Source organism: Leifsonia poae (assembly GCF_027921845.1).
Taxonomy (GTDB): Bacteria; Actinomycetota; Actinomycetes; order Actinomycetales; family Microbacteriaceae; genus Leifsonia; species Leifsonia poae.
This window is the reverse complement of the sequence record NZ_BSEN01000013.1, coordinates 167,990-283,332: the sequence shown is the minus strand read 5'-3', so window position 1 is coordinate 283,332 and position 115,343 is coordinate 167,990. Positions and strand designations below refer to the sequence as shown.

Genomic DNA, 115,343 nt, shown 5'->3' with positions numbered 1-115,343 from the left:
CGTTCGGCTGTCGCCGTCACCGTCGCGCCCTTGAAGTCGACGGCGAGCATCAGGGGCTGCCATCGCGTCTCGGACTTCTGTGCGACGAGCTCCGCGGCCGCGAGCCGCTGGCTCGGGTCACTGCAGAGCACCAGGATCGACGGCCCCGCCCCGGAGACGACGGCCGCGAAGCCGTTCTCGCGCAGCAGGGTGATCAGCCGATCCGTCTCGGGCATCGCCGAGGCACGGTAGCTCTGGTGGAGCTTGTCCTCGGTGGCGGCGTGCAGCAGCTCGGGGCTCTGGATGAGAGCGGCGACGAGCAGGGCCGACCGCGACACGTTGAAGACGGCGTCTTCGTGCGGAACGGACTGCGGCTGCAGGCTTCTGGCGAGCGCGGTCGACATGACGTGCTCGGGCACGAGCACCAGCGGTGAGACGCCGCGGTGCACGATGAGCTTCTTGAAGCGGGGGCCTTCCGGAGTGACCCAGGCGATGGTCAGGCCGCCGAACAGAGCGGGCGCGACGTTGTCGGGGTGCCCCTCCATGTCGTTGGCGAGGGCCAGGAGTCGCTGCGCGTCGAATTCCACGATGCCGTCGAGCAGGCCCTTGGCCGCCATGATGCCCGACACGATCGCGGCGCCCGACGATCCCATGCCGCGCCCGTGAGGGATGTTGTTGCGGGCGACCAGCTCGAGCCCCGGCAGCGGATGCCCGACGGCCTCGAAGGTGTGGGCGATCGCCCGCACGACGAGGTTGGACTCGTCGGTCGGCACTTCCCCGGCGCCGACGCCGATCACCTCGACGGTCGCACCGGGCTCGTCGCGAACCGAGACCTGCAGCTCGTCGTACAGCGCGAGGGCGAGTCCGAGCGTGTCGAAACCGGGCCCGAGGTTGGCGCTCGTGGCGGGGACCTTGACCGTGACCACGCGTCCGCGCAGGTCGTCGGTCGAGAAGGTCACGCGCCGGCCTCGACGGTCTCGGGGTTCGGAACCAGTCCGAGCACGTCGGCGATCGACCGGGTGTCCACCGGCACGACGGTCGGCTGCACATCGGAGCCGTCCGCGGTGCGCAGCGCCCACTGCGGGTCCTTGAGGCCGTGTCCGGTGACGGTCAGCACGACGGTGGCTCCGGCGGGGATGATGCCGGCTTCCGAACGCTCCAGTAGACCGGCGACGCTGATCGCCGACGCGGGCTCCACGAAGATGCCGACCTCGGCCGACAGGATGCGCTGTGCCGCCAGGATGGCCGCATCGTCGATGGCGCCGAAGTAGCCGTCGCTGTCGTCGCGGGCGTTCAGGGCGAGCTCCCACGAGGCGGGGTTGCCGATGCGGATGGCCGACGCGACGGTCTCGGGGTCTTTGACCGGGTGACCGAGCACGATCGGGGCGCTGCCTGCTGCCTGGAAGCCGAACATCCGCGGCAGCCGGGTGGCCTCGCCGCGCTGGAGCTCCTCGGTGTAGCCGCGGTGATACGCGGTGTAGTTGCCGGCGTTGCCCACGGGGACGATGTGGAAGTCCGGGGCGTCGCCGAGGACCTCGACGACCTCGAACGCGGCGGTCTTCTGGCCTTCGATGCGGTCGGGGTTCACCGAGTTGACGAGGTGCACCGGGTAGTGGGTGGCGAGCTCGCGTGCGATCTCGAGGCAGTCGTCGAAGTTGCCCTGCACCTGCAGCAGCTGGGCGTTGTGCGCGATGGCCTGGCTGAGCTTGCCGAGGGCGATCTTGCCCTCCGGGACGAGCACGACGGCCTGGATGCCCGCGTGCGTCGCGTAGGCGGCGGCCGAAGCGGAGGTGTTGCCGGTGGACGCGCAGATGACGGCCTTGGCGCCGTGCTCGACGGCCTTGGAGATCGCCATGGTCATGCCGCGGTCCTTGAACGAACCGGTGGGGTTCATCCCCTCGAACTTGACGAAGACGTTGGCGCCGGTGCGCGCGGAGAGCGCCGGAGCCGGCAGGAGCGGCGTGCCGCCCTCGCCGAGCGTCACGATCGGAGTGGCGTCGCTGATGTTCAGGCGGTCTGCGTATTCACGCAGCACACCGCGCCACTGACGACTGTTCGCTTTTTCCGGCATTACGATCCTTCGACTCGGAGTACGGATGAGATTGCTGTGACGACGTCGCTCGCCGCCAGCGCCTCGACGGTGGCCGCGAGTGCGGCCTCCTCGGCCTCGTGCGTGCCGATTACCAGGGTAGCGGTGGGGGCGGCGTGGCCGTGAACCGGCGCATTACCGGAGATGACGGCGGCCGACGGCACGGTGAGGACGCCGGTGGTCGTCGGGATCGACTGCTGGACGGTCTCGACGCTGACGTCGCCGTCGCTGAGGATGCGCGCGACCGTGGCGAGCACTCCCGGCTGGTCGGCGACCTCGAGGGTGATCTGGTAGCGGGTGACGACGCGGCCGATGTCGAGCACCGGCAGCTTGGCGTGCGTCGACTCCGCGACGCCGGGGCCGCCGACCACGTGACGGCGTGCGGCCGAGACGACGTCGCCGAGGACCGCGGAGGCCGTCTCGACCCCGCCCGCCCCCGCGCCGTAGAACATGAGGTCGCCGGCGGCGGCCGCCTGCACGAACACCGCGTTGTGGGCGCCGTGCACGGCGGCGAGCGGATGCTCGCGCGAGATCAGGGCCGGATAGACGCGCGCGGAAACCCCTTCTTCGCCGGTCTCCGGGTCGGTCAGGCGCTCGCAGATCGCGAGGAGCTTGATGACCGAGCCGTTCTCGCGCGCGGCGTCGACCTGCACCTTGCTGACTCCGGTGATGCCCTCGCGGTACACGGACTCGAGCGGCACGGTGGTGTGGAAGGCCAGGCTGGCGAGGATCGCGGCCTTCTGGGCGGCGTCGTAGCCGCCGATATCGGCGGTCGGGTCGGCCTCGGCGTAGCCGCGCTCGGTCGCGATCGCCAGGGCGTCGGCCAACGTCTCCCCGTGCACGTCCATCCGGTCGAGCACGAAGTTGGTGGTTCCGTTGACGATCGCCAGGATGCGGTTGACCCGGTCGCCGGCGAGGCTGTCGCGCAGCGGCCGGATGATCGGGATGGCGCCGCCGACGGCCGCCTCGTAGTAGAGCTGCGCACCGACCTGCTCCGCGGCCTCGAACAGCTCAGGACCGTGGGTGGCGAGGAGCGCCTTGTTGCCGGTGATCACATCCGCGCCCGAGTTGAGCGCCTGGAGCACATAGCCGCGAGCGGGCTCGATCCCGCCCATGAGCTCGATGACGATGTCGGCGCCGAGGATGAGCGACGAGGCGTCGGTGGTGAAGAGCTCGCGCGGCAGGTCGACGTCGCGCTGGGCGTCGACGTCGCGCACGGCGATGCCGACGAGCTCGAGGCCGGCTCCCACGCGGGAGGCGAGCTCGTCACCCTGCTCGAGGAGCAGGCGGGCGACCTGGGAGCCGACGGAGCCGGCGCCGAGGAGCGCGACACGGAGACTGCGGTATTCGATCATTCACTGACTCCCTTGTGAGCGCCGGCGGCATCGGCGTCGTAGCCGGCGTCCCGCGCGAGTAGGTCGGCCTCGGTCTCGCCGCGCACGATCACGCGGGAGACGCCGTCGCGCACCGCGATCACGGCCGGACGTCCGAGGTAGTTGTAGTTGCTGGCGAGCGACCAGCAGTAGGCGCCGGTGGCCGGAACGGCGAGCAGGTCGCCCACGGCGACGTCCGCCGGCAGATAGTCGGCGTCGACGACGATGTCGCCGCTCTCGCAGTGCTTGCCCGCGATGCGCACGAGCGCGGGTGGCGCGACGCTCACCCGGTTGGCGATGCGCACCGAGTAGTCGGCGTCGTAGAGGGCGGGGCGCGCGTTATCGCTCATCCCGCCGTCGACGCTGACGTACCGGCGCACGGCCGTCTCGCCGTCGTCCTGATACGACACCTGCACGTCTTTGATGGTGCCGGCCGTGTAGAGCGTGAGTCCGGCGGTGCCGATGATCGACCGGCCGGGCTCGAACGCGACGACCGGCACCGGGATGCCGAGCTCGGCGCAGCCCGCCGCCACGGTCTGCGCGATGCGGTCGGCGAGCTCGCCGATCGGCGAGGGGTCGTCGACCGAGGTGTATGCGATGCCGAAGCCGCCGCCGAGGTTCAGCTCGGGCACGTCGCCTCCGTCGAGGAGCAGCCGATGCACGGCGAGCAGCCGCGCCGCCGACTCGGCGAACCCGTCGGCGCCGAAGATCTGGGAGCCGATGTGGCAGTGCAGGCCGAGGAACTCGAGGCCGGTGTGCGACCGGATGCGCGCCACGGCATCCGGGGCGTCGGCGAGACCGATGCCGAACTTCTGATCCTCGTGGGAGGTGGCGAGGAAGGCGTGGGTGTGCGCGTGCACACCGCTGTTCACCCGCAGACGCACCCGCTGGGTGCGGCCGTGCCTGGCAGCGGCGTCGGCCACCCTGTCGATCTCCTGCACGCTGTCGAGGATGATGGCCCCGACGCCCACGGACACGGCCCGGTCGATCTCGGCGAGCGACTTGTTGTTCCCGTGGAAGCCCAGTCGTGCGGGATCGACGCCGGCGGCGAGCGCCACCGCGAGTTCCCCGCCGCTGCACACGTCGATGTTGAGGCCGGCGTCGCCCATCCAGCGCGCGACCTCCACGCTGAGGAACGCCTTGCCGGCGTAGTAGACCTTGGCCGTCGTCCCGACCCGCTCGAAGGCATCGGTGAAGGCGGCTCGCACCTCCGAGGCGCGCTCGCGGGCATCCGTCTCGTCGACGACGTAGATCGGGGTTCCGTAGCGGGCGGCGAGTTCGGTCGCGCGCACCCCGCCGACGGTCAGCTCGCCGTCGTCACGGGTGACGGTGCGCGCCCAGAGTCCGGGCGCGAGGGAGTCGGGATCGCTCGGAACGGCGAGCCATTCCGGAGCGAGAGGGTTCGCTGCTGCGAACGGATACGAAGCCACGGGGATAACCTCACGGGTGGTGACGAGTGGGGGTCTCTCGGGCGAGCGGACCCGGCTTGGTCCCTGAAGCCACTGATGTACCGGCAGTCTACCGAGGCCGGATGCACGCCATCGACCGTGTTACGTCGGAGCGCGACGGACGCTAGCAGCTGCCCTTGCTGCGCAGGGTCGCCTCGTCGAGCACCATGTTCTGCGCGTCGAGGTGAACGGTCGCCGTGCCAGGCACGATGTCGATCTGGTTCACTTCGACGCCCTTGGGCAGATACTGGGCGACGCAGACCGGGATGGGCCCGCGGGAGGTGATCGCGGAGAGCAGCGTCGACAGGTCGAGTGCTCCCGCCCCCGTGGTGACCTTGGCGTCGACGGGGTGAAGGAGCACGGTCTTGCCCGCGGCCTCCGGCTTGACCGTCAGTTTGTAGCCGATGGGGAGCCCGAGGAGCTCGGCCTTGCCGTCGTACGCGAGGGTGCCCGTGCCGAGCGCCAGGTCGCCGGTCACCCCCGGGATCGAGACGAGCTTGTTGAGCGACGTCTGCGAGATCGTGAGGCTGCCGTTCACCGCTGCCACCGGCTGCGTGAAGTCGGAGGGGACGCCGGTCGCGACGATCTTCGCGCTGAGCGGGGCATCCTGCACGGTCAGCGACGGTGCGTCGAGTTCGACGCGGTCGAAGGTGCCGCTGAGGTACTGCTGGATGACGGACACTCCCCCGATGTGCACGGCGACATCGCCCTGCACGTTGTCGGGCAGGTTCTTCTCGATCTCCGCCGCCACCCGATTCTCGGCATAGGAGCGCAGGACGGCGTCGGCGATGAAGAAGACTGCCACGATCACGACGATCGGGATGAGGATCCAGAGCAGGATGCGCAGCCAGCGCCGCCGGGGGCGCTTGGCCGCGGGTGCGGGCTGGGTCGTCAGGATCTGGGTGGGCTGGGCGTCGCTCATGGCGGACTCCTCTACATGCGATCGGGCGCAGAGACCCCGAGCAAGCCGAGGCCGGTGCGGATGACCTGGCCGGTGGCGTCGTTCAGCCACAGGCGGGTGCGGTGCAGGTCGGTCACGGCTTCATCGCCGAGCGGGTTCACGCGGGTCGCCGCGTACCAGGTGTGGTAGAGCCCGGCGAGCTCCTCGAGGTAGCGGGCGACGCGGTGCGGCTCGCGGAGTTCGGCGGCGAGGGCGACGATGCGCGGGAACTCCTGCAGTGCGCCGAGGAGGGCCGATTCGCTCTCGTCGGTCAGCAGTTCGGGCGCGAAGCCGCTGCGGTCGACGCCGCTGGCCGCGGCGCGCGCCTCGACCGAACGGGTGCGGGCGTGCGCGTACTGCACGTAGTAGACGGGATTCTCGTTGCTGCGCTTGCTCAGCAGGTCGAGGTCGATGTCGAGCTGCGAGTCGCTCGACGACCGCACGAGGGCGTAGCGGCCCGCATCGACGCCGACGGCGTCGACCAGGTCGTCGAGCGTGACGATGGTGCCGGCGCGCTTCGACATCTTGACGGGCTCGCCGTCGCGCACGAGGTTGACCATCTGGCCGATGAGGATCTGCAGGTTGACGTTCGGGACGTCGCCGAACGCCTCGACCGCCGCCATCAGCCTGCCGACGTAGCCGTGGTGGTCGGCGCCGAGCATGATCAGGTTCTGCTCGAAGCCGCGCTCGCGCTTGTTGAGGTAGTAGCCGAGATCGCCCGAGATGTAGGCCGGCTCGCCGTTGCTCCGGATGATCACCCGGTCGCGGTCGTCGCCGAAGGTCGTCGTGCGCAGCCAGACCGCGCCGTCCTCCTCGAAGATGTGCCCCTGCTCACGGAGCCGTTCGATCGCACGCTCGACAGCACCGGACTCGTGCAGCGAGTCCTCGTGGAAGTAGACGTCGAAATCGACCCCGAAGCCGTGCAGCTTCTCCTTGATCTCGGCGAACATCAGCTCGGTGCCGATGGAGCGGAACACCTCTTCCTGCTCCGCGCGCGGCAGGTCGGCGAGGTCGCCGTCGTAGCGGGCGACGACCTGATCGGCGATCTCGCCGATATAGGCGCCGCCGTAGCCGTCCTCCGGCGTCGGCTCGCCCAGGTAGGCGGCGAGCAGGCTGCGGGCGAACCGGTCGATCTGCGATCCGTGGTCGTTGAAGTAGTACTCGCGGGTCACCTCGGCGCCCTCGGCCTGCAGGATACGGGCCAGGCTGTCGCCGACGGCGGCCCAGCGCACGCCGCCCATGTGGATCGGGCCGGTGGGGTTCGCCGAGACGAACTCCAGGTTCACGGTGAGACCGTCGTAGAGGTGACCGCGACCGTACTGCTCGCCGGCCTCGACGATGGTCTTGGCCAGGCTGCCTGCGGCTGCGGCGTCGAGCCGGAAGTTGATGAATCCGGGCCCGGCGACCTCGGCGGAGGCGACGCCCTCGATGGAGGCGGCGGCCTCGGCGATCTCGGCGGCCAGCTCGCGCGGGTTCGCGCCGACGCGCTTGGCGAGACGCATGGCCACGTTCGACGCCCAGTCGCCGTGCTCACGGTTCTTGGGACGCTCGAGCGGCACGTCGTCGATGGTGATGGTGACGTCGCCGATCTCAGCGCCGCCGGCTCGTCGCCGGTCGACGACCGCGGTCACGATGTCGAGCAGGGCGGCGGAGAGGTCAGCGGGAGTCACGATCATCGATTCTACCGGGGACCACGGAGCATCGATTGCGCAACGATCAGGGCGAACGTGCAGGATTCGCCTGGCACCCGTTGATAAGGTCGTCGCGACGCGCGCCGCAGCGCACCGCGCACCGCGCATCCGACCGCATCCCTCCAGAGGAATACGCCCAGCATGGTTCACTCCACACGCTCCCGCTCCTTCTTCCCCCGCCGCCGCCGCCGCTCCGCCGCGGCCGCCGTCGTGGTGCTGGCCGGCGTGCTGAGCCTCAGCGCATGTGCAGGGAATCCGGCGACGCCGACGCACACGCCGTCGGCGACCAGCTCGGGAGCGGCCGGGGCCGGCGCGATCACCCCGACTCCGACGCCCACCCCGACGCCGACTCCGACCCCCGTCGGTCTCACCTGCGACCAGGTGCTCACCGCCGACCAGCTGTACGCGTTCAACCAGAACTACGGCGTCGACCCCGGCTACGCGCCGAAGGCGGGATCGCTCGAGAAGAAGATCGCCGACTGGCAGGGCGTCGCCTGCGGCTGGCTCAACCAGACGAGCAACGAGGTGATCGAGATCGCCGTGGCCAAGCCGCCGGCGAGCGAGCTGGAGAACCTCAAGAACGCCGCCGTGACCTCCAGCCAGCCGGTTCCCACCTACGGGGTCCCGCCCGAGGTCGAGGGGTACTTCAAGCCGGGAACGGCCGGTGAGGTGCAGATCTTCCGCGGACCGTACTGGATCGTTGCGACGTCGACGGCGTTCTTCGAGCCGGGCGATCCGGCTCCGCTCATGCAGAGCGTGCTGGCCAACGTGCCGAAGAGCTGACGGGAACGAAACACCCGCCGCGGGATGCTAGCCTGGTTGGGCACTCCTGGCCCCCATAGCTCAGGGGATAGAGCGTCTGCCTCCGGAGCAGAAGGCCGTAGGTTCAAATCCTACTGGGGGCACACTTCTCGGTCACAGGCGTCAGGGCCTTCACGTGCGTCACTTGCACCGTCGCGCACAGGCCCTCTTCCCGTCCCCCGTTTGCGGGGCGTAACGTACCCCGCATGCGCCGTGTCCCGATCCTCGCCACCGCTCTGATCGCCTCCGTCGTCACGGCGCTCACCATCGCCTCCCCCGCGTCGGCGGCCACCACCTCGCTCTGGGCGGGCTGGGCACCCCTCACCGGCGTGGGCAACGACTACACGACGACGGTGACCGTGGCCAACAACCCGCCGCTCATCGCGGACATGACGAGTGACTCGCGCTCCGGGTCCGTCGGCGTCATCTCCGGCGCCTCCACCTGGCTCGCCGCCGCGACTCCGGTGGGTGCGAAGTACGGGTCGAGCCAGGGCAAGCCGTACCTCAACCTCCGGGCGCGGGCCGACAACGCCACGTCGCCGTCGACGACCACCTACAACTTCCGCACGCCGACTCCCAGCTCCGGATGGACGTTCGTGCTGGGCGACATCGATGCCGACAAGGTGCAGATCAGCGCGATCGGCCCGGATGGCGTGGCCCTCACCGCCGCCCAGCTCGGGTTGCGCAGCACCTTCAATTACTGCGTACCAGGGGTGTGCACGCCGAGCCAGACGCCCGCCGACGTCCCCACCTGGAACGCGGCGACCAGGACCTTGACCGGTGACACGGTGGTCAACCCGAAGTCTCTGGACACGAACGGCGCGGCCGCGTGGTTCGAGCCGAACGCTCCGATCGCATCGCTCACGTTCAGCTACACGCGCGTCACCGGCCTCCCCGTCTTCCAGACCTGGTTCGCATCGCTCGCCCGCGACATCAGCGGAACCGTGACCGACCAGAACACGGGTGTGCTCGCCGGCGTTCCGGTCACGCTCACCGACCGCACCGGAGCGGTCGTGGCGTCTGCGACGACGACGGCGACCGGTGGCTATTCGTTCCCCGGCTTCCTGGCGACGAACGGCTACACGGTGAGCATCGAGCCCCCGATCGGCACGATCGCAGTGACCGCGGCCAGCGCTCCGGCGGATCTGACCACCACGGATGCCGTCGTCGACTTCGCCGTGCGCGACATCGTGCCGGTCGCGGTGAGCGGGCGCGTGCTCGACGCCGACAGCAATCCGATCGCCGGCGCGACCGTGACCATCGACGGAGCGATCGCGGTGACCGTCCCCGACGGCCGGTATCTGTTCGACACTGTGCCGGTGGGCACGCATCAGGCCGTGCTCACCGTTCCCGCGGGTTACACGCAGACGACCGCACCGCCGTCGTTCACGATCCCTCTCGGTTCGCAGACCCCGATCACCGACCAGGACTTCGTTATCACGGCCAACCCGACGATCAGCGGCACGGTGACGGCATCCGGAACCGGGGTCGGAGGGGTGACGGTGACCGCTGACGGACCCGGCGGTCCTGTCAGCACCGTGACCGCAGCCGACGGCAGCTACAGCTTTCCGCGCGTGCCGGCAGGCCCGTACACCGTCACGGTGACCCCGCCACCCGGTCTGATCGTCGACGGCGCGGCGAGCAGGCCGGTCACCGTGTCCACAGGCGACATCGCAGGCATCGACTTCGCGCTCGCCAAGACGGGGAGCATCGGAGGCGCCGTCCTCGACGGAGACGGCGGCGGCGTCGCCGGAGCGGACGTCATCATCGACGGGCCGGGCGGGAGCACGACGGTCAGCACCGACAGCAGCGGCGCGTACGGCCTTGCCGACCTGCCACCCGGCGACTACACGATCACCCTCGACGTGCCGGAGGGCTATACGACGACCGAGCCCCTGACGAAAGACGTGACGATCACCGACGCCGGGGAGGCTTTCAGCGCCGAGGACTACGCCGTCGCCGCGGTCGCGACCGCTCCCCCGACGACTCCGCCCGTCACCCCGCCGCCCACACCGGGAGGCGGCTCGTCGCCGGCCGCGATCCCGCCCGGTGCTGCCGACGCGGGGTCGGGCGATGACCTCGCCGACACAGGTTCCTCCGTCGCCTGGCTGCCGCCTGTGCTGGCGGCTCTCCTGATCGCGTCCGGTGCGGCGGCCGTGCTGAGCGAGCAGGTGCTCCGGCGCCGACGCCGCGGCTGACCGGGCACATTTTTCTTCTCGTCACCAGTTCCGCCTCCCCGCCGGGGTGAGAGCGCGATCATGGTCATCGGGGCGAAACTATCCCCTGGACCGGCACGGTATCCGGCAGTAATCATGTCCCATGGGAACATCGTCAGCCGTTCGAGCAGCACCCGTGATCGCGATCGGCATCGGTGTCGCCTCGCTGATCGGCATCGGCATGGCGTCGGGGGCGGCGGTGGCGGCGCCCGGTGACGTCGGACCGGTCAACCCCGTCACCTTCCCGATCAACGGACACCAGGCCAACAGCGGCTTCACGATCTTCTCCGAAGGGAACGTCGCCCTGAACGCCGACGAGGCGGAGGGGACGGTCGCCGTCGGCGGCGATCTCACGTTCGAATCCGGCTACAACATCGGCGCAGGCGCAACGCCGCCCGCCACCTTCGTCGCGCCGGGCGACACGGCTCCGACCTTTCTCTATGTGCGCGGCGGTGTCGGCTTCTCGAGCAGTCCGACGACGCCGGTGCTCAAGGTGCTCGGCGGCGGCCTGAGCAAGATCGCGGACACCTCCACGTACACGGCCTACGACCACGACAACAACAACGCCCTGGTCAACTACCAGATCGTGCCGACGGGGGCGCCCTACAACACCGCGCCGCGCATCGAGGGCACGGTCACGCAGACCCCGGCATCCATCGCTGCCCCGGTCGGCACGAACCTGGTGGACATCGACGCCGCGTTCCCCGCGTACCGGCAGCTGTCGACCGATCTCGGCGGCTGCGCGCGCACCGTCCAGCTCACCGACACGCAGGGCGATCCCCTCCAGTCGCCGATCGCCCCGGGCACCAGCGGCCGGCTGACGATGACGCCCGGCCAGACGAGCGTGCTGAGCATCTCGGCCGCCGACCTCGCGGCCATCAGCGAGATCACCTTCGTCGCGCCGTTGCCCGACCCGACGACACCCCTGGTGGTCAACGTGGTCGGCACGTCGTTCTCAGGTTCCATTCCGAATCAGGCGGGCATCGGCTCCGGTCAGGCGCCGTTCATGCTCTGGAACTTCCCGCAGGCGACCACGGTGACCGTCACCGGCGGGGACAGCATCGAGGGCACCATCTACGCACCGCGCGCGTTCGTCAACTGGCAGGTCACGCAGAACATCGAGGGCAACGTGATCGCCGCGAGCTTCACGCATGGCATTCCCGGTGTGAGGGGCGGGCCGCCGCGCGAGGTGCACAACTTCCCCTTCTCGGCCGAGGTCTCGTGCACGAAGGGCAACGTCACACCGACCCCGACCCCGACCCCCACGCCCACAGTCACGCCCACCATCACCCCCGTTCCGACACCCTCGTTCGACCCGAACGGCGGCACGTCTCCCGCGGCTCCCGGGGCGGCCGGCACCCTCGCCGACTCGGGCAGTGACACCGCGACCGCACTCGGAGTCGCCGCCGCGGCCGCCGGAGCGATGGTGCTCGGCGGGGCACTCGTGCTCCTCCGTCGAACGCGACGCACCCGCCACCAGCGCTGACGCGAGATGGCCGGGCCGGATTCCTCCGGCCCGGCCATCCGGGTGCGTGCTGTCGGCGGTTAGCCGGCGACCTCTTCGCGCTTGGGCAGCTTCCAGCCCGGGCGCACGTAGTGGCACGTGTAACCCCACGGGATGCGCTCCAGGTAGTCCTGGTGCTCAGGCTCTGCCTCCCAGAACGGGCCGGCCGGCGACACCTCGGTGACGACCTTGCCCGGCCAGAGACCGGACGCGTCGACATCGGCGATGGTGTCCTCGGCGACGCGCTTCTGCTCGTCGTTCTCGTAGAAGATCGCCGAGCGGTAGCTGGTGCCCACGTCATTGCCCTGACGGTTCTTCGTCGAGGGGTCGTGGATCTGGAAGAAGAACTCCAGCAGGTCGCGGTATGAGATCTTCTCCGGGTCGAAGGTGATCTCGATCGCCTCGGCGTGGGTTCCGTGGTGGCGGTAGGTGGCGTTCGCCACGTCGCCGCCGGTGTAGCCGACGCGGGTGTCGAGCACCCCAGGGCGCTTGCGGATCAGGTCCTCGACTCCCCAGAAACAGCCTCCGGCCAGAACGGCCTTCTCAGTGGTGGTCATCGGGTTGCCTCCTCGGCCTCGAAAAGCTGACGATACTCGCCGTACCCGTCCTTCTCCAGATCGGCGAGCGGGATGAAACGGAGCGCGGCCGAGTTGATGCAGTAGCGCAGGCCACCGGCCTCGGCGGGTCCGTCGTCGAACAGGTGGCCGAGATGGCTGTCGCCGTGGGCGGAGCGCACCTCGACGCGCGTCATCCCCCAGCTGCGGTCCTTCTTCTCGACGATGTTCGCCGGGTCGATCGGCACGGTGAAGCTCGGCCAGCCCGACCGGCTGTCGTACTTGTTAACGGACGCGAACAGGGGCTCGCCGGACACGATGTCCACGTAGATGCCCGCATCCTTGTTGTTCCAGAACTCGTTGCGGAAAGCCGGCTCCGTAGCCGCCTCCTGGGTGACCGCGTACTGCTCGGAGGTCAACCGCGAAACGGCCTCCTGGTCCTTGCGATAGTCCTGCGTCACTTCTCCTCCTCGGGGGATGGGCGCGCCGCTGGCTGCGACGCATTCACCGTATGAAACGCCCGGCTCCACCCTTAAGTTCCTCGCTCGTTCCCCACACTCAGCGAACCCACAGCAAGCCACCCGGATGCCGCGCCCGGCATCCACAGGAACTGTTCATCACCCGGCGCTGGCGCGGTTCGCGCGCGACGGAGTAGCTTTCGTTCGACGGCTGTCCGGCCTTCGCTCGACGAATGAAAGGAACCGCATGTCAGACAAACCCACCATCGTGCTCGTCCACGGAGCATGGGCCGACGGCTCGAGCTGGAACGCCGTGTCCACCGAGCTGCAGGCGCAGGGCTTCACCGTTCAGACCCCGCCGAACCTGTTGCGCGGCCTGACGGGGGACGCAGCGTACATCGCCTCGTATCTCGCCCAGCGCACGACGGGACCCGTCGTGCTCGTCGGCCACTCCTACGGCGGGGCCGTGATCAGCGGCGCCGGCACCAGCGGCGACGTGCGGGCACTGGTCTATGTCGACGCCTTCATCCCCGACGAGGGCGAGACCGTCTTCTCGATCCTCGGCGGATCCGGTTCGGCGCTCGACGTCCCCGATCCGACCACGGTGCTCGACATCGCCGGCTACCCCGGCGCCCCCGAGGGCGACGCGGAGGCGTTCCTCAAGCCGAACACCGTGCACACGGCCTTCGCGCAGGACCTCCCCGAGGCGGACCGCGAGCTGATCATCGCCAGCCAGCGACCGATCACCCTCTCGGCGAACACGACGCCGGCCGGTCCGGGCGCCTGGAAGAGCATCCCGAGCTGGGCCGTGATCGGGACGGACGACAAGACGATCCCGCCGGCGACGCAGCGGAGCATGGCGGAACGCGCCGGCGCGACCATTACCGAGGTCGACGCGTCACACGTGTCGATGGTGTCGCACCCGCAGGCCGCGGTCGACGCGATCCTCGCCGCAGTCGCCTCCCTGGGCTGACCGCCCTCCCAGGATGCGGGCGGCCCCGCCGTTACGGCAGGTCGCCCGCATCCGCCGGTTCGTCGGCGTCGTCGTCGCGCACGATCGGGATGGACTCGGTGAACTGCGCCGCGCGCTGCTCGCCGTCGGGTGTGCCGCTGAACAGCCTGGCGTCGTCCTGGTTGCGAGCGCGCGCCGGCGGCGAGACGGGGGCCGGGGTCTCGACCATCTCGACGCGCGTGCGGGGCAGCGAGGTCGCGCTGTAGCGCTGCATCCAGTCGATGAGCCGCTCCCGCACGAGGCAGCGCAGGTCGAACAGCGTCGGCGCATCGCGAGCGGTGACCAGGATGCGCACCCGCACGAACCCGGCAACGGCATCCGTCACCTGCAGCACACCCGTGCGGCCGTCCCACAGGTCCGTGCTCGCGAGCACCCGGTTCAACTCGCTGCGCATGCCTCCCGGCGAGACGCGCCAGTCCAGGTCGAATTCGACGGAGCCGAGCAGCTCACTGTGCTGGCGGGTCCAGTTCTCGAAGGGTTTGGTCGTGAAGTAGTTCGACGGGAGCACCAGCCGGCGGTCGTCCCAGATGTGGACCACCACGTAGGTGAGGGTGATCTCCTCGATGGTCCCCCACTGCTGCTCGACGACCACGACGTCATCGATGCGGATGGCGTCGCTGAAGGCGAGCTGCAGTCCCGCGAACAGGTTCGACAGGCTCGACTGCGCCGCGACACCGGCGATGATCCCGATCACCCCCGCCGACGCCAGGATGCTCGCACCCGCCGCCTGCAACGCCGGGAAGGTCAGGAGGATCGCCCCCAGCCCGATCACGACGGCGGCGACGACGGTGAGCCGCCGCACGATCAGCACCTGCGTGCGCACCCGGCGCGCGTACCTGTTGTCGGGCACGTCGAGCCGGTACCTCGAGAGTCCGAGGTCTTCGACGAACACGGCGAGCGCGGCGGCGAACCAGACGCCGAAGGCGATCGCGAAGATGAGGAACGTGTGCTGGATCGCATCGCGCCAGCCGGCGGAAACGTCTCGAGGAAGGCTGATCGTCACGGCGATCCACAGCACGACGACCAGCAGGAGGCAGCGGAACGGGATGCGGGCGCGCTTGATCAGCAGTTGCGCCCACGCCCGACGGCGGGCGGTCGCGCGCAGGATCACGCTCGCGACGGCGGTGATGACGACGGCGGCCAGGATCGCGATCACGCACGCGATCGCCAAGCCCGGCCAGGAACGGAGGTCGAACACGGTGTGGGGGCTCCTTCGGGTCTGTCCCGAGGAGTGTACGCGCTGTGCGGCGACCCTCCGCGGTCGGTACGCTGAGACGCGGCGGACGAGCGAAGGAGCGAGCATGGCAGCGACACGGACACTCTTCATCGGAGGTACGGGGGTCATCAGCTCCGCGTGCGTCGTGCAGGCACTGGAGGCCGGTCACGACGTCACGGTGGTGAACCGGGGCTCGTCGTCGACCCGACCGCTTCCGGAGGGCGTCGAGGTGCTGCACGCCGACATCCGCGATCCGCAGAGTGTCCATGCCGTGCTCGGAGAGCGCAGCTTCGATGTGGCCGCCGAGTTCCTCGCGTTCACTCCCGACCACATCCGCACCGACTTCGATCTCTTCGAGGGCCGCGTCGGACAGTTCGTCTTCATCAGCTCGGCCTCGGCGTATCAGACGCCGCCCACCCGGCTTCCCGTCACGGAGTCGACTCCCCTCCGGAACCCGTTCTGGCAGTACTCCCGCGACAAGATCGCCTGCGAGGACCTGCTGATCGAGGCCTACCGCGAGCGCGGCTTCCCGGTGACCATCGTCCGTCCGTCGCACACCTACGACCGCACGATGATCCCCACGAGCGGCGGGTGGACCGATCTCGACCGGATGCGCCGCGGAGCGCCCGTCATCGTCCACGGCGACGGCTCCAGCCTGTGGACCATCACGCACAACACCGACTTCGCGGTCGCCTTCCTCGGCCTGCTCGGGCGTCCGGAGGCTGTGGGCGAGTCGTTCCACATCACCTCCGACGAGGCGCCGACCTGGGACCAGATCTACCGTTACCTCGCCGAGGGGCTCGGGGTCGAAGCCGACCTCGTGCATGTCTCCTCCGAGTCGATCGCGGCCGTCGTGCCCGAGCTCGGCCCCGGCCTGATCGGGGACAAGGCGAACTCGATGGTGTTCGACAACGCCAAGGTGAAGACGCTGGTCCCGCAGTTCCAGGCGCGCATCCCGTTCGCCCACGGAGCGGGCGAGATCGTGGACTGGTACCTCGCGGACCCGTCGCGGCAGCACGTCGACCGCGACCTGGACGCCGCGTTCGACCACCTGGCCGACCGCGCCCGCTCATTCGGCGCCTGAGGCGCCATCGTCCGTCTCCGTTGAAGGGCGGCTGACGCATCCATCGACCGGCGTGTCGGATGCGTCAGCCGCCCTTCAACGTCTGCCGGCGGGGTCGGGACGGGGCTGGGCGAAACAAAGGCTTTACTATTAAGAAACTTTCCTGATACATTCAGGCGCAACGATCGTTCCAACGAAGGGATGGCCAGATGGCGCCTCAGCCGGTACCAGGAACACCCTCCTGGCTGCGTGAGACCAACGACCGCACGGCCCTCTCACTGCTGCTGGAGCACGGCGTCCTGACGCGCAGCCGCATCGGCGAGCTCAGCGGCCTCTCCAAGCCGACCGCCGCCCAGATGGTCTCCCGGCTCGAGACCGCCGGTCTCATCCACGCCGTCGGCGAGGTCTCCGGCGGCCGCGGACCCAATGCGGCCAGCTACGCGGTCCGCACCGACCGGATGCTCGGCGTCGCCGTCGACATCGACTACCACGAGATGCGCTCCACCGTCGTCGACGCGAGCGGGCACGAGCATCCCATCGCCACGACGCCACTGGCCCGCGCCGCCCGCGACCGCTCCCCCGAGACCGACATGCGCGCCGCGATCGACGCCGCCTGCGAGGTCGCGGGCATCGCCAGTGCGACGGTCTCCGCCGTCAGCATCGGCGTGCAGGGAGCTCTCGACCCGCGCACCGACGAACTGAGCTTCATCGAGACCCTCCCCGGCTGGCCGAAAAAGGGCATCCGCAAGCACCTCGAAGACGTGCTCGGCATCTCCGTGCACCTCGACAACGACGTGAATCTCGCGGCGATCGCCGAACGCACCGACGGCGCCGGGCGCGACACCGCCGGCTTCGCGCTGCTCTGGATGGGCGACGGCCTCGGCCTGTCCGTGGATCAGGGCGGCTCGGTGCACCGAGGGGCGTCCGGTGGCGCCGGCGAGATCGGGTACCTCCCCATCCCCCGCAATGCCTCCGAGCTCGACCCCGACGCAAACGATCTGCAAGACCTGATCGGCGGCCCGACCGTCGCCAAGCTCGCCAGGGGGCTCGGTGTGCGCGGCCGCACCTTCTCGGCCGTCATCGACGCCGTCACCACCTCGCCCCACCGTGACGAGCTCCTCGCCGTACTCGCCCCGCGGATCGCGGTGGGCGTCATCCCGGTGCTCGCCCTGCTCGACCCGGAGCTGGTCGTGCTCGGAGGGCCCACCGGACGAGCCGGAGGCGCCCGCCTCGCCGAGCTCGTCGGCAAGCACGTGCGCCGGGCCTGGGGCTCGGCCACCGTCGTCGCAACCGGCGTCGCCGAGCATCCGGTGCTCCGCGGCGCACGCGAACATCTGCTCACGGAGGTGCGCACCGCGCTCTTCGCCGAAGTGTCCAGGATCTCCGCCTAGCGGGCCTGAGGCCGTTCCACCGGCTCCATCGCACGACCCGTCCCAACAGAACGACCAGTCAGAACGACCACAACAGAACCCGATCACCCACAGCAATCACGAAACGGAATCAGTGAGGAACCAACCGTGAAACATCGTCCACGTCACATCATCGCCGCCGTCGCGATCACCGCGGCCGCGGCCCTGACCCTCGCCGGATGCTCCGGCGGAGGCAGCAGCAGCGGCTTCGACTCGACCACCCCCAAGGAGCTCTCGGGAAGCGTGTCGTTCTGGCACTTCTTCTCCGATCGCGAGGCCAAGGTCATCCAGTCGGTCGTCGACGACTTCGAGAAGAAGAACCCCAAGGTGAAGGTCACCGTGCACGCCGGCCAGGACGACGAGAAGCTGCAGAAGGCGATCGCCACCGGCAGCAAGGTCGACGTCGGCCTCTCGTACTCGACCGACATCGTCGGCAACTTCTGCTCGAACGGCGCCTTCCGCAACCTCAACACCGTCATCAAGCGCGACGGCGTCGACATGAGCCAGTTCTCGCCCACCGTGAAGTCGTACACCGAGTTCAAGGGTGTGCGGTGCGCGATGCCGATGCTCGCCGACGTCTACGGGCTGTACTACAACAAGGACCTGCTCAGCGCCGCCGGCTACAGCGCCGCGCCCAAGACCCTCTCCGAGCTCGAGGCGATGGCGACCAAGCTGACCACGTACAACGCGGACGGCTCGATCAAGACCCTCGGCTTCAACCCGACCATGGGCTGGTACGAGAACGCGGCCGCGCACTACGGCCCCGCAGCCGGTGCCGACTGGCTGAAGGCCGACGGCACCAGCGCGATCAGCTCCAGCCCCGGCTGGACCGAGCTGATGACCTGGCAGAAGGCGTTCGTGGACAAGATCGGCTGGGACAAGCTGAACAAGTTCACCTCGGGCCTCGGCCAGGAGTTCTCGGCCGACAACGCCTTCCAGAAGGGCAAGGTCGCCATGAACATGGACGGCGAGTACCGCACCGCGTTCATCGCCGACCAGGCGAAGGACCTGAACTACGGCACCGCTCCGTTCCCGACGGCCGACGACCACACCGAGCTGTACGGCGGCGGCTACATGACCGGCAACATCATCGGCATCTCGAAGGGCTCGAAGAACCCGGAGCTCGCGTGGGCACTCCTGAAGTACCTCACGACCGACACGGATGCCGTGGTCAAGCTCGCCAACGGCCTGAAGAACGTGCCGACCACGTCCGACGCGCTCAACTCGCCGAAGCTCGAGGTCTCCGACCAGTACAAGACGTTCCTCGACGTCGCGGCGGACAAGAACGTCGCCACCACGCCGGCCAGCCCGCTCGGCGCCGGCTACCAGCAGTCGTTCCAGGACTACTGGAACAAGTACCAGAGCCAGGGCGGCGACCTGCAGGCCGGCCTGAAGAGTGTCGACAAGCAGATCGACGACGCGCTCGCACTGACCACCGGTCCGTGACGATGACGTCGACTGCACTGCGCGAGGGGCGGGCGGCCACCGCCGTCCGTCCCTCGCGGGCCCGCACCAAGCGGAACCTCGTGACGCTGGCGCTGCTCGCGCCGGCCCTGCTGGGACTCGTGATCTTCTTCGTGTACCCGCTCGTGGCATCCGTGTACTACTCGTTCACCCGGTTCGATCTCGTCTCCGCTCCCCAATGGATCGGGCTGCGCAACTACCAGTACCTGTTCACGCAGGACCCGAACGTGTGGGAGGCGACCCTCAACACGCTGTGGTTCGTGGTGATCTGGGTGCCGGTGAAGGTGGCGTTCGCCCTGCTGATCGCCGGCCTGCTGGCCCGCGCGCGGCGCGCATCCGGATTCTGGCGCACGGTGTTCTACCTGCCCGCCCTGGTGCCACCGGTCGCGAGCGTCGTCGCCTTCGTCTTCCTGTTCAACCCGGGCACCGGACCGGTCAACCAGATCCTCAAGGTCTTCGGCATCCAGGGCCCGCTGTGGTTCAACGACCCGGCCTGGTCGAAGCCGTCGCTCGTGCTCCTCGGCGTGTGGGTGATGGGCGACATCATGATCATCTTCCTGGCCGCGCTCCTCGACGTCTCGAAGGAGCAGTACGAAGCCGCGTCGCTCGACGGCGCCAACGGGCTGCAGAAGGTGCGCTACGTCACGCTGCCGAGCATCGCCCCCGTGCTGCTGTTCTCCGTCGTGACCGGCGTGATCGCGGCCATCCAGTACTTCACCGAGGCGGCCGTCGCCTCCGGCGTCGCCAGCGGCAAGGCGGTGATCGGCGAGGGCATCAGCAACAACCTCGGCTACCCCGACGGCTCGCTGCTCACCTACACGCAATGGCTCTACGTGCGCGGCTTCGGCACGTACCAGCTCGGCTACGCCTCCGCGCTGGCCGTGCTGCTCTTCGTGGTCGCCGCCGTGATCCTCATCCTCTTGCTGCGCCGCTTCAAGGCGTTCACCCCGGAAGGCGCCCTATGACCTCCGCAACCCTGACCCCGCCGAAGGCGACGCCGTCGTCGCAACGACAGCGCCGGATGCCCACCCCGAAGTCGCTCCGTGTGCGGCGCGCGCTGGCCTGGATCGCCGAGCACGCGGTCCTCGTCGTGCTGGCCGTGCTGTTCATCGCTCCGATCGTCTTCGTGTTCCTCACGTCGCTGATGTCGAGCGACCAGACCCTGACGGCCTCGCTCTGGCCCCAGCCGTTCGAGTGGAGCAACTACGCGACGGTCTTCACCACCGTGCCGTTGCTTCAGTGGTTCGGGAACTCGGCCATCTACGCCGTGCTCGCCACGCTGTTCATGCTGATCTCGAGCGTGCCGGCCGCCTACGCGCTGGCGAAGATCAAGTTCCGCGGCTCGAACGTGCTGTTCACCGTGATCATCATCGCGATGCTGCTGCCGCCGCAGGTGACGGCCATCCCGATCTACGTGATGTGGTCGCAGCTGAATCTGACCGGCACCCTGTGGCCGCTGATCCTGCCAAACCTGCTCGGCGACGCGTTCTCGATCTTCTTGCTGCGCCAGTTCTTCCTGACCATCCCGAGCGAGTACGCCGACGCGGCGCGCATCGACGGCAACGGCGAGTTCGGCGTGCTGTGGCGCGTCGTGCTCCCGATGGCCAAGCCCGGCATCGCGGCGACCGCGATCTTCATGTTCTTCAACTCGTGGAACGACTACTACGGCCCGCTGCTGTACACCTCGGAGAACCCGGACAACTGGCCGGTGGCCTACGGTCTCGCGTCGTTCCGCGGTGTGCACGGCACCGACTGGGGGCTCACGATGACGATGACGATCCTCGTCACCGTGCCCGTGGTCCTGATCTTCTTCTTCGCCCAACGCGTGTTCGTCGAGGGCATCACTCTGACCGGCGTGAAGGGATAGTACGTGAAACTCGCTGTCGTCGGGGGTGGGTCCACCTACACCCCCGAACTCATCGACGGATTCGCGCGCATGCGCGACATCCTGCCCATCGAGGAGCTGTGGCTCGTCGACACCGACCCCGACCGGCTGCGGCTGGTCGGGGGCATGAGCGAGCGGATGTTCCGGGCCGCCGGCCACACCGGCCGCATCGTGCCGACCAGCGACCTCGTCGCCGGGGTGTCGGACGCCGACGCCGTGCTCATCCAGTTGCGCGTCGGCGGCCAGGCCGCCCGTCACGGGGACGAGACCTTCCCGCACGAGTGCGGCTGCATCGGCCAGGAGACCACCGGCCCCGGCGGCTTCGCCAAGGCCCTGCGCACCGTGCCGGTCGTCCTCCGCGTCGCCGAGACCGTGCGAGCGCACGCCAAGCCGGATGCCTGGATCGTCGACTTCACGAACCCGGTCGGCATCGTCACGCGCGCCCTCCTGCAGGAGGGCCACCGCGCGGTCGGCCTCTGCAACGTCGCCATCGGCTTCCAGCGCCGGTTCGCCAACCTGCTCGGTGTCGACCACACGGCGATCACCCTCGGCCATGTCGGTCTCAACCACCTCACCTGGGAACGCGCGGCGTTCGTGACGGATGCGAACGGCACGCACGACGCGCTGCCCGCACTCATCGACACGCACCTGGGCGAGCTCGCCGAGGAGATCGAGCTTCCCGCCTCGCTCATCACGATGCTCGGCAACGTGCCGTCCTACTACCTGCGGTACTACTACGCGCACGACGAGGTGCTGCGCGAGCAGCTCGGCTCCCCCACCAGGGCCGAAGCGGTGCAGGAGGTCGAGCGCGCACTGCTCGAGCTCTACGCCGATCCGAGCGTCGACACCAAGCCCGATGCCCTCGCCAAGCGCGGCGGCGCGTTCTACTCCGAGGCGGCGGTCGATCTGATCGCCTCCCTGCGCAGCGACCGGCGCGATACCCAGGTGGTGAACCTCCGCAACAACGGCTCGCTCCCCTTCCTGCCCGACGACCATGTGATCGAGGTGCCCGCGATCGTCGGCGCCTCCGGTGTCGAGGCGCTTCCGATCGATCCGCTTCCCGACGACATCCGTGGCCTGATCTCGCACGTCGCCGGCTACGAGCGGCTCGCGCTGGATGCGGCTGTGCATGGCGGCCGGGAGCGCGTGGTGCGCGCGATGATGGCCCACCCGCTCGTCGGCCAGTACGACCGGGCGGAGAAGCTGACCGACCTGCTGATCGCGGGCAACCGGGATCACCTGGCATGGGCGCAGTGAGCGGCTCGGCACCGGGCATCGTGATCGCGGTCGACGGCGGCGGTTCGAAGACCGACGCCGTCGCGCTCGATCTCGACGGCACGGTGCTGGCGAGCGCCCGCGGCACGACCTCGAGCCCGCACATCATCGGGATGGGCGCCGCCGCCGACCTGGTGGACGAGCTCATCGCGAGCCTCGTGCAGCAGACCGGCGACCGGCCGATCGTGCAGACGAACATCTACCTCTCCGGTCTCGACCTGCCGGCCGAGCTGGCGGCGTTCGGCGAGCACATCGCCGGGCTGCCCTGGGCGGGCGCCGTCGTCGACAATGACCTGTTCGCGCTACTGCGGGCCGGCACCAGCGAACCGGATGCGGTGGCGGTGGTGTGCGGTACGGGCATCAACTGCGTCGGGGTGCGGTCCGACGGCGCCGTGGTGCGCTATCCGTCGCTGGGGATGTCGTCGGGCGACTGGGGCGGCGGCTGGCACCTCGGCGAGCAGGCTCTGTGGCACGCGGCACGCGCCGTGGACGGCCGCGGTCCGTCGACCGCACTCGTCCAAGCCATCCCGGCCGTCTACGGCCTGGAGAGCGTGCAGGACGTGATCGAGGCGCTGCACTTCGAGCGCATCCCCAACTCCGATCTCGCGTTGATCAGCCCGGCGGTCTTCGACGCGGCCCGCGCCGGCGACGGCGTCGCCATCGGTCTCGTCGATCGGCAGGCCGAGGAGATCGTGGTGTTCGCCGTCACGACGCTGCGGCGCCTCGGGCTGCTGGATCGCCCCACCCCGGTGGTGCTGGGCGGCGGTGTGATCGGCGCACGGGATGCCCGGCTCATGCAGGCGATCGAAGAGGGCCTGGCCGACCGGGCCCCGCTGGCGCACATCGAACTGGTGACGGCGGCGCCGATCCTGGGGGCAGGGCTGCTCGCGCTCGAAGCGGCCGGCGCCGACGCCGACGCGCTCGAACGGGCGCGCGGCGAACTGGGCGCACGCCAGGCGGCTCTCCCGGTCGGCTGACCTGCAGACGGGAGCCTCCCCCAGGGTGTTCACTGGATGCGGGAGGCCATCACGAAGACCGATCACGACGCGGAGCGCAGGCGGATGGTCGAGCAGCAGCTCGCCTACCGCGGGATCGAGGACGCCCGCGTTCTCGAGGCGATGGGCCGCGTGCCGCGACACCTGTTCGTGGACCCGGCGTTCGCCCGCTACGCCTACGAGGACCAGCCCCTGCCGATCGGCGACGGGCAGACGATCTCCCAGCCGTACATCGTCGCGCTGATGCTGGAGGCGGCGCGGATCGGTCCTGACGACGTCGTGCTCGACATCGGGACCGGATCCGGCTACGCGGCGGCCGTGACCGCAGAGCTCGCCGCGCGCGTGGTGAGCGTCGAACGGCATCCGTCGCTCGCAGCGTCTGCGGAGCGCACGCTCGACGCACTGGGTTACGACGTGAAGGTGGTCACGGGCGACGGTTCGCTCGGCTGGCCGGAGGACGCCCCGTACGACGTGATCATCGCCGCGGCGACCGGGCCCGGCGTTCCGGACGCGTGGCTGGCGCAGCTGGCCGAGGGGGCCCGCGTCGTGATGCCGGTCGGCCGGGCCGGTGGCGCCCAGCACCTGTCGTCGTTCGAGCGCGCCGCCGACGGTACGCTGACCGAGGTCGATCTGGGCGGGGTCTCGTTCGTGCCGCTGGTGGGCGAGCAGGCCTGGCCGGGGAAGTAAGCGCGAGACGCTTCGGCGACGAAGCCCCTCGGTGACCGGGCCCTAGGCGGCGACGGCCTCGCGGGATGACGCACGAGCCGGCGATGCCTCACCGAGAGCGGCACGGTCGAGCGACGAGAGCAGCGCGCCCAGTTGTCCCTCCGGCGCGCCCGGGTCCTCCGGGTGCCACTGGACTCCGAGCACCGGCGCCGACTCGTGCTCGATCGCCTCGACATGCCCGTCGGTGGCGCGGCCGGTGACGACCAGCCCCGACCCGACGACGTCGACCGCCTGGTGGTGAGCGCTCTGCACTGCGACGGTGTGGCTCTCCAGCAGACCGGCGACCAGGCTGCCGGTGGCCAGGCGCACGGCGTGCGTCGCCATGATGTCCCGGATGGGCACGCCGCTGTTCTTGTGCTCGCCGGTGTCGTCGAGGTGCTGAACCAGCGTGCCGCCGAGAGCGACGTTGATGATCTGCAATCCGCGGCAGATGCCGAGGAGTGGCGTACCGCGCTCGATCGCGCGATGCACGACCGCGATCTGGGCGCGATCGGCTTCGGGGAGGTGACGGCTCTCGCCTTCGTAGCCGCCGGCGGCGCCGTACAGCCCGGGAGTGATGTCCTCACCGCCCATGATCAGGATGGCCTCCGCCGTCTCCGTGCGCGCGAGCAGCGCATCCTCGCCTTGATCGGCGGCGACGCGCGTGACGGTCCAGCCCTGACGCTCGGCTTCGACGATGGCCGACTCCACGAGGATCTGCACGTACGCGTGGTACTCGGGGTCGTGCCCGCGGAAGCGGGTGGCCTCGACCACGGCGAGGGAGCGCACCGGGCGTCGGATGCTCATGCGGTGCTCCTCTCATGGCGATGTATCGGCTGGCGATGATTCGGCGTCCCACAATTCTGAAGGGCGGCCCCGAACCGCGCATCCCGGGCGTAACAGGGTGAAACAGTCGACGGAGCCGTGCGCCGCCGCCACAGCGATCACCCGGCCACCCGGGCGCTCTGGCGCGCCCGATCGGGCCCCGAATAGACTCGCAGCAGGGGCACCCGACTCGAGAGAGTGAGTAGATGCGTTTACGAGGGGTACTGGGCGGAGTCCTGCTCGCGCTGGGGCTGGTCGTGGGAACAGCGACGATGGCGAGCGCACAAGACCCGGTCGACCTCGGCAGCGGACACGTCGTCGACCAGGCGGGTGTGCTCGACGCCGGCCAGACGAGCACCGTGGAGAACGCGGCCAAGAAGCTCTACTCCGACCACCGCGTCGACCTCTACGTCGTCTACGTCGACCGCTTCACCAACCCGACGGATGCCGCGGACTGGGCGAACCAGACGGCAGCGAACAACAATCTCGGCCCGTCCGACTATCTGCTCGCCGTCGCGACGGACGGCCGCGCCTATTACCTCTCGGGGGATTCGGCCGGTCCGGTCACCGACGACCAGCTGGACCAGATCGAGCGCAACGATATCGAGCCGAAGCTCAAGGCGGGTGACTGGTCAGGGGCGGCGGTCGCGGCGGCCGACGGGCTGGGCGACGCGGTCGGCGGGAGCGCCGGCGGGAGCGGTGTCGTCTGGTTCATCGTGATCGCCGTCTTGGTCATCGGACTGATCGTCTTCTTCGTGCTGCGCAGGCGGTCCGCCGCGAAGAAGGCGCGTTCGGCGCCGGGCGGCCCGGCAGTGCCCCAGAACGAGCTTCAGACCATGCCCATCGCCGACCTCGTGCGACGGGCCGGGTCGGCGCTGGTGCAGACCGACGACGCGGTGCGCACGAGCGAAGAGGAACTCGGTTTCGCCACGGCGCAGTATGGAGCGGACGCGGTGGTGCCGTTCCAGGCGGCGCTCGACGCCGCCAAGGCGCAGTTGCGCGACGCGTTCACGCTCAAGCAGAAGCTCGACGATGCCGAGCAGGACACTGAACAGCAGACGCGCGATTGGAACATCCAGATCGTGCAGCTCTGCGCGGCGGCCAACGACGCGCTCGACAAGCAGGCCGACGCGTTCGACGAACTGCGAGCGCTCGAGAAGCGCATCCCGCAGGCGACCGCCGAGGTGCAGGCCGCCGCGACTGCGGTGCAGAGCCGCATCGCCCAGTCGAACGCCGGCTACGCGGCGCTCTCGGAGCGCTACACCGAGGCGTCGATCACCACTATCCACGACAACATCGCGCAGGCGACCGATCGGCTGGCCTTCGTGACCACCGCACTGGCGGCTGCGGCGCAGAAGAGCGCGGCCGGCGACACCAGCGCCGCCGCCATCGGCGTGCGCGCGGCGGAAGAGTCGGTCGACCAGGCCAAGCTCCTTCTCGACGCGGTCGACCGGCTCGGAGCCGACCTCGCCGCGGCGCAGCAGACCATCGACGGCACGATCGCCGAGCTGGAGAGCGATCTCGCCGAGGCCCGCAGCCTCGCCGCGGCGGGAGACGCCGACGGGACGATCTCGGCCGCGGTCGCCGGAACCGAGCAGACCGTCGCCGACGTGAAGAGCAAGCTCGCGGCCGGCAGGATCAATCCCCTGGAGATCGCCAACCGCCTCGAAGCGGCGAATCAGAACATCGACGCCGTGCTCGGCGGCGTGCGGGATGCCCGGCAGCAGGCGCAGCGCGCGCAGGCGTCGCTGCAGCAGACGCTGCTCGACGCCAAGAGCCGGGTCTCGGCGTGCGAGGACTTCATCGCGGCACGGCGCGGCGCGGTCGGCGCGGAGGCGCGCACCCGCCTCGCGGAGGCCGGCCGGCTGCTCGTGCAGGCCGAGGCGACCGCGATCACCGATCCGGTCACGGCGCTCGGTCAGGCGCAGCGCGCCGCCCAGCTGGCCGACGCGGCGACCCAACTCGCGCAGCAGGACGTCGGCGGCTTCCAGCCGGGCACCGGCGGCCTCGGCGGGATGTTCGGCGGCGGCTCCGGAGGCGGGGGCAACGGCGCGATGGGGGCGATCCTCGGCGGCATCCTGATCAATTCGGTGCTGAGCGGGGGCGGCGGTGGTGGCCGTGGCGGCGGCGGGCGTGGCGGTAGCCGTGGCGGCGGAGGCGGGTTCAGCCCGGGAAGCTTCGGCGGAGGCGGCACACGCTCCCGTCGCGGAGGTGGCAGGTTCTAGGTCCCGTCCGGGATCGACGGCTCAAGCGAAAGGAAAGCAACACCATGGCAAAGCAGTCCATTTTCGGGCGCATCTCGCAGCTGATGAAGGCGAACGTCAACGCCCTCATCGACCAGGCGGAGGACCCGGAGAAGATGCTGGACCAGATGGTCCGCGATTTCACGAACAACATCGCCGACGCCGAGAGCGCGATCGCGGAGACGATCGGCAACCTCCGGATGCTCGAAGACGATCACAAAGAGGACGTCGAGGCGGCGGCCGAGTGGGGCCAGAAGGCGCTCGCCGCCAGCAAGCAGGCCGACAGCTACCGGTCGGGCGGAGACTCGGCCAACGCGGACAAGTTCGACAACCTCGCCAAGGTCGCGCTGCAGAGACAGATCGCGTCGGAGAACGAGGCCAAGGCGGCGGAGCCGCAGATCGCCTCGCAGACCGAGGTCGTCGACAAGCTCAAGTCGGGCCTGAACGGCATGAAGGGCAAGCTCGAGCAGCTCAAGAGCAAGCGGAGCGAGCTGATCGCCCGCGCGAAGAGCGCACAGGCTCAGCAGCAGGTGATGGATGCGGTGAAGAGCGTCGACATCCTCGACCCGACCAGCGAGGTCGGTCGCTTCGAAGACAAGATCAAGCGCGAAGAGGCCAAGGTGCGCGGCGCCTCCGAGCTCGCCGCGTCGAGTCTCGACGCCCAGTTCAACCAGCTCGACGACCTCGGGGAGATGACGGAGGTCGAGGCGCGCCTCGCCGCGCTCAAGACCGGCGGCGCACCGGCGCAGCCTGCGGTCACCGCCGAGGCGACGCCGTCCGCTCCGTACACGCCAGGGCAGTGACGATGGCGCGGGATGCGCGCGGGATGCGCGCGAGCCGCGCATCCCGCCGCCTTCTCACGAACACGCCGTGTCGTGCGGAACACGAAGGACCATGCAGGAGTTGGAGAACGTATGACAACATTGGCGCTCGTCGGAGCGGGACACATCGGAAGTCAGATCGCGCGCCTGGGCGTCGCCAGAGGGTACGACGTCGTGGTGAGCAACTCGCGCGGACCGGAGACGCTCGGAGAGCTGGTCGCCGAGCTGGGGCCGTCGGCACGAGCGGCCACCGTCGAGGAGGCAGCACGCGCCGGTGACATCGTGGTCGTCACCATCCCGTTCAGGAGCATCGAGTCCCTCCCGGCCGACGCCTTCGCCGGAAAGGTCGTGGTCGACACGAACAACTACTACCCGCAGCGCGACGGCCACGTGGCGGAGCTCGACGACGAGTCGACCACCGTGTCCGAGCTGCTGCAGCGGCACCTTCCGGATGCGCACGTCGTCAAGGCGTTCAACCACATCTACTCGTCCGCGATCGTCACCGACGCCCTCCCGTCCGGCGATCCCGAGCGTCGCGCTCTGGCCATCGCGGGCGACGATGCAGAAGCCAAGGCCGCCGTGACCGCGCTGCTCGACGACTTCGGCTTCGACGCCGTCGATCTCGGTCCGCTCTCCGAGGGCTGGCGCGTGCAGCGCGAAACCCCGGCATACGGCCCGCGGCTCACCGCCCCGGAGCTGCGCCGAGCCGCCGCGGACGCCAAGCGCTACCGGGACATGCGATGAAGGCTCGCGCATGAGCGCGGCGTCCTTCCTCGTCGTGCCGCAGTGGCAGGGGTCCGGATCCTCCCGCGCGATGCGGCTGATCGACGGAGCCGAGGCCATCCGGGGCGATCTCCCCGTCGCGGCGACGACGGTCGTGAGCGTTCCCGCCGCCGCCGGAGAGTCCCTCGACACCGGCGTGCACCGCTTCTCGGCGCTCGCGACGATCCGGGATGCCGCAGCCGCCGAGCTGATGCTCCTGGAGTCGCCGGTGGTGACCATCGGCGGTGACTGCGCAGCCGACCTCGCCAGCGTGCAGCACGTGGTCGCGTCGCGCGAGCCGGGGAGCGTCGCCCTGGTCTGGTTCGACGCCCACGGCGACCTGAACGACGTGGGCTCATCGCCGTCGGGCGCATTCCACGGCATGGTCGTGCGTGCCCTGCTCGGTGACGCTCCCGACGGTCTCGCCTCCGAGGGCGCGTCGCTCCTCTCCCCCGAGGCTCTGGTGCTCGCCGGAACCCGCGCGCTCGACGACGGCGAGAGCGCCTACATCGCCGAGCACGGCATCCGGATGCTCGCACCGGACTCGCTCGCCGAGCCGCGTGATCTGGTCGCTGCCGTGGAGTCGACGGGCGCTACGGCCGTCTACCTGCACATCGACCTCGATGTGCTCGACCCGGCCTCGATCGACGGGATCGGCTATCCCGAGCCGTTCGGCGTGACGCCGGAACAGCTGACCGAGGCGATCCGAGCTCTGCGTGCGCGCTTCGAGCTCGCCGGGGCCGCGATCACCGAATTCGCACCGGAGTCGCCCGAGCCCGCGTCGCACGATCTTCCGGTGATCCTCCGCATCCTGGGCGCCCTGACCGGGCGCCTTCCAGCGAGCGGACCGTCCTCCCCACCCGGAGCCGGCCGACACCTCTCCACCGATCAGCAGGCCGTCGGTGACGCCCCCTGACGCCCGGGGTAGCTTGGGAGCCATGACCGAACCCAAGATCATCACCGAGCGCCGCGGGCACATCCTGCTCATCGGCTTCAACCGCCCCGACAAGCGCAACGCGGCCGACTTCGAGATGCTCAACGCGCTCGCCGCCGCCTACGGCGAGTTGGAGCACGATCCCGAACTGCGGGTCGGTCTCGTCCACGCGGTCGGCGACCACTTCACCGCGGGCCTCGACCTCGCCGATCTCGGCCCGCGTATCGGGGCCGACGGTCTGTCGTTCACGAGCGAGGGCGGCATCAACCCGTGGCAGGTGTCGGGCGAGCAGCTCACGAAGCCCGTTGTCATCGCTGTGCAGGGCACCTGCCTCACGCTCGGCATCGAGCTCGTGCTGGCGAGCGACGTAGCGGTCGCCGCCCGTTCCACGAGGTTCGGGCAGCTCGAAGTCGCCAGGGGCATTCTGCCGTTCGGCGGAGCGACCCTGCGCTTCCCCCGGGCGGTCGGGTGGGGCAACGCCATGCGCTGGATCCTCACGGGAGACCTGTTCGACGCCGCCGAAGCCCACCGCATCGGCCTCGTGCAGGAGGTCGTCGACGACGGTGAGCAGTTCGATCGCGCGCTGGCCATCGCCGAACGCATCGCCGCCCAGGCGCCCCTGGCCGTGCAGGCTGCGCTCGCCAATGCCAAGCGTGCCGTGCGCGACGGCGACGCCGCGGCGGAGGGCGAGCTCCAGCCTGCGCTGGTGCGCCTTCTCCAGAGCGAAGATGCAGCGATCGGCATGCAGGCCTTCCTGACGCGCAGCGAGGCCCAATTCGTCGGACGCTAGGCGTCCTCTCCGGGCTGCCCAACTATTCGCGGAGGATGGAATCCGATCCCTCCCCGCGCTTCGAACATCACACGATCAACAACGAGGAGCTCCATGGCAACCACCCAGTACGACGTCATCGTGATCGGCGCGGGAGCAGTCGGCGAGAACGTCGCCGACCGCGCCGTCCAGGGCGGGATGAGCACGGTCATCGTCGAGTCCGAGCTCGTCGGCGGGGAGTGCTCGTACTGGGCGTGCATGCCGTCGAAGGCACTGCTGCGCAGCGGTGCGCTGCTGCGCGCCGCACAGCGCGTCGGAGGCGTCGCGGAGGCGATCACCGGGCAGCTCGACGTGCGGGCCGTCCTCGATCGACGCGACCGCGTCACCAGCCATTGGAAGGACGACGGGCAGGTGAAGTGGCTCGAGGGCGCCGGCATCGACCTGGTTCGCGGCCACGCGGTGATCACCGCCCCACGCGAAGTGACGGTCACGGCGGCCGACGGCACGGTGACCGTGCTCGCGGCCCGCCATGCCGTCGCCGTCAGCACCGGATCGGCGGCGCTGCTCCCCGACATCCCCGGCCTGCGCGAGAGCGAGCCGTGGACGAGCAAAGACGCGACCAGCGCCCAGACGGTGCCGGCGTCGCTCGCCATCCTCGGCGGTGGTGTGGTGGCAGTCGAGATGGCCACGGCGTATGCCGGATTCGGCACGCGTGTGCAACTGATCGCGCGCAGCAGTCTGCTGCGGGCGAACGAGCCGTTCGCCGGCGAGCTGGTCGGCGACGCGCTGCGCGCACTGGGCGTCACGGTGCATCTCGACAGCGAGCCGAGCTCCGTGGAGCGCACAGATGACGACGGGTTCCGCATCCAGCTGAGCGGCGGTGGCACGATCGAGGCCGACGAGCTGCTCGTGGCGGTCGGACGCGTTCCGAACACGATCGATCTCGGGCTCGAGGCGTTCGGACTCGAAGCGGGAGCCTGGCTCGACGTCGACGACACCATGCGCGTGCTCGGAGCCGACGGTGAGCCGGTGGACGGCGGCTGGCTCTACGGGGTGGGCGATGTGAACCACCGCGCTCTGCTCACGCATCAGGGCAAGTACCAGGCGCGCGCTGCCGGTGATGCGATCGCAGCACGCGGCAACGGCTCGCCGGTCCGCCTGGAGCCGTGGGGCACGTACGTGGCGACGGCCGACCACACGGCCGTTCCGCAGGTGACGTTCACCGATCCGGAGGTCGCGTCCGTCGGGCTCACCGCGGCGGCAGCACGGGAGGCCGGCTACCGCATTCGGGTCGTCGACTACCCCATCAGCAGCGTCGCCGGCGCGACCATCGCGTCCGACGACTACACCGGGCAGGCACGGATGGTCGTCGACGAGGACCGCCAGGTGATCCTGGGCGTGACCTTCGTCGGACAGGACGTGGGTGAACTGCTGCACTCGGCGACGATCGCCGTGGTCGCGGAGGTGCCGCTCGACCGGCTCTGGCACGCGGTGCCGTCGTACCCGACGCTCAGCGAGGTCTGGCTCCGCCTCCTCGAGACCTACGGACGCCCGGAGGAGTGATGGTGCGAGCAGTGCAGCGGCTGCTGTTCGATTCGCCGATCAGCTGGCTCGGCTACCTCTACGCCACGGCGGTCGGCCTCGTCTGGGGATTCGTCTGGAGCACGGGCCGCGTCGAGCGGCGCAACGGGCTCTTCGTCTTCCGTGGCATGCCGCTGCGCACGTTCGGGCGCGGTGGCTCGTGCGTCGGCGGGTGCTACCTCACGGCCCAGAACGTCACCGACGAGGTGCTGGAGCACGAGGCCGTCCACAAACGGCAGTGGCAGCACTACGGGATGCTCTTCCCGTTCTTCTACCTGCTGGCGGGGCGCGATCCCCTCCGCAACCGATTCGAGGTCGAAGCCGGTCTCGAGAAAGGCGGCTACCTGTGAGCGAGACCACGCCACACGATGGTGGACAACGCACGATCATCCTCACCGGGGCGAGTTCGGGGATCGGGGTGGTCGCCGCGGGACGGCTCGTGGAGCAGGGCAACCAGGTGGCCGTCGTCGGGCGCAACCCCGAGCGCACCCGCGCGGTCGCGGAGCGCATCGGAGCGACCCCGTTCCTGGCCGACTTCGAGAGGCTGGACGACGTGCACGCGCTGGCGGAGGCCGTGACGGCGCGGTACGAGCGGATCGACGTGCTCGCCAACAACGCGGGCGGGCTCAACGCGGCCAGAGAAGTCACGGTCGACGGGCACGAGCGCACGATCCAGACCAACCATCTGGCGCCGTTCCTGTTGACGAACCTGCTGCTCCCCCGGCTGCGGGAGACCGCTGCCCAGGGTCACCCCGTGCGTGTGGTCTCGACGGCGAGCCTCGCCAACCTCTTCGGTCACGTGCGGCTCGACGATCTGGAATTCGAGCAGCGGCCGTGGCTCGGTGGCTGGCGCGCCTACGGTACGGCCAAGCTCGTGACGATCCTGTTCATCCGCGAGCTGGCCGAGCGCCTGACCGGCACCGGGATCGACGCCTATACGTTCCACCCGGGCACGATCGCCACCAACTTCGGCCAGTCATCGCCGCTCATCCGGTTCGGCGGCGCCGTCACGCGCGGCGGCTACGGAATCCCGGTCGAGGAGGGGGCGGCACCGTTGGTCATGCTGACGGCCGACGCGCCCGTCGGCGCCCCGAGCGGCACGTACTTCGATCGGCTGAAGGCGAACGGGAAGGTGCGGCGACAGGCCGACGACGCTCAGCTCGGCCGCGACCTCTGGACGCTCAGCGAACGACTGGTGGGCGTCGGCAGCGTGGTCTGACCGCTCGCCCGGGGTGGACCCGCTGGACGGGGCCCGACAGAGGCGGATGCGTCAGAAGCGGATGCGTCAGAAGTGGATGGGGGCGATGACCGCGTCGGCGGACATGCCGACCTCGTCGCGCAGGTGCTCCTGAACCTCGGAGACGAGCTCGAAACCGCCCGTGACGATCGCGCGGGTCTCGCCGGCTCCGTCGCACAGCATCTCCGCCGTCCACGCGCGCACGGCCCGCGTGGCGGCGACACCCTTCGCGCAGGGCTCCGACGTTCCCGGGCGACCACTGCGGCGCGCTCGGGGAAGCCAAGTGACCGTCATCCGCAGCGGCGTTGTGAGCACGGAGACGTCGTCGGGACTCTCGACCTCGACGAAGACGCGCCCGCGAGCGCAGAGCGGCAGGAGCGCCAGCTCCGCCTCGAGCTGGGGAAGGGACGACTCATCGCCGACGACGAGGAACTGCACACGGTCGTCGTGGTGGGCGGTGGTCGCGGTGTGCTTCGCGTGATCGGGTCGGTACATCTCGCTTTCGAGTATAGGCGAGCCTTACCTAACCCCCGATCCTCCGAGGGGATGCCCAGCGAGACGTCAGCCTTCCCTCACCCGGCACCCTGGGGCATGATCGTGTCATGCTCCCAACGGCAGAGAACCCCGTCGCTCCGATGCTCGCCAAGGCGGTACCGCAGGTTCCGGCTCCCGAGTCCGTGGAGGGCGGGCTCAGTTACGAACCCAAGTGGGACGGGTTCCGTGCACTGATCTATGCGGACGGCGACGGCACGACCGTCGACACGGTGGAGATCGGAAGCCGCGGGTCGAAGATGCTCACCCGCTACTTCCCCGAACTCGTCGACGCGTTCCAGCGGCTCCTGCCAGGACCGTGCGTGCTCGACGGCGAGATCGTGGTGCCGACCGGGCCCGCGGGCAAGCAGCGACTGGACTGGGAGGCGCTGTCGCAGCGCATCCACCCGGCCGCCAGTCGTGTGAAACTGCTCGCGGAGCAGACCCCCGCGACGTTCGTGGCCTTCGATCTGCTCGCCGTCGGGGGCGAATCCCTGCTCGAGCACTCCTTCGGTGAACGCCGGGCGCGGCTCGAGGAATTCGCCGGCGCCCTGCCCGCACCCATCGAGCTGACCCGCACCACCACCGACGTCGAACTCGCCCGGAAATGGCTGGTGGAGTTCGAAGGGGCAGGACTCGACGGCGTCGTGGCCAAACCGCTCGCATCGCCGTACGCCCCCAACAAGCGCACGATGCTCAAGATCAAACACCACCGCACAGCGGACGTCGTCGCGCTCGGCTACCGAGTGCACACGAGCGGCCGGGGCGTCGGCTCGCTGCTGGTCGGCCTCTACGACGACGACGGCGAACTCAGGAACGTCGGCGGTGTCTCCGCCTTCAGCGACGCGCGCCGGCTCGAGCTGGTCGACGAGCTCGCGCCTCTGGTCGAACTCGACGATTCCGGAGACGCGGTGAAGGGCGCGACCGAACGCAGCCGCTTCTCCTCCGGAAAAGACGTGACGTTCATCCGGCTGCGCCCTGAGCGCGTGCTCGAGGTCCGCTACGACCAGATGGAGGGCATGCGCTTTCGTCACACCGCGCAGTTCGAGCGGTGGCGCCCCGACCGCGAAGCCCGCTCGTGCACGTTCGAGCAGCTCGACCGCCCCATCGCCTACGACCTGGCCGACGTCCTGCGCTGACGCGGGCTTGCGGCCACTCCGACTCCGTGCTTGCGTTGCTCCCATGACCGACGCCGAGCAGCCGGGGGCGGCGGAGTGGGTGCCCCGCACGCTCAGCCTCACTCGGCTGCGCGATGCGGCGCACGACTGCGAGGGCTGCGAGCTCTGGCGCGACTCCACGCAAGTCGTTTTCTCGGCAGGCACGGCGCGCGCCAGGCTGATGCTCGTCGGCGAGCAGCCGGGCGACCGGGAGGACCGCACGGGCGAGCCCTTCGTCGGTCCCGCCGGGCGCCTGCTCGACGGGGCGCTGGACGCAGCCGGCATCCGGCGTGCCGACGTGTACCTCACCAATGCCGTGAAGCACTTCCGGCACCACACGGAGGAACGCGGCAAACGACGCATCCACGACAATCCGTCCGTTGCCCACATCGTCGCGTGTCATCCCTGGCTGGAGGCCGAGCTCGCCGCCGTGCGACCACGCGTGGTGGTCTGCCTCGGGGCGACGGCCGGTCGCGCCGTCCTCGGCCGCCCGGTGCGGGTGACGACCGAGCGCGGTCACGTGATCGCCCAGCCCGGCCCGGACATCCCGTCGGCCGTGATCACGGTTCACCCGTCGGCCCTGCTCCGCACGCGCGGCGACGCCGGCTGGGACGAGTCCTTCGACGCCCTCGTGCGCGACCTGGTGACCGCGCGCGAAGCCGCCTCGCTGTAGCGGCCCCGAAACCCCGCCGTCAGCGCGCTCAGGCCTTCTTCGCGCGGCTGGGCTGCACGCGCGGCGGCTCCCCCGGCATCTTGGGGTAGTCGGGCGGGAATGGAAGCTCGCCGAGGCCGTTGTCGAGGTCGCGCTGCCACCACGCCAGCAACTGGTCGATGCGACCGGGTGCGTCCCCGAAGGTCTCCCATGGATCCCCGACCTCGACGAGCCGGGCGGGCACCGTCTCGATCGTGAACTTCTTGGGGTCGACCGACTCGAGCTCGTCCCAGGTGATCGGCGTGGCCACCGGCGCGTGCGCGAGTGCGCGCGGGCTGTACGCCCCCGCCATCGTGCGGTCGCGGTTGGCCTGGTTGAAGTCGACGAAGATCCGCTCGCCGCGCTCCTCCTTCCACCACGCGGTCGTGACGGCGTCGGGCATCCGCCGTTCGAGTTCGCGTGCGGCGGCGATGACGGCGTGCCGCACATCCTGGAACTCGTGGGTCGGTTCGATCGGGGCGAAGACGTGCAGGCCGCGGTTCCCCGAGGTCTTGATGAAGGCGTCGAGACCCGCCTCCGCGAGCACCGACCGGAGCTCGATCGCGGCAGGGATGGCGTCGTCGAAGTCGGTGCCCGGCTGCGGGTCGAGGTCGATGCGCAGCTGATCGGGGTTGTCGGAGTTCTCCGCTCGCGACGGCCACGGGTGGAAGACGACGGTGTTCATCTGAACGGCCCAGACGGCGGCGGCGGGCTCGTCGATCACGAGCTGCGGATGCGTCCGGGCGCTCGGGTAGACCACCATCACCGACCGCACGTAGTCGGGTGCGCCCTTCGGCGGGTTCTTCGAGAAGAACTGCTCGCCGTCGATGCCGTCGGGGAACCGCTGCAGCGAGAGCGGACGGTCGCCGTTCGCTCGCACGAACGCCTCGCCGACAGCGATCATGTAGTTCGCCAGATCGAGCTTGGTGATGCCGGGCTCCGGCCAGAGCACCCGGCTCGGGCTGGAGATGCGCACCTCGCGGTCGCCGTTCGGACCAGGGACAGTGATGACAACCGCTTCGCTCGCCATGCGACCACCGTACTCGCCCATGACGCCGCGATGACTCTCGTGTGAATTCCGTGTGCGAACCGTGGTGCCCACTTCCATCCGGCACGATGTGGGCCAGAATGTTGTCGCGTCGTCCACCGACGGCGAGCGTTATGAGAAGAGGGATCCCACTGAGAATCGTCAGCTACAACCTGCGGAAGCACGCCGCCGGCCACGAACTGGCCGATATCGCAGCGGCGCACGACGTCGACGCACTGTGCCTGCAGGAATGCGACAGCGAAGCCCTTCCCGAGCGCCTGCACCACCTGAAGCTCGCCGACGCCACCAAGACGAACCGTCTCGGCCTCGCGATCTATGTGCGTGAAGACCGCTACGACGTGGTCGAGACCCGCGTCTTCGCCGTGCAGAAGTCGGTGCACGACCGCGTTCTCGCCCCGGCGCACGAGCGCCTGCTCGCGGCTCACCTCCGCGACAGGGAGACCGGTCAGGACGTGCTCATCGGCTCGTTCCACGCGGCGCCGTTGACGGCATCCAACTCTCTCCGCCGCAAGCAGATCGCCGCCGCGCATGCGGGAATGCGCTCGCTCGCCGAAGACGTGCCCGCCGTGATGGTGGGCGACTTCAACTACCCGTGGTTCATCCGCGGACTCGAGCGCCGCCTGATCACCACCGGGTACGCACTGATGCGCACCACCGAGCCGACCTATCTGCGCTACAAGTTCTTCACGGGCTACTTCGACTTCGTCACCTCGACCGGTATGGAGATCGATCGCGTCGACGTTCTGCCCGCCGGCGCATCCGATCACCGCGCGATCAGCCTGGACACCAAGCTCGCCGCCTGACTCCTTCTCCACCCGGGCGTATGGTGGACGCGTTCGTAGGCGGGGCGGTGCGCGATGGACGTTCTCGGGTGGTTTTCGGCGGCTGACTACACGATCGCGCGCGAGATCCTCCAGCGCGGGGTCGCCGCGATCTACCTCATCGCCTTCGTCTCCGCCGCGAATCAGTTCCCCGCCCTCCTCGGTGAACACGGCCTCCTGCCCGTTCCGCGTTTCCTGCAGAGCCTCTACGCCGCGAAGCAGCCGACGCTGTTCCGCTGGAGGTACTCCGACCGCCTGCTGCTCGCGGTCGCCTGGACCGGCGCCGCGCTCTCCCTGCTGATCCTGCTCGGCATCCCGCAGCAAGCCCCGTCCTACGTGTTCGTCCCGATCTTCCTCGTCGTGTGGCTGCTCTATCTGTCGATCGCCAACGTCGGCCAGACCTTCTACGGTTTCGGCTGGGAGAGCCTGCTGCTCGAAGCAGGCTTCACCGTTGGCTTCCTCGGGGCGCACGACACGGCTCCCCCGATCACCATCGTGTTCCTGGTGCGCTGGCTCGTCTTCCGCCTCGAGTTCGGCGCGGGAATGATCAAGATGCGCGGCGACCGGTCGTGGCGCGACCTCACGGCCCTGTACTACCACCACGAGACCCAGCCGATGCCGAATCCGCTGAGCCGCACCGCGCACCTGCTGCCGCGCTGGTGGCACCGCGTGGAGGTGCTGGGCAACCACTTCGCACAGCTCGTCGTCCCCTGGCTGCTGTTCGCACCGCAGCCTGTCGCGAGCATCGCGGCGGGGGTGGTCATCCTCACGCAGCTGTGGCTCGTGGCTACCGGCAACTTCGCGTGGCTCAACGTCATCACGATCGTGCTGGCCTTCAGCGCGGTCAGCGATCCGGTCTTCGGGTTCGTCGCGGGCGGAGCGCACGCTGCCGGCATCGGGTCGGCGACCGTGCCGCTCTGGTATGCGATCGTGGCCGCAGCGGTCACGGTCTTCCTGGTCGTGCTGAGCTGGCAGCCCCTGCGCAACCTGTTCTCGCGCCGTCAGCTGATGAACGCCAGCTTCAACCGCTGGCACCTGGTCAACGCCTACGGCGCGTTCGGCAGCGTCACGAAGGAGCGGTACGAGGTGATCGTCGAGGGCACGCTCGACGATCCCGACGACACGACGGCCGAATGGCGCGAGTACGCGTTCAAGGGCAAACCGGGCGACCCGCGGCGCATCCCGCGCCAGTTCGCGCCCTACCATCTGCGACTGGATTGGCTGATGTGGTTCCTCGCGCTCGGCTCACGGGACACGCGCTGGTTCGAGGTCTTCCTGCTCCGGCTGCTCGAGGCGGATGCCCGCACGCTGCGCCTGCTGCGCGCATCCCCCTTCGGCAGGGAGCCGCCGCGGGCCGTGCGGGCCCGCATGTTCCTCTACCGCTTCACCACCCGTGCCGAGAAACGCGCGACCGGGGATCGGTGGGTGCGCTCCGAGGTGGGGCTGCTGGTCGCGCCGGTCGCGCTGAACGGCTGAGCGGGCAGGTCAGTATCCGCCGCGCTCCTCCTCGAGCTTGGCCAGGTCGCGCGCGATGAGCAGCCGGAGGCGCCCCGGTCGCTCCTCCTCGTAGTTCGCCTTGAGCGCTTCTGCCCCGGAGAAGGCGTCGAGCGATGCCTCGATCGCCTGGCCGACCTCGTGCCACGCGTCAGCACGCGCGCGCTCCACGATGGATAGCAATTCGGACTCCGAGGAGGCTCGCGCGCGCAACGCGTCGGCGAGAGCATGGGCGGCCTCTTCGCGCAGCCGCAGATTGGCGACATCGACGTCTCGATAGTCGTGAGGATGCATGGCGTCGCCGAGCAGGCCGGTGACCGCGCGTCGCGCCTCGGCCGCACGCTCGGCGGCCTGGTCCTGCTCGTCGGCGAGCTCCTCGAGCATTTCAGCAGCCTGCTTCGTGTGCCGGGACGGCTCGAACGGGTTGCCCTGCTGGATGGTGTCGACGACGATGTGATTCTTGACGGCCATCCTCGTCGCGTAGTCCGCGAGGAGCATGCCCTCCTCGACGGATTGCTCGAGGGTCGGTGGAGCGGTCTCCGTGAGCGCATCCTCGTCGAACGGGCGCACGCGGGGCGTCGCTGCCCGCTTGCGGAACCAGTTCGGCCAGCGCATCCGTCTCCTTCTCGCGGCGGCGAGGACTGCGCCGCCCTGAGACCATTCTGTCCGAGATGCGGCCGTTCCGTCCGCCGCGCGGCGTGGGTGCGCACGGCGCTGGGTGCCGCGCGCCATCACTTCACCCCGCGTTCAGGGGACAAGCGCGTAACGGACACCGTGTGTACGTCCGCCGGCCACCGCCGGCGAGCAGACTCCCGCTGGCTCGGCGACCGCTGGGACCAGTGAGTCGAAAGGAACCTCGGATGAACCGTTCCGTCACCTCCACCGTCGGCGCCGTTGTGGCGGGCGGTGTCGCCCTGTCGCTGTTCGCGGGCGGCGCCGCCTTCGCGGCCCCGGCGTCCCCCGCCGTCGGCGCGTCAGCGGGCCACGGATCGTCCCCGGCTTCCGCCGTCGACGACGCGTACCTGCTGACCGCCGGACGCACGTTCGATGCTCGCACGAGCATCCTGCGCAACGACCACGGCTCGTCCGCCGCGATCGTGTCGCACACCACCCCGGCCCACGGTTCCCTCGCTCTCAATGCGGACGGCACCTTCCGCTACGTTCCGCAGGCCGGGTTCACCGGTGTCGACTCGTTCAGCTATACCGTCAATGACGCGGTGAAGCTCTACACGACGCATCTCCCCTCCCTCGCCACGATCGGCGGCGTCGCCATCACCGGTGGCGCGTACGGGTCGTCGCTGGCTCCCGTGCCCGGCTCGGCGGACGAGTTCTACGGCCTGACCGACCGCGGTCCGAACGTGACCGCTCCCGACGGTGTCACCAAGATCGAGCCGCTCCCGGCCTTCGACCCCGCCATCGGTCGGTTCCGCCTCGTCGACGGCCAGGCCCGGCTGGAGCGCACCATCCCGCTGCGCGCCGGCGACGGCTCGCCGTACAACGGCCGGGTCAACACGCAGGCGAACACCGGCGAATCGATCGTCGGGCTCGACGGCGCACCGCTTGCGGCGAGCCCCAACGGCTACGACTCGGAAGGCCTTGTCGCACTCAAGGACGGCACGTTCTGGGTGTCGGACGAGTACGGACCGTTCATCACGCACTTCGACCGCAACGGCCGGCAGCTCGAGCGGCTGTCGCCGTTCGGCCAGGGTCTGCCCGCGGAGCTGGCCATGCGCGTGCCGAACAAGGGCATGGAGGGCCTGACGATCACTCCGGACGGCTCGACGCTGGTCGGGATGATGCAGTCCGCCCTGCAGACACCCGATCTGACGGCCAAGCCCGCCACCGTCACGACACTGCGGATCGTCACGTACGGTCTGAAGGACCACCGGACCCACGAATACCTGTACCTGCTCACCGACCCGAAGAAGAACGCCGGCGCGGTGAGCGAGATCACGGCGCTCTCGAACACGCGCTTCATCGTCGACGAGCGCGACGGCACGTTCGAGCCGAACGCCTTCAAGCAGCTGTACGCGATCGACATCGCGAAGGCGACGGATGTCGGCCCGGCCTCCACGGTCAGCGGCGCCCACTACGACGCGGCGAAGGGCGGTCTGCTCGTCGGAGCGTCGAGCCGGAGCATCGACGCCTTCGTCGGAGATGCGGACACCGCGGGTGCGACGGCTGCCCTCGCATCGGTCGGCATCACCCCGGTCGCCAAGAAGACCGGCGTCGACCTGGGAGCCCTGGTCACCAAGCTCGATCCGACCGGTGGATTCTTCGGTCACGACAAGGTCGAGGGCGTGGCGACGACGGACGGCGGCAAGACGCTCGTCGTCAGCAACGACAACGACTTCGGCATCGACGGTGTCTCCAATGCCGCCGCACCGTGGCAGCTCCACGCGAAGGTGCTCCCGAACGGGCAGCAGGACGACGGCGAGTACCTCGTGATCGATACGACACGGGTCGGCGACGCGAACAGCACGGCGACGGTCTCGCTGTTCGTCACGCCGAAGGGTGTCTACACGCGCTGACGCGGCCTGTACGAGGTCGGAGGTCTGCGGCAGAGTGGGCGTATGGCGGGCATCCGGTACGAGTTCGAGGCAGACCTGTGGCGTTGGGAGGCGCGCAGAGACCTCTGGGTCTTCGCGCGTCTCCCACTCGACATCTCTCAGGAGATCCGTGACCAGCCGCATCCTCCGGCGGGATTCGGCTCCGTCAAGGCGATGGTGACGCTCGGGAGCTCGCGATGGTCGACGTCGATCTTCCCCGAGTCGGCCGACGGTGCCTACACCGTGGCCATCAAGGGGTCGGTGCGCCGTGCGGAGGGCGTCGGCCTCGGCGATGTCGTGCGGATCGGGATCGAGACCCTGCTCTAGCCGCTGCTCTAGCCCCCGGGCTCGTGCGGCAGCTCAGAGCGGCACGACGTCGTGGGCAGTGACACCGAAGAGCTGGCCCGGATACTGCAGGCCGGAGAAGTACCGATTGGTGTGGGCGACGATCTGCTCTGCACTGATCGTCACGCCGTCCCACTCGGCATCGGCCGTGGTGTGCGCGTCGCTCACCAGGGTCACGTCGTAGCCCCGCACGGCCGCGCTCTGGGCCGTCGTGCGCACGCAGTAGTCCGACTGAGCACCCGCGATCACGAGCCGGGCGATGTCGGCCGCCTCGAGCACCTCGTCGAGTTCCGTCTCCACGAAGGCGTCGCGATAGTTCTTGTGGATCAGGGGCTCGTCGTCGACCCGTTCGAGCCCTGCGGCCAGCTGCCAGCCGTCGGTGCCGGGCGGGAAGTCCACGCCGTCCTGCACCCACACCACCGGCACCCCGGATGCCCGTGCACGGTCGACGAGAGCAGCCGTGCGGCGCACGACGCCGTCGGCGTCGAAGCAGTCGACGAGCACTCCCCGCTGCAGATCGATGACGAGCAGAGCGGAGGGGGCCTGAGAGTCGGTCACCCCCTCATCCTGGCATTGGTGCTCGTCAGAAGGCGCGCGCCAGACCCGCGTCAGCGGCGAGGAACGTGCGGGCCGCCGATGCCGGCGCCGCGCCGGCCCGGACCAGGCTGTCGGCCGTCACGCGGGCGCGCGTGGCCTGTTGCGCAGACCCGTCGCGCAGGGCGGCTGCCACCTCGCGCGAACCGAGGACTCCGTCGGCTCGCTCGGTCATCGATGGGTCGGGCCGCACCCGCGCCGCCCGGCTCGTGATGACCGCTGACACCTCTGACAGGCGTGCCGCATCGACATTCAGATCTGACATCCGCATTCCCTCCCCGAGCGAGAATGACGCGCCCCCCGGCGCGACTCCCAGCCTATTGTTGCGCTCTCCGGCGCCGCAGCCGATGACCGGCCTTCGCATGCATTTCCGCGCGGATGTCGGGAAACGCCACCTGCACCCGGGTCAGTCGCCCGCCGTCCACGAGGATCCCGCGCCCCACGGGGAACTCGCTGCGGGAGACCCGAGGAAAGGGAACACGGAACAACGCGACGCCGTCGGACTCCTCCGGCTGCAGCACGATCCCGGCGCGAGCGGTCTTCAGCTCGGAGTAGATCTGCCAGGCCCCGGCAGCGGTGACGGTGTCGGCCTCGGCCAGTACCGTCACGCCCGCGCGGCGGGCTGCTGCGATCAGCCGGGCGACCTGTCCCTCGGCGGCGTGGCCGTCGAAGTCCCCGACGTTCTCGATCACGATCAGCGGCCAGGGGCCCGTCTCCCCTGCGGCCCGCTCGAGCTCCTCCGTCAGTCGGGCGGCAAGTCGCTCCGCCCCGTCGCGGTCGCCAGCGCCGCTATCGCCAGCGCCGCCGCGGTCGCCGTCGCCCGACCACTCGGTCCAGTCGGCCGCATCCACGAGGGCGCTTCGCCTGGCGGTGATCAGATAGGCCGGGATGCCCGGCCGCGCCTCGCGGATCGCTCCCACCGCAGCCTTCACGGCTGTGGTGCGTCCGGAGCCGAATGGGCCGGTGACGACGAAGAGGCCACCCAGGGGAAGCCCGATCGGCTCCAGCCTCTCGTCCGCGACCCCGAACGTCGGCCGACCGTCGACGGTCGTCGGCAGGCTGCCGGCCGGGATGTGCGTTCCCAGACGCTCGATCGGCGGCGCCTCGGTGACCCCAGTCGCCCGCAGCCGCTCCGCGATCGCCTCGACCGCGACCGACTGAGCGGCCAGGTCGCCACTCCCGCCCGGAACGGCGATCTGCACCTCGTGCGTGCCGGCGATGAGACGCCCGGCGGGCGCGTCGGTCAGCACATCACCGGGCACCCCGGCCACGCTGTACTCGGTCTCGCCGGCCAGCCGGAGCACCAGCCGTTCCCCGATGGTCGCGGCGAGCGCGGTCGGGAACGCACCGGCACGGTCAGCGGTCACGACCAGATGGACACCGCACCGACGACCGGACGACGCCAGCGCGAGCAGGCGGTCGAAGATCCGGCCGCCGTCGCGGAACTCGAAGTCGCCACGAAAGGCGTCGAATCCGTCGAGCAGCAGGATGACGCGCGGGACGGGCTGTCCCGTCGTCTGCCGGTAGTCGGCGAGCGAGGCCGCCCGCGCCGCTGCCAGGGCCGCCGAGCGCTCCGTGACCAGAGCGTCGAGGCGTGCGAGCAGCCGCGTGATCCGCTCGACGTCTGCGCCGTCGATGACGGAGCCGACGGTCGGAAGGGCCTCGAGCATCCCGAGGGCGCCGCCCGCGGCGTCGATGGCGTACAGCTCCACCGGATGCGCGGCGGCGGCGGTCGAAGCCGCGACGGCCACGGTTCGCAGCAGTGCGCTCTTGCCGGAGCCGCCTGCTCCGATCACGGCCACCGTCCCGACGACATCGAGGTCGAGCACGAAGGGGCTCTGACTCTGCGTCTCCGGCTCATCCACGATCCCCACCGCGATCCGGCCGTCCTCGGCGGAGCGAATCGTGCGGAGGTCCACGGTCGCCGGCAGTTGATCGAGCCACGGACGCCGCGGCACCTCGATCCGCCGAGCATCCGCCGCGCGGGCGATCGAATCGGCGAGGCATTCGATGTCGCGGTCCCCGGCGACGGCTGGGACGAGATCATCCGGTGAGACCCAGGGACGACCCGGGCCGAACGGCAGCTCCTGAACGTGCACCTCCGCCGCCGGGGCCGCCGAGGCGCGGCGACCGCCGAGGTACGCGGTCTGGAAGTCCACGATCCGGCCCGGTCCCAGCTTGGCCGCGCCACGCCCCGGCGCCGCGGAATCGAACGCCGCGGCGTCGGCGACGCCCAGCACATCCACGCTGTCCGCCTCGTCGGCGACCCGGAGGGCGACCCTGAGGTTGGTATTGGCGCGCAGGCTGTCCTTGATGACGCCGGATGGCCGCTGCGTGGCCATCACCAGGTGAAGACCGAGCGAGCGCCCCCGCTGCGCCACGTCGATCACGCCGTCGACGAACTCCGGAACGTCGGTGGCGAGAGCCGCGAACTCGTCGATGACGATGACGAGCACGGGAGGGGCATCCGGATCGCTGCGCTTCTCCAGCGTCAGCAGGTCTTTGGCCCCGGCACGGTTCAGCAGCAGCTCGCGGTGCCGCAGCTCGGCGCGGAGCGACGTGAGCGCCCGCCGCACGAGGTGCGGAGTGAGGTCGGTGACCAGGCCGACCGTGTGCGGCAGACCGACGCATTCGGCGAATGCGGCGCCGCCCTTGTAGTCGACGAGCAGGAACGTGAGGCGATCCGGCGAGTACTCGGTCGCGAGCCCCATGATCCAGCTCTGCAGGAATTCGCTCTTGCCCGATCCCGTCGTTCCCCCGACCAGGGCGTGCGGCCCGTGCGCGCGCAGATCGGGAGCGAAGGCCTCGGCGGCGCCCTGGCCGACCACGGCACGCAGCGGTCCGGCCTCGCGCGAGACACCCGTGATCCACCCGCGGGTGAGGCTGTCGTTCTTCACCCAGCGCTGGATGATCGCCGCCGGATCGCCCGTCACGTCGCCCTCGTAGAGTTCGGCGAACGACACGCTCCGCGGAAGATCCGACTCGTCGAGCACGCGGGCGCCCGTGTCTGCGACCGGCGCCAGACTGCGGGCCGCGGTCTCGGCGGCGACGTCGTCGATCGACTCGATGCTCTGCAGTGCGACGGTGCGCCCCGCCCTCACGAAACGCACCTCGGCCCGCGCCGTCGCCGGATCGATCACCAGGGTCGTGCGGCAGACGGCGGGGAGCGCCTCGATCGCCGGCGCCAGCCAGAGCACGAACACGCCGGAGTCCGGCCCCTCGTCCGCCAGTGCCACCAGTCGCGCGCGGTCGGCAGGCGCCTCCTGATTCACGACCACGACGATCGCCGGCACGGCGGGCAGCTGGTCGACCCCGGTGCCGTGTGCGTTATCGAGCGGAGCCGCCTCATCGAGGCGGGAGCGCACCCCCGCGGCTCGACCAGAGCCCGCAGCGCGACGGGCGGCGACGAGTCCCTCGAGCTCCGAGAGCAGCGCCGCGCCGGCCGCGTAGTCGCTCACCAGGCCGTTCGCGTGCAGCGGGCTGTGCGGTGAGTCGACATGTGGAAGCCATTTCAACCACGACCACGCATTCACGGCATCCCCGCCGGCGAACGCCGCGATCACCAGGTCGGCCGGCGAGTGCAGGCCGGCGAGCTGCACCACCAGGGCACGTGCGGCTTCGCGGGCGATCGCGCCGACGCCGGCGACACCGATCGCGCCGGCTCGCTCGAAGGTCTCGACGACGGGGCCCCGACGCACCTCCGCAAAATCCTCGACCAGCGCGAGCGCTGCGGCCCAATCGGCGGCGTCCCCCGCGTTCGTCGACGGCAGCCGGATGCTCGACCGCGACGCCTGCCGCCCCACTCCGAACCGCACCTCGAGGAAGGTCGCGTGCTCCGGCCGGCGCGTCCAGAGCAGCGCGTCGCGCCGGCCGATCGCGGCAGCCACCTCGGCCGTGCCCGGCGACTCTGCACACCGTGCACGCACCTCCTCCTCGCGCTCGGCCTCCGACCGCGCACGCGCATCCGCCATCCCCGCCTCGAAGGCGCTGCGACCCGCCCGTCGTCTCCGTCGGCCCTGGCGCCGGTTGTCGAGCCAGGTGCCGAGCATGATCAGCGGTGAGAGTGCGACGAAGACGAGGGTGGTGACCTGCTGTGTCAGGGCGAAGAGGACGGCCCCGAGAAGCAGAGGACTGAGCAGCACGAGCAACGGCAGCCGAGGCGGGTCGGGAGGAACGGGGATCTCCGGGAGCGTGAACGAGGCGCCGCGGTAGGCGGGTTCGACGCGCGGAGACCGGAAGAACGGTGGCTCGACGTGTGACGACGGCTCCGGCATGCTCAACGGCAGCACCGTCAGCACACCGGCGCCGATCTGCAGCCGTGTCGACGGCGTCACGATCGCACGCTGCACCAGGGCACCGTCGACGAGCACCCCGTTGGCGGAGTTGAGATCGGTGACCGTGATCGAGTCGCCGGCGACGATCGTCGCGTGACGACGGGACACCTCGGGGTCGGCAGCGAGGTGGACGTCCGCGGCCGCATCCCGTCCGACGAGGTTGGCGCCCGAGGCGAGCGGGAACGAGCGGCCGGCCTCCGGCCCGGTGAGCACCCGGACCAGCGCCACCGGCGCGTCATCCCGTTCGTCGCCGGCCCGGAGCTCGCCGACGGGAACGACCTCCACGCGGCATCCCGAGCGCAGGCTGGATTCGTGCAGGTGGGCGGCGGGGTTCAGCACCCGGGGCCGGCGTGCTGCCGGCGACTCGACCCGGAGCGTCATCGCACCCTCGGCGGGCGCCGCCAGGTGCCGGGCGAGATCGCCGATCGTCGCGGTCACGTCGGCCGTCACCAGAACATCGCGGTCCGCGGTCGCGCGCGACGCGAGCGTGATCTTGAGCTTCACCGCTGCCCTCCCCCCGAACGGCATCGCGAGCCTACGGTGAGGCGCCCGCCTTCTCAGGCGTGGTGCGCCGGTCTGCGGGCGGGCGATTGCGAACCTACCGAGCCGGCGAACGGCCGGAACGGCCCTGACAGGGCAAGATGGGCGCGTGAGCCCCCGATCGGATCGTGCCGCCCCGCAGTCTGCGGCTCCGTCCGAACGCCCGCTCGAGGTCGTCGGCGCCGTGATCGCGTCGTCCGGCCGTGTGCTCGCCTGTCGCCGCGCTCCGGGCAAGGATGCGGCAGGCACGTGGGAGTTCCCCGGCGGCAAGGTCGAGACCGGCGAGAGCCCGCAGGATGCGCTGGTGCGCGAGATCCGCGAAGAGCTGGGGGTCGGCATCCGGGTCGGCGCACTGCTCGACCGCAGCGTCACCGCCGTCGGCACGCGGCTGATCGCGTTGAGCTGCTACGACGCCGAGCTCGTGGATGCCCGGCCCGAGGCGAGCACGGACCACGATCGCATGGAGTGGGTGCGCATCCCGGAGCTGGCGGCGCTGGACTGGGCGTCGCCCGACCTGCCCGCGGTGCAGCGCCTCCTCGCCCGGGGCTGAGCCCGGCCGGCCCCGGCTAGCATGAACGACATGGTCGGAGCACAGGCATGAGGGCACTCGTCTACGACCGGTTCGGCGGCCCGATCACCCTGCGCGAGGTACCCGACCCCGTCGCGCCCGATGGCGGCGCCGTCATCCGCGTGGCCGCCTCCGGGCTCTGCCGCAGCGACTGGCACGCCTGGGCCGGGCACGACGACAGCGTGCACCTCCCCCACGTGCCCGGTCACGAGTTCGTGGGAACCGTTGCGGCCGTCGGATCCGGTGTTCGCGACTGGCGCGTCGGCGACCGCGTGACGGCCCCCTTCGTCAACGGATGCGGCCGCTGCGAATGGTGCGCCCGCGGCGAGGCGCAGGTGTGCCCGGATCAGACGCAGCCCGGGTTCACGCACTGGGGATCGCACGCCGAGCTGGTGAGCATCCGGGCCGCCGATCTCAACCTGGTCGCGGTTCCCGACGCCCTGACGGATGAGGCCGCCGCGAGCCTCGGTTGCCGGTTCGCCACGGCCTACCGGGCGGTGCGGGTGCGAGCGGCCGTGCAGCGCGGCGAGTGGGTCGTCGTGTACGGCGCCGGCGGCGTCGGCCTGAGTGCGGTCATGATCGCGGAGGCACTCGGAGCACGCGTCGTCGCGGTGGACCGCAATCCCGCGGCGCTCGAACTCGCCCGTCAGGTGGGGGCTGAGCACACCGTGGTCGCAGGCACGTCGACCGTCGCCGAGGTGCACGATCTCACCGGCGGTGGCGCGCACGTCAGCGTCGACGCCGTCGGGTCGGCGACGACCAGCACGGATGCCGTGCTCTCGCTCCGGCGTCGCGGGCGGCACGTGCAGATCGGGCTGCTCGCCCACGATCAGCTGCCCGTGCTGCCCCTCGATCGGGTGATCGCCTGGGAGCTCGACCTCCTCGGCAGTCACGGCATGGCGGCGGCCGACTATCCGGGGATGCTCGCCCTCGTCGCCGACGGAGCGCTCCGCCCGCAGGACCTGCTGGGCGACGTCGTCGCGCTCGAACAGGGCGGACCCCTGCTGGAACGGATGGAGGTCGCGCCGCCGACCGGCATCACGGTGCTCGTCCCCGGCGACCTCCCGCAACACTGACGCCGCACTCCGGCGGGGCCGTCCACAGGAACCCCTGCTACGGTTCGGGAGTCGGCAGTGCGCCGACTTCAGGGAAGATGCCTCGTTGACCGAATGGATCATCCGATCCGGCCACGATCCCGTCGCCTCCTCTGTGCCTATCAGAGGAGCGCCATGTCCGCGTCCGTGAAAGCCGTCGTCTACTGCGAGGGGCTCTTCGGAGAGCAGGACGGAAAGACCGCCAACGGTCTCGTCCGTCATTCCGAGAAGTACGAGATCCTGAGCGTCGTGGACAGCACGCACGCCGGCGAGGATGCGGGACTCATCCTGGACGGGGTGCGCAACGGCATCCCGGTGCTCGCCAGCCTCGCCGAGTCGATCGCGCACGCCGGCGGCGTGCCCGACACGCTGATCTTCGGGATGGCGCCGGCTGACGGCCTGCTCACCGAGAGCCAGCGGGCGGTGCTGCTCGACGGGATCGACCGCGGCATGAACCTGGTGAACGGCCTGCACGAGTTCCTCAACGACGACGCAGAGTTCGTCGCGGCTGCTCTGCTCGCCGGCGTGATGATCACCGACGTCCGTCGCCCGAAGGAGATGAAGGACCTGAAGCTGTTCACCGGTCGCATCTTCGATGTCACCTGCCCGCGCATCGCGGTGCTCGGCACCGACGGTTCGGTGGGCAAGCGCACGACGGCCACCCTGCTCACGCAGGCTCTGAACGCTCAGGGCATCCGCGCCGTGATGATCGGCACCGGCCAGACGGCGCTGATCCAGGGCGCGCGTTATGCGGTCGCGCTCGACGCGACCATCCCCCAGTTCTGCTCGGGCGAGGTGGAGGCGCAGGTCGTCTCCGCGTGGGAGAACGAGGACCCGGACGTGATCATCGTCGAGGGCCAGGGCGCCCTGAGCCACCCCGCCTACCTCAGCTCCGGCGCCATCCTCCGCGGGAGTCGGCCGCAGGGCGTCATCGTGCAGCATGCGCCGGCGCGCACCATGCTCGGGGACTTCCCGATGATGCCGACCCCGACGGCGGCGAGCGAGATCACCCTGATCGAAGCATTCGCGGAGACGACGGTGATCGGCGTCACGATCAACCACGAGGGGATGACCGACACCGAGATCGGCCGGTCCATCGACGAGCACGAGCTCGAGCTCGGTCTTCCCGCCACCGACCCGCTGACCCGCCCGCTCGACCGGCTGGTCGACATGGTGCTGCTCGCCTTCCCGGAACTCGTCGACGGCAGGGTACTGACGGCCTGATGCGCTGAGCCCTAGGCTCTGACCATGCCGGCAGAGCGAGCCATCCGTCTCAGGCGTGAAGCCTGGGGTTTCGCGGTGGGTTCGCTGTTCTTCATGGTCGGCGCCGTCCCGTTCTACCAGGAGGCCGTCGGCACCGTCGTGGCCGACCTGACCTTCTTCGTCGGCGCGCTCTTCTTCACGGCGGCGGGGTTCATCCAGCTCGCGCTGAGCGGACGCCGCCCGCCGCGGCGCGGCGGCAACCGTCCAGACCGCTTCGACTGGTGGTCGGCGGCCGTGCAGTTCGTGGGGACCCTGTTCTTCAACATCAGCACGACGGATGCCCTGATCACCGCCATCAACAGCCAGACACAGCTGAGCAGCGGCTGGCGTCCGGATGCCTTCGGGTCCATCTGCTTCCTCGTCTCGAGCGCCTTCGCCGTCGCCGCGACCACGGAGCGGGACAGGCTGTGGGATCCCCGGGCACGCACGTGGCGGTGCACGTGGCTGAACATGCTCGGTTCGGTGCTCTTCGGCCTCTCCGCGATCGGGGCGTTCGTGCTGCCGTCGACCGACGATCTCGTCAGTCTGTTCTGGGCGAACGCCGGAACGTTCCTCGGCGCCGCGTGCTTCTTCGCCGCTGCCGTGCTGAGCCGCCGGGCGATTGCGCCTGCGGCCTCGCCTCGCTGATCGCGAAGGTATATCGTCCGGGCATGAACGCGATTCCCACCCACCAGTTGAACGACGGCCGCAGCATCGACGCGATCGGCTTCGGAACGTACCCGCTGAAGTCCGACGAAGGGGTGGCAGCCGTGACGAGCGCCCTCGAGCTGGGCTATCGGCTCATCGACACGGCGGTCAACTACGGCAACGAGGCGGCCGTCGGCCGCGCGGTCAAGGCCAGCAGCGTCCCTCGCGACGAGATCACCGTCACCACCAAGCTCCCCGGCCGGCATCACGGGTACGACGAGACCCTGGCCTCGTTCGACGAGTCCCGCGAGGCGCTCGACACCGACGTGATCGACCTCTACCTCATCCACTGGCCGAATCCGAGCGTCGACAAGTACGTCGACTCGTGGCGGGCGATGATCGCGCTGCAGAAGAACGGGGTCGTGCGCTCCATCGGCGTCTCGAATTTCACCGAAGAGTTCCTCACCCGGCTGGCCGACGAGACCGGCGTGCTGCCCGCGGTCAATCAGATCGAGATGCACCCCTACTTCCCGCAGGAGGCCCTGCGGGCCTTCCACGCCGAGCACGGCATCGTGACCGAGGCGTGGAGTCCCCTCGGACGCGCGAAGGCGATCATCTCCGAGCCCGCGATCACCGAGGCGGCCGAGCGTCACGGCGTCACGCCGGCTCAGGTGATCCTGCGCTGGCACACCCAGCTCGGCGCCGTGCCCATCCCCAAGTCGGAGAGCCCTGACCGTCAGCGCTCCAACCTCGACATCTTCGGCTTCGAGCTGGACACCGCCGAGCTCGACGCGATCACGGCGCTCGGCAGGCCCGACGGCCGGCTGTTCGACGCCGACCCCAACCGCCACGAGGAGATGTGAGCCGGCGGCCGGCCGGTCACCGGATTCTTCGAAAGTTCTCAGACAGGACGATCCGGCCCTCCGTCGAACGGCCGTAGCATCGCACTCTCCCCTACGCTGAGTCGCGGGCCGGGGGTCACCGCGCGGCCGATCGGGATGTCGCGGCGGTCACCGCCGAGGGGGAGGCCAGCCGTGCGCCGCAGCGCAGCCATCGTCATGTCCATCGTCGGTGCGCTCGCGCTGGCCGTCGGGGCCGTGTCGCCGGCCGTCGCCGGCACGAAGGCGCCGGCGCACCTCGTCGGCCACCTGGACTCTCTGACGTATGTCTCCGAGTTCGCGGGAGTCGTGGCTACGGGCTGGGTCATCGATCTGAACAATCCGCACTCGACCGACAGCATGCTGAGGATCACCAAGGAAGCGCCGGAGCAGCCTGAGCACGTCGTCTACCAGACGCCATCGTCCCTTCCACGCCCCGACGTGGGCAAAGCGTACCCGGCCGCCGGCCCGAACCACGGCTTCAGCAACGATTTCGGCCCGACGATCGCCGGCACCTATCGCATCTGCGTCGCCGTGACCGCGCAGGGGACGAAGACGCTCGGCAACACGGACGCGGCCGGTTACATCAGCCTCGGCTGCCTGTCGTACACGCTGCCGCACGCCAAGCTCGGCGGGAGGGTCGAGTCCCTGACGACGCCCACCGATCCGACGGGATACGGGATGGTCGCGACCGGCTGGATCAGCGACAACCTGCACCGTTCCGACGACCAGGTCGTCGGCGCACTGAGCCAGCGCCAGGACGACGGCTCCTACCGCAAGCTCGCCGTGATCGGCGGCGGCGATGCGGACCTCGCTCGGCCCGACATCGTGGCATCCCATCCGGGACTCGTCGGCGTCAAGGGCTTCACCATGCTGAGCTTGATCACACGCGCAGGGACCTATCGGGTCTGCGCGTCGGTGATCTCGAGCGCTGATCCTCCCCCGGCCCCCGTCGACCTCGGCTGCACGACGGCGACGTTCGCGGGCATGACGCGCACGATCGCCTCGTCTCTGAGCGGTACGCCGATACTGGGCGCCACACTGGCCGCCGATCCCGGGACCTGGAGCCCAGCACCCTCGGGCGTTGCCTACATCTGGCGCCGTACCACGACGACCGTGTCCACGTTCGGTTCGCCCGTTCCGAGGTCGGTGATGCACTCCACGTACCCTCTGGGTCCCGGCGACGTCGGTCACCAGATCGGCGTCGAAGCCGTCGTGAAAGCTCGGGGGACGCTCGGAGGCGACACCTGGATGCCTCCGGCGGGGATCGTGAGGATCCCTGGCGTAGCGACAACTCGCGTGCAGGCTCCTGACCGGTTCACGGAGTCGGTCGCGGTCTCCCAGCGCGCCTTCCCCGACTCGACGCACGGCGCGCCCGTGGTGTACGTGGCGTCGGGCACGGCCTTCCCGGATGCGCTCTCGGCTGGTCCGGCTGCTGCCCATCAGGGTGGCTCGCTCCTCCTGACCAATGCGCAGTCCGTGCCCGGTTCGGTCACCGCCGAGATCAGGCGCTTGCACCCTTCGAAGATCGTGGTCGTCGGAGGCCCCGCCTCCGTGAGCAACGCGGTCGCCGCGAAGCTCGCGTCGATGGCACCGACGGTGCGGTTGTCGGGGGCCGATCGTTATGCGGTGTCCCGCGCTGTCGACCGCTACGCCTTTCCTGCCGGCGCCGCGGCGGCCTTCGTCGTGACCGGCCTGAACTATCCGGACGCCCTTTCCGCGAGCGGCGCAGCGGCGTCGGTTGGCGCCCCCGTCGTCATGGTCAAGGGCACTGCGTCGCGCACGGACGCGGCGACGCTCGGGCTCCTGCGCTCGCTGCACGTCGGAGCCATCACGATCGCGGGTGGGACCGCATCGGTCAGCAGCGGCATCGCCGGCTCGCTCGGCAGCGGCATCACCGTCGCGCGAGCGGCGGGAGCCGACCGGTACGCCGTCTCGTCCGCCGTGAACGGGCTGACGTTCACGACGGCGAACACGGTGTACCTCGCGACCGGTCTGAACTTCCCCGACGGTCTGAGCGGTGGCGCGCTGGCGGGACGAGCCCACGGGCCGCTGTTCCTCACGAACGGAACGTGCGTTCCGCAGGCAGTGATCAGCTCGATCGCAAAGCTGCACGCGGCGAACGTCGTCATCCTCGGTGGAACCGGCTCGATGAACGCGATGCTCGACGACCTGTACGCCTGCGACCGCTGAATCGCAGCCGGTGACCGGCGTCAGTCGGCCACGGCCCGCACGCGGAGCTCGGCGGCGCTGACCCGGCGCCGGGCGACGACGCCTGCGTAGACGAGGGCCGCACCGATCACCGCGAACACCACGCATCCGCCCACGCCGAGCCAGGCACCGGCCGCATCGCCCGCGGCGGCCGCTCGAAGCATCCCGAGCGCCGGTGATGTCGGGAGCACGGAGGCGAGCGACGCGAACACCGGGGGCACCGTCGAGGAGAGGCCGACTCCGAGCGCCACCACCGCGACGATGACGGCGATCAGCCGCCCGAACGCTCCGAAAGCAGCTGCCAGTCCCTGGTTCACGACCGCGAACACGGCACCGGTGATCATCGCGAGCCCCACGAAGCTCAGCCAGGCCGCCGTGCCGACATCGAACCCGATCAGCAGCACGGCACCGGTGGCGAGACCCTGCGCCAGTCCGAGCACGGCGCTCGCAGCGACCGAGCGTGTGGCGATCGAGAGTGACGACACCGAAGACATCAGCTCCCTGGTCGGCACCGGCCGGCGCGCGAGCGCGATGACCATGCCGCCGATCCAGAGCGCGACCACGCAGAACAACGGCACCGAGAGCACCCCGGCCGACGGCGGCGCCTGTTCGGTCAGAACGGGCTGTGAGACCACCTCGGAGAGCACGGCGATGTCGTCGTCACTGTAGGTCGGGATCTTCTGCACCGCCATGTCCAGGCCGTCCGACACCTGCGCGGCTCCCCCGGCGACCTGCGCCGAGCCGGATGCGAGACTCGCCGCGCCGCTGTTCAGCGACGCTCCACCGCTGTCCGCCTGTGCGGCTCCGGACGCGACCTGGGACGCCCCGGCGGCGGATTCGCCGATCCCCGCGACCAGCTGCGGCATCGCGGCCGCCAGCGCCTGGTTGCCCGCTGCGACCTGGTCGGCGCCGCCGGCGAGTGCGGCGACCTGGTCGCTCGCCGCCGTGAGCTGGGCCAGCGCCGCCTTCGCGCGATCGCACACCCGGCCCGGCGTCTGACAGAGCTGTGTCACCGTGGCGGAGAACGAGGCGACGGCGCCGCCCAGTCCCGCCGCCGCAGCATCCGTCCCCGCCGCCACCTGCTCCGCGCCCTGCGCGAGCTGGCTGGTCTGCCCCGGCAGCCCCTGCGAGGCCGCGTCGAGGCTGTTCAGCCCGCCTGCGAGGGAGGACGCCCCAGCGTCGAGCGAGCTCAGCCCCGACGCCAGCGACGACGCACCAGAGGCCAGCGACGACGCTCCTGATGCGACGGACGATGCCCCCGACGACACGCTCGCGGCCCCGGATGCGGCCTGAGCGATCTGCTGGTTGATGGTGTCGAACCCCGTGTACACATTGGTGAGGTACTGCTCGATGAGCTGCCGGTTGAGCGACGCGGTCGCCGCCGTGGTGATCGAGTCGGTCAGCGCCGGGTCGATGAAGGCGGATGCCGGGCTCGTCTCGATCGTCAGGTGAGCGTGTTCCGCGTCGGCGGCCGGCCCGGAGATCGAGGTCGCGTTCGCCGAGAATTCGGACGGGATGGTGACCAGCGCCGCGTAACGGCCGGAGAGGAGTCCCGCTTTCGCCTCCGCGTCGTTGGTGAGGATCCAGGTGAAGTTCCCGACGGCGGGCGTCGAGCCGTTCACCGCAGGGGACGTCGGCGACGGGGTCGGCGTGATGGTCGGGGTGGGAGTGGGGGTCGCGGTGGCCGCACTCGATCCCGAGACACCGGGAGTCGGGGTGGGCGCACCCGAGGTCGTGGAGGGCGCATCGCCGGCGATGAGACCGGCCGCGAACTGCCGCCCCAATGGCACGCTCGTCCCGTTGATGGTGACCGGGACATCGTCGTTCACGATGGCCGCGGTCACGCGCTGCAGATCGGCCGTCGGTGTCGCCAGCGCCCAGGTGAGCAGACCCCCGACCACGACCGGGAGCAGCACCAGCCCGGCGACCGTCCAGCCCCCGATCCTCTCCAGACCCGCGCGTGCCGAGAACGGCCGGCCGGCCATGTCAGCTCACCGCCGTGAGGGAGGGGCGCCGTGCGGGCGCCAGGTGTACGACCTGCACGGCCATCGAGCGCGGTAGCAGTCCGTCGAGGTCGGCGGGGTCGGCGCACGTCGCGACGATCGTGAGCGACACGTCGCGTTTGGCGGCCGCACGCGCGGCATGGAGCAGCACGTCGGCGATGTCGTCACGCAGTTCGGGGTGTCGCACCGCGTCGAGATCGTCGAGCATCACGATCACCGCCCGGTTCGACACGGCCACCCGCACGGCGTCGACCGGGTCGGGCGACGATGCCAGCCGGGCGATCCCCACCCGGGAGCGCACCGTGGCCGCACGCATGGGCAGCGCGACGCCTGCCACCTTGAGCCGACCTCCGGTCACGGGCAGCCGGCCGGCGAGCGCATGCAGCAGCACGCTCCTCCCGCTCTCGGGATCGCCGGCGAGCACCAGCGCGTCACCGGCCGCGACGGTGACGCCGAAACCGTCGACGATCGTCGCTCCTCCGCTCACCACCGTCACGTCCTCGGCGACGATCGCGTGCGCATCCCCCGGCTCCGGCCAGTCGGCGAGCTCGAGCTCCCTGTGCAGGCCCTCCCCCTCCACGTCGAACTTCGGCAGGGCGCGGTCCAGCCAGCGCGGGATCCACCACGCCTTGTCTCCGAACAGCATCAGTACCGCCGGGATGAGGGACATGCGCACCACGAAGGCGTCGATCGCGACGCCCACGGCGAGACCGAGCGCGATCGGCTGGATCGAGGCATCCCCCGACGGGATGAACGCGGCGAACACCGCGAACATGATGATGGCGGCGGCCGTGACGACGCGCGCCGAGCCGACGAACCCCGACGGGATGGCGTGCCGTGCGTCGCCGAAACGCACATAGTCCTCGCGCATCCGGCTCACGAGGAACACCTCGTAGTCCATCGCCAGGCCGAACAGCACGCCCATCAGGATGATCGGCATGAAGCTGATCACCGAGCCGAGCGTCGCGACATTGAGCGGGCCGGCCAGGAACCCGTCGACGAAGACCAGGGTGGTGATGCCGAAGGCAGCCCCGACGGAGAGCAGGTAGCCGAGCGCCGCCGTCACCGGCACGACGATCGAGCGGAAGACCATCGCCAGCAGCACCAGCGAGAGACCGACGACGAGCAGCGCGAACGGCAGCAGTGCCTGGCCGAGCCGGGCCGAGATGTCGATGCCGGCCGCCGTGTAACCCGTGACAGACAGGTCGACTCCGTAGGTCTTCTCGAAATCGTCGTGCATGGACCGCAGCCCGGCCACGAGCGCCTTCGTCTGCTCCGAGTCGGGACCGCCCTCCGGGATGACCTGCACGATCCCGGTGTCGCCGGTCTCGTTCGGCGTCGAGAGCGGCACCGCAGCGACTCCGGGCAGCGTCGCGATCTCCGCGCCGAGCTCGTTCATGAGCCCGACGGGATCGGTGCTCTGGATGATCGAGCCGGTGACGATGAGCGGACCGTTGTAGCCGGGCCCGAACTCCTGCGCGATGAGGTCGTAGGTGATGCGCGCCGGGGCGTGCTCGTCGAGCGACCCGGCGTCGGGCAACGCCAGCCGCAGGTGGGCGGCGGGCACGGTCGCGAGGCCGAGCACCGCGACGATCGCGACCACGGTGACGATGGGCCACTTCGTGACCGCGCGCACCCAGCCGAGGAAGAACCCGCGCGGCGGAGCCGGCGGCGTCTCGGCCGCTTCCGCGTCGGCGGAGGGGACGACCGCAGCCTCGGCGGCGGGGGCGTCCGCCTCGTCTTCTGCCCCTTCCGCGTCCTCCTCCGTATCCGGGACGTCGTCGGGAGCGGCATCCGGCTCGTCGACCGCCGGCTGCGGACGGTAGCGTTTCGCCACGATCCGGATGCCCGCGAAGCCGAGCAGTGCGGGCGTGAGCGTCATCGAGATCACGACCGCGATCGCCACCGCGAGGGCGGCCGCCACGCCCATGGTCGTCAAGAACGGGATGTTCGCGACGCTGAGCCCCAGCAACGCGATGATCACCGTGATGGCGGCGAACACCACCGCAGAGCCGGCGGTGGCCACCGCGCGGGCGGCGGACTCCTCCGGGTCGAGTCCCTGTTTCACCTGGTCCTGGTGCCGAGAGACGATGAACAGCGCGTAGTCGATGCCGACCGCCAGCCCGAGCATGAGGGAGAGCAGCGGCGTCGTCGAGGTGATGGTGACGAACCGGGTCGCGATGGTGATGATGGCCAGCGAGGTGCCGACTCCCAGGAGCGCGGTGATGAGCGGAAGACCGGCGGCGACGAACGAGGCGAACGTGAACACCAGCACGATGAAGGCGATCGCGATGCCGAGCAGCTCGGTGATGCTGATGCCGGTGGCGGTCTGCGAGAAGACCTGACCGCCCACCGCGACCTGCGAGCCGCTCGGCAGAGCGTGCTCGAGCGTGACGCCGGCGGCTTGCAGGGCATCCATCGTCGTGGGCGTCACCGCGGTCTGCGCGACCGCAAGCTGAATCGGCACCAGCGCAGACGTCGAGCTCTCGTTGATGTTCCCGGTCGTGGTCGTCCCGTACGGCGACGTGGCCGAGGAGACCTGGGGGATGGCGGAGATGGCCGTGACCGAGCTCTCGATCGCGCTCTGGTACGCCGGGTCGCGGATGTCCCCGCCCTTCGCGGCGACCACGATCATCTGCGCCGACGTGCCGCTCACCTGCGGGAAGGTGCGCGCAAGGGCGTCGAGCGCCTGCTGCGATTCGGTGCCGGGGATCGTGTAGGTGTTGTCGGTCCCCGTGCCCAGAAGCGCGGCGCCGGCGACGATCAGGACGAGGGCCGCGAGCCACAGCGTCAGCATCAGTCGGCGCGCTCGATAGGCCCATCGGCCCAACGCATAGAGAACGGAAGACACTCGCGTACCTCTTCGGGTTCGCAGCCGCGGAATGGGGAGCGTCCGCTGAGGCTGACACCTCAATGTAGGACTGGCCGTCTACCCGGGCAACAGTTTTTCCTCAGTCGGAGAGGATGCGCGCCAGCGCCGCGCTCTGGTGGCGGTGCCCGAGCAGCTCGTAGCCGACCACGACCACGGCCGGCGACAAGGTCACGAGCACGAGGCTCACTCCCAGCGGAGCGCCCGCCGCCGCCAGCCAGACGGCTGCGGCGAGCATCGCCACCGTGCCCAGGAAAAGACCGATGTGGAACGAGTCCCCTTCGTGCATCAGATACGTGTAGAGCAGGAAGAGAACGATCGAGAACACCAGCACCGGCACGGCGATGCTCAGCACGGCGCCCGTCGTACCGATCGTTGCTTCTCCCTGGATGACGTAGGCCGCGACGTGCAGCCCCGCCCCCGTCGCGGCGATGGACGCGAAGAGAAGGATGTGACCATAGCCCCACACCACCGCGCGGTGGCGGTACCGCGCGAGCACCTCGCCGGAGGGGACGATGAAGTACGACCACCAGAGACCGAAGGTGAGCCCGACCCCGGCCACCACGATGAGCACGGCTTCCAGGCTCCAGCCCTGCTTCGCGACGATGGCGGCTACCGAGGTCACGGTTCCGAACAGCACCTCGCCGAGCGCGATGATCGTGAGCAGCCCGTAGCGTTCGGCGATATGGCTCGCGTTCCAGGGGGTCCCGCCCAGCCTGGTCTCCGCGACGATCGGGCCGCCCATCTCGACCACGAACAGCACGGCGGCGACACCGACGACCGTCTCGAACGGCACGTGGGCCACGGCCAGCGCGACCCAGCCGACCTGAGCGGCGGCCACGAACCCCGCGTACGTGAGTGCGACCCTGCGCCGTGGCGGATCCTGCACGGCCGCTCGGAGCCACTGGGCGACCAGGGCGATCCGCATGACCACGTAACCGGCGACCATCACCCCGTTGTCGAACGACGCGCCGTGGTCGACCGACGCGAACATCTCCGGCAGTCCCAGTGCGAGCACGATGACGCCGATCATCTGCACCATCGTGGCGACGCGGTAGAACCAATCGTCGGTGTCGTAGGCCGACGAGAACCACGAGAAGTTGATCCACGCCCAGCAGATGGCGAACATGGCGAAGGAGAAGGCGCCGATCCCGGGCAGCACGTGGCCCTCGGCGAGCAGGTGGGCGAGCTGTTCGCCCGCCTGGCCGAACGCGACGACGAACGCCAGGTCGAACAAGAGCTCGAGCGGAGTGGCGGCGCGATGCACCTCACCGGGGTCGCGCCCCGTCATCCGGTGCAGGCGATGACTGCGTTCGGTGAGTTCCGCCACGAAAGTCCTCCGGCCGTCGGCGACGAGCGAGTGCACCCATTGTGGCGGACGAGCAGGCGGGCGTCGATCGGCGACCGTCCACCAACCGGCGGTGAACCATTGCCTCCGCCCCCCGAACGGGGGTACGGTCCTGCGTGGAGAGCGCGCACCGCAGCGCGTTCGAATGGGGTGCGATCGTGATCCGTCGTCGTTTCGTCCTTCCGGCAGCCGCCACCGTCATCGCTCTCGCCGCCCTCGGCCTGAGCACCACGGGCGCCGCTGCCGTCGTTCCCGCTGCCGCCGCTCCCAGCGGCGGCACTGCCGCGAGCGGCGAAGCTGCGGGCTCGCCCGGCGCGGTCAGCCACCAGGCGCAGTCACGCAAGGACTGCGTCGGCACCGCGCGCAACACGGGGTCGAAGATCTGGTTCACCGTCGCCAACGGCATCCTGAGCGACGTCTACGCGCCGACGGTCGACGCCACCAACGTCGAGACGATGCAGTTCCTGGTGACCGACGGCTCCTCGTTCACCGATCTGCAGGCGCGGGACATGACGTACACGGCGGCCGCTGATGCCACAGGCATGATGTGCACGGTCACCTCGACCGCGAAGAGCGGCGCGTATCGCATCGTCACGACCTACCTGACGGATCCGTCGCGCGACAGCGTTGTCATCCGCACGCGGTTCCAGGCGCTGAAGGCGGGAGCCGGCGCCTACAAGCTCTACGTTCGACTGGACGCGAACGCGGGAGGCAACGGAGGGGGCGGCACCGCGAACGGCGGCGCCGACACCGCCGTCGTCGACACCTCCTCCGGCACGGCCGTTCCGGTCACCTACGACACGAACACGATCAGCCAGGCGAATCGCACCGCCTACGCCGTGCCGTCGTATCTCGCCCTGCGCGGCGACCGGCCGTTCTCATCGCTGAGCAGCGGGTTCGTGGGAACGGCCAGCGATTCCATCACGCAGCTCGACGCCACGCACACGCTCAGCCCCGCCACGGCGACCGCCACCGGTGGCAACGTGGAGCAGACCGTCGGTGTCGCCCGCGACCGTTCGGGCAACGCGACCCTCGCGCTCGGCTTCGGAAGCACGCAGTCGTCCGCCGTGAAGACGGCCGGCGCCACGATCGGCAGCTCCGCCCTGAAGCTCACCGCGTCGTACCTCGGCGGCTGGCTGAAATACGATGCGGGGCTGCGCGTCCCGTTCCTCACCGCTCCCGGCCTCTCCGGATCCCAGCGCCTCGCCGCGATCAAGAACTACTACCAGTCGGCGAACGTCGTGAAGGCGTCGGAGGACAAGAAGTACCCCGGCGCGATCGTCGCGGGGTTGGATGCTCCCTGGGGCCAGTCGATCGTCGCGAACGACCCGAACAACCTCTTCAGCAACGGCTACCGCGAGGTGTTCTCCCGCGATCTCTACGAGGCGTGGACCGCCCTCTACACCGACGGTGACCTCGCGACGGCGCGGGACACCGTGCGGTACCTGCTGCTGAAGAGCCAGCAGGCCAACGGATCGCAACCCCGCAACTCACTGCTCGACGGCACGAAGGCCGCCGACGCCTTCAACGACCAGCTGGATGAGACGGCGTACCCGATCCTGATGGCGCTGCAGTCGGGACTCGCCTCCGACAACACCCTCTGGCCGCACGTGAAGTCGGCCGCGAACTTCCTCATCAGCCACGGCCCGAGCTTCGGCGTCGAGCGCTGGGAGGAGCAGACGGGCTACTCCCCCTCGACCATCGCCGCCGAGATCGCCGCCCTCGTGGCCGGCGCCGCCATCGCCGACGTTCACGGAGACGCGGCGAGCGCCCGCGTCTGGCGCGCGACCGCCGACCAGTATCAGCGGAACATCACGGCCTGGGGCGTGACCACGAACGGTCCGCTCTCATCGTCGCCGTACTTCATCCGGCTGTCGAAGACCGGCGACCCGAACGCGGCGATCAGCTACAACACCGGCAACGGCGGCCCGACGCTCGACCAGCGCGCGATCGCCGATGCCGGCTTCCTCGAGTACGTGCGCCTGGGCATCCTGCCCGCAACCGATCCCGTGATCGCGAACTCGCTGAAGGTCGTCGACGCGACGATCAAGCGCCCGACGGCGAGCGGTACCGGCTGGCTGCGCTACAACGGCGACGGTTACGGAGACTGCGTGGTCGGCGCCGGAACGAGCTGCACGATCGACGGAGCGCCGTGGACGAACTCCGGGGCGAACACCGGCACCGGGCATCCGTGGCCGGTGCTCGGAGCGGAGCGGGCTCAGCAGTACATCGCCCTGGGCCAGAAGAGCACGGCCTCGGGCATCCTGGCGACGATCAACCGGATGAACTCCGGGCCCGGCCTCGTGCCCGAGCAGGTCTGGGATGCTCCGAATCTGCCGCGTTCGCCCTACGGGACAGACCCGGCCACGGCATCCATCGGCTTCGTGAACGGCCAAGCGGACGGATCGGCGTCGCCGCTCACCTGGGGTTCCGCGTCGCAGGTGCGGCTGACCGCCGACCTCGCAGCGGGGCGCAGCCTCGAGCAGCCGGCCCAGGTGCGTGACCGCTATGTGACGCACACCCAGGCGAGCACGCCGCTGACGGTCACCTCGCCCGTCGACGGAACCGCCGCCAGCGCGACGATCACCGTCACCGGCACGGCCGTGCCGGGCGCCTCCGTCGACATCGCGGATGTCGCCACCGACGGAGACTCGGCGACGACCGTGACGCATGTGACCGCCGGCGCCGGCGGCGCGTTCAGCGTGCCGATCACGGCAGCAGCCGGCACCAACGTACTGGTCGTCACGTCGACGGCGCCGGGAGGTGGAACGGCGCAGGTCGTGCGCTCGGTGGTCAATGATGTGGTGGAGGGCACGCTGCTGTTCACGGCCGACGACCCGAACGGCGACGACAACGGGCCGGGGAACTACGCGTATCCGACGTCGGGCGACTTCCACGCGGGAGCCTTCGACCTCACGAAGTTCCAGGTCTACGACACGGGCTCCACGATTACGTTCCGGATGCAGACCGCCGACCTCACGCCGACGTTCGGCTCGACGAACGGCGCCCAGCTCGTCGATGTCTACGTCGGGCAGCCCGGCGCCGCTACAACGTCTTCTGCGGCCTCGTACCCGAGCATGAACTACCAGGTCGCCCCCGCGTGGAGCCGCCTGATCGAGGCCCAGGGCTTCACCGGCAGCAAGATCCTGGATGCGTCCGGCGCCTCGACAGGTGTGGTCACCGTGAGCGCCAACGCGGTGTCCCGCTACACGACGTTCAGCGTGACCAAGACGGCGCTCGGCGGCACGCCGGCATCCGGATGGTCGTTCGCGATCGCCCTCACCGGCCAGGACGGCACCCATGGCGTCGACCAGACCCGCTCCTTCACCGCGACGCCCGGCGCCTACTCCTTCGGCGTCTGCGTCCCCGGAGGATCGAGCCCGCTGTGCTCCGCCGACCCGAACACCGTGCCCAAGGTGATGGACACGATCGTCCCCTCGGGTACGACCCAGGCCGACGAGCTCAACTACGGCGTGCACAGCCCGGTGGTGCTGAAGGGCGTGGTGGTGCCGTAGTCGCCGGATCGCGCAGCTAGCCCGTCGTCAGCACGATCTGCGCGTCTTTGCGCGCCTGCGAGCCCTCGCCGGGCGACACGTCGGCCACGCTCGCACCCGGGGTCGGCGTCGCGCCTCCCGGGCCTTGCACCACGACGTTCGTGAAGCCGGCGGCTGTCAGTGCCGCTTGCGCGTCCGTCACCGCCGAACCGATCAGCCCCGACGGCACCGCGGCCAGCAGCCCGTTGCTGGTCTGCAGCGTGATCTGGGTCCCCGCGGCGACCGTGGTGTCCGACGTCGGGGAGGTGGCGGCGATGGTTCCTGCCGGCTGCGTTCCGTCGACGGGCGTCGGGTCGACGGAAACGGTGAGCCCGAGTCCCTGCAACGTCTTGGTGGCCTCGTCGGTGGTCTTGCCTGTGACATCCGGCACCGTGATCTGGGAACCGTAGAGCATCGCATCCGAGGGCGGCGTGAAGTCGCTGCCGCCGTAGATCCCATTGATCGCCTGCAGGATGGGGCGCGCGATCTCGAACTTCACGTCGCCGCCGCCCACACCGTTGAAGTAGAGGCTGCGCAGCGGAGTCTGCCCCGAGACGTTCCCGACCCAGGTCGCCGTGGCCACCTTCGAGGTGGAGGTCACGAGCCAGTTCTGCAGGGAGTCGTCGGTCGTTCCGGTCTTGCCCATGATCGGCACACCGTCATCCGGGTTGGCGCTGGTGGCGGTTCCGTTGCTCATGACGCCCTGCAGCGCGTAGGTGACGCCCGCGGCGATGTCGGGGCGGAGGCCCTGCGTGCAGCTCGACGGGGTGACCTTGCGCGACGTGCCGTCCGGGTTGATGATCTTGTCGATCGCGACCGGGGTGCAGACGACACCGCCGTTGGCGATGCCGGCGTAGGCGGTCGCCATCGTCAGGGGCGACAGGTAGTTCACACCCAGGATCATCGATGGCACCGAGGTGAGCGGGTTCGCCGACGACGCCGGATGCACACCGAGGCTCTTGGCCGCGTTCAGGATCGAGCAGAGGTCGACCTGCGTTCCCATCTTGGCGAAGGCGGTGTTGACGGACTCGGCGGTCGCGGACAGCACGGACAGGTAGCTCGCGGAGCCCTCGTCGTTCGTGACCGGCCAGTCGGGTCCGTTGATGTCGGCGCACGTGTTGGTGAAGTCCGACGTCGGGAAGTCGTGCTGGGTCGCGTCGATACTGTCGTACAGGCTGTGGCCGGACTCCAGCCACGCGGCCAGGTCGAACGCCTTGAATGTCGACCCGGTCTGGAAGCCCTGCGATCCTCCGTAGGCCTGATCGGTGTTGTAGTTCACTGCCGTGGTGCCCGGCGACGGCTGATCGGTGTTGTTGAAGGCGCGGTTCTCCACCATCGTCACGATGCGCCCGGTGCCGGTCTCCATCGACACGTTCGACGCGCCCAGGTCGATGCCCTCCTCCGTCGCGGGGATGTACGAGCTCAGGGACTGCTGCGCGGTCGCCTGCAGGTCGAGGTTGAGCGTGGTGTAGATCTTCAGGCCACCGCGGGTGAGCGTGGCCCACCGGTCGTCGGACGTCTTGCCGAAGGCGGGATCGTTGAGCACCACGTCGCGCACGTAGTCGCAGAAGAACGCGGCGTTGTAGCGTGCTGCGGTGGCGCATCCGGAGGTCGACGGCATGATCGTCGGCGACACCGGGGTGGCCTTGGCCGCATCCCGCTGCGCCTTCGTGATCTTGTGATTCACGTACATGCGGTCGAGCACGTAGTCGCGGCGGTCTTTGGTGGCCTTGTAGCCGTTGGCCGCGCCATTGGCGGTGTTCTTGGGCTCGTCGATGCGCAGGTTGGCCGGATTGTTCAGCATCGCGACGAGCGTCGCCGCCTGCGGGAGGGTCAGCTTGTCCGCAGTGGTGTTGAAGTAGTAGTGGGCGGCGCTGGCGACGCCGTAGATCTGCCCGCCGAACCCGACGACGTTGAGGTAGCCGAGCAGGATCTCCTGCTTGGTGTACTTCTTCTCGATGCCGACGGCGTAGCGCATCTCCTGCACCTTGCGCTGGAGGGTGACACCGGCCGCATCCTGATAGCAGGCCTGCAGTTTCTTGGCGTCGGTGAGGGCGTCACAGCGCTGCACCTCGACGTTCTTCACGTACTGCTGGGTGATGGACGACCCGCCCTGCACGTTGTTGCCCACCACGGTGGAGAGAGCGCCTCGCACGGTGCCGAGCACGTCGATCGGACCGTCCGAGTAGTAGCGCGGGTCTTCGGCCGCGATCGTCGCGTCCTTCATCGTCTGCGAGACCTGAGTCCACGAGACGTTCTGGCGGTTCTGCGCGTAGAAGCTGGCGATGGGGACGTCCTTGCCGCCCTGCTTCGCGTAGAGAGTGGAGTTCTGCGCGAACGGGGCGATGGACAGCGTCGCCGGCAGCTGCTCGAAGCCGGACGCGGCGGCGGAGACCACACCGGTCATTCCCAGCAAGCCGGGGAGCACGGCGGCCGCGACGAGAACAGCGGCGACGAGGCTGGCGATGGCGAACTGGGCGAAAAGCCCGATGCGGCTCGTGGCCGGCTCGAGTTCATAGCTGCGGAGTGGCTCGAACCGCCGCCAGAACTCCGCTCGGCGTGCGGGATCGGCAGAGAACGGGTGGGAAGTCACGTCTCTACGCTGTCACGATGCGCTTTGAATGCCCTGACGCGACGCGGCGAACCCTTGGCACTCTCTCAGAAACCTGAGCGGAACTCCCGATCAGTGTCCGCGGCGCGTCGGGCGCAGACGCGTCTCCTCGACGTCGAGCATCGCCTCCGCCTCTTCGAAGATGCGCGACGGATAGCGTCCCTGCCGCCGCTCTTCCATCAGCTTGTTGCGCTCGGCGTCGACGACCGCGAGCCGGAGGGTGCGGTAGAGCAGGTGCGGCCGTTCGTTCACGGGGGCCGCAGAGAGCCTGGCCCGCTCCCAGGCCGCCTCGGTGCGCAGGAACGACGACTGCCGCACCCGCTCCACGACCTCGGGGTCGATGATCTCGTCGGTGCCGGCGGCGAGCGACGGGTCGTCGAGCACCTCGAGGCCGGCGTTGCTGAGGTCGTCGAGCAGCGCTGCGAGCTGACGGCGATCCTGATCGGGATCGGCGCCCTCCACCTTCAGCAACCGGATGAGTGCCGGCAGGGTTCCGCCTTGCACGATGAGACTGACGACGGCCACGGTGAACGCGATCAGGATGAGCTGCGGGCGGTACGGGAAGCCGTCTTCGGCGCCGGGCAGCGATTGCGCCGCGGCGAGCGTGACCACGCCGCGCATACCGGACCAACCGAGGATCACTCCCCCGCGCCAGTCGATCCGCTGCTCTCGCATCGCCTCCAGGTCGGCACGCATCCGCCCGTACCGGCGCTCGGCGAGGTCTTTGCGCCGACGTTGGTGCACGGTCTCGACCGGATGGTTGCGGTAGTAGCTGACCAGCAGGAGCTCGTGGAGGGTTCGCTTCTCCGCGCGCTCCGTGCGTCTTCGCAAGCCCCAGACCAGCGGGATCGCCCAGGCGAACCGGATGATGATGAGCACGGCGAGCGCGAGCAGGCCGATGCCGACCGACTCCCAGACGCCGAGCAGTTCATCGTCGGCCTGCACGTCTTCGACGAGCGTGCGGATCTCGAGCCCGATGACGAGGAACACCGCGTTCTCGAGCAGGAACTGGATCGTCCCCCAGTTGATGCGGTCGGTGATCCTCGCCTGGGCGGTGAACGCCTTCGGACTCGCGTAGCCCGTGTAGAGCCCGGCGACCACGACCGCGAGCACACCCGAGCCACCGATCGCCTCCGCCGGCATGAAGGCGGCGAACGGCACCGCGATCGAGAGGGCGGTGTCGAGCAGCGGGTCGGAGAGCTTCGACCGCACGTAGACCGACAGGAAGCCCGCGGCCAGGCCGACGGCGATGCCCGCGATGGTCGCGTAGAAGAAGTCGAGCACGCCGGCGAACGGCGTCGCCAGCAGACCGGCCGCGGCGGCGGTCGCGGTGCGCAGCAGCACCAGGGCGGTGGCGTCGTTGACGAGCCCCTCGCCCTCGAGCAGCGTCAGCAGCCGGGGCGGGAGACCGAGGCGACGGCCGATGGACGTGGCCGCCACGGCATCCGGTGGGCTGATGATGGCGCCGAGCGCGATCGCTCCCGGGAGGCTCAGCTGGGGCAGCAGTGTGTACAGCAGCCAGCCGGAGACGAAGGCGGTCAGGATGACGAGAGCGACCGACAGCCCGGCGATCGGCGCGAGGTCTCGCCGGAAGTCGGCGAGCGGAAGCCGGATGGCGGCGGCGTACAGGATCGGCGGCAGCACCGCGTCGAGCACGATCTCGTGCGGGATCTCGATGGACGGGACGCCCGGGAGATAGGAGAGCGTGACCCCGACGACGACCAGGATGATGGGCGCGGCGACGCCCAGCCGCCTCGAGAAGGCGGCGACGGCCACGATCACGGCTATGCCGATGACGGCATAGAAACCCAACTCCATCCACCAAGCCTACGGACTGCGGTCGTTCAGATCGAACGGATGACGCAGCGCTGCGTGCGACGACTGCTCTACCCCTCGGTCACCGCGCCGGAGTAGATTCGTCAGGCGCTGCATCCTCTCCGCGGGTCCCCGCGGAGATCCCCATCACCGGGAGCACACCATGCATCTCATCGGCATCGCCGCCTTCGAGCGGTTCTTCTCTGCCGCCGGCCTCGAGATCGACAAGAACGATCTGCGCCGGTTCGACGACTTCATCAGCGACAAGGTCGCCGACCTGGTGGAGACGGCGGTCGGAAACGCCCAGGCGAGCGGACGGGACGTCGTCGAGCCGCAGGACCTCCCGATCACGGCCGGCCTGCGGGAGTCCATCCATGCGTTCGGCCGGGTCGGAGAGACCGTGTCGCTCGACGCGATCCTCGAACAGCTGGGCAGGCGTTCCACACCGGCGCTGCCGCTCAGCGACGAGGCGACCGCTGAGCTGCCGCAGATCGCCGGGGGGATCGGCGTCGCATTGGCGCGGTCGTTCCGCGTGCTCGACGAGTCGCTGAAGACCCCCCAGCCCACTCACTGGGACAAGGCCACCCGCATCTTCGGCATGCTCCTCTGAGGCATGGCCGACCTCCACCTGGAGCGGGCGGAAGCCCGCCGCATCGCCGTCCGCGCCCAACTGCTCAGCGCCGAGCGTCCCGTCGAACTGCTGCCGCTCGTCGAGCAGCTGACCTTCCTCCAGCTCGACCCCACGGCCGCGATCGCCCCCAGCGCCGACCTCATCGTGTGGTCGCGGATGGGCTCGTCGTACCGGCCGGAACAGCTGCAGCAGGCGATCGAGCACGACCGCACGATGTTCGAGCGCAAGTCGCAGGACGACCCGACGCAGCCGCCGTTCGCGATGATCCGCCCGACATCCGATCTCGGGCTGCACCTCTCGCCCACCGCCGGTTTCCCCCGCGAGCACGCCTGGATCGCGGCCAACGAATCGTTCCACCAGGACGTGCTGAACCGGCTCGCCTCCGCCGGCCCCCTGCTGTCGCGCGACATCGCGGACACCAGCACGGTGCCGTGGGTCTCGACCGGCTGGACCCACAACCAGAACGTGACCAGGATGCTCGAACTGCTCGTCGCCCGCGGTGAGGTCGCCACGGCCGGCCGCATCGGCCGCCAGCGCACCTGGGACCTGGCGGAGCGCGTGTACCCGCCGTTCGAATTCGTGCCGGAGGAGGAAGCGGCGCGCATCCGGGATGCTCGTCGGCTGCGCGCCCTCGGCATCGCACGCGCGCAGATGGTCGGCGATGCCGGCGTGCCGGCGACGGTCGAGGGCAGCAAGCTCCGCTGGCGGGTCGATCCGGATGCCGTGGGCCGGCCGTTCTCGGGCCGCACCGCGCTGCTCTCCCCCTTCGACCGGCTCATCCACGACCGGGTGCGGTCGCAGGACCTGTTCGAGTTCGAGTATCTGCTCGAGATGTACAAGCCGGCCGAGAAGCGGCGGTGGGGGTACTTCGCGCTGCCGATCCTGCACGACGACCGGATGGTCGGGAAGCTCGACGCGGCCGCCGACCGCAAGGCGGGTGTGCTGCGGGTGAACGCGATCCACGAGGACGTGCCCTTCACGGCGACGATGCGGGCCGACGTCGACGCGGAGATCGCCGACCTCGCCGGCTGGCTCGGGCTCGAGGTCGCCGTCGGCTGACCCGACCCGGCCGGCGGGAATAGTTGACCATCGTCAATCAGTTACATATAGTTGACCGACATCAACTATCAGGAGAACTGTGACTACTGACACCAGCGCACCGCTGACGGCGACACCGTCGGCACGACGGCAGGTCCTTCTGCCGCTCTCCGGGCTCCTGCTCGGAATGTTCGTCGCGATGCTCGCGAGCACCGTCGTCTCGAGCTCGCTCCCCAAGATCATCTCCGACCTCGGCGGCAGCCAGTCCGGCTACACCTGGGTCGTCACGGCGACCCTGCTCGCCACGACCGTCAGCACCCCGATCTGGGGCAAGCTCGCCGACCTCACCAACCGCAAGCTGCTCATCCAGCTGTCGCTCGTGATCTTCGTGGTCGGCTCCGGTCTCGCCGGCCTATCGCAGAGCACCGAGATGCTGATCTTCTTCCGCGTGCTCCAGGGCCTCGGCGCCGGTGGTCTCACCGCGCTCGTGCAGGTCGCGATGGCCGACATCATCCCGCCGCGCGACCGCGGTCGCTACATGGGCCTGCTCGGCGCGGTGATGGCCGTCGCGACCGTCGGCGGTCCGCTGCTCGGCGGCGTGATCACCGACTCGGTCGGCTGGCGCTGGAACTTCTACATCTCCGTGCCGTTCGCCGTCGCCGCGATCATCGTGCTGCAGCGCACGCTCCACATCCCGACGCACAAGCGCAAGGTCACCATCGACTACCTGGGCGCCATCCTGATCGCCGCCGGTGTCTCCCTCCTGCTCATCTGGGTGTCGCTGGCCGGCAACCAGTTCGACTGGGGCTCGGTCGTGAGCATCGTGATGGTCGTCGGCGCTGTGGTGCTGCTGGGCCTCGCGGTGCTGGTCGAGTTCCGCGCCAAGGAGCCGATCATCCCGATGTCACTGTTCAAGAACCGCACGTTCTGGCTCGCGATCATCGCCAGCATCTCGGTCGGCGTCGCCATGTTCGGCACGTCCGTGTTCCTCAGCCAGTACATGCAGCTCGCCCGGGGCAAGACGCCGACCGAGTCCGGTCTGCTGACCATCCCGATGATCGCCGGAGTGCTGCTGTCGTCCGTCGTCATCGGCCAGATCATCAGCCGCACCGGCAAGTGGAAGCGCTACATGGTGGTCGGGTCGATCCTGCTCACCATCGGTCTGGCCCTGATGGGCACCATCCGGTACGACACGAGCTTCTGGCTGGTGTTCCTCTACATGTTCATCATGGGCGCCGGCGTCGGCATGGTCATGCAGAACCTCGTGCTGATCGTGCAGAACGCGGTGAACCCGCTGCAGATCGGAACGGCGAGCGCGTCCGTGGCGTTCTTCCGCAGCCTCGGAGGCACCATCGGCGTCTCCGTCATGGGTGCGGTGCTCGGCTCGCGGATCACCACGCTCGTCACCGAGGGAATGGCCAAGCTCGGCATCGACCCGTCTGCGACGGGCGGCGGCGGTGCCATCCCGAACCTCGCCACGCTCCCGGCCCCCGTCCGCACGATCGTGGAGTCGGCGTACGGCGAGGCCGTGGCCGATGTGTTCCTGCTCGCGGTGCCGCTCGCGGTCATCTCGATCATCGCGATCGCCTTCCTGCCGAACCTCAAGCTCGGCACGAAGACCTCGGTCGAGCAGATCGCCGAGCAGGAGACGCCGGGTGAGACCCTCATCGCGGCGAGCGCCGCCGAGATCGCGGGCGACCCGATCGGCGAGGCCCTCCTCGACGAGGAGGCCGGACGGCGCGGCGACGCCGGGGCGGACGCGGGCGACCGGGTGAGCGACACGACCAGGAGCTGAGGATGGCCGGGCTTACGCTGGTAGGCGTGGATTCCGAGGCACGCACCGACTCCGACGCACGCCGCGAAGCGGTCGGGTCGATCGAAGACGCCCTCGGGCGCTTCATGAGATCGGTGCGGGCCTCGCTCAACGAGGGCGCGCACGCCTTCTCGCCCGACCTGCCGCCGTCGGCGTACTGGATCATGAGCGTGATCGGCAAGACGCATCCGATCGCCCCCGCCACGATCATCGCCCTCACCGGCATGGACAAGAGCTCGGTGAGCCGCCAGCTGCGCCTCCTCAAGGAGGCCGGCTACATCGACAGCCAGCCCGACCCGCATGACCGGCGAGCAGACCTCTATTCCCCGACACCCGAGGCCGGTGCCCGGTTCGAGGCCATCCGTGCCGCGAACCGGGCCCGCTTCGGCCAGGCGTTCGACGCCTGGGACGAGGACGAGGTGGTGGCGTTCGCCGGCCTGCTCGACAAGTTCATCGGGCGCGACGCGTGACAGCGTCCAGCGAGGTGCAGTCCCCGGAGACGATCTGCGTTCCGGGGCTGCGCGAGCGCAAGAAGCAGGAGACGCGCACAGCGATCCACGAGGCCGCAGTGCGGTTGGTCGCCGAGAACGGGGTCGCGGCGACGTCGGTCGATGCGATCTGCTCGGAGGCCGTGGTCTCCAGCCGCACGTTCTTCAATTACTTCCCGTCGAAGATGGCGGCGATCATCGGCCACGACGAGGCCTCGGTGACGGACGCCCAGCGCGAGGCGTTCCTCGCCGGCACCGGCGACGACGACCTCGTGCGCGACCTGTGCACACTCCTGGCCGGCATCACCGATTCGGTCACCCGCCGGGGACGCGACCGGCAGAAGGTGCGCGAGCTGATCGCCCGCCGGCCGGAGGTGGTGCCGGAGCTTCTCGTGATCGTCACGGAGATGCGGAGTCAGCTGGTCGAGCTCGCCGAGCTGCGCACAACACCGGCGCACGCACGCTTCGCGGTCGCCCTCGTGATCGCGGCGCTGATGTGCGCCCTCGACGAACCGCTCGACCCGCGCATCGACGAGTTCGGCGACTGGCTGTTCTCCGCCGTGATGTCGATGCGCGACATCGCGAACGCCTCGACCTGACCCCATCGACGCAATCGAGTCCGAAGTTGTTGCCCCCGACACGCCGTGCGCGAGGGCAACAAGTTCGGACTCGATCTCGTTTGAGGGCCGGGGGCGCTAGGCGGCGTCGGGCGGGAACGCGACGGGGTACGGCTCGTCGAAGTCGGCGGACCGGCTCACCGCGCGCCACTTCTCGTCGTCGGCCAGCAGGCGCCGATCCTGCGCGATCGTCATCTCGGCCGCGTTGACGCCGAGCGGCAGATGGTACGGGATGTCCTGACGCTGTGCGATCCGCACCAGGATCTCGGCTGCGCGCTGCGGGTCGCCCGCCGGGCCGTCTGCGTTCTGCCGCATCCGGGTGTTCATCGCCCCGACCGTCGCCTCGTACGCCTCGGGCACCTCGCGCACGATCATCGACGAACCCGCCCAATCGGTGCGGAATCCGCTCGGCTCCACCACGACGACCTTCACACCGAACGGTGCCGCCTCCACCTGGAGCACGCGGCTGAACCCGTCGATCGCGAACTTCGCCGCCTGATACGAAGCGATGCCGGGCGACCCGCCGACGCGACCTCCCACAGAGGAGAACTGCATGACGAGTCCGCTCCCTTGCTCGCGCAGCACGGGGAGCGCCGCCTTCGTGACGTTGTAGACGCCCCAGAAGTTGGTCTCGAACTGCGTGCGGAAGTCCTCGTCGTCGGTGGACTCGATCGGCGAGACATTCGCGTACCCCGCGTTGTTCACGACGACGTCGATGCGTCCGAACCGCTCCCGCGCTTCCGCGACCGCCGACCGGGCCGCTGCCGCATCCGTCACATCGAGGGCGATGGGATGCACGCGCTCGCCGAACTCGGCGACCAGCTCATCGAGCTGCTCGGGCCGTCGGGCGGTGGCGGCCACGAGACCGCCCGCTTCGAGGGCGGCGCGTACGAGGGCGCGGCCGAAACCGCGCGAAGAACCTGTGATGAACCAAACCTGTCGTTCCTGTGTCATGCAATTAGTAAAACACTGTTCTCTTAATTACGCAACTGAGTTGCGTTAGGATGGGCTGCATGACGACGACCGGATTCCAGCGTGCCCGCAGCACCGAGGCGAAGCAGCAGCGCGAAGATGCAATCCTCACCGCCGCCCGCGCGCTGGCCACCGACCGCGGCATCCGGCAGATCACGCTCACCGACATCGCCGCAGCCGTCGGCATGCACAAGTCCGCCCTGCTGCGCTACTTCGAGAACCGCGAGCAGATCTTCCTGCGCCTGAGCGCCGAGGACTGGCAGGACTGGGGCCCCGCGGTGCGAACGGCGCTGGCCGGGCTCGAGACCGGCGGCACCGTCTCCGGCGGCACCGTCTCCTCCGCCGCCATTGCGCGCACCATCGCCTCCTCCCTCGCGTCACGCCCGGTATTCTGCGACCTCCTCGCCCAGGCCCCGCTGAACCTGGAACGCAGCGTGTCCGTCGAGGCCGTGCGCGCCTACAAACTCGTCACGCATCACGAACTGGAGGGGATCATCGGGGCCATCCGGTCACTGCTCCCCGCGCTGACCGAGAGCGACGCCGTCGATGTCATCGCCGCCGCGACCTCGCTCTCGGGAGCGTTCTTCGAGATCGCGACGCCCGGCCCCGAGATCGAGGCGCTCTACCGCAGCGACCCTCGCCTGGCCCATGCGGTCGTCGACGTCGAGCCGCGGGTGGCGCGTATGCTGGCGGCCATGATCGACGGCCTGCTGCTCGCACGACGGGACGACCGGGTCAACGAATCGTGATCTAGCCGTGTCCGGACTATCGGGAATCATTCGAGATTCCCCTAGTCAGTTGCCAGGAGTTCTCCGTACGCTTCGATGTCCGCCGATATGCGGGCATGACAGCTTCACTGACGGAGGGGAACCCCTATGGCGACACGGTCGCATCGCGCGCCTCGCGCAGGCCGGCGCCCTTTTCGCGTCGGGATGATCGTTCGCGGGCGGCTCGAACGCCAGGCCAGGCAGGATGCCGAGGTCGCCGCATCCGGGTCACGATCCGGTGACGAATCGGCCGAGCCGTCGACGCCGACGGTGCAGGCCATCCAGGCTCACGCGAACGCCTACGCCCGGCGCGAGGAGCAGCGCTTCTTCTCCGACATCCACCGCGAGCTGGCCGAGCACCGCATCCTCACCAAGGCCCTGGATGCCGACCTCGCGTCCTACGAGGAGAAGACCGACAACCTGTCCGCGGCCGAGCGCGACGCGATCGCCGAGGGCCAGGGACCGGCCTTCGAGGAGCTCCGGCGGCTGGAGCGGCGGATCAAGCGCGGCCATCGCCGCGCGGACGAGCTCACCGCCCTCATCCACTCGCGCTTCACGACCGCCAAGCTGCGTGCCGGCCGCTACTACGACTACTCCGACGAGAAGATCGCCGTCTATTGGGGAGCTTTCCGCCGGTCGGCGAGCACCGAGCGCCTCGGCGATCGCGCGCCGGGGCTGCGGCGCCTGGAATGGCTGAACACCAAAGAGAACACGAAACTTCTCGAACTCTGGCAGGGGAGAACAGATGTCCAAGCGTGATCGGCTGCCCGCCGACTACAAGGTACCGAGGACCATGCGGCTGCGACGCCGCCTGCTCTGGCAGCTCCGCCGGATGCGCTCAGCGGTCGACGTGGAGACCCTGGAGGTGTTCGAGCACGAGCTGTCCGCGTTCGAACGCGCCGGCGTCGCCGAGATCGACCGCCAGCGCACCCGCAACGTCGCCGCCGCCGCGGCCCGCGTATCCGACGCGCAGAAGCGCGAGGAGCTCATCCGGGGCGCGATCGTTCGCACGGAAGCCCAGATCGACCGCGCCGGAGTCGCCGCCGAGCGCCTTGACGCCAAGCTGCTCGGGCACGATCCCGAGCTCCACAATTACGCGTGAGTCGCGGGAGGACTGACATGGCAAGAGACATCGTGATGAAGCCCCCGCGCATCCGGCCGCGCGTCGGGCACATCTCGCCGTTCGCGCACGTGCTCGTGTATGTGCTGCTGCTCGGCATGATCACCGTCGACTACATCCTGCTCTCGCAGGCCCTGACCCTGCTGCTGCGCAACGACAGCCAGTACGGCTCGATCGGCCTGCAGATGTACGTGATCACCCTCGGCATCTCGCTGGCCGTGGTGACACTGCCGCACGTCGTCGCCGTGCTGATGCGCCGCATCCAGGCCGGCGTGATGGCCCGCCGCTGGTCGATCGTCGCCGTCGCCCTCGCCCTCATCTGGGGCGCGCTGCTCGCGGCGATCACCATCGCCCGGATCAAGGCCGGCATCGACGCCCAGAACGCGGGCGGCCTGACCGGTCTCACCGGCGCCACCACGGCTCCGACGACCGCTGGCTTCTCGTGGACCGCTCCGGACACGATCATGGCGTTCCTGATGCTCGGTGTGCTCGCGACCTCCGGGGCGATCAGCTTCATCGTCGCCTGGCTGACGACGCGCCCGCTGCTCAGCGCCGCCGAGAAGGCGCACCGCCACCTCGACGACCTGCGCGTGCACCGCGACCGCCTGCTGGGCGAGGCCGTCGCCGCACGCGAGGCCACGCAGCAGGCGCTGCGGCTCGACCACGAGGATGCCGTGCGCTACACCGGCGCCCGCGTCACGTTCAACGCCCGCGTCGACCTGCTGCGCGCGCAGCTCGCGACCCGGCTGGCGAAGAAGGAGCGCGACCCCGAGAGCACGAGCCAGATCATCCGGGAGCTGCGGGCTCGACGCCTCGCCGACCCGCCGGAGATCGTGCCGTCCATCCCGCCGGCGTCCACGCCTTCCCAACTCACCGACTGACACCGCCGGATGGGGCATCCGCCCCGCCCGCCGGCCGAAAGGACCACCTGTGACCTCCCGACTTCTCGCCAGAGCCGGCATCGCGATCGCCACCGTCATCGCGCTCGGCGCGGGTCTCACCGCCTGCGCCTCCGCGACCGCCGCCGGCGCCGCCTGCGACCAGTCGCAGAAGCGCAACCTCGGCGTCGTCGCCGGGAGCACGGCCAACGCACCGGCCGCGTCGCTGCCCGACTCGGCCGTCGCCCAGCTGACGGCCGTCAGCAAGAGCAACGGCAGCGTCACCGTGGTCATCCCCTCGGGCACCCCGCAGGTGATGGGAACGACCACCATCGGGTCGACGGCCCAGGATGCCGTGGTCTGCCAGAACGACCAGCGCAACAAGCTCACCCAGGTCACGTCGTACATCAACGGCCTCAAGGCGGCATCGCCCGAGGTCGACTTCCTCGGGTCGATCGACCAGGCCGCCCGCAACCTCGGCTCGAACCCGATGGGCGTGCTGGTGATGGGCAGCGGACTGCAGACGACCGACCCGCTGAACTTCGCGGCCAGCGGCGTGCTCTACGCCGACCCTGCCCAGGTGGTGAGCGACCTGACCTCGCGCGGTCTGCTGCCGAAGGACCTGAAGGGCGTCACCGTCTACTGGGCGGGCATGGGCGACGTCGCCGGGTCGCAGCAGACGTTGACGATCCCCGCACGGAGCAACCTCGAGGCGATCTGGACCGCCATCGTCAAGGCTGCGGGCGGTACCCTCTCGTTGCTGCCGGAGCCCGCATCCGGTGGCGCCGCATCCGGGCTGCCCGCCGTGGCCGCCGTGCCGGTCGAGGCCGTGCAGACCAAGACCGACTGGACGAAGCCGATCGTGATCCGCAACAGCGACCTCCTCTTCACGAAGGACACCGCGACATTCTCGGACGCGACGAAGGCCTCGCAGGTGCTGTCGGGCCTCGTGCCGTCGATCGAGCAGAACGGGGCGACGGTGACGATCACCGGCACCGCCTCGAAGGACCAGGCGACGAACAACACGGCAGACACCGCGCTCTCGCTGCGGCGGGCCGACGCTGTGAAGGCGGCGCTGGTCGGGCTCGGGGTGCCGGAGTCGCTGCTGACGACGGCGGGCGTCGGGTACGAGTGGTGCGGCTGGAAGAGCGAGACCGACGCCTCCGGAAAGTACTCGGATGCTCTGGCCGAGCAGAACCGCTCGGTGATCCTGACCTCGGCGGGCGTCGGGCTCTGCGGGTAGCGCGCGGACGGCGGCGGCCGGCGCGCGCGTGGTCGCCTAGCGCGGGCCGGCGACGCCGATCAGGTTTCCCGCCGGATCGCGGAAATGCCCGACGGTGACACCGCCGCCCTCGTTGCGCACAGGCCCCAGGATGCGCGTTCCGCCCAGTCGCTCGGCCTCGGCCAGCGCCCGTTCCACGTCGGGCACGCCGACGTAGAACGTCGCCCGTGCCGCTGACTGCGCTCCTCCCCCGATGCCGCCCGGGATGCCCGAGCTGTCGCCGGTGGGGATCGCGTCGATGAACGAATACTGGTCGGTGTCCGAGATCTCGGGCGCGACGGATGCTCCGGGCGGCGCGTCCCACCCGAAGAGCCCGGAGTAGAAGCTCCGGAGCGCGGCGGGGTCGGGTCCGATGATCTCGAAATGCACGACGGGGTCAGCCATGCGCGTCATGGTACGCGCGCCGGGCCTGCTGCTCGCGTGATCGTGTACTCCCCCGGGTCGAACCGGCGCACGGACCTCCGGAAGGCGATGGCGCTGCGCGGCCAGATCACGGTGTTGCGGCCGTTCGCATCGAGGTAGAAGCTCGTGCAGCCGCCGCGCGTCCAGACGCCCTTCGCGAGTGCCCGCTGCAGCCCGCTCTCGTACCGTGCCATCGCGTCTTGCGTCGGCTCGGCGACCGCGTCGACGCCGGCTCCGCCCATCCGGTCGAGGGCGTCGATCGCGTAACGGACCTGGGCCTCGATCATCACCACGACGCTGTTGTGGGAGAGGGCCGCGTTGGGTCCGTGCAGGAAGAACAGGTTCGGGAAGGCGGGCACCGTGGCCGCGTGGAGGGCGAACATGCCGTCTCGCCAGGCGTGGGCCAGGGTCTCGCCGTGCGCTCCGACGATGCGGTCGGCGATCCGCGGCCGGGTCGCGTCGAACCCGGTGGCCAGAACGAGCACATCGACCGGATGGCGTCGCCCGTCCGCGGTGACGACGGCGTGCGGCTCGATCCGCTCGATCGGGTCGTCGATGTAGTCCACGTTCTCGCGCTGGATGGCCGGGTAGTAGTCGTCGGAGACGAGCACCCGTTTGCAGCCGATCCGGTAGTCGGGGGTCAGCCGTGCGCGCAGACCGGGGTCGCGCACCTGCGCGTCGCGGTGCCGCGTGGACAGCCGCTCGACCACCGCACCGACCCGCGGATGCACGAAGCCCAGCCAGCGCGCGTCGTACTCGGCGAAGATGAGCGAGCGCACGGCGCGCTGCACCGCGGGGACGCCGGCGAACAGCCGGCGCCGGAGGCTGCTGGTGCGGTGGTCGCGACGGGAGACGATCCACGGCGGGGTGCGCTGGAAGACCAGGAGGCGCCCGACCTCCGGCTGGATCGCCGGGACGATCTGGATCGCGGATGCGCCGGTCCCGATGACGGCGACCCGCTTGCCCGCCAGGTCGACCGAGTGGTCCCACTGCGACGAGTGGAAGACGGGCCCGCCGAACGAGTCCAGCCCGTCGATCGCGGGACGATGCGGGTCGACGAGCAGCCCGTGGCCCGAGATCAGCACGCGCGCCGACATCGCGCCTCGCGAGGTCTCGAGGAGCCAGCGCCCGGCATCCCCGTCCCACGTCGCGCTCTGCAGCTCGGTGCCGAACCGGATGTGGTCCCGGATGCCGTGCTGCCGCGAGACGCGCACCAGGTAGGCGAGGATCTCGGGCTGCTGCCCGTAGGCGGTGCTCCACCCGGGATTCGGGGCGAACGAGAACGAGTAGAGATCGCTCCGGATGTCGCACGCCGCGCCCGGGTAGGTGTTGTCGCGCCACGTGCCCCCGACCTCGTCTCCGCGTTCGAGCACGGCGAAGTCGTCGTAGCCGTGGGCGATCAGCTGCCACGCGGCACCGATCCCCGCGAAGCCGGCGCCGATCACGGCGATGTCGACACGCTCGGTCGTCATCGCATCACCGTACGCCCGGTCGCGCCCGCCGCGCATCCGTCGCGTTCGGCGGCGGCGGCGTTCGCGCGTGCAGCCGTCAGCGGCGGGGCGGCGCCGCGCTCTCGCGGATGACGATCGGCGGCCGCTCCGACGAGAACTTGCGCACCCTGCGCCCCGCCATCAGCCCCTCGAGCAGCCCATAGGCGCGGGAACCGAGCCCCGCGAAGTCCTGGTCGACCGTGGTGAGCGGTGGCGTCCACATCCGGGCCAGTGGATGGTCGTCGAAGCCGACCACGCTGACGTCCTCCGGCACCGAACGGCCTCCCTCGCGCAGGCCGCGGATCACGCCCATCGCGATCTCGTCGTTGCCGCAGAAGACCGCCGTCACGTCGGAGCGGGCGGCGAGTTCGACACCGATCGCGCGGCCGGACTCCGGCTCCCAGGTGGCGTCGATCGGCTCCGGCACCGGAGCGCCCGCCTCGGCGAGAGCGCGGCGCCAGCCGGTGGTGCGTCCGTCCTCTTTGCGCGAGGGCGGCACGCGCACGTGGTGCACGGTCGAATGCCCGAGGCCGAGCAGATACTCCACGAGTTCCTGGGCGGCATCCGCTTCGTTGAGCACCGCCTGCGGCACGCCCGTCTCGCGGATGCCCGAGATCGACACCGCCGGTATCGATTTGGGGAGGCGGTGCAGCACAGCGACGCCGGGCGGGTCGAACTTGAGCACGACGATGCCGGCGATCGGCTGGTTGACCACCAGCGAGACGGCCCGGTCGACCGTCTCCTCCTCGGCGGACTCGACCACGGTGATCGTCACCGTGAACCCCGCCGCCCGCGCGCTCTCCTCGACACCGCGGATCGTCTCCGCATAGCCGTACTGCGAGGTGTTGCCCGCGAGCACCGCGATCAGCTTCGGCTGGCGGGCGACGAGCGCGCGCGCCATCACCGACGGCCGGAAGTCGAGCTTCTCGATCGCCTGCAGCACGCGTTCGCGCTTCTCCTCCGAGACCCGCGCAGCACCCGTGAGCACACGCGAGACGGTCGGAACGGACACGCCGGCCTCGCGTGCGACATCCCCGATGACCGGGGGTTTGGGCGCAGTGGTGGACATCGCCCTCAGCATATCGACGCGCCCATCGAACGCGTCGCGCCGCGCGCTCCCGTCACTTCACCGCGCCGCTCGTGATGCCGGAGATGATCTTGCGCTGCATCACGGCGAAGGTGATGAGCAGCGGGAGGCTCATCAGGATGATGTAGGCGAAGATCAGGTGCCAGTTCTGCAGGTAGAGCCCGGAACTCGCCACCTGGTAGAGGTTCAGGGGCAGCGTGTCGAGGCGTCCGCCGATCACGAACAGCGCGTAGAAGACGTCGTTCCAGATGTAGAGGCAGATCAGGATGGTCGCGGTCGACAGCGTGGGACCGAGCAACGGCAGGATGATGCGGAAGAACACTTTGACGGGCCCCGCCCCGTCGACCCGCGCCGCCTCCTCGAGCTCGACCGGGATGGTGCGCACGAAGCCGGTGACGAAGAAGATCACCGTCGACAGGTACATCCCCATGTAGACGCCGATCATGCCGACGGCCGTGCCCGCGAGTCCGAGCTGACGCAGCAGCAGCACGATCGTGACCACCGCCGGCGGCAGCACGATGCCGCTGATCGCCAGGGCGTAGAGGAACGAGATCGGCTTGCTGCGACGCCGGCCGAGGATCCACGACGCCATCGCGCCCAGGATGAGCACACCGGCGACCGATGGCACCATGATCAGCAGGCTTCCGAAGAAGGCGGGGATCATCCGGCCCTGGTCGAGCACGGTTGCGAAGTTCTGGAAGAGCTGCCAGTCCGTCGGGAGGGCGAGACTCGGGTTGAGCGCCTCGGCCTGGTCCTTGCCCGCCGTGACGACCACGAGCCAGAACGGCACACCGAGCAGGAGCACGACGAGCAGGATCGCGACGATCGGCTGGATGAACCGGGTGGGCTTGCGGGAACCGCGCCGGCGCGAGGGCCGGGTCGGCGCGGGCGCGGTGCTGCGCGGAGTGCTGACGGCGGTCACAGGACTTCTTCTCTCTTGCGGAGGACGCGGATGACGGGGAAGGCGAGGATCGTCACCATCAGGAACAGGGCGAGGCTCATCGTGGTGGCCTGGGCGAAGAGGCCCTGGCCGAAGGTGCGGAAGATGAAGATGTTCAGCAGCTCGGTGGTGCCGCCCGGGCCGCCGCCGGTGGTGGCCTGCACGATGTCGAAGCCGTTCATAGAGCCGAGCAGCGCGGTCGCCACATTGAAGGTGACCGCAGGGGCGAGCAGCGGGAACCGTATGCTGCGGAACGTGGTCCACCATCCGGAGCCGTCGAGTCGGGCGGCCTCGAGGATGTCCTCGTTGATGGTCTTGAGCCCGGCGAGATAGATGAGCATCGACAGCCCCATCCACTTCCAGGCGTGGATGAGCGCGACCACGACGATCGTCCAGGTCGTGCTGCCGAGCCAGGCGACCGAGACGTGCTGGCCGGTGAAGAAGCTGAGGATCTGGTTGAGGCCGCCCTCAGGCTTGAGCAGCGCCTGGAAGATGTAGCCGACCGCGAGAGCGCTCATCACCACGGGCACGAAGAACGCCACACGCGCGAACCTGTTGACAGCGGTGTCGCGCTCGAGGATCAGGGCGAGCGCGAGTCCGAAGAGATTCTGGAAGATCGCGACCAGCACCGCGTAGATCAGGGTGATCCGCAGGTCGGCCAGCAGGCTGCCGTTGGTGAAGAGCGAGAAGAAGTTGTCGAACCCGACGAAGCCGATGGAGCTGTGGAAGCTCGACCAGTTGGTGAACGCGTAGACGAAGTTGAAGATCGTCGGCACGAAGAAGAAGACGACGAGGATCACCAGCGCGGGGATCAGGAACCACGCGGGATGGTCCTGCCTGCGCCTCGGCCGGAACGGCCGCTCTGCCTTCACCCTCGGCCGCGCCGGCGGAGCGACGGGACGCGTGAGCTGTGCTGTCATCGGGTTTGCCTTTCTGTGCTGCGATGGGCGGCGGAGCAGGTCCGCCGCCCATCGCGACGGGATCAGAAGCCCGTCACTCCCTGTGCTTTGGCGAGCTGTGCGAACTGCGCCTGGGTGGTCTGGGCGACCTGGACGGTGGTCTTGGTGCCCTGGATCATGTCGGCCAGGTTCAGGTACAGGTCGGGGTTCGCGACGGCGAGGGCCTGCATCGAGCCGACGGAGCCGTCGAGGGAGGCCGCGACATCCTTCAGCGCCTGGGGCACATCGGACGGCGTGTCGACGCCCTTGATGAGCGAGACGGTCGACTGCGCCTTCACGAAGTCCTTGTAGCCGTCGCCGAGCCAGTAGGAGAGGAACTGACGCGCCGCCGCCTCCTTCTTGCTGTCACCGCTCTTGAAGGCCACCAGCGCGTTCGACTGGTCCGGGATGAACGTGCCGACGTTGCCCTTCGGCGAGATCGGGAAGAAGCCGATCTTCTTGTCGAGCTCGGCCGTGTTCGACGTCGCCTGGAGCTCGCCGAAGAACGAGTTCACCTGCATCGCCATGGCGGCCTTGCCGTCGAGCAGCGCCTTGCCCTGGTCGACGAATGTGGCGGTCTTGATGTCGGCGTTGAAGAGGCCGTCCTTGATGAGGGCGCTGTAGTTGTCGATCGCGCCCTGGATGGTCGGATCGGTGAACTTCTCCTTGTTCTCGTTCACCTTCGTCCAGAGTCCGTCCTTGGCGGCGTCGGCGAGCTGGGCCTGCACCCACCACTGCGTCGCCCACTTGTCGCCGCCCATCTCGTAGAACGGGTCGACGCCCTTGGCTTTGAGCTGCTTCGCGAGGCCGATGAACTCGTCCCAGTTCTTCGGGGTGGCGGTGATGCCGTTCGCCGCGAAGACGTCCTTGTTGTAGTACACGCCGATGACGGCGGGGGTGGTGACCAGCGCGGCGTAGCGCGTCTTGTCGAGGATGCCCGTCATGTCGCCGAGGTTGCCGGTGTAGTCGCCGACCCAGGGCGCCCCTTCGAGCGACTGCAGGTTCTGGGTGGCGTTGAGCGCCGTGAGCTCCGACGCGGTGGGCTGCCAGAACGCGAGGTCGGGCTTGTCACCGGTGGCGACCTTGGTCTGCACACCCTGTTCGTACGGGTCGGGGATGGTGACGACCTTGACGCTGGCGCCGGTCAGCTTCTCGAAGCCGGAGATGACGCTGTCCGCCGTCTTGTTCGAGTTCTGGGCGGCCCAGATGGTGAGGCTGACGCCATCGAGCTTCGTGTCCTGAGCCGGCCACGACGCGGTACCGCTCGCGTCTCCGCCGGCGCCGGGGTCGCTGCATCCGCTGAGGATGAGCGCTGCCGCGGCCGCGACGACCGCGGCGCCTTTCCAAGCGATCTTCATTGAACTGCTCTCCTTGTGTGACGTAGCGCTCTCAGACGCTACTGGGTTCTTGTTGCAGGGGCTGTCACGGCCGTCATCATTCGGCGGCATCGACGCGGAACACACGCGCACCGACCTGTCCGGTCGGGTTGGTCACGCGGAGTGTTCCGGCTTCCGAGTCCCAGTGGGTTGTCCACTCAGGTAGGGAGCTCGGGAAGATGGTGCCGACCGTCACCTGCGAAGAGGCGAGGCCGGGGAGGTGGAGGGTGGTGACCGAGTCGGCCGCGTCTCGATTCCAGACGGTGATGAGGCGCGAGCCGGGCGTGGCGAGGCCGAGTGCGGTCCACGGGCCCTCCCAGGTCGGGATGCCCGCCGGCCAGAACGGGGTCGAGGCGACGAGCTCGGGGGCAAGGCGCTTGGCGGTGGCCACGGCCTCCTGCACGAGCCCGAGCTGTCCCTCGTTCATCCGGTTGAGGTAGCCCGACACGTAGAACCGTCCGAGCAGCCCGGTCGCGAGACAGAACGCCACCTCCTCCGCCGACATCTCGGGCTGGGGATATGCCCAGCTCGCGGCCTGCTCCGGCAGCATCGCCGCAGGGGCGGCCGCCGCGATCGGCGGGTATTTGAGGAAGTCCTGCTGGTCGGAGGTCGACTGCATCTGCAGTCGCGACAGCATCGCGAAGTCCGACCGCATCGCGCCGGAGCCGCAATTCTCCAGCACCAGGTCGGGGTGGCGCTCGAGCACCCCGTCGAGCCACGCGAGGTGGGCCCTGTTGTGTTCGAGGAGTCCCGCTCCCACGCTGTCGGCATCACGGTCGGTGCCGGGCCCGGGGTTGATGTTGTAGTCGAGTTTGAAGAACCCGACGCCGAAGTCGTTCACCAGCCGGTCGACGACCTCGTCGAGGTGCGCCACCGCCGCCGGGTGTCGAAGGTCGAGATGGTAGCGGTGATGCTCGACGACCCGCTTGCCGTTGCGCTGCAGGAACGCGTCGTCCGGCAGTGTGAGCGCCGCCGGGCTGTTCACGCCGATCACCTCGGGTTCGAGCCAGAGGCCAGGGGTCATCCCGGCTCGCGTGATGTGGTCGATGACCTCGCCGAGTCCGCCGGGGAAGCGCGTCGTCGAGGGGCGCCACTCGCCGACGCTGTCCCACCAGTCGCCGCTGTCGTCGTACCAACCGGCGTCGATGCAGAAGATCTCTGCGCCGGCGCCGGCCGCTGCGTCGATCAGCGGCAGCAGCTTCTCGGTCGTCGGGTCGCCGTTGAGGGTGTTCATGTAGTCGTTGAAGACGACGGGCATCGCCGTGTTGTCCGGGTGCGGCCGGCGGACGGCCCTGCGGTAGGCAGTGAGCTCGGCGATCGCGCCGGTGAAGTCGGAGGCGATGGCGATCGTCACGGGCACCGTGGTGAACTGCTCGCCGGGGTGGAGCACGACCACCCACTGGTGATCCGTGTCCGTCGGGCCCGAGAGAGCGAGGTAGCCGCTCGCGGTGTCCTCCCCGATCTCCCAGCGCCAGGGGCCGTTGTGCTCGATCTGCCAGGCCCAGGCCGCGCCGAGGCGCTCGGAGGTGACGGCCGCGATCGGCAGGTGCTTCCCCGTCGACCACGTGCCGCTGGAGGTCACCGAGAACTCCCCGCGCGGATTGTGGTTGGTGAGGTGCTGCTCCAGCCGGGGGAACCGGATGCCGCCGAGCGGCTCGCTCATCCAGCGGCCCTCCCCCAGCCAGTCGCTGAGGGCGTGGTGCACCGTCCAGTCGCGGATGTCACTGTCGGCGCCGCCCCCGAGGTACAACGAGAGCGAAGGGATGGAACGCAGCACGATCTCGTCGGAGCCGCCGTTGGTCACCGTGATGCTCGACCGCAGCGCCGCGAGCCCATCGAAGAGCGTGAGCGCGATGGTCGCCGTGATGCCGGTCGCAGCGTGCCCGACGGAGAGGCGGAGCGTGCGGGCGCCGCCTTCCACCTCTTCGCTGTGCGCGATGTACCTGGCGTCGTGGCCGATCGCGGTGTGCACGAGACGGTCGTTCGCCAGAGCGTGCCCGTGGCACACCGTGAGGACGTCGATGAGCGGCAGGCCTGCCGGCATCTCGAGCCGCCCGGACGACGACGCGACGGCCGCGATGCGGGGAGCGGATTCCGACGACCATTCGAACTCGATCGCCAACGTTCCGTTGCCCCAGTGCAGACGTTCGCTCATCGGTCCTCTTCATCGTGGATGGTTGATCTGTGTCAGGTCGACTCGAATCATGATAACGGTTTCAGAGCAAGATGCAAATTAATTCTGAAACCGCTATCAACCACGCGACATCAGGCATCGGGAGGCTCTTGCATCGAAACACGAAACCGCTATCATGATAGCGGTTTCAAGATCCCCCCGAATGGGTGGGGCGAACCGACCGACACTCGTACGAAGGAGTACTGGATTGCGTGACGACCAACAACGGCCCAGGCAGCGGATGTCGCTGGCCGGCCTCTCGACGGCGGCGGTGACGGCACTCTGCGTCACTCTCGGCGGGTTGACGGCGGCTCCCGCCGTCGCCGCCTCCCCCGACGCATTGCGCGTCGACCTCTCCCAGACCACGGGTGACTTCCGCGGCGGTTCGACGGGAACCCTCTACGGCTTGGGCGACGACGGCGTACCGAGTCAGGCCGTCCTCGACGGCGCCCGGGTGACCAACACCTCGCAGAAGCCGCCGCAGGGCGCCCAGCATCCCAACGGCGACGCTCTCGACGTCGAGAAGAACTTCTTCGCGGGTGGCGGCAAAGACCTCTACGTGTACATCCAAGACGAGTATCCGGACTGGGCCTACAACGGCGGCAAACGTCCGGGTGACGCCAACGGCGACGGCGAGTGGGACTACCTTCCCGTTCTCCGCGCGGCGGTCGAGAAGGTGGCGACCCGGTCGCAGCATCCCGAGGACTACATCTTCATCCCGTTCAACGAGCCGGATGCCGGCAACTGGTACCCGAACTGGTCGACACAGAAGAACCAGTTCCTCGCCGACTGGTCCGCCGCGTACAGCACCATCCAGGCGGTCTACGCCGCGCACGGTCTCGGGCACGCGAAGATCGGCGGCCCCGGCGACTCGTCGTGGCACGCCGACCGCAGCGCCGACTACCTCACCTACGCCAAGGCGAACAGCCAGCTGCCCGACGTCTTCATCTGGCACGAGCTCGGAACCAACAACCTCGCCACCTTCCGCGGCAATGTGACGCAGTACCGGCAGATCCTGTCGTCCCTCGGCATCGCGCCCATCCCGGTGAACATCACCGAATACGGGATGCTCCGCGACATGGGCGTGCCCGGTCAGCTGGTGCAGTGGATGTCGATGTTCGAAGACGAGAAGGTCGACGCGCAGACCGCCTATTGGAACTACGCCGGCAATCTGTCCGACAACTCGTCGCGCAACAACGGCGCGAACGGCGGCTGGTGGATGTTCAAGTGGTACGGAGATCTCGCCGGCTCCACGACCGTCAAGGTCACTCCCCCGCAACTCAACGCGCCCGACACGCTGCAGGGAATCGGCGCGATCGATCCGGCGAAGAAGAAGGCCACGGTGCTGTTCGGCGGCGGCTCGAAAGACGTCGCGCTGACCGTCTCGGGCGTTGCCGGCAGCACCTTCGGAACGAGTGTGGACGTGCAGGTGCGCGCCGACCGGCTCAACGGCGCGGAGGGCGCGTCCCTGCAGCCGCCGGTGATCCTCTCGACCCGAGCGACCGTGAGCAACGGAACCGTCGCGCTCACCGTTCCGAATGCCGACCGGTACACCGCCTACCAGGTGGAGATCACCCCGGCGCTCGCCGCCCGTCAGCCGGTCGCCACCGATCGGGTCAGCAGTGTCGAGGCGGAGAACTCCACTCTCGCCAACGCGACGGCGTACGCTCAGGACCCGTCGCGCGAGTGGTCGTTCATGGCGTCGAACGGGCGCGATGTCGGCTCGTTCAACAAGGCCGGATCGTCGGCGACCTGGAACGTGACCGTGCCGCGCACGGGAACGTACCGGCTCAGCATCCTGGCCGGTGCGAACCTCGCGCCCGGCCAGCACGCCCTGTTCGTCGACGGCGCCTACAAGCAGCTCATCAAGTACTCGGCCGATCTGTCGTGGACCTACCGCGGCACGACGGACGTCACTGTTGCGTTGACGGCGGGAACGCACGCGCTCTCGATCCGAGCGAGCGCGAACGGTCAGACGATCCTCCCCGGCGCCGACGTCACGCTCGATCGCTTCGATCTGTACGACGTGACCGACGGGGAGAAGGCGGTGTATCCGGCTCTGGACGCGCGCCTGTCCGGCGGGGCCGCACTGACCTACGCGCAGCAGGCGACGGCCGGATCGGTGTCGCTCTCGGGCAGCGGATCGGCGACGTTCTTCGCCACCACCGCTGAAACGGGCTACTACGACGTGACGACGCACTTCGCGACGACCGGAGCCTCGACGCCCGCACTGTCGGTGAATGGACGTAGTGTGCCGCTCGCCGCGGCCACCGCATCCGGCTCCTGGGCATCGACCGCGCGGGTGTTCCTCCCGCAGGGCGTCAACGAGCTGAAGGTGACGGCGCCCGCCGGCGCGCTCGTCGCAGACGTGACCACGCTGCGTGGCGCGACCCAGAAGGCGTCCGACGCCGATCCGGCGAACGTGTTCCGCTCCGAGGCCGAGGCCCTTCCCCGCGCGGGCACGGCCGTGGTGCAGACCGCTGCGGCCGGCTCCAACGGGTCGGCGGATGCATCCGGCGTGGTGCGCGACGTCGGGTACCTCGGCAACGGCGCGGGCAACACACTGACCGTGCCGCGTCCGGCCGGCTTCACGGCCGGCGCCTACCAGCTGGTGCTCGGCGCGACCAATGCCGACAAGGCGGCGGCGATCAACTACAACCCGCAGGTGATCAGTCGCTTCGTCGATGTGACGGAGGCCGGCGGCTCGACCGTGCGGGCGGCCGTGCGTCACAACTACTCGTGGAGCAGCTACTGGGACAAGACGATCCCGCTGGCGCTGACGACCTCGACGGGCTCGCTGACGCTCGGCAACGCCACCTCGTTCGCGCCGAACATCGACACGGTGACGCTCGCGAAGTTCGTCGCCGGGTCACCGGTGACGGCGCGCACCACGGTCGCCCTCGCGGTGAACGCCAAGGCGCAGTGCATCAACGGAGACGCGACCGTCGCCGTGTACGCGCTGAACAACGCGGCGAAGGCGGCCGACATCCGGCTGACGACGCCGTTCGGCGACAAGAAGTTCACCGCGGTCGCCACGTCGAAGGCCGCGTACAACCTGTTCGGCTCCGGCGCGGCGACGGTCGCGGCGGGCACCGCGACCATCGCCGGGTACACCTACACCGACGGCATCGGCGCGTACAGCACCTACACGGCGCCGTACGCCGCCATCGACTGCGGCTGACACCCCCGCTGGTTCCGTGAGTCGCATCGACTCGGCCTTCCCGACGTCGCGGAAGGCCGAGTTGATGCGACTCACGCCCACACCCAGGGGTGGGGCGGCCGGCGGTCAGACGGCAATGCCGGCGAAGGCCTTGCGGAAGTCCGTGCCGATCGTGAGGGCGCCGGCCGCGGTCATGCTGGCTTGGGCCAGGGGCGCGTAGACGTGCTGCACGCCGCGCGGAGGCAGTGCCGCCGGCACCGGCTGCGCGCCGGCCGGTTCCTCCTGCGGCCATTCGACGTCGCCGGTGGCCACCCGGGCGGGGATCAGCCAGTAGTCGCCCACCCGGTACTCGTTCGCCAGCCCGGGGATGCTCTCCGCTTCGAAGAGCACCTCCACCCCGTCTTCGAGCCGCAGCCAGCGCGGCGCCGTGAGATCGGACTCGATCACCGGCAGCGCGTTGTCGGCGGCGACGTCGCCCCCGTGATCCCATCGGCGCAGGATCACCGGGCCCGAGAGGTCGAGGTCGACGTCGAGCACCCCGTCGAGCACGACGGTCAGCTCGTCGGGCAGGATGGCGTTGACGCGCCGCAGCTCACCGCCGAGCTGCCGCAGCACCGTCGGCTCGTCGACGATCTCCACCCAGTCGCCCACCGCCAGGCCCAGCGAATCGTCACGGCCGAGCGATGCCAGCGCGACGCTGATGGTCTTGTCGGCCGGGCTCTCCTCGAGCGTGACGACGTCGAAGGTCACCGAGCCGTTCTCGCGCGACCACACGAACGTCGCCCCGTCGGCCGCCGCCGGGTCGTCGGCCCGGCCGGGGCCGCCGCGGTGGATCTCGACCCGGTACAGCTGGTTCTCCGCGCCACGGTAGGCCGCCTCCGGATCGGTCGTGCAGTCCTCCGTCGTGTCCGGCGGCACCTTCGCACGTGCGCGCAGCCCCGACCAGGCGCGCGCGGCGAACGCATCCAGGTCGGAGTCGTCGACCTGCTTCTGCCCGTCACGGGGCCGCAGCACCTTCACCTGCCACACCAGCTGCGACCGCGTGGCCGTGTCCGGCCCGTCGAGCGCCACCTCACGGATGCCGTCGTCGTCGAGCATCGTCACGTGCTGCTCCCAGACATCGAGGTAGACGAGGAACTTCGAGACCCGGCGCAGCGAGAACAGATCGGTGTCGGCGTCGAACGGGTACCCGGCCTGCTGGCCGTAGCTGAGCGCTTCGTCGTTCTCGCACATCAGACCATCCACGTAGTAGCGACCGGTGCCGATGAGGAAGTCGGAGTTGCGCAGTCTCTCCCGGAGCGCGTCGGCCCGCGCCGCCTCGAGTGGGCGCCCGTACCGGTCGGCGAGCGTGTCGATGACCGACTCGTCATCGGTGAGACCGAAGCCGAGCGCCCCGGCCGGGCCTCCGTGCCGGCCGATCACGTCGGCGGCGAGCTGCCGCATCCGGTATCGCGCGATGGACGACTGCTCGTTCAAGTCCGCGTCGAGCTGCACGCGACCCTGCTGCAGCAGCACACCGGTGTAGTGCTTCGTGGCGACGAACGTGTCGCGCGTGAAATCGCCCTTCATGGCCCTACCCCTGCTTCGTGTCGATGATGCCGGTCTCGTAACCGGCGGCGGTGTATTCGTCGAGGCGGAACCGGAGGTTCGCGCGCCGTTGCGGCTGGTACAGATCGTGGAACGCGCCCAGTTCAGACTCGTCGTCGGCGCCGCGCACGATCTCGTCGGCGCAGCCGTCGCCGAGCTGCAGGTACGCGGGCGTCCCGTAGCGCACGCTCGAGAACTCCGGAGCCAGCCGGAGGATCTCGCCCGGCCGTTCCGAGGCCGGCAGTGCTTCGAGCGCGGTGCGATCGGGAACGCAGTGGAAGCGTCGCGGCGTGCGCGAGCCGGGTGGCAGGTGGCAGAAGCGCACGCATCCGCGTTGCCGTCGTGCCACCACCAGAGCTCCGGTGAAGACGCTGTTCTCCGCGAGGCCGACCGCGTGCACCAGGGTGCGGCCGATCACGGTGGTCCGCAGCACGGTCAGTTCCGCGTTCGCCATCCGCTCCTCGGGGTCGCAGAGCGCCAGCCCGCGGTCGTCGCAGGAGTCGAGGATGCTGTCGGAGAGGCAGATGCGGTTCGGGCGTCCCCGGCGCTCGCCGTCGTCGACCCAGATCGACCCGACGATGCTGTGCTCGACGACCAGCGAGGCACCGCTGCCACCGAGGGTGATGCTGGGCTCATCCGGTCGCTCGGGCTCGCACTCCGAGCCGATGTCCCAGCCGGGCACGAGCGTGCAGTGCCGGATGCGCACGTCGCACAGATCGGCGGCACGCCGGGGCGTCTCGATGGCGACCGCGGCAGCGGAGTCTGCGGAGGCAGCGGCAGCGTCTGCGGCCGCATCGCCTTCCGCGTCGCCCTCCCCCGGATCGGGCGCCGCGATGGCGATGCCGCGCCCGGCCACGAGCATGCCGTCGAGCACGAACCGGCTGCCGGCCTCCCCGCTCACGCGGAACGGGTCCGGTTGGTTGACCCGGTAGTCGAGCAGGCGGAGCGTCGGACGGCACCGATCCGCCGCACGCAGCTGCAGGCTCTCGCCCGCGATCAGGTCGAAGGCGAGCCGCTCCTCGTACGCGCGGCTGTCCATCACCTCGATCGCCGCGGCGAGCGGCGCGACCTCCCCCTCGGCGACGGGTGCATCGCGCAGGGTCGTCCAGGCGCGGTAGGCGTCACCGATGTTCGCGAACTCGCCGTCCTTCGGCGCGACCTGCCGCACCCGGAACATCCGGGCGTCGCGGGGGCCGAGCAGCGGGCGGTGGTACTCGCCTCCGCCCATGCTGGCGCTGAAGCCGTAGTGGTAGGTGACGTCGACGGCACGGGGCGTCTGCCCGAGCGGGAAGACCATCCGGCCGCGCACCGGATCGACGAGCACGCTCCCGCGCGGCGCCTCGTACGCGTGCCAGTCGCGGAGGTCGGCGGGGATGACGTTCTCGGCCGCGATGGGCACGAGAGCACGCGCGCGTCCGCGCTGCACCGAGATAGTCAGCGACCGGCCGTCGCCGTAGTAGAGGCCGGATGCCCGCACCCGGTGCGGCCGCCGCGTCACCTGCTCCGAGAAGGCGCGCAGCCGGATGGGCAGTGGCAGATTCAGCGGGCCGGCGACCGCGGCGTCGTCGGCCGACCGCTCGGCTCGGGTGAACAGCGGTGCGTCGTTGCCGAGCACGCTGAAGGTGTAGCACTGGTTGCCCTCGCGCTCGATGCAGCAGGCGGGCGCCGCTGTCACGGAGTAGTCCTTCAGCCGGGCGACGAACAGCCCGAGCGACGGGATGTCGTACCGTCCGCGTGAGTGATGCGACAGTGGCCGGCGCACCTCTACGGTGTGCGCGGCCGAGTCGAAGGGACCGTCGAGGAGATCGAGGGCGTCGCCGTTCCGCAGGTCCAGCGTGCCGCCCCGGGTCGGATGCTGGTGGTCGAGCTGCTGCGTCCAGCCGAGCAGGGTGAAGAACTCGACGATGCGTGCCGGCCAGTCGGCGATCTCGTCGCTCAAGATCTCGAGCAGCGCGGCGGTCCCCTTGCGGCTGCGATGGTCGAGCGTGGCGGCGACGTCCCTCCTGGGCACCAGCACGCGGTTCAGGTCGCGCCCGGCGGGCGTGTTCGGGTCGCCGGGTGCACCGGCCTCGCTCACCGGCACGTAGCCGACCAGATCACCGAGGTACGGCACGACCCAGTCGGCTGCGGTCTCGATGAAGAGGTCGTCGTAGAGCTGGTCGAGGTCGCGTTCGAGCAGCACGGCCTGCTCGCCGATGATCTCGAGCACGGCCTTCAGGGGGCCGCCGAGCTCTTCGTCGCGCATCCGGTAGATCACCGGCAGGTGGTCGTAGAGGTCGTCGGCGTCGCGGGTCATGATGTCACCTCCGTGAGGATGAGCGTGTCGGCGACGGTCGGCAGCAGCATCGCGAGCTGGGCCGGGAGGAGCAGGCCGCCGTCGGCACGGTCCCCCAGCACGGTGAGGCGGCGGGGAGGGCGCGCGGGCGGCGACGGTGATGCCGTCGGCGCAGCAGCCGGGCCCGGCGGCGGTGGCGCCGCCAGGGCGTCGGCGATCTGCTGCTCGCTCCAGCTGGAGAGGGTGTCCAGGTCGACCCAGTCGACACCGGGCACACCGGCGATCACCTGCACCACCCTGCTCGACGCGACGCTCTCGCCGAGGCGCGACCGCTCGAAGCTGAAGGCCTCGAGCAGCGCAGCGCGCACGTGGGGTTCGACGAGCTCCCAGTCGTAGTCGGCAAGCACCTTCACGTTGGCCGAGATCACCATCGCGAGCAGCTCGCGCACGGCCACCCGCACGGCGAGGTGCGGATCGCCGAAGTCGTGCAGAGCCGCCGACAGGTTGCGGAACAGGTCGGAGGTGGGCTCGATCGGGGCGTCGTCGGCGCCGGCGATCGTGACCTGCAGGATGCGCTGGCGCCCGTTGCTGAGGCGCGCGGCCGATGCAGCGCCGATCCCGGCGAACAGCCGCGAGAAGTCGGCGTAGTCCTCGACGGAGACCAGCCGATCGAACGCCATCAAGGCGATCGGCACGTTCTCACGGGCAGACTCGAGGCCTTCGGGGTCGGCGCCTCCCGACGACCGGATGGGGTTCACCACCCCCTTCACGCCGAGCGGCCGCGTGGCGAGCTGGCTGATCTGCCCGGAGAGCACATTTCCCGCCCTCCCGATTCCCGACCGGTACACCGCGCGCACGTTCTCCTGCCCGCTCGGCAGGCGCGCACCGCGGTCGCCGGTGCCGAAGGTCACGCGGGTCACCCCGGTGTCGTCCGTGGCCGTCAGGTATCCGCGCTCACCGGCTCCGAGGGCCGCGAGCGAGTCCGCCTCGTGCCACTGCACCTCGTCGACGCGCACCACGAGGGTGCTCTGCTCCCCCGCTGGTGTCGGCGCCGAGACATGCGTGAGCGGCGGCTGCCGCAGCGCGAACGTCTGCAGCGTGCGTCCGGCGACGCCCGATCCCAGCACCTCCTGCCGGCTCTCTCCGTTCGTCGCCGGCACGACGTTGCCGTGGATGGTGACGGAGTCGCGCCGGTAGCGGTAGGCCAGCGGTTTCGCCAGGGTGAGGAAGGTGTGCGTGGCCTCGCCCGGGCGATCCACCTGCACGGTCGTCCCGTCCTGCTGGAGCAGTCTCATCGTCGCGGTCCCCTGCCGCACACCGGCGATCATCGCCAGCTCGGCCGCGTGCACGCCCGCGGTGCCGGAGACGTCGGTGCGCTCGCCCTCGACGATGACCCACCGGCCGGAGACCAGCCCGTCGTAGAGCGCGCCGAGCTCGAGTTCGGAATCGCGCACGTCGGCCGCGATCGGCGCCTCGGCGAGAGGGAGCTCCTCCTGCCGGCAATACACCGTCGTGGCACGCAGCGACTCCATGAAGTACTTGCCCGCGGCAGGCGGCACGTCGGAGACGCGCTCCCCTCCGGTCTCCGGATGCCACCACGGCTCGCGCACCTCCACCATCGTCTGCGCACCCGTCAGCCCGTAGGCGCTGCGGGAGAGCCCGGATTCCCGCGCGACGTCGGCGACCAGCGCCTCCATCTTCGCCAGGTCGCCGTCGAGCGGACGCTCGATGACGATGGTGCGGTCGCGCAGCATGGCGTCGTCGGTCGTGTCAAGAAAGAGGCGGTCGTCCTGCTCGTCGGCGGCCAGGACCCACTCGACGGACGGCAGCACCGCACCGCCGGAGAACCGGACCTCGCGCGGGGCGTTGTGCCCGAACAGCGAGACCTTCGAACGGAGCGCGTACACGGCCAGCGGCGTCGGCCGCGACACGCGACGCTGCCGCAACGCCGCGTAGAGCACGGCACCGAACCGCGGCTGCAGGGAAGTGAGAAGCGCAGGATAGATGTCCTGGCCCCGCCCGAACACCGCGTCGACGCTCCGCCCGAGCGCGCGGCTGCTGGCCGGCGGGATCGACGGCGGCTGCCGCAGGTCGTCGAGCAGGTCGAGGAAGCCGTCGCCCTTCTGGCCGCCGGCCGCACCTCTCCGCCGAAGCGATGCGGGCACGGCCTGCACCTCGGGGGGAACAGCCGGATCGGAGAACGTGCCGCCGTTCCAGTCGGCGAGCGTGACGAGGGTGCGGTCGTGCTCCGCCTGCACCTCTACGGCGGCGACCCGCGCGTGACGCAGCGGGAGGCCGTCCCCGAGGTCGAGCAGGAGCGCGTCGCTGGGGGCGAGGCGCGTCGCCGTGCCCGCGAGATAGAGGCCGTCCGACAGCACCGACTGCGGCGTCTGGGAACGGGTGACGCGCGCGGCGAGATCGTTCCACTCGGGCCGCGCCTCCAGTTCGTCCGAGGTCTCGAAGGCCTGCTGCGTCTCGCCGGGCTCGGGAACGCTGTTCGAACGGGCGCCGGCCGGGATGACGACGGGCGGCGAGCCGGCGTCGAGCTGGTACGCGAGGTGGACGCTCGCCGCGACGCCGGGGCGCACCCGGTAGCCGACGAGGCGCGCCAGCTCGACGACCGAGCGCCGCTCTGTGGCCGTGCGCAGGTAGCACTCGTTCGCGATCCGCTCCTGGTAGAAGGTGAGCACGTCTTCGGTGGTCGCCCACGCGTCGAGCAGCGCGATGGTCGCGTCATCCGGTTGCCGGGTGGTCAGGGCCGCCGTGGCTGCGTGGTCGGCGGTCGAGAGCCGGGCCCTCATCGCCGAGAAGACGGTGTCGCGGGTGCCGGCGCGGTAGTCGATGCTGCTGAGGCCGGGGCGGTTGGCGGTCATCGTCCGCCTCCGATCGTGAAGGCGATCCTGCCGTTTTCCGGCAGGCTCGGGTCGGCGTCGAGCCGGGCGATCTCCATGGGGCCGATCGGCAGCAGCCCGGCATCGATCTCGCCGGCCGGCGGTTCGAAGAGACGCTGCAGCCGGGTGACCACCACGCTCTCGACACCGGGGATGGCCTGCGCATCGGAGAGGAGACGCGAGACGCGCACCGGCATCCCGAAGGTCAGGCGATCCGGGTCGAAGGAGCCGTGCGGTCCGAAGACCTCGATCAGCCGTTCGCGCACATCGCCCCGGAGGTGGTGCGGTTCGACGCAGACGCTGAGCTCGATGTCGAGCGGCACCGAGCGCGCCGGAACGACGGCGAGGTCGTGACCCATCCGGCGGTAACGCTCGAGGTACGCGGCGATCTCGCTGAGCAGCGACGGGTCGGCCGTCTCGGTGCCCGCCGGATCGATGCCGACCCTGGCCTCGTACCAGCTGCCGGTCCAGCTCAGCTCTGCGGCCGCGCGCTGCACGCCGGGATGGCGGCCGGCCAGTTCGGCGTAGTCGGCTGCCGTCACGGCCCGCCGTCGCTCGGCGCGGAACGCGTACGGGGCGAGCAGTCGCGCCTCCTCGACCGGCTCGGGCGCGACCCCGCCCGTGCCGGGCAGCGGGTTGCGCACGGTCAGCGCCGTGCCGGTGAGCGATCCCGACAGCATCACCAGGTGCCGGATGCTCTCCGCCCCGACGTTCCCGCCCGGCCCGTTCCCGAGCCGGTAGCGAGCCGACCCGCGCCATCCGGCCGCCGGCTTCGCGCCGAGGATCCCGTCACCGAAGCGCAGCCGGGCGACGCCGTCGTCGTCGATCTCCACGACGAAGCCCCGATCGCTGTCATCGCTGTCGAGCAGGTGACGGCGCGGCGTCCACAGTGTCGGCGCATCCGGTGAGCCGTCGGGCGGCCGGAGGGTGACGGCGACGGCGGGGAGCGCCCCGCGCGGATCCTGGGCGGCGAACCCGGACGCCGGCCCGACCCCGGCGCCCGAGCTGAACGTGAGCGGGCTCCCGGCGAGCGCCGGGCTGATGGCCTCGGCGACGTCGATCACCTCCGGGATGCTGCCGACGCACCCGCAGTCGGCGACCGTCTCCGTGATGCCGATGGGATCCCACGGCGGGTCGTCCGTCGTGCGTCCGTGGTCGACCGGCAGCACGTTCCCGCGCACGACCGACAGGCCCGTGATGCGGCGGCAGTCGGGAGCGGGCAGCTCGGCAGTGAGGCAGAGCACGAACGGAAGGGCGTCTTCGCGCGCCCACTCCACTTCGACGAGGGCCTGGTCGTCGTACGGACGCCTCACGCGTGTCAGGCGCACCGCATGCCGGTGGCGAGGGTCGGCGTCGGCCGGGGCTCCGGTCAGCGGGCTGACGATCTCCTCGAAGATCACCACGTCACCCGGCGCGAGCCCGATGCCATCGGGCGGGGTGCTGTCGACGAGTGTCGCGCGGGTCGCGCCGACGGGCAACGAGCACTCCTTGCCCTCCCACGTGAAGATCTCGATGGAACTGTTCGCGCCGCGGAACCGCACCGTGGGGCCGGAGGCGAGCGCACCGGCCACGATCTCGAACTGCTCGTACGAAGCCGTCGGCTGCGCGCGCAGGTCGTCCGCGCCGAGCACGGCTCCGGGCTGCAGCCGCAGTCCGGGAACGGCTGTGACGAACGCCAACTCGGCAGCATCGAGCGGACCGACATCGTCCGCGGTCTCCACCGAGACCCAGGTTCGCGCATTCACGCCCTCGTGCAGGTCGTAGCCGACCAGTCGCGCGTGCCGTTTGACCGACACCCTGCGCCGGGCCGTGCCGAGGTACGCCTCGGTCGCGACCGCGTCTTCGTAGTAGCTGAGGTCGTCCGCGGCGTACGCCATCAGCTCGACCATCACGACGCCGAGGTCGGCTTCGTGCCGTTCCGTCCACTCCGGCAGCGTCTGCGCCAGACGGTCGAACATCAGCCGCCGGAACGACTCGTAGTCCTTGGCGAGGTAGTCGACGGGAGGCGCCCCCACCTCGACGACGGCCGCTGAGCAGCCGCACGAGCCGTCGCATCCGCCGGCCCTCTGGCACGGGCATCCGGAGCCGCACCCGCACGTCGCGCAGTCGACATCGGGCTCGCAGTCGAGCCGGAAGCCGAAGCGACCGCAGCCGTAACGCGGATCGAACCCGGGATACGGCCCCCACTCCGTCGCGCCGTCGTCCCGCTCCGCGACCGGCCGCCGCTTGCGCAGGCACAGTTCGTACTCGGAGAAGTCGCCGCAGCGGTCGACGAACACCTCCAGACACGGCTCCTCGCCTTCCTCCGGCGTCGGCGTCTCGAGCCGCAGCACCCGGATGTCCCGGATGCGCACGCCCCCACTGATCTGCACCTCCTGCGGCGTCAGACCATCCGGCTGCTCGGCGTCGGCGAGCGCAGGGACCTCGCCGATGAAATGCACGCAGAGCCGCGTGCCCCCGTCGTAGACCTCGACGTCGTCGACACCGTTCCAGCGGCCGGTGCCGCCGTCGCCGCAGTCCCAGCAGTCGCTCATGCGGCCACCCCCCGCACGAACACGTCCGATCGCGTCTCACCGGTGAGCCGCACGACGTACGACAGGTCGACCCGCAGGGTGGCGTCGTCGCTCGTCACCTGCAGGTCGGACACCTCGATCACGTCGCCGAGCCAGCGCTGCAACCCGGCCTGCACGGTGAACTGCAGGGTGGCAGCGAGCTCGGGGCTGTTGGGGGCGAACACCAGGTGCATGAGCCCGCTGCCGAAATCGGGCAGGTTCACGCGCTCGCCCGGCGCGGTGAAGAGGAACTGCTCGACCAGATCGCGGATGTGGTCGCCGGCGTCCGTGACTGCGGTGCGGCCGGTCGCGTCGAAGTGGAACGGGTAGTCGAGCTGCACGATCACACCGCCGTCGCTCTCGTCTGCGTCGCGACCACCATGAGCGGTGTGCCGGTGGGGGCGCACACCGCCTGGCTGCTCGTGACGACCAGGGGCGAACCGTTCGACAGCACGCGCGTCGAGCCGCTGAGGACCTGCGCGGTGACGCACGGGCCGTTGCCGGCGGTCGGCGGCGGCAGCACGCATCCGGCGATCATCCACGGCGAGGTCAGCAGCACCGTCGGCTGACCGCTCACCGTCACGCGCGGGTTCGGCACGGCCGGGGTCGCCTGCCCGGCGTGGGCGCACAGCACGGTCGCCGACACGTGCACCAGGAAGCCGGGCATCCGTTTCTCCGTTCGTTGCTTCGGTCAGTTGATGACGAGCGCGCCGTTGTTGATGGTGACCGTCGGACCGGTCATCACGATGGTGGCGCCCTTGCCGTTGCTGATGGTGATCCCGACGTCGTTGACGAGGATCATCGCGTTCGTGGTGCTCTTGATGAGGATGCCGCCCGTCGGTCCCGGCACGTCGCTGATGGTGATGCCGTTCTGCAGGCCCGACTGCAGGATGATGCTCGGGCTGACGGGGTTGCCCGCCATCGCGAGCGTCGGCACCTCGGCCGCCGTGCCCCAGAAGCCGCCCACCCAGATCGGGTAGTCGGGGTCGCCCTGCTCGAACTCGACCCACACACCCGCGCCGAGCTGCGGCACCACGTACACACCGCTCGCCTTGCCGGCGAACGGCACGCAGGGCATCGCCCAGGTGCCAGGCACGAGGCCGCCGACATCCGGCACGATGACCTGGATGCGGCCGAGCTGCATCGGGTCCACGTTCTGCGCGACCGTCCCCCGGTACTTGCCGTAGTACGTCTCGCCCGTCATGACGGCACCACCGGAACCGTGGAGATCAGGCCGTTGCGTGTGAGGGTGAAGCTCTGCTTGTACTCCCCGCGCTTGATCTGGTGCTTCACCTCGGCGACGTAGTACAGGCCGTCGAACGCCAGCCCGGCGCCGCGCACCCCCACCAGAGCACGGCTGCGCAGAATGCGGCCGTAGCGTGCGACGTCGAGGCCGCCGGTGCCGGTGACCGTGTCGGCGGACTTGCTGGCCTCGGCCAGCCCGATCAGGATCGCCTGCGTCGGCGTGAACTTGGCCGTGTCCTTGGCCTTCGTGAGCCGGGACGGGATCGGCTGCAGCAGCCCGAGCGGTGGGTTGAGCGGCCCGATGTCGGGCAGGATGATCGGGATCGGCACCTTGGTCTCCTCGTTCTGGATCATCACCTGCGGAAGGGAACGCTCGTTGCTGTTGAAGGCGAACGTGATCGGTCCGGCGTTCGAGTACGCGTCCATGTCGAGGTTGAGCGCCGGCTGCGGCACGCCCACCTTCACCTTCGGACCCCAGTAGGCGATGCTGGTGCCCGGCGCGGGGCCGGGGTCGACGTAGAACACGTAGCCGACCCGGTCGGCGAGCGCCGTGAGGTACGCCAGGTCCGTCCCCTTCTGCACGGGGATCTTGCGGATGGGGATCGGCACGTCGAGCAGGATGCTCGGGATGATCATCGGGATGACGCCGAGCACGAGGTACTTGGCCAGGATCAGCGCGACGGCGGCCTCGGCGGGCATGGCCGGATACGGCAGGCCGGTGAAGTCGATCTTGTCCATCACGACCGTCAGGTCCTCCCCCGTCACGACGAGCACGGAGTGGCCGGCGTCCGAACCGGGCTGCACCTGGGTCTTGGTGACCATGCCGTCCATCAGCACGGTCGGCGTGCCGTTGAGGGTGGCCGCGAGCACAACGCGCACGATCGGGATGGGGCTGCCGCCGGCGATCAGGAACAGCGTGGGCAGCACGGACCTGCTGCTCATCGTGAAGGTGAGGGAGAAGCCGGACGCCTTGGTGTCGTTCGACGTGATCTCGACGCTGGTCAGGGCGTCGATGACCGACTGCGGCACCGGCACCGGCACCGCCGGCCCGACCATCAGCGACAGACGCACCCCGTCAAGCACCTGGCACCCCCGGGATGCCGGCCGGCAGGGTGATCCGCAGCCGCCGGCCGACCGGCAGCACCAGATCGGGCGGCATCATCGCCCGGTTCGCGTCGGCGAGCTGCCAGGCCTGCTCGGCGTCGCCGATCGTCGCGGCCGCGATGAGGTCGAGGCGGTCGCCTTCGACGGTGCTGTGCGACCCGAGCTCGGCGAGCGACTCGGGCTGCGGCAGGAAGCGGCGGCGCAGGTAGCGGATCTCCTCGCCGTTCGGTCCGGTGTGCACCGCGGTCTCCGTGAGGGCATAGCGGCTGGTAGGTGGGAACGGATTGCTCATCAGGGGATCCCCGTGATTCCGAGGGCGTCGAGTCCGGCCGGCGGGTTGGTCGCGGCGAGCCGTTCCTTCTGCTGCAGATAGGTCATGAAGAGGCTCCCGGCGCGGTGCGTGTATCCCGCATCGTCGATCGTGAGCACGCGGAGGCCGAGGCTGACCTTCGCCTGAATCGGGTTGAGCGAGGCGTCGAACGCCTCCTCGGTCACAGAGAACTCCGTCACCCGCACCGGGACGATGCGCTGCGCGCTCCAGACGAAGAGCGCCAGCGGCGTCTCCATCGGGAGGATCTCGAGGGTTCCGGCCTGCTCGCGCGCGTGATTAGCGCTGAGCTGCGCGCTCGTCGGATAGATGAGCGTCTCGAGGGCGGCGAGCTGGGGGAAGATGCCGACCCGGCTCGCCCCGTTCGGCGCGAACTCGAGCTGGTCGACCGCGTCGAGCTCCGCCTCGAGCTTGATCGTCTCGGTCGGCGGCCCGGTCAGGCGCAGCACCTCGGAACGGTCGGCGGTGTCTTTGCCCGCTCCGTGCACCTGGAGCGACCGCGTCAGGGTGTTCGGGTTGTACTGCAACGCGATGACCCGCTGCACGGCCGACGTCGCGGGGTCGATGAGCACCAGGCCGCCGTGCACCAGGTTCGGAGTGTTCGGCGCGGTCATGGCGTCGGCCTCCCGTCCGTCCCCGGCGTCGACTCATTCACCGAGAGCCGGTCGGCCTCGTCGAGCTCAGCGGTCAGCCGCGAAGCGCTGTAACCGTCGGTCCACCAGAACGAGACGCCGAGGCGGTGCGGCAGTTCGACCAGTTCGGGGAGCACCCCTCCGGGCACGTCCGCCGTGTCCTCGTCCGTCAGCAGCACACGGTGCCGCCCATCGGAATCGAGCAGGAACGCGGCGGCGGCGGCGACGTCGGATGCCGCGGGGAGGTGCCCGGCGGTCTCAACCCAGCGCCGGAGAACCGTGCCGAGGGCATGCCCGGGATGGGTGTCGGGCCGGTCATCGTCGTCCAGCACCCCCGCCAGGCTCCGTTCGGAACGACCACCGCTCCAGCTCGCCCGGAACAGGCGAAGTCCGGGGGCGACGTCGTCCTCCGCCAGGTCGACGACGACGTCGGTCGAACGCACCGGCACGCCCAGTTCCGCCGACCGATCGGCGACGGCCGCCCGGATGCGGTTCTCGGCGGCGGACCGCTCCGCCCTGGCCATCATCGCGTCGCCACCGTCGGATCGACCGAGGCGTCGAAGTACGTCTTGGTGTCGGGATCCTTGTCCTGCAGCTTGCGGCCCTTTCCGCGCACATCCGGCAGGTAGTAGAGGGCGTACGCCTCCGCGAACCATTCGGCGGGATCGCGGAACTGGTACGGCGTCAGGATGCGGTCGCGTGCCTGGAACTCGTAGCGGTTCCAGCTCGACGGGTAGGACTCCTCGTAGATGTGCACGGGAGCCGTCCCGAGCTTCTGTCCGCCGCCGTCGGCCATGAACCACGGGTCCTTGAGCCCGACGGTCACCGCAGGGAAGACCTTGTCGGCGACGACGGCGTCCTTGGTCGCCTGGGGAAGGGGCGCGAACCAGGGCAGGGCCTGCACGCGACCGACCATCCCCACGGCGGAACGATTGGTCATGGCCGTCACGATCTCGGTGCGCACCGCCGTGATCTGCGGTGCGGCGAGCCCGGCGACCGCGCCCGCCGAGTCGGCGATCATGTCGTCGGCCGCCGTCGAGAAGTTCGCCTTGTACTGCGTCCAGCCGCCGCGCTTGGGGAGTGCCGGCTCCGGACCCGTCGTCCAGCCGATCGTCCTGTCGACGGAGTGCCCGGTCTCGTGCAGCGCCGTCTCGGTCACGTCGTCGCCGACCGCTACGTTGATCGAGAGCTGCTTGGAGCCCGGGTTGTACTGGCCGAGCAGCGTCGTCCCGTCGGGCTTCGTCGCCTGGGTGAACGCGTTCAAGGCGGTGAAGTTGACGTTGCCGGCGACGTGCGCCTCCGGCAGCAGATCGAGCGCCAGGTAGGTCTCCCGCAGTTTTCCGGCCGTCCAGTTCGTAGGAGTGAGGCCGGCGGCGGTGCTCTGGCCGACCGTGAGGCCGAACCGCTGCTGCGCCGCGAGGATCATCGTCGCGATCGCGTCGCTGCCGGTCTCCTGCACCACGACACGCAGGATCCGTCGCTGCTCGGGGGTGAGTTTTCCCGAGGGGAGCTGGGCCACCCACGGGCGCAGGTAGAGCGTGTGATGTGCCGCGGTGGAGTTGGAGACGAGCCGCGCGAGGTGGCCGGACGTGTTCAGCTCGGTGAGGAACTTCTCCTGCTCGACGCCGGAGAGGGCGACGAAGGTCTGGTACACCTTCGTCACGTCGTTGTCCGTGACCGCCCAGTCGAACAGGCCGTAGCTGAGCAGGTCCTTCGCCTGCGGAGCGGCCTTGGCGGCCCCGAACGCGGTGATCACCCTCTGGTAGCCCGCTCCGGCCTTGGCCGCATCCGGAAGGTTGTCGATCAGCCGGTCGATGTACTTCTGCTCCAGCTTGGCCGCCCCCGCCGTCAGCTGCGCGTCGGTCAGGGAGCTCAGCAGAGCCAGCGCCTCCAGCGCGTCCGAGTCGGTGACGGCCCAGTCGAGCAGACCGTAGGAGAGCTTGTCGCGAACGTCGGAGATCACGTCGAGTTGGATGCGCTGAGCTGCGCCCCGCGGAGCCTCCAGCACGTGCCGCGCCTCGTGCGCGATCAGCGCGCGGCCGGACGGCGTGCCCGGCTGCAGCCGTTCCTGGGCGAACAGCACGTCGGACCCGATGGTCGCTGCGTTGGCGCCGAGCATGGCGGCGGTCTCGTTCGCGGCGCGATCGGAGTGGAGACGGATGGCGCTGAAGTCGTGGCCCGCCGCGGACGAGCCGGTGGTGCGGCCGATCTCGTGGAGCATCCCGGCGTCGAGCGGTCTCCCGGCCGACTCGAGGCGCTGGGGGGCGCGGCGGGCGACGAGCTGCTCCTGCCTCGCGGTCAGGGACGTGGGGCGGTGATCGAGCGGCGCCCGCTCGAGGGGCGCGCGTTCCAGGGTGCTCATCGTGTCACCGCCTCGACGACGGAGGCGGCGATGCCTGCCCCGAAAGCGCGCGGATCGGCGGACGCCGTGGTCGGGGCGGCCTCGATGCGTCGCGTGAGCGTACCCTGCGGACCCGACGGCGTCCGCGCTGCGGTCATCGCCGCGCGCTCCAACCCGAGAAGTCGGGTCACCTCGAGCTCGACGGCCTCCTGCAGCTCCGCGCGCTGACCGCGGCTCAGCGGCATCCCTTCGATCGACAGGGTGTCGATGTGCAGTTCGACGTCTCCTGCTCCGGTCATGCGCTCGATCCTTCCGGTGCTGTCCAGGCGAACTCCGACTCGGCGATGGGCCGGTCGAGCTTGCGGAACTCGACCCTGGCCGAGGCGAGGACCGTCGGCATGTCGACGTCGCCGCCCGCGTGCGCAGCACGGAACGCGCTGTTCAGCGCGACGTTGCTGATACTGCCGCCGGTGAGATCCAGGCCGGCGAGCCGGTCGAAGTCGAGCCGGTCGACGGAGAGCCCCTGGGGGAAGACGTTCTCCCAGATCTTCCTGCGTTCGGAGACGCCTGGGAACGGGAAGTCGACGATGAAGCGCAGTCGCCGTACGAAGGCCGTGTCGAGCGCGCTCTTGAGGTTGGTCGCCAGGATCGCCAGCCCGCGGTACGTCTCCATCCGCTGCAGCAGGTAGTTCACCTCGATGTTGGCGTAGCGGTCGTGACTGTCTTTCACCTCGCTGCGCTTGCCGAACAGGGCGTCGGCCTCGTCGAAGAAGAGGATCGCCCCGCCGCCGTCGGCCGCATCGAAGAGGCGCCGCAGGTTCTTCTCGGTCTCACCGATGTACTTGCTCACGACCGCCGACAGGTCGATGCGGTAGAGCAGCAGTCCGAGTCCGTTCGCGAGCACCTCTGCGGCGAGGGTCTTGCCGGTGCCGCTCTGACCGGCGAACAGCACGCTGATGCCGAGCCCGCGGTTGAGCTTGTCACGAAAGCCGTAGCCGTCGTAGACGGTGCTGCGCTGCTCCACCTGCGCGGCGATCTCGTGAAGGAGCTCCAGCTCGTCGGCGGGGAGCTGGATGTCGTTCCACTGACCGAGCGGCGTGATCCGCTGTGCCAGCTGGTCCATCACCGGCCGCGCCTGAAGCAGGCAGTCCTGCCAGAGCTGCTCCGCTGCATCCGACGCGGGGGCTCCGCCGTCACCGGATGCGGCGGCGCGCGCGGTCGCCTGCGCCGCGATCCGATGGATGGTCGGCAGCTCGAAATCGAACTGCCCGGTGAGGCGGTCGGCAGCATTGGCCACCGCCGGCGGGAGCTGCTCCGACCACGCCGCGTGCTGCTCTGCGGGCGTCGGCTTGCCGACATCGGCGACGGCGCCGTCGATGGCCGGCCAGGGGTCGGCGGCGTCAAGGAAGACGAGCTGATCGGTACGACCGAGCCAGCGGCCGAGCGGTGGGACCTGAGGGGCGGTGCGTTCGACATCCCGCACGTCGATGAAGAGAGCGAAGGGATTCAGCGCTGTCTCCCGCCGGATCAGCCGGGTCAGGGTCTCCGCGCGGGCGTCGTCGACGGGGAATCCGTCGGCCGCGAGCGCGAGCAGCGGCGCACCGAAGCGTGCGCTCACCGCCTGCGCGACGGCCCTCTTGCCCTCCTCCCCGGCGCCGAGCAGCTGGATGACGGGAACGGCGGTCCCCTGCCGAAGCCGCAAGGCCTCCAGGATGCTCTCCACGATCGCGCTCTGCGAAGGCGGCAGGAGGTCGGCGGACGCGGCCGGCAGCGGCGACAGCAGGCCGGCGAGGTCATCGTCGAGGTAGGTGAGGCCCTTGAGGTAGTGGAGGATGCGTTCGTCGACGGTGAGCCGGCTCGAGATGATCGGGCCGCCGGGATCGACGTGGATGAGACCCCAGTAGCGCAGCGGACCGTCGGGCGAGAGCGCGTCCCAGCTGGGATCCGGCAGGGCGGCCAGCGCGAGAGCGAACGTGGGATAGCGGTGCTGCGGCTCGAGCGCGTCGGCCATCAGGCCGCCCAGGCCGGTGTCGAACTCCACCGCAGCGCAGAGCAGCACGACGTCGCGCTCGAAGTCGGTGAGCCCGAGGCGGTCGGCGAGGGTGAGAAGGGCGGGCTGATCGGGGACGACCGCGGGTGTCGACGCGCTGTCGGCGGGGGCACCGGACTCGTCGCCGGTGCCGTGCGCATCCGGATCGGCAGCCGCGGGTGAAATCGTGGGCTGCGCCGTCGGCGGAGGCTCGGCCGGCTCGAGTCTGAGCACGGCGGGAGCCGCGCTCGCATCGTCGGAGTGACGCCGGCCGCCGAACCCGCGGCGTGCGTGCGGTTCCGGCATCGGCGCGGCGGGCATGGCGGGCACGACGCGGTCGTTGCGATGGTGCTCCTCGGCGAGCGCCGTCAGCCGCGACCGCAACTCGGCGAGGGCCGAGGTGAGGAAGGCGTTGTTGGCGTCGAGCCAGTCGCTGCGCGCGCTCACGCGACCACCACCTGCTGCTGCGGATCGAAGGACGGCATGGCGTCGGCGTCGCCCGCCAGCCACGGCACGCTGTCGACGCCGTCGATGCGCAGGCGCACCACGTAGGTTCCGGGAGGAACCGCCGGCACCTCGAACGTGAATGTGGTGGGCGTCGTGTCGATCGCCGGATCCCCCGCTGCGGGGTTCGCGCGCGTGAGCGGTGGAAGCTGACGGGAGCCGAAGAGGAGCACTGCTGATTGGCTGTCGCGCACGCGCGGCTCCGCCGTGACGGTGAGCGTGGAACCGACGGCGATGCTGCCGGCGGCGGCATCCGGGTTCACGGTGATCGTCGGCGCCACCCCGACGCCCGAGCCGCGCTGGTCGACGAGCGCCGGCTGATCCGGATGGCGCACCACGACGGTCACCGCATAGAAGCCCGGCACCCAGTCGCCGAGCGCCGTCGCCACGGTCGCCTGATCGGGCAGTGTCACGCTGAGCTCGTCGGGCACGAAGCCCGGCTGTGCCGCGAGTTCGATCGCGGCCGGCGGGTCCTCCCCCTGCGCCGGCCGCATCGTGCTGGTAAACCGGATGACCGTGTCGTCGGGTGAGAGGTTGTCGCCGACGAGCGCAACGGCCTCGCCGAGCCGCGCGGCCGGCCGGCCGCCGATCGGGCGCACGCCGCGGAGCACCGGAGCGGCCCCGGCGACGGCGACAGGACCGCGGTCCTCGCTGCCCCGGCGGAGCACGGGCAGCGGTGACGAGACCGGGGAACGGCTGTCGATGAGCACCACGGTCGCGAGGTACGAGGCCGACAGGCGATAGCCCGACTGGAACGTCGTCCAGAGCTCGCTCATCTCGGCGACCGAGAGCGACTCCGGCGTCAGCCGCACGCGCTCCGGCTGAGCGGACGTGTCGTTGCCGGTGAGGGCGGCATCCAGCTCGGCGCCGTCGAGCACGGCGTGATCGTGGAGCACGCTCAGCGCTGCGGCGGTGACGCGGTGACTCATCGCGTCTTTGTCGGCGTCGTCGGGGGCGAAGAAGGTCAGCAGGTAGTGCAGGTCGAGCGCGAGCGGCGGTCGGCCGCTCTCCCCCGCGTGCACCTGCGCAGGGTAGTCCTGATTGCGCCAGGCCGGGTTGGCAGCGGTGCGATAGAGGAAGAGGTTGACCGACGGGCCCACCTGATTCACCCGCGCGGCCGCGGGCACGGCCGTCGTCACCGCCAGCCCGGCGAGCCCGGCGTCGAGGGCCGGCATCTGCGTCAGCAGCAGGTTCCGGATGGCGTTGGTCGTCGCGGCCACCGCGAGGGAGTTGCTCATCGGCCCCTCCCCGCATCGCGCTGCTGCAGGTACTCGTCGAGGCTCATCGGGCTGTTCCCGCGGTCCGTCTGCGCAGCCCGCCGGGGCGCGGCGACCGGCGCGGCCGGGACGGCGCGGACTTCGACGCGTCCGATCGTCACCCGGATCACCGGGGCCGGCTCAGGCTCGACCACCGGCTCGCGTTCGGGCACGGCCTCGAGTCGGGGACTCACCGCATCCGGAACGACCCGACGCGTCTCGTCAACGGGTGTCGGCGACGGAGACGTGGCTGCGGGCGCGGTGGGCGGTCGCGGCGTGACGTGCTCGACGACGACGAGGTGGGGCTCTGCACGGTCGCTGTCCGACCTCGTCGCGGCGGGCGACGGCGCATGCCGCGTCTCCCGGCGGAGCGACGCGTCGGCTTCGGTGGGGGACGGCTCCGAAGCACGCGGTCGCGACGGCTCGGGTGCAGCGGTCATCCGCGCCGCAGGTGGTTCGAGACCGACCGCCGGCCGCCCGCTGGACGTGGCCGGCGCGATCGGGGCGTCCGGCACTCTCGGACGCGCGGAAACCGGAGCGGGGGCGGTTCGCGAAGCCGGCTCTGCCGCGCCCTCCGGTTCCCGCGCAGCCACGATGACGGCGCTCTCCTGCACCTCGATGACCTGCTCGCGCGGCGCGTCCTCGAAGAGGGCGGGAAGGCGCGGCCCGACGCCGGTGGCCGCCGGAAGGCCCTGTTCCCGGCGGATCAGTGAGCTGAGGAAGTCGCTCATGCGCGCACCAGCTCGAGGTAGTGCCGGCGCCGCTGCGGATGCAGAGCCAGGATGTCCCGCTCCGCCCACCCGTACGAGCGGGCCAGCGTGTGCACGTCGGCGAGCGTTCGCCGCGCCCAGGAGTCGAGCTCCTTCCAGAGGAAGCCGACGACGTCGAACGGTGCGACCCAGTCGGAGCCGCACTCCGGGCAGGCGAGCGCGAGATCGATCCTGGCCCCGGGATCCAGCCGCGCCAGCTCCTCCGACACTCGCGAGACGGCCGTCTCGCTCAGCGTTTCCGGCCGCGCCACCGAGCCGTCGGCGGCCCGCGCGTCAACGACGCACCGTCCGGCGAGCGCCCTGCTCGCCTCCTCGATCGGCAGCTGCGCCACGGCCAGGATGTCGGCGCTGGTCACCGGCCGCACCGTGACGGTGGTGCCTTCGACCCGCAGCGCCCCGGTATCCGGGGAGGGCTCTACCTCGAGATCGGAGCCGGACAGCTCGAATTCGACGTCCTGCCCGCACTCCGGGCAGCGCGCGACGGCCTCGATCACCGGACCGAACAGGTCCGCTCGTAATGCAAGCAGCCGGGCGTCCCGAACTCCGATCGCCAGCGCGGCGGGGTCGTCATCCGGTGTCGCCGTCGCCGGATCGGTCGCGGAGTCGAGGAGGAGCAGTGCGCGCCAGACCGGCGGCTGGTCGATCCCCCGTTCCCACACGCCGACGAGGGAAGCGGCGTCGCGACCCGGCACTGCGCATCACCCGGCAGGTTCGGTGAAACTCGGCTCGGTCGGTTCGACGATGTCGTAGTCGCGCTCCCAGCCCTCGTTCTCCAGCTTGATGTGCTGGATCGCGACGGCGTTCGCGTTGGCATCGAGGTCGGGCAGCGCCTGGAACTCGGACACCCAGCATCGGAAGATCTTGTAGCCGATGGCGAGCTGGCCCGCCTCGTTGTAGACCTCGACGATGATGTCCTTGCGGAAGTCCTTGAGCGAGGTCTCGGCGCCCAGCCCGGACCCGAAGTTCCAGACCTTGTTCGCCCACTGCTCGAACTCCTTGTCGTGGGTGACGCCGCGCTCGATCGAGATCGCCTCGAACTCGGTGCGACCCGGCGACTTGCGACTGGACGACGGATCGCCGCCATCCCGGTGCTTGACGACCTCGGTGGTGCGTTTGAGGGCGCCCACCTTGCTGACGCCGGCCACGTAGCGCCCGTCCCACTTCACACGGAACTTGAAGTTCTTGTACGGGTCGAAGCGCTGGGCATTCACGCTGAACTGAGTCATGACGCTCCTAGGCTTGGATCTGTCCGGCGATCTGCTGGATCTGCAGGATCACGAACTCGGCGGGTTTGAGCGGCGCGAACCCGACGACGATGTTGACGATGCCCAGATCGATGTCGTTCTGGGTGGTGGTCTCCTTGTCGCACTTGACGAAGTACGCATCCGCCGGGGTCTTGCCCTGGAACGCCCCCTGCCGGAACAGGTTCTGCATGAAGGCGCCGAGGTTCAGGCGGATCTGCGACCAGAGCGGCTCGTCGTTGGGTTCGAACACGACCCACTGCGTGCCGCGGTAGAGGCTCTCCTCGATGTAGAGCGCCGTGCGCCGCACCGGGATGTACTTCCACTCCGAGGCGAGCTGGTCGTTGCCCTGGAGGGTGCGCGCACCCCACACCACACGCCCGGCGGCCGGAAGGCTGCGCAGCGCGTTGATGCCGCGCGGGTTCAGCTCTCCGATCTCGCCGTCGGTGAGCGGCACCGCCAGCTCGGGCACGCCCACGAGGGTCGCATCCAGCCCGGCCGGCGCCTTCCAGACGCCGCGGTTGGTGTCGGTCCTCGCGAAGATCCCGGCCACCGCCCCGCAAGGGACGAAGTCGCCCACCTGGTTCTCGCGCATCGGGTCCGGCTGGCGAAGGCGGGGGAAGAACACCGCCGCGTTCTTACTCAGCGTTCCGAGTCCGGGGATCCCGTTCTTGGCCGTGTCTTTGTCGACCCAGGTCGTCCGCGGGTCGATCAGGATCATGGAGCGTCGCTGCTCGCAGTAGACGGCCGCCTCCGCGATCAGGTCGGCCTCGACATCGTCGTCCAGGTAGGGCGGGATGCACAGGATGTTGAACAGGTCGGCCTTCTCGAGCGCGTACAGACCCCTCTTGTTCGTCTGCATGTTCGGACCGATGAAGTCGGCCGACCCCAGGTCGACGCCGTCGTCGACCGTGCCCTTGTTCGGCCCGTCGGCGGCGACGGCGATGCTCGACGGCGGATCGACCTTCGTGCCATCGGTCTTCGTGTCCGACCAGATGTCGGTCTGACCGGTGACGAGCTCCGGCTGCTTGCCCGGGCGGCCCGTCGGCACGGCGCCCTTGGTCTGCACCAGCCGCGACTCGTTGAGCAGCACCTTCGTCACGTGACGCGGATGGCCCTCCTTCGCCGAGACGTTGCGGATCAGCTCGACCTGGCCGGTCTGGCCGTCGCGCACCGCGAGGTTGAACAGATCGGGATCGGGAGTGCTCGTTCCCGGCGCCGGCCGCACGTTCCAGTCGATCCGGGCGCGCAGCTGGTTGCCCCACGAGCCCGGGTCCTGGGCCTCGAGGGTGATGCCGGATACGATCAGCGACGCGTGCGGTGCGACGGGCGGCGGTGCCGGCGGAGCGTTCGGGTCGGCGGGAGGCGGCGGCGGCGCGACCCCGAAGAGCCGCACGATGACCGCCTGACTCCCGCCGTTGCGGTAGAAGTCGCGCACGGCGTACCCGAGGGAGCTCTCGGCCCAGAGCCCGCCGAAGCGCCGCTCGAAGTCGGCGTAGCTGCTGATGGAGATCGGTTCGTCGGTCGGGCCGCGCAGGGTGCGCCCGATGAACGCGGTGATGGAGGTTGCGACTCCGGTGATCGTGCGGACGCCACTCGGAATCTCGCTGACATAGACGCCCGGATACGTCGTCGTTACAGGCATGATGGTCCTCGATCGAGGCTCAGTCTTCTGCGATGTGTGTGCTGCCCGCGTGGCTCCGTCGCGTGGCTCATGCGAGGTGTCCCCGACACCTGACAATTCGTCAGTTTGGCCCTCTCGCAGGGAGGGTGTCAAGAGCGGTTTGTCTACCCCTCACGTATGCAGCACGGGGTTCCCGCACCGCGCGGACATTACCGCGACGGCATACATGCCCTGCTTGTCAGCCGCGGTTGCGCGTTGTGACCCGAAGTGCCCCATTCGGCGCGAAGACGGGCAGGCTCCTGGCGACCTCGGGAAGGCCGACGGTGGCAGCGAACGTTCCGCCGTCCGCGGGGGCGAGCTGCAATTGGTTGGGCATCCGGTCGATCGAATCGATGGCGCCGGGCAGCTCGCTGTTCCACGCGTACCAGCCGCCGAACCCCTGGCCGAGATCGCCCACGTCGATGATGAGGGTGTCCGACCAGTCGGAGACCTGCTCAAGGTGGTCGCTGAAATCGAAGCCGCCCTTGTCGAAGACGATGTGGTAGACCCGCAGCGACAGCGCGTAGCGCGAGAGCACCTCCTTGTCGGAGGCGGGCGCGTCGGGTGGCTCCTTCTGGAAGAGGAACGTTCCGACGATCGGCACGGGCGAGTCGGGAGAGTCCGGCTTCTTCGTGATCTCGGCGTTCAGTTGGATGGGGCACCAGTGCTCGGCCCGCTGCTCGCTCATCACGATCGGCAGTCCCCGGATGGCCAGCCGCATGTCGGCCTGCCACGAGACGTTCTCCCCGAGGGAGCTCGTGTCGGCGGGGAGGCCGGCGAACGACAACGATACGGCCCACTTTCCGAACAGGAACCGTGCGAGGTTCTGGTACCCCTCCTCCGAGTTGACCTCGCCGTAGCGGCCGGAGTGCGACTTGAACACGTAGGCGCGGTGCGCGCCGACGACGTAGGCGTTCTCGATCAGCACCAGTCCGTCGCTCTTGGGGCCGACGGCGACGCGCGCCAGCGTGTAGTCCGCGGGATCGGTGCCGATCAGGCAGAAGACGTGGTCGACGTCGAACACGTCGGGCGGGATAACCCCCGGGTCCCAGTTCTCGCCGCGATCAGGGGTGTCGCCGAAGGTCTTCCCCGGCGTCAGGTAGCCGTACATCTTCGGCGGGGAGAAGATGTCGGACCCAGCGGTGCCGAACGTCTCCATCGCCCAGTTGGCGATGCCGGCGGTCAGCACGATGCCGCGGTGCGGCGTGCCGTAGGTGAAGAGCTTGGCGACGATCTCCTTGGCGGGCCGACGCGCGTTGCCGTCGGCATCCGGCGTCTCGCAGATCTTCTGCATCATGCAGCGGGCGACGAGCCCGCCCATCGAGTGGGCGACCAGGTTGACGGCGGGCGCGCCGGTGCGCTCGATCACGTGCAGCACCAGGTCGTAGAGCTCGCTCGCCGCGCGCTCGATGTCGAAGCCGTTGTCGTCGAGGTGGTGCGTGATCGCGTCGCCGATCTTCTCGAAGATGTTGCGCTTCGGCTGCGGCGTGAACGTCGTGGCGAACTGGTCGTAGAAGCGATGCACCCAGATCGACTGCGGCGAGAGCGCTCCCGTCGTGGTCTCGAGGAACCGCTTCTGGTCGCCGTGGACGAGGAACTGGTAGCCCTGCTCGGTGAGCAACCGCAGCAGCGGGCCCTCGAACTGGTAGAACATCGGATCGCCGTCGCCGTCGACGCGTACGTGCGTCGCACCGTCGTTGAAGCCGTAGAACGGATCATCCACCGTGACGTCGATCTGACTCGTCGGTCCGGCGTATCCGCGGCAGTACACAATGGGCAGCTTGTCCATGACGCTTCCCTCTGCTGAGCGGGCGGTCGCCCCTCTGGTGCCGCCACGCGAGCACAGCGTCCCAGACGGCGCCGCCTCTGTCAACACCTAACTGAGACTTGCTCACTCCGGTTCGGGGGTGGTGAGTCAGCGCGGGGCGAGGGCCTGCCGCACGGAACCGTGCACGCGGGCGAAGAGTTCGTCGCGGGTGAGCGCGGCCCCGGATGCGTCGAGTGCGTCGGCCGGGCCGGCGAGCAGCACGCCGAGCGCACCGGTGACCGCTCCGATGAAGGCGCCGACGATGGCGTTCGCATCGACATCGCCGAGCTCGGGGAACGCCTGCGCCAGATGCTGGGCGATCGTGCGCTGGGCATCGAGCTGCACTTGCAGCGAGCGACCGCGAACGGCGGGCACCGTGCGCATGAGACTCATCCTCAGCCCGGCGAGCCCGCCCACGAGATCGTCATCGTCGCTCGCACGCACGTCGAGCAACGACTGCAGCAGCACGTCGACGGGACGGTCAACCGGTCGGCGCGCGTCGATCGCCCGCAGTGCAGCGCTCACCCGAGCGTCGCTCGCCGGGAACAGCAGCTCCTCCTTGCTCGCGAAGTAGCTGAAGAACGTTCGCGTGCCGATGTCCGCGGCCGCGGCGATATCGGCGACGGTCGTTTCGTCGTAGCCGACCCTGGCGAAGAGGTCGGTGCCGGCGGCGACGATCGCCGCGCGGGTGCGCTCGCGCTTGCGCTCTCGGAGGGTCGGCACACCTGGCGAAGTCATGGACCGAGCATATCGCATCCAACGCATTTCAGCATTCATTGCATTTTCGCATTCAATGCAGTTATGGTGAGCGGGTGATCGGTCCACGACCACCCGACGAAAGCAGGTCACCATGCGCGCACGCACCGTTCTCATCTCCGGCGGAGGAATCGCCGGGGCGACCCTCGCCCATTCACTGGGGCGGCGCGGCTTCGCGGTCACCGTCGTCGAGCGCGCCGCCGCGGCCCGCTCGAGCGGCAACCCGGTGGATGTGCGGGGCGCGGCCGTCGACGTCGCCCAGCGGATGGGCGTCATGGATCGCCTCGAGGAGCTATCGACCCACGTCGAGAGCCTGCGCTTCATCACGCCGGCCGGGCGCACGATCGCCCGGCTGGACATCCGTCCCCGCCGCCGCGCGGAGGGCCGCCACGATGTCGAGGTGCCGCGTGCCGACCTCGCCCGGGTGCTGCTCGACGCCGCACGACCGACGGCCGAGTTCGTCTTCGGGGACGCGATCGCCTCACTGCACGCGGACACCGACGGCGTCGATGTCGCATTCGACAGCGGCATGGAGCGCCGGTTCGACATCGTCATCGGCGCCGACGGCCTCCACTCCGGCGTCCGGCGTCTGGCCTTCGGCGACGAGGCGCAGTTCGTGCGTCATCAGGGCCTGTACGTCGGAACGTATCCCCTCGGGCAACCGCTCGACGATCCGACGGAGGTGGTGATGCTCAACACGCCGGGGCGCTCCGCCTCCGTGCATCCGGGCAGTGGGCATCCACTGGCTGCATTCATCTTCCGCAGTCCCGCCGACCCCGGGTTCGACCATCGCGACGCCGACCAGCACGCAGCGATGATCCGGGAGGCGTACCGCGGCGACGGCTGGATCGTGCCCGAACTGCTCGAGGGACTCCAGCACGCGGACGACCTGTACTTCGACGCCGTCAGCCAGGTGCAGCTCCCCCGGTGGTCGCGGGGACGCATCGCGCTGCTCGGCGACGCGGCCTCATCGGTGTCGCTGTTCGGTGAGGGCTCGAGCCTTGCGATGATCGGTGC

At 69.9% G+C, this 115,343-nt stretch carries 95 protein-coding genes and 1 tRNA gene (2 of these 96 running past the window's edge); 46 read left to right on the top strand and 50 right to left on the bottom strand.

The genetic code is table 11. The features are described from left to right. From thrB to argS, 6 genes are all read right to left on the bottom strand, one after another. A protein-coding gene (thrB, locus tag PKE84_RS14280) for a homoserine kinase (protein ID WP_271177929.1) crosses the window boundary here: on the bottom strand, positions 1 to 938 show its 5' portion. Its footprint begins 25 nt before the window's first position; the window shows 938 of its 963 coding nt (coding positions 1-938); its start codon is at positions 936 to 938; the stop codon falls past the left edge of the window. Beyond that, positions 935 to 2,050 (bottom strand): threonine synthase, encoded by a 1,116-nt coding sequence (gene thrC, locus PKE84_RS14275; protein WP_271177928.1) that lies wholly within the window; start codon positions 2,048 to 2,050, stop codon positions 935 to 937. Before thrC ends, thrB begins: the two co-directional genes overlap by 4 nt. Beyond that, positions 2,050 to 3,423, bottom strand: a complete 1,374-nt coding sequence (locus PKE84_RS14270; RefSeq protein WP_271177927.1) for a homoserine dehydrogenase — start codon at positions 3,421 to 3,423, stop codon at positions 2,050 to 2,052. The genes thrC and PKE84_RS14270 overlap by 1 nt, the downstream gene beginning before the upstream one ends. Further along, complete coding sequence (gene lysA, locus PKE84_RS14265; protein WP_271177926.1) at positions 3,420 to 4,871, bottom strand: diaminopimelate decarboxylase; 1,452 nt, start codon at positions 4,869 to 4,871, stop codon at positions 3,420 to 3,422. The genes PKE84_RS14270 and lysA overlap by 4 nt, the downstream gene beginning before the upstream one ends. Positions 4,872 to 5,013: 142 nt before the next feature. Beyond that, positions 5,014 to 5,811, bottom strand: coding sequence for an LmeA family phospholipid-binding protein (locus tag PKE84_RS14260; RefSeq protein WP_271177925.1), 798 nt, complete (start codon positions 5,809 to 5,811; stop codon positions 5,014 to 5,016). Between the two features lie 11 nt (positions 5,812 to 5,822). Further along, on the bottom strand, positions 5,823 to 7,499 hold the full coding sequence (gene argS / locus PKE84_RS14255; RefSeq protein ID WP_271177924.1) for an arginine--tRNA ligase: 1,677 nt from the start codon (positions 7,497 to 7,499) through the stop codon (positions 5,823 to 5,825). Between the two features lie 162 nt (positions 7,500 to 7,661). Here argS and PKE84_RS14250 point away from each other — a divergent pair, with 162 nt between their 5' ends. The 4 genes from PKE84_RS14250 (at position 7,662) to PKE84_RS14235 (ending at position 12,023) form a co-directional block, all read left to right on the top strand. Next, positions 7,662 to 8,303, top strand: a complete 642-nt coding sequence (locus PKE84_RS14250; RefSeq protein ID WP_271177923.1) for an iron ABC transporter ATP-binding protein — start codon at positions 7,662 to 7,664, stop codon at positions 8,301 to 8,303. Between the two features lie 49 nt (positions 8,304 to 8,352). After that, a tRNA-Arg gene (locus PKE84_RS14245) sits at positions 8,353 to 8,425 on the top strand. Between the two features lie 102 nt (positions 8,426 to 8,527). Further along, positions 8,528 to 10,519 (top strand): MSCRAMM family protein, encoded by a 1,992-nt coding sequence (locus tag PKE84_RS14240; protein WP_271177922.1) that lies wholly within the window; start codon positions 8,528 to 8,530, stop codon positions 10,517 to 10,519. A gap of 121 nt (positions 10,520 to 10,640) precedes the next feature. Beyond that, on the top strand, positions 10,641 to 12,023 hold the full coding sequence (locus PKE84_RS14235; RefSeq protein ID WP_271177921.1) for a choice-of-anchor A family protein: 1,383 nt from the start codon (positions 10,641 to 10,643) through the stop codon (positions 12,021 to 12,023). Between the two features lie 59 nt (positions 12,024 to 12,082). Here PKE84_RS14235 and msrA read toward each other — a convergent pair whose 3' ends face one another. Together msrA and msrB are read right to left on the bottom strand one after the other, a co-directional pair. After that, positions 12,083 to 12,598, bottom strand: a complete 516-nt coding sequence (gene msrA / locus PKE84_RS14230) for a peptide-methionine (S)-S-oxide reductase MsrA (protein ID WP_271177920.1) — start codon at positions 12,596 to 12,598, stop codon at positions 12,083 to 12,085. Beyond that, positions 12,595 to 13,056, bottom strand: a complete 462-nt coding sequence (gene msrB, locus PKE84_RS14225; protein ID WP_271177919.1) for a peptide-methionine (R)-S-oxide reductase MsrB — start codon at positions 13,054 to 13,056, stop codon at positions 12,595 to 12,597. Before msrB ends, msrA begins: the two co-directional genes overlap by 4 nt. A gap of 244 nt (positions 13,057 to 13,300) precedes the next feature. On the opposite strand from msrB, the gene PKE84_RS14220 reads away from it, so the two are divergent. Beyond that, entirely contained in the window at positions 13,301 to 14,026 is a 726-nt protein-coding gene (locus PKE84_RS14220; RefSeq protein WP_271177918.1) for an alpha/beta fold hydrolase, read from the top strand. Between the two features lie 31 nt (positions 14,027 to 14,057). On the opposite strand, the gene PKE84_RS14215 is transcribed toward PKE84_RS14220, so the two are convergent. Further along, positions 14,058 to 15,263: a mechanosensitive ion channel family protein gene (locus PKE84_RS14215; RefSeq protein ID WP_271177917.1), complete on the bottom strand. Its 1,206-nt coding sequence runs from the start codon at positions 15,261 to 15,263 to the stop codon at positions 14,058 to 14,060. 103 nt (positions 15,264 to 15,366) lie between these two features. On the opposite strand from PKE84_RS14215, the gene PKE84_RS14210 reads away from it, so the two are divergent. The 8 genes from PKE84_RS14210 (at position 15,367) to PKE84_RS14175 (ending at position 24,059) form a co-directional block, all read left to right on the top strand. Then, positions 15,367 to 16,365, top strand: a complete 999-nt coding sequence (locus tag PKE84_RS14210) for an SDR family oxidoreductase (protein WP_271177916.1) — start codon at positions 15,367 to 15,369, stop codon at positions 16,363 to 16,365. 188 nt (positions 16,366 to 16,553) lie between these two features. Next, positions 16,554 to 17,735 (top strand): ROK family transcriptional regulator, encoded by a 1,182-nt coding sequence (locus PKE84_RS14205; protein ID WP_271177915.1) that lies wholly within the window; start codon positions 16,554 to 16,556, stop codon positions 17,733 to 17,735. A 126-nt stretch (positions 17,736 to 17,861) separates the two neighbouring features. Then, complete coding sequence (locus PKE84_RS14200; protein ID WP_271177914.1) at positions 17,862 to 19,199, top strand: ABC transporter substrate-binding protein; 1,338 nt, start codon at positions 17,862 to 17,864, stop codon at positions 19,197 to 19,199. 2 nt (positions 19,200 to 19,201) lie between these two features. Next, positions 19,202 to 20,182, top strand: a complete 981-nt coding sequence (locus PKE84_RS14195) for a carbohydrate ABC transporter permease (protein ID WP_271177913.1) — start codon at positions 19,202 to 19,204, stop codon at positions 20,180 to 20,182. After that, positions 20,179 to 21,084, top strand: coding sequence for a carbohydrate ABC transporter permease (locus PKE84_RS14190; RefSeq protein ID WP_271177912.1), 906 nt, complete (start codon positions 20,179 to 20,181; stop codon positions 21,082 to 21,084). The genes PKE84_RS14195 and PKE84_RS14190 overlap by 4 nt, the downstream gene beginning before the upstream one ends. Positions 21,085 to 21,087: 3 nt before the next feature. Then, complete coding sequence (locus PKE84_RS14185; protein ID WP_271177911.1) at positions 21,088 to 22,359, top strand: 6-phospho-beta-glucosidase; 1,272 nt, start codon at positions 21,088 to 21,090, stop codon at positions 22,357 to 22,359. Beyond that, positions 22,347 to 23,354: an N-acetylglucosamine kinase gene (locus tag PKE84_RS14180; protein WP_271177910.1), complete on the top strand. Its 1,008-nt coding sequence runs from the start codon at positions 22,347 to 22,349 to the stop codon at positions 23,352 to 23,354. Before PKE84_RS14185 ends, PKE84_RS14180 begins: the two co-directional genes overlap by 13 nt. A 36-nt stretch (positions 23,355 to 23,390) precedes the next feature. After that, positions 23,391 to 24,059 (top strand): protein-L-isoaspartate(D-aspartate) O-methyltransferase, encoded by a 669-nt coding sequence (locus PKE84_RS14175; protein ID WP_271177909.1) that lies wholly within the window; start codon positions 23,391 to 23,393, stop codon positions 24,057 to 24,059. Positions 24,060 to 24,101: 42 nt separating this feature from the next. Here PKE84_RS14175 and PKE84_RS14170 read toward each other — a convergent pair whose 3' ends face one another. Then, positions 24,102 to 24,884: a gamma-glutamyl-gamma-aminobutyrate hydrolase family protein gene (locus PKE84_RS14170; protein ID WP_271177908.1), complete on the bottom strand. Its 783-nt coding sequence runs from the start codon at positions 24,882 to 24,884 to the stop codon at positions 24,102 to 24,104. Positions 24,885 to 25,108: 224 nt separating this feature from the next. Here PKE84_RS14170 and PKE84_RS14165 point away from each other — a divergent pair, with 224 nt between their 5' ends. The 8 genes from PKE84_RS14165 to PKE84_RS14130 all read left to right on the top strand — a co-directional run bounded on the left by PKE84_RS14165 (position 25,109) and on the right by PKE84_RS14130 (position 33,231). Then, entirely contained in the window at positions 25,109 to 27,127 is a 2,019-nt protein-coding gene (locus PKE84_RS14165) for a TPM domain-containing protein (protein ID WP_271177907.1), read from the top strand. Positions 27,128 to 27,171: 44 nt separating this feature from the next. After that, the gene (locus PKE84_RS14160; protein ID WP_271177906.1) at positions 27,172 to 27,948 is read left to right on the top strand and encodes a PspA/IM30 family protein; all 777 of its coding nucleotides are present in this window, start codon (positions 27,172 to 27,174) and stop codon (positions 27,946 to 27,948) included. A 12-nt stretch (positions 27,949 to 27,960) separates the two neighbouring features. Beyond that, positions 27,961 to 28,710, top strand: a complete 750-nt coding sequence (locus PKE84_RS14155) for an NADPH-dependent F420 reductase (protein WP_271177905.1) — start codon at positions 27,961 to 27,963, stop codon at positions 28,708 to 28,710. 10 nt (positions 28,711 to 28,720) lie between these two features. After that, positions 28,721 to 29,644, top strand: coding sequence for an arginase family protein (locus PKE84_RS14150; RefSeq protein ID WP_271177904.1), 924 nt, complete (start codon positions 28,721 to 28,723; stop codon positions 29,642 to 29,644). 22 nt (positions 29,645 to 29,666) lie between these two features. After that, positions 29,667 to 30,452 (top strand): crotonase/enoyl-CoA hydratase family protein, encoded by a 786-nt coding sequence (locus tag PKE84_RS14145; RefSeq protein ID WP_271177903.1) that lies wholly within the window; start codon positions 29,667 to 29,669, stop codon positions 30,450 to 30,452. A 93-nt stretch (positions 30,453 to 30,545) separates the two neighbouring features. Next, entirely contained in the window at positions 30,546 to 31,994 is a 1,449-nt protein-coding gene (locus PKE84_RS14140) for a dihydrolipoyl dehydrogenase family protein (protein ID WP_271177902.1), read from the top strand. After that, entirely contained in the window at positions 31,994 to 32,362 is a 369-nt protein-coding gene (locus tag PKE84_RS14135) for a Fe-S oxidoreductase (RefSeq protein ID WP_373877147.1), read from the top strand. The genes PKE84_RS14140 and PKE84_RS14135 overlap by 1 nt, the downstream gene beginning before the upstream one ends. Beyond that, entirely contained in the window at positions 32,359 to 33,231 is an 873-nt protein-coding gene (locus tag PKE84_RS14130; RefSeq protein WP_271177900.1) for an SDR family NAD(P)-dependent oxidoreductase, read from the top strand. Before PKE84_RS14135 ends, PKE84_RS14130 begins: the two co-directional genes overlap by 4 nt. 66 nt (positions 33,232 to 33,297) lie before the next feature. Here PKE84_RS14130 and PKE84_RS14125 read toward each other — a convergent pair whose 3' ends face one another. Next, complete coding sequence (locus PKE84_RS14125) at positions 33,298 to 33,744, bottom strand: SIP domain-containing protein (protein ID WP_271177899.1); 447 nt, start codon at positions 33,742 to 33,744, stop codon at positions 33,298 to 33,300. A 107-nt stretch (positions 33,745 to 33,851) separates the two neighbouring features. Between PKE84_RS14125 and PKE84_RS14120 the strand changes: the two genes are divergently transcribed. Together PKE84_RS14120 and PKE84_RS14115 are read left to right on the top strand one after the other, a co-directional pair. Further along, positions 33,852 to 34,919 carry an ATP-dependent DNA ligase gene (locus tag PKE84_RS14120; protein WP_271177898.1) on the top strand — a complete coding sequence of 356 codons (1,068 nt, stop codon included), beginning with the start codon at positions 33,852 to 33,854 and terminating at the stop codon, positions 34,917 to 34,919. A 43-nt stretch (positions 34,920 to 34,962) separates the two neighbouring features. Further along, complete coding sequence (locus PKE84_RS14115; protein WP_271177897.1) at positions 34,963 to 35,610, top strand: UdgX family uracil-DNA binding protein; 648 nt, start codon at positions 34,963 to 34,965, stop codon at positions 35,608 to 35,610. A 28-nt stretch (positions 35,611 to 35,638) separates the two neighbouring features. Here PKE84_RS14115 and ligD read toward each other — a convergent pair whose 3' ends face one another. Then, positions 35,639 to 36,658, bottom strand: a complete 1,020-nt coding sequence (gene ligD / locus PKE84_RS14110; RefSeq protein ID WP_271177896.1) for a non-homologous end-joining DNA ligase — start codon at positions 36,656 to 36,658, stop codon at positions 35,639 to 35,641. 131 nt (positions 36,659 to 36,789) lie between these two features. Between ligD and PKE84_RS14105 the strand changes: the two genes are divergently transcribed. After that, on the top strand, positions 36,790 to 37,479 hold the full coding sequence (locus PKE84_RS14105; RefSeq protein WP_271177895.1) for an endonuclease/exonuclease/phosphatase family protein: 690 nt from the start codon (positions 36,790 to 36,792) through the stop codon (positions 37,477 to 37,479). Positions 37,480 to 37,533: 54 nt separating this feature from the next. Next, positions 37,534 to 38,973, top strand: coding sequence for a lipase maturation factor family protein (locus tag PKE84_RS14100; protein ID WP_271177894.1), 1,440 nt, complete (start codon positions 37,534 to 37,536; stop codon positions 38,971 to 38,973). 9 nt (positions 38,974 to 38,982) lie between these two features. Here PKE84_RS14100 and PKE84_RS14095 read toward each other — a convergent pair whose 3' ends face one another. Beyond that, positions 38,983 to 39,606 carry a hypothetical protein gene (locus tag PKE84_RS14095; RefSeq protein ID WP_271177893.1) on the bottom strand — a complete coding sequence of 208 codons (624 nt, stop codon included), beginning with the start codon at positions 39,604 to 39,606 and terminating at the stop codon, positions 38,983 to 38,985. Positions 39,607 to 39,851: 245 nt separating this feature from the next. Here PKE84_RS14095 and PKE84_RS14090 point away from each other — a divergent pair, with 245 nt between their 5' ends. Together PKE84_RS14090 and PKE84_RS14085 are read left to right on the top strand one after the other, a co-directional pair. Then, entirely contained in the window at positions 39,852 to 41,522 is a 1,671-nt protein-coding gene (locus PKE84_RS14090; protein ID WP_271177892.1) for an esterase-like activity of phytase family protein, read from the top strand. A 42-nt stretch (positions 41,523 to 41,564) separates the two neighbouring features. Beyond that, the gene (locus tag PKE84_RS14085; protein ID WP_271177891.1) at positions 41,565 to 41,867 is read left to right on the top strand and encodes a DUF1905 domain-containing protein; all 303 of its coding nucleotides are present in this window, start codon (positions 41,565 to 41,567) and stop codon (positions 41,865 to 41,867) included. Positions 41,868 to 41,900: 33 nt separating this feature from the next. Here the strand turns inward: PKE84_RS14085 and PKE84_RS14080 are convergent, their stop codons facing one another. The 3 genes from PKE84_RS14080 to PKE84_RS14070 are packed head-to-tail and all read right to left on the bottom strand — an operon-like array spanning position 41,901 to position 47,317. Then, positions 41,901 to 42,443 carry a cysteine hydrolase family protein gene (locus PKE84_RS14080; protein ID WP_271177890.1) on the bottom strand — a complete coding sequence of 181 codons (543 nt, stop codon included), beginning with the start codon at positions 42,441 to 42,443 and terminating at the stop codon, positions 41,901 to 41,903. Positions 42,444 to 42,468: 25 nt separating this feature from the next. Continuing rightward, on the bottom strand, positions 42,469 to 42,744 hold the full coding sequence (locus PKE84_RS14075) for a hypothetical protein (RefSeq protein WP_271177889.1): 276 nt from the start codon (positions 42,742 to 42,744) through the stop codon (positions 42,469 to 42,471). Positions 42,745 to 42,796: 52 nt separating this feature from the next. After that, on the bottom strand, positions 42,797 to 47,317 hold the full coding sequence (locus PKE84_RS14070) for a type VII secretion EssC family protein (RefSeq protein ID WP_271177888.1): 4,521 nt from the start codon (positions 47,315 to 47,317) through the stop codon (positions 42,797 to 42,799). Positions 47,318 to 47,462: 145 nt separating this feature from the next. Between PKE84_RS14070 and PKE84_RS14065 the strand changes: the two genes are divergently transcribed. From PKE84_RS14065 to PKE84_RS14040, 6 genes are all read left to right on the top strand, one after another. Continuing rightward, a complete protein-coding gene (locus tag PKE84_RS14065; RefSeq protein ID WP_271177887.1) occupies positions 47,463 to 47,903 on the top strand; it encodes a (deoxy)nucleoside triphosphate pyrophosphohydrolase in 441 nt (146 codons plus the stop codon). Positions 47,904 to 47,950: 47 nt separating this feature from the next. Next, entirely contained in the window at positions 47,951 to 48,997 is a 1,047-nt protein-coding gene (locus tag PKE84_RS14060; protein ID WP_271177886.1) for a zinc-binding dehydrogenase, read from the top strand. A gap of 153 nt (positions 48,998 to 49,150) precedes the next feature. Beyond that, positions 49,151 to 50,239, top strand: a complete 1,089-nt coding sequence (locus tag PKE84_RS14055; RefSeq protein WP_271177885.1) for an N-acetyltransferase DgcN family protein — start codon at positions 49,151 to 49,153, stop codon at positions 50,237 to 50,239. A 24-nt stretch (positions 50,240 to 50,263) separates the two neighbouring features. After that, a complete protein-coding gene (locus PKE84_RS14050; RefSeq protein WP_271177884.1) occupies positions 50,264 to 50,905 on the top strand; it encodes a hypothetical protein in 642 nt (213 codons plus the stop codon). Positions 50,906 to 50,928: 23 nt separating this feature from the next. After that, positions 50,929 to 51,768, top strand: a complete 840-nt coding sequence (locus tag PKE84_RS14045; RefSeq protein ID WP_271177883.1) for an aldo/keto reductase — start codon at positions 50,929 to 50,931, stop codon at positions 51,766 to 51,768. 171 nt (positions 51,769 to 51,939) lie between these two features. Continuing rightward, positions 51,940 to 53,976 (top strand): cell wall-binding repeat-containing protein, encoded by a 2,037-nt coding sequence (locus PKE84_RS14040; protein ID WP_271177882.1) that lies wholly within the window; start codon positions 51,940 to 51,942, stop codon positions 53,974 to 53,976. Between the two features lie 20 nt (positions 53,977 to 53,996). On the opposite strand, the gene PKE84_RS14035 is transcribed toward PKE84_RS14040, so the two are convergent. From PKE84_RS14035 to PKE84_RS14025, 3 genes are all read right to left on the bottom strand, one after another. Then, on the bottom strand, positions 53,997 to 55,979 hold the full coding sequence (locus PKE84_RS14035; protein ID WP_271177881.1) for a YhgE/Pip domain-containing protein: 1,983 nt from the start codon (positions 55,977 to 55,979) through the stop codon (positions 53,997 to 53,999). 1 nt (position 55,980) lies between these two features. After that, positions 55,981 to 58,794: an MMPL family transporter gene (locus PKE84_RS14030; RefSeq protein ID WP_271177880.1), complete on the bottom strand. Its 2,814-nt coding sequence runs from the start codon at positions 58,792 to 58,794 to the stop codon at positions 55,981 to 55,983. Between the two features lie 154 nt (positions 58,795 to 58,948). Next, positions 58,949 to 60,196, bottom strand: coding sequence for a low temperature requirement protein A (locus PKE84_RS14025; protein ID WP_271177879.1), 1,248 nt, complete (start codon positions 60,194 to 60,196; stop codon positions 58,949 to 58,951). A gap of 134 nt (positions 60,197 to 60,330) precedes the next feature. Between PKE84_RS14025 and PKE84_RS14020 the strand changes: the two genes are divergently transcribed. Then, complete coding sequence (locus PKE84_RS14020) at positions 60,331 to 63,729, top strand: glucodextranase DOMON-like domain-containing protein (protein WP_271177878.1); 3,399 nt, start codon at positions 60,331 to 60,333, stop codon at positions 63,727 to 63,729. Positions 63,730 to 63,745: 16 nt separating this feature from the next. On the opposite strand, the gene PKE84_RS14015 is transcribed toward PKE84_RS14020, so the two are convergent. Together PKE84_RS14015 and PKE84_RS14010 are read right to left on the bottom strand one after the other, a co-directional pair. Next, entirely contained in the window at positions 63,746 to 66,340 is a 2,595-nt protein-coding gene (locus PKE84_RS14015) for a transglycosylase domain-containing protein (RefSeq protein ID WP_271177877.1), read from the bottom strand. A gap of 90 nt (positions 66,341 to 66,430) precedes the next feature. Continuing rightward, positions 66,431 to 68,176, bottom strand: a complete 1,746-nt coding sequence (locus PKE84_RS14010) for a cation:proton antiporter (protein WP_271177876.1) — start codon at positions 68,174 to 68,176, stop codon at positions 66,431 to 66,433. 160 nt (positions 68,177 to 68,336) lie between these two features. Between PKE84_RS14010 and PKE84_RS14005 the strand changes: the two genes are divergently transcribed. From PKE84_RS14005 to PKE84_RS13985, 5 genes are all read left to right on the top strand, one after another. Next, complete coding sequence (locus tag PKE84_RS14005) at positions 68,337 to 68,783, top strand: DUF1931 family protein (RefSeq protein ID WP_271177875.1); 447 nt, start codon at positions 68,337 to 68,339, stop codon at positions 68,781 to 68,783. Between the two features lie 3 nt (positions 68,784 to 68,786). Further along, on the top strand, positions 68,787 to 69,863 hold the full coding sequence (locus tag PKE84_RS14000) for a DNA glycosylase AlkZ-like family protein (protein ID WP_271177874.1): 1,077 nt from the start codon (positions 68,787 to 68,789) through the stop codon (positions 69,861 to 69,863). A 166-nt stretch (positions 69,864 to 70,029) separates the two neighbouring features. Continuing rightward, positions 70,030 to 71,637 carry an MDR family MFS transporter gene (locus tag PKE84_RS13995; RefSeq protein ID WP_373877149.1) on the top strand — a complete coding sequence of 536 codons (1,608 nt, stop codon included), beginning with the start codon at positions 70,030 to 70,032 and terminating at the stop codon, positions 71,635 to 71,637. A 26-nt stretch (positions 71,638 to 71,663) separates the two neighbouring features. Further along, positions 71,664 to 72,125, top strand: a complete 462-nt coding sequence (locus PKE84_RS13990; protein WP_271177872.1) for a MarR family winged helix-turn-helix transcriptional regulator — start codon at positions 71,664 to 71,666, stop codon at positions 72,123 to 72,125. Beyond that, on the top strand, positions 72,122 to 72,742 hold the full coding sequence (locus tag PKE84_RS13985; RefSeq protein ID WP_271177871.1) for a TetR/AcrR family transcriptional regulator: 621 nt from the start codon (positions 72,122 to 72,124) through the stop codon (positions 72,740 to 72,742). Before PKE84_RS13990 ends, PKE84_RS13985 begins: the two co-directional genes overlap by 4 nt. 96 nt (positions 72,743 to 72,838) lie before the next feature. Here PKE84_RS13985 and PKE84_RS13980 read toward each other — a convergent pair whose 3' ends face one another. Beyond that, positions 72,839 to 73,714, bottom strand: a complete 876-nt coding sequence (locus PKE84_RS13980; RefSeq protein ID WP_271177870.1) for an SDR family NAD(P)-dependent oxidoreductase — start codon at positions 73,712 to 73,714, stop codon at positions 72,839 to 72,841. A gap of 59 nt (positions 73,715 to 73,773) precedes the next feature. On the opposite strand from PKE84_RS13980, the gene PKE84_RS13975 reads away from it, so the two are divergent. The 5 genes from PKE84_RS13975 to PKE84_RS13955 all read left to right on the top strand — a co-directional run bounded on the left by PKE84_RS13975 (position 73,774) and on the right by PKE84_RS13955 (position 77,740). After that, positions 73,774 to 74,481: a TetR/AcrR family transcriptional regulator gene (locus PKE84_RS13975; RefSeq protein WP_271177869.1), complete on the top strand. Its 708-nt coding sequence runs from the start codon at positions 73,774 to 73,776 to the stop codon at positions 74,479 to 74,481. 183 nt (positions 74,482 to 74,664) lie between these two features. Then, positions 74,665 to 75,258, top strand: a complete 594-nt coding sequence (locus tag PKE84_RS13970; protein ID WP_271177868.1) for a hypothetical protein — start codon at positions 74,665 to 74,667, stop codon at positions 75,256 to 75,258. Next, complete coding sequence (locus tag PKE84_RS13965; protein ID WP_271177867.1) at positions 75,245 to 75,601, top strand: hypothetical protein; 357 nt, start codon at positions 75,245 to 75,247, stop codon at positions 75,599 to 75,601. Before PKE84_RS13970 ends, PKE84_RS13965 begins: the two co-directional genes overlap by 14 nt. A 17-nt stretch (positions 75,602 to 75,618) precedes the next feature. Next, on the top strand, positions 75,619 to 76,500 hold the full coding sequence (locus PKE84_RS13960) for a hypothetical protein (RefSeq protein WP_271177866.1): 882 nt from the start codon (positions 75,619 to 75,621) through the stop codon (positions 76,498 to 76,500). A 49-nt stretch (positions 76,501 to 76,549) separates the two neighbouring features. Beyond that, positions 76,550 to 77,740, top strand: coding sequence for an OmpA family protein (locus PKE84_RS13955; RefSeq protein WP_271177865.1), 1,191 nt, complete (start codon positions 76,550 to 76,552; stop codon positions 77,738 to 77,740). 36 nt (positions 77,741 to 77,776) lie between these two features. Here PKE84_RS13955 and PKE84_RS13950 read toward each other — a convergent pair whose 3' ends face one another. The 7 genes from PKE84_RS13950 to PKE84_RS13920 all read right to left on the bottom strand — a co-directional run bounded on the left by PKE84_RS13950 (position 77,777) and on the right by PKE84_RS13920 (position 86,167). Further along, complete coding sequence (locus tag PKE84_RS13950; RefSeq protein WP_271177864.1) at positions 77,777 to 78,163, bottom strand: VOC family protein; 387 nt, start codon at positions 78,161 to 78,163, stop codon at positions 77,777 to 77,779. A gap of 5 nt (positions 78,164 to 78,168) precedes the next feature. Next, complete coding sequence (locus PKE84_RS13945) at positions 78,169 to 79,653, bottom strand: flavin-containing monooxygenase (RefSeq protein ID WP_271177863.1); 1,485 nt, start codon at positions 79,651 to 79,653, stop codon at positions 78,169 to 78,171. Positions 79,654 to 79,729: 76 nt separating this feature from the next. Beyond that, positions 79,730 to 80,740, bottom strand: coding sequence for a LacI family DNA-binding transcriptional regulator (locus tag PKE84_RS13940; RefSeq protein ID WP_271177862.1), 1,011 nt, complete (start codon positions 80,738 to 80,740; stop codon positions 79,730 to 79,732). 52 nt (positions 80,741 to 80,792) lie between these two features. Continuing rightward, on the bottom strand, positions 80,793 to 81,680 hold the full coding sequence (locus tag PKE84_RS13935) for a carbohydrate ABC transporter permease (protein ID WP_271177861.1): 888 nt from the start codon (positions 81,678 to 81,680) through the stop codon (positions 80,793 to 80,795). Beyond that, a complete protein-coding gene (locus tag PKE84_RS13930; protein ID WP_271177860.1) occupies positions 81,677 to 82,618 on the bottom strand; it encodes a carbohydrate ABC transporter permease in 942 nt (313 codons plus the stop codon). The genes PKE84_RS13935 and PKE84_RS13930 overlap by 4 nt, the downstream gene beginning before the upstream one ends. A 62-nt stretch (positions 82,619 to 82,680) precedes the next feature. Then, positions 82,681 to 83,994 carry an ABC transporter substrate-binding protein gene (locus PKE84_RS13925; RefSeq protein ID WP_271177859.1) on the bottom strand — a complete coding sequence of 438 codons (1,314 nt, stop codon included), beginning with the start codon at positions 83,992 to 83,994 and terminating at the stop codon, positions 82,681 to 82,683. A 76-nt stretch (positions 83,995 to 84,070) separates the two neighbouring features. Continuing rightward, positions 84,071 to 86,167: a glycoside hydrolase family 36 protein gene (locus tag PKE84_RS13920; RefSeq protein WP_271177858.1), complete on the bottom strand. Its 2,097-nt coding sequence runs from the start codon at positions 86,165 to 86,167 to the stop codon at positions 84,071 to 84,073. A gap of 226 nt (positions 86,168 to 86,393) precedes the next feature. Here PKE84_RS13920 and PKE84_RS13915 point away from each other — a divergent pair, with 226 nt between their 5' ends. Then, positions 86,394 to 89,366 carry a CBM35 domain-containing protein gene (locus PKE84_RS13915; RefSeq protein ID WP_271177857.1) on the top strand — a complete coding sequence of 991 codons (2,973 nt, stop codon included), beginning with the start codon at positions 86,394 to 86,396 and terminating at the stop codon, positions 89,364 to 89,366. 105 nt (positions 89,367 to 89,471) lie between these two features. Here PKE84_RS13915 and PKE84_RS13910 read toward each other — a convergent pair whose 3' ends face one another. From PKE84_RS13910 to PKE84_RS13810, 21 genes are all read right to left on the bottom strand, one after another. After that, the gene (locus PKE84_RS13910; protein ID WP_271177856.1) at positions 89,472 to 90,914 is read right to left on the bottom strand and encodes a DUF6519 domain-containing protein; all 1,443 of its coding nucleotides are present in this window, start codon (positions 90,912 to 90,914) and stop codon (positions 89,472 to 89,474) included. Positions 90,915 to 90,918: 4 nt separating this feature from the next. Then, entirely contained in the window at positions 90,919 to 93,228 is a 2,310-nt protein-coding gene (locus PKE84_RS13905) for a hypothetical protein (RefSeq protein ID WP_271177855.1), read from the bottom strand. Continuing rightward, the gene (locus tag PKE84_RS13900) at positions 93,225 to 96,080 is read right to left on the bottom strand and encodes a putative baseplate assembly protein (RefSeq protein ID WP_271177854.1); all 2,856 of its coding nucleotides are present in this window, start codon (positions 96,078 to 96,080) and stop codon (positions 93,225 to 93,227) included. Before PKE84_RS13900 ends, PKE84_RS13905 begins: the two co-directional genes overlap by 4 nt. Further along, entirely contained in the window at positions 96,077 to 98,632 is a 2,556-nt protein-coding gene (locus tag PKE84_RS13895) for a putative baseplate assembly protein (RefSeq protein WP_271177853.1), read from the bottom strand. Before PKE84_RS13895 ends, PKE84_RS13900 begins: the two co-directional genes overlap by 4 nt. After that, positions 98,629 to 98,997: a GPW/gp25 family protein gene (locus PKE84_RS13890; protein ID WP_271177852.1), complete on the bottom strand. Its 369-nt coding sequence runs from the start codon at positions 98,995 to 98,997 to the stop codon at positions 98,629 to 98,631. Before PKE84_RS13890 ends, PKE84_RS13895 begins: the two co-directional genes overlap by 4 nt. Beyond that, positions 98,994 to 99,317: a hypothetical protein gene (locus PKE84_RS13885; RefSeq protein ID WP_271177851.1), complete on the bottom strand. Its 324-nt coding sequence runs from the start codon at positions 99,315 to 99,317 to the stop codon at positions 98,994 to 98,996. Before PKE84_RS13885 ends, PKE84_RS13890 begins: the two co-directional genes overlap by 4 nt. Before the next feature lie 24 nt (positions 99,318 to 99,341). Continuing rightward, complete coding sequence (locus PKE84_RS13880; protein WP_271177850.1) at positions 99,342 to 99,854, bottom strand: phage baseplate assembly protein V; 513 nt, start codon at positions 99,852 to 99,854, stop codon at positions 99,342 to 99,344. Beyond that, positions 99,851 to 100,978, bottom strand: a complete 1,128-nt coding sequence (locus tag PKE84_RS13875; protein WP_271177849.1) for a hypothetical protein — start codon at positions 100,976 to 100,978, stop codon at positions 99,851 to 99,853. Before PKE84_RS13875 ends, PKE84_RS13880 begins: the two co-directional genes overlap by 4 nt. Beyond that, on the bottom strand, positions 100,971 to 101,291 hold the full coding sequence (locus PKE84_RS13870) for a hypothetical protein (RefSeq protein WP_271177848.1): 321 nt from the start codon (positions 101,289 to 101,291) through the stop codon (positions 100,971 to 100,973). The genes PKE84_RS13875 and PKE84_RS13870 overlap by 8 nt, the downstream gene beginning before the upstream one ends. Further along, positions 101,291 to 101,941, bottom strand: a complete 651-nt coding sequence (locus tag PKE84_RS13865) for a hypothetical protein (RefSeq protein WP_271177847.1) — start codon at positions 101,939 to 101,941, stop codon at positions 101,291 to 101,293. Before PKE84_RS13865 ends, PKE84_RS13870 begins: the two co-directional genes overlap by 1 nt. Beyond that, positions 101,938 to 102,486, bottom strand: coding sequence for a hypothetical protein (locus PKE84_RS13860; protein WP_271177846.1), 549 nt, complete (start codon positions 102,484 to 102,486; stop codon positions 101,938 to 101,940). Before PKE84_RS13860 ends, PKE84_RS13865 begins: the two co-directional genes overlap by 4 nt. Next, on the bottom strand, positions 102,483 to 104,321 hold the full coding sequence (locus PKE84_RS13855) for an eCIS core domain-containing protein (RefSeq protein WP_271177845.1): 1,839 nt from the start codon (positions 104,319 to 104,321) through the stop codon (positions 102,483 to 102,485). Before PKE84_RS13855 ends, PKE84_RS13860 begins: the two co-directional genes overlap by 4 nt. Further along, positions 104,318 to 104,599, bottom strand: coding sequence for a hypothetical protein (locus tag PKE84_RS13850; protein ID WP_271177844.1), 282 nt, complete (start codon positions 104,597 to 104,599; stop codon positions 104,318 to 104,320). The genes PKE84_RS13855 and PKE84_RS13850 overlap by 4 nt, the downstream gene beginning before the upstream one ends. After that, the gene (locus PKE84_RS13845) at positions 104,596 to 106,776 is read right to left on the bottom strand and encodes an ATP-binding protein (protein WP_271177843.1); all 2,181 of its coding nucleotides are present in this window, start codon (positions 106,774 to 106,776) and stop codon (positions 104,596 to 104,598) included. The genes PKE84_RS13850 and PKE84_RS13845 overlap by 4 nt, the downstream gene beginning before the upstream one ends. After that, positions 106,773 to 108,071 carry a Pvc16 family protein gene (locus PKE84_RS13840; protein WP_271177842.1) on the bottom strand — a complete coding sequence of 433 codons (1,299 nt, stop codon included), beginning with the start codon at positions 108,069 to 108,071 and terminating at the stop codon, positions 106,773 to 106,775. The genes PKE84_RS13845 and PKE84_RS13840 overlap by 4 nt, the downstream gene beginning before the upstream one ends. Beyond that, entirely contained in the window at positions 108,068 to 108,820 is a 753-nt protein-coding gene (locus PKE84_RS13835; protein ID WP_271177841.1) for a hypothetical protein, read from the bottom strand. Before PKE84_RS13835 ends, PKE84_RS13840 begins: the two co-directional genes overlap by 4 nt. Next, positions 108,817 to 109,551 carry a T4 family baseplate hub assembly chaperone gene (locus PKE84_RS13830; RefSeq protein WP_271177840.1) on the bottom strand — a complete coding sequence of 245 codons (735 nt, stop codon included), beginning with the start codon at positions 109,549 to 109,551 and terminating at the stop codon, positions 108,817 to 108,819. Before PKE84_RS13830 ends, PKE84_RS13835 begins: the two co-directional genes overlap by 4 nt. Positions 109,552 to 109,557: 6 nt before the next feature. Beyond that, positions 109,558 to 110,085 (bottom strand): phage tail protein, encoded by a 528-nt coding sequence (locus PKE84_RS13825; protein ID WP_271177839.1) that lies wholly within the window; start codon positions 110,083 to 110,085, stop codon positions 109,558 to 109,560. A 7-nt stretch (positions 110,086 to 110,092) separates the two neighbouring features. After that, entirely contained in the window at positions 110,093 to 111,745 is a 1,653-nt protein-coding gene (locus PKE84_RS13820) for a phage tail sheath family protein (RefSeq protein ID WP_271177838.1), read from the bottom strand. A gap of 217 nt (positions 111,746 to 111,962) precedes the next feature. After that, entirely contained in the window at positions 111,963 to 113,552 is a 1,590-nt protein-coding gene (locus tag PKE84_RS13815) for an esterase/lipase family protein (RefSeq protein ID WP_271177837.1), read from the bottom strand. Between the two features lie 126 nt (positions 113,553 to 113,678). Further along, positions 113,679 to 114,308: a TetR/AcrR family transcriptional regulator gene (locus PKE84_RS13810; protein ID WP_271177836.1), complete on the bottom strand. Its 630-nt coding sequence runs from the start codon at positions 114,306 to 114,308 to the stop codon at positions 113,679 to 113,681. A 112-nt stretch (positions 114,309 to 114,420) separates the two neighbouring features. Here PKE84_RS13810 and PKE84_RS13805 point away from each other — a divergent pair, with 112 nt between their 5' ends. After that, positions 114,421 to 115,343, top strand: partial view of an FAD-dependent monooxygenase gene (locus PKE84_RS13805; protein ID WP_271177835.1) — the 5' portion only. The gene runs 238 nt beyond the window's last position; 923 of the gene's 1,161 nt are visible here — the first part of the coding sequence; its start codon is at positions 114,421 to 114,423; the stop codon falls past the right edge of the window.

Bases quoted from the DNA above. Each gene is read 5' to 3' on its own strand.
- PKE84_RS13850 (WP_271177844.1), bottom strand. From the start codon at position 104,599: ATGACCGGAGCAGGAGACGTCGAACTGCACATCGACACCCTGTCGATC.
- PKE84_RS13835 (WP_271177841.1), bottom strand. From the start codon at position 108,820: ATGAGCGACTTCCTCAGCTCACTGATCCGCCGGGAACAGGGCCTTCCG.
- PKE84_RS14115 (WP_271177897.1), top strand. From the start codon at position 34,963: ATGACCGACGCCGAGCAGCCGGGGGCGGCGGAGTGGGTGCCCCGCACG.
- PKE84_RS13810 (WP_271177836.1), bottom strand. From the start codon at position 114,308: ATGACTTCGCCAGGTGTGCCGACCCTCCGAGAGCGCAAGCGCGAGCGC.
- PKE84_RS14190 (WP_271177912.1), top strand. From the start codon at position 20,179: ATGACCTCCGCAACCCTGACCCCGCCGAAGGCGACGCCGTCGTCGCAA.
- PKE84_RS13965 (WP_271177867.1), top strand. From the start codon at position 75,245: ATGTCCAAGCGTGATCGGCTGCCCGCCGACTACAAGGTACCGAGGACC.
- PKE84_RS14085 (WP_271177891.1), top strand. From the start codon at position 41,565: ATGGCGGGCATCCGGTACGAGTTCGAGGCAGACCTGTGGCGTTGGGAG.
- PKE84_RS13840 (WP_271177842.1), bottom strand. From the start codon at position 108,071: ATGAGCAACTCCCTCGCGGTGGCCGCGACGACCAACGCCATCCGGAAC.
- PKE84_RS14035 (WP_271177881.1), bottom strand. From the start codon at position 55,979: ATGGCCGGCCGGCCGTTCTCGGCACGCGCGGGTCTGGAGAGGATCGGG.
- PKE84_RS14145 (WP_271177903.1), top strand. From the start codon at position 29,667: ATGACCGAACCCAAGATCATCACCGAGCGCCGCGGGCACATCCTGCTC.
- PKE84_RS14140 (WP_271177902.1), top strand. From the start codon at position 30,546: ATGGCAACCACCCAGTACGACGTCATCGTGATCGGCGCGGGAGCAGTC.
- PKE84_RS13920 (WP_271177858.1), bottom strand. From the start codon at position 86,167: ATGAGCGAACGTCTGCACTGGGGCAACGGAACGTTGGCGATCGAGTTC.
- PKE84_RS14075 (WP_271177889.1), bottom strand. From the start codon at position 42,744: ATGTCAGATCTGAATGTCGATGCGGCACGCCTGTCAGAGGTGTCAGCG.
- ligD (WP_271177896.1), bottom strand. From the start codon at position 36,658: ATGGCGAGCGAAGCGGTTGTCATCACTGTCCCTGGTCCGAACGGCGAC.
- PKE84_RS13905 (WP_271177855.1), bottom strand. From the start codon at position 93,228: ATGACCCGCGACGCCGACGACCTCTACGACCACCTGCCGGTGATCTAC.
- PKE84_RS14240 (WP_271177922.1), top strand. From the start codon at position 8,528: ATGCGCCGTGTCCCGATCCTCGCCACCGCTCTGATCGCCTCCGTCGTC.
- PKE84_RS14235 (WP_271177921.1), top strand. From the start codon at position 10,641: ATGGGAACATCGTCAGCCGTTCGAGCAGCACCCGTGATCGCGATCGGC.
- PKE84_RS14010 (WP_271177876.1), bottom strand. From the start codon at position 68,176: ATGGAGTTGGGTTTCTATGCCGTCATCGGCATAGCCGTGATCGTGGCC.
- PKE84_RS14175 (WP_271177909.1), top strand. From the start codon at position 23,391: ATGCGGGAGGCCATCACGAAGACCGATCACGACGCGGAGCGCAGGCGG.
- PKE84_RS14095 (WP_271177893.1), bottom strand. From the start codon at position 39,606: ATGCGCTGGCCGAACTGGTTCCGCAAGCGGGCAGCGACGCCCCGCGTG.
- PKE84_RS14120 (WP_271177898.1), top strand. From the start codon at position 33,852: ATGCTCCCAACGGCAGAGAACCCCGTCGCTCCGATGCTCGCCAAGGCG.
- PKE84_RS13980 (WP_271177870.1), bottom strand. From the start codon at position 73,714: ATGACACAGGAACGACAGGTTTGGTTCATCACAGGTTCTTCGCGCGGT.
- PKE84_RS13940 (WP_271177862.1), bottom strand. From the start codon at position 80,740: ATGTCCACCACTGCGCCCAAACCCCCGGTCATCGGGGATGTCGCACGC.
- PKE84_RS14155 (WP_271177905.1), top strand. From the start codon at position 27,961: ATGCGCGCGGGATGCGCGCGAGCCGCGCATCCCGCCGCCTTCTCACGA.
- PKE84_RS14195 (WP_271177913.1), top strand. From the start codon at position 19,202: ATGACGTCGACTGCACTGCGCGAGGGGCGGGCGGCCACCGCCGTCCGT.
- PKE84_RS13925 (WP_271177859.1), bottom strand. From the start codon at position 83,994: ATGAAGATCGCTTGGAAAGGCGCCGCGGTCGTCGCGGCCGCGGCAGCG.
- PKE84_RS13885 (WP_271177851.1), bottom strand. From the start codon at position 99,317: ATGCCCGGCTTCCTGGTGCACGTGTCGGCGACCGTGCTGTGCGCCCAC.
- PKE84_RS14180 (WP_271177910.1), top strand. From the start codon at position 22,347: ATGGGCGCAGTGAGCGGCTCGGCACCGGGCATCGTGATCGCGGTCGAC.
- PKE84_RS14135 (WP_373877147.1), top strand. From the start codon at position 31,994: ATGGTGCGAGCAGTGCAGCGGCTGCTGTTCGATTCGCCGATCAGCTGG.
- PKE84_RS14100 (WP_271177894.1), top strand. From the start codon at position 37,534: ATGGACGTTCTCGGGTGGTTTTCGGCGGCTGACTACACGATCGCGCGC.
- PKE84_RS14105 (WP_271177895.1), top strand. From the start codon at position 36,790: ATGAGAAGAGGGATCCCACTGAGAATCGTCAGCTACAACCTGCGGAAG.
- PKE84_RS14050 (WP_271177884.1), top strand. From the start codon at position 50,264: ATGCCGGCAGAGCGAGCCATCCGTCTCAGGCGTGAAGCCTGGGGTTTC.
- PKE84_RS14205 (WP_271177915.1), top strand. From the start codon at position 16,554: ATGGCGCCTCAGCCGGTACCAGGAACACCCTCCTGGCTGCGTGAGACC.
- PKE84_RS14030 (WP_271177880.1), bottom strand. From the start codon at position 58,794: ATGCTGACGCTGTGGCTCGCGGCCCTCGTCCTGATCGTCGCCGGCGCC.
- PKE84_RS13930 (WP_271177860.1), bottom strand. From the start codon at position 82,618: ATGACAGCACAGCTCACGCGTCCCGTCGCTCCGCCGGCGCGGCCGAGG.
- PKE84_RS13995 (WP_373877149.1), top strand. From the start codon at position 70,030: ATGTTCGTCGCGATGCTCGCGAGCACCGTCGTCTCGAGCTCGCTCCCC.
- PKE84_RS14000 (WP_271177874.1), top strand. From the start codon at position 68,787: ATGGCCGACCTCCACCTGGAGCGGGCGGAAGCCCGCCGCATCGCCGTC.
- PKE84_RS14160 (WP_271177906.1), top strand. From the start codon at position 27,172: ATGGCAAAGCAGTCCATTTTCGGGCGCATCTCGCAGCTGATGAAGGCG.
- PKE84_RS13880 (WP_271177850.1), bottom strand. From the start codon at position 99,854: ATGACGGGCGAGACGTACTACGGCAAGTACCGGGGGACGGTCGCGCAG.
- PKE84_RS14060 (WP_271177886.1), top strand. From the start codon at position 47,951: ATGAGGGCACTCGTCTACGACCGGTTCGGCGGCCCGATCACCCTGCGC.
- PKE84_RS14150 (WP_271177904.1), top strand. From the start codon at position 28,721: ATGAGCGCGGCGTCCTTCCTCGTCGTGCCGCAGTGGCAGGGGTCCGGA.
- PKE84_RS14170 (WP_271177908.1), bottom strand. From the start codon at position 24,884: ATGAGCATCCGACGCCCGGTGCGCTCCCTCGCCGTGGTCGAGGCCACC.
- PKE84_RS13960 (WP_271177866.1), top strand. From the start codon at position 75,619: ATGGCAAGAGACATCGTGATGAAGCCCCCGCGCATCCGGCCGCGCGTC.
- PKE84_RS13975 (WP_271177869.1), top strand. From the start codon at position 73,774: ATGACGACGACCGGATTCCAGCGTGCCCGCAGCACCGAGGCGAAGCAG.
- PKE84_RS13820 (WP_271177838.1), bottom strand. From the start codon at position 111,745: ATGCCTGTAACGACGACGTATCCGGGCGTCTATGTCAGCGAGATTCCG.
- msrA (WP_271177920.1), bottom strand. From the start codon at position 12,598: ATGACCACCACTGAGAAGGCCGTTCTGGCCGGAGGCTGTTTCTGGGGA.
- PKE84_RS14260 (WP_271177925.1), bottom strand. From the start codon at position 5,811: ATGAGCGACGCCCAGCCCACCCAGATCCTGACGACCCAGCCCGCACCC.
- thrC (WP_271177928.1), bottom strand. From the start codon at position 2,050: ATGCCGGAAAAAGCGAACAGTCGTCAGTGGCGCGGTGTGCTGCGTGAA.
- PKE84_RS13900 (WP_271177854.1), bottom strand. From the start codon at position 96,080: ATGACCGCCAACCGCCCCGGCCTCAGCAGCATCGACTACCGCGCCGGC.
- PKE84_RS14005 (WP_271177875.1), top strand. From the start codon at position 68,337: ATGCATCTCATCGGCATCGCCGCCTTCGAGCGGTTCTTCTCTGCCGCC.
- PKE84_RS13815 (WP_271177837.1), bottom strand. From the start codon at position 113,552: ATGGACAAGCTGCCCATTGTGTACTGCCGCGGATACGCCGGACCGACG.
- PKE84_RS14125 (WP_271177899.1), bottom strand. From the start codon at position 33,744: ATGTACCGACCCGATCACGCGAAGCACACCGCGACCACCGCCCACCAC.
- PKE84_RS13870 (WP_271177848.1), bottom strand. From the start codon at position 101,291: ATGAGCAATCCGTTCCCACCTACCAGCCGCTATGCCCTCACGGAGACC.
- PKE84_RS14270 (WP_271177927.1), bottom strand. From the start codon at position 3,423: ATGATCGAATACCGCAGTCTCCGTGTCGCGCTCCTCGGCGCCGGCTCC.
- PKE84_RS13865 (WP_271177847.1), bottom strand. From the start codon at position 101,941: ATGACCGCGCCGAACACTCCGAACCTGGTGCACGGCGGCCTGGTGCTC.
- PKE84_RS13860 (WP_271177846.1), bottom strand. From the start codon at position 102,486: ATGATGGCCAGGGCGGAGCGGTCCGCCGCCGAGAACCGCATCCGGGCG.
- PKE84_RS14250 (WP_271177923.1), top strand. From the start codon at position 7,662: ATGGTTCACTCCACACGCTCCCGCTCCTTCTTCCCCCGCCGCCGCCGC.
- PKE84_RS13950 (WP_271177864.1), bottom strand. From the start codon at position 78,163: ATGGCTGACCCCGTCGTGCATTTCGAGATCATCGGACCCGACCCCGCC.
- PKE84_RS13825 (WP_271177839.1), bottom strand. From the start codon at position 110,085: ATGACTCAGTTCAGCGTGAATGCCCAGCGCTTCGACCCGTACAAGAAC.
- PKE84_RS14220 (WP_271177918.1), top strand. From the start codon at position 13,301: ATGTCAGACAAACCCACCATCGTGCTCGTCCACGGAGCATGGGCCGAC.
- PKE84_RS14165 (WP_271177907.1), top strand. From the start codon at position 25,109: ATGCGTTTACGAGGGGTACTGGGCGGAGTCCTGCTCGCGCTGGGGCTG.
- PKE84_RS13970 (WP_271177868.1), top strand. From the start codon at position 74,665: ATGATCGTTCGCGGGCGGCTCGAACGCCAGGCCAGGCAGGATGCCGAG.
- PKE84_RS13945 (WP_271177863.1), bottom strand. From the start codon at position 79,653: ATGACGACCGAGCGTGTCGACATCGCCGTGATCGGCGCCGGCTTCGCG.
- PKE84_RS13855 (WP_271177845.1), bottom strand. From the start codon at position 104,321: ATGAGCACCCTGGAACGCGCGCCCCTCGAGCGGGCGCCGCTCGATCAC.
- PKE84_RS14090 (WP_271177892.1), top strand. From the start codon at position 39,852: ATGAACCGTTCCGTCACCTCCACCGTCGGCGCCGTTGTGGCGGGCGGT.
- PKE84_RS14055 (WP_271177885.1), top strand. From the start codon at position 49,151: ATGTCCGCGTCCGTGAAAGCCGTCGTCTACTGCGAGGGGCTCTTCGGA.
- PKE84_RS14210 (WP_271177916.1), top strand. From the start codon at position 15,367: ATGGCAGCGACACGGACACTCTTCATCGGAGGTACGGGGGTCATCAGC.
- PKE84_RS13910 (WP_271177856.1), bottom strand. From the start codon at position 90,914: ATGAAGGGCGATTTCACGCGCGACACGTTCGTCGCCACGAAGCACTAC.
- PKE84_RS13895 (WP_271177853.1), bottom strand. From the start codon at position 98,632: ATGAGCGACTGCTGGGACTGCGGCGACGGCGGCACCGGCCGCTGGAAC.
- PKE84_RS14045 (WP_271177883.1), top strand. From the start codon at position 50,929: ATGAACGCGATTCCCACCCACCAGTTGAACGACGGCCGCAGCATCGAC.